Origin of the sequence: Lacimicrobium alkaliphilum, assembly GCF_002591895.1 — a bacterium.
GTDB lineage: Bacteria > Pseudomonadota > Gammaproteobacteria > Enterobacterales > Alteromonadaceae > Lacimicrobium > Lacimicrobium alkaliphilum.
The window spans coordinates 57,672-173,014 of sequence record NZ_NISX01000001.1 but is presented as its reverse complement, the minus strand read 5'-3'; the positions used below and the strand labels follow the sequence as shown (position 1 = coordinate 173,014).

Below are 115,343 nucleotides of genomic sequence, written 5' to 3'. Positions count from 1 at the left end.
GCAATGGATAGTGCCGGTTGCGACAGGTGCAACCGGTCTGCAGCGTCGGCAAACGAACCGCTCTGAGCCAGTTGCACAAAAACCTGCAACTGACGGTAGGAAACCGATTTTATACCGGGTTGAACAATACCGGTTTGGTCTGTCAGATCAGGCATTGGCGCCCTGCAATTTATTTATTTACCTTATTATTAACTAAATTATATTAATTTTACATATTTGATTTGCTGGCCAATACTAGTGCAGCAACCTAATTCAATAAAATAAGTAAAACCCATTTTGCGAGCATCGCAGTATCGCCAACCAGGAGAACTACATGGCAGGTTTTAACAAAGTAGTATCCAGCTATGAACAAGCCATGGCCGGATTAGAGAACGATATGACCGTTATTGCCGGAGGCTTCGGCCTGTGCGGTATTCCGGAAGGACTGATAGGCCAGATAAAGAAAATGGGCGTATCGGGTCTGACCGTAGTGTCTAACAATTGTGGCGTCGATGGCTTTGGTCTGGGCATTTTGCTCGAAGACAAACAGATTAAAAAAATGGTGGCCTCTTATGTAGGTGAAAATGCCCTGTTCGAAAAGCAACTGCTCAACGGTGAGCTGGAAGTAGAACTGACCCCTCAGGGCACCCTGGCAGAAAAAATGCGTGCAGGCGGTGCCGGCATCCCGGCTTTTTTCACCGCTACAGGTTACGGCACACCGGTCGGAGAAGGCAAAGAAGTCAGAGAATTTAACGGCCGCCCCTATATTATGGAAGAGTCCATTACCGGTGATTTTGCCATCGTCAAAGCCTGGAAAGCCGATCGCTATGGCAACTGCATTTACCGCCATACGGCGCAGAACTTTAACCCCATGGCGGCCACTGCCGGTAAAATCACGGTGGTGGAAGTTGAAGAAATTGTCGAGCCCGGTGAGATCCCGCCAAGCCAGATCCATACCCCGGGGATATACGTGGATCGGGTGATTAAAGGCACCTTCGAAAAACGAATCGAACGTAAAGTTACCCGCAGCGCATAAGGAGAAAATGATGGCCCTTTCAAGAGAACAAATTGCCATGCGCGTGGCGCAGGAATTCAAAGACGGCAGCTATGTAAACCTGGGGATTGGTATCCCGACTCTGGCCGCTAATTATGTATCTGATGATATCTCAGTGATGCTGCAGTCAGAAAACGGTCTGCTCGGCATGGGGCGCTACCCTGATGAGGATGAAGTGGATGCCGACATGATCAATGCAGGTAAAGAAACCGTCACCGCCAGCATTGGCGCCTCCATTTTCAGCTCGGCAGAAAGCTTCGCAATGATTCGTGGCGGACATGTAGACTTTACTGTCCTCGGCGCCTTCGAAGTGGATCAACAAGGTAATATTGCCTCATGGATGATTCCCGGTAAGCTGGTTAAAGGCATGGGTGGCGCCATGGATCTGGTGGCCGGAGCCAAGAACATCATCGTTACCATGACCCATGCTGACAAACATGGCAATTCCAAGTTACTGGAGCAGTGCAAACTGCCCCTCACTGGCGTCAACTGCATTACGCATATCATTACTGATCTGGCGTTGCTGGAAATCAAGGACAGCGCTTTTTATTTGCGTGAACGGGCACCTGGCGTCACAGTAGATGAAATACGCGAAAAAACCGCCGGTAAACTGGTAGTGGAAGGCGATATTCCGGAAATGCGTTTCTAGTAGCGGAACTTTACTCTCAAAACGCGGTAGCAGGCGCGTGATTCTGCGAGTGAGAACCCTCCACAGCAAGGACGCTGTGGCGGAGCGTCCAGGGGTGACCTGAAACCGAAGCGCAGCTTCGCAGTTCAGAGAACGACATGTCATGGATGACATGGCTGGGCTCTTAGCGAAGCAGGACAGCGTAGCGTAAGAGGATTTACCGCGTGTTCTCAACTGTAGAATCACAGCCTGACTGACAATGAACACAAATTGATAAGAATACTTACTACTCCCGCTTCAGCACTTTACCGGCTTTAATGCCGGTCACCTTGCCATCGGCAATGGCGGCCTCGCCATTGATCAACAACCATTCAACACCACTGCTATGCCGCTGCGGTTCCAGATAACTGGCCTGGGGCGTAAAACTCTGCGGGTCGAAAATCACCAGATCCGCGATATATCCGGGTTTGAGTTCTCCCCGCTTGTGCAGATTAAATGTTCGCGCTGCCAGTGTGCTACTGCGGTGTATATAAGCACCGGTACTGAGTACCCCCTTGTCTTTAACATAACCGGCGTACTTTCGCGGGAATGAGGCATACTTGCGGGGATGCCCCGTGCTGCCATCAGAGGACGTCATCACCCAGTCCTGCCTCATAAATCGCTGTAGATCCTCATCCTGCATATTAAAACTGGCCACACTGGCATTGCCTTGCCGGATAATTTCAATGGCCATATCCACTGCACTCAGCCGATGTTGTTTCGCCACCTGTGCCAGGGTTTTGCCACGGTATTCAGGTGTTGAGGGATCGGTTATCAGTAACGAGTCGGCGCCGCCGCGCCGGCGAAGATTATCTTTGATCTCGGTTTTTATGCGTTTTTGCTGCTCATTGTCCTGCAAGCGCTGCAGCAATGCCTCGTGACCACCGGCCTTCGCCCAGGCTGGCATTAATGATGCCGAGATACTTGAGCCTGATGCCAGCCAGGGGTATTGATCCGCAGTAATCTTCAGCCCCCGCTCACGAGCCTGTTCAACCAGCTCGATGACCTTCGTGCTATGACCCCAGACATCCACACCGAGGGCTTTGATATGCGCAATATTGGCGGCAATGTCGGCCTTATCTGCTACCGCTATAACTTCCTCGACAGAAGCTAACAGACCGATATTGTAGCTGCTCTCATCACGGATATGGCTGTCGTAATGACCGCCAAAACGCGCTGCGACTTTCGCCAGCGCAATCACCTCATCCAATTCGGCATAGCTGCCAGGCACGTAGTAGAGCCCGGTTGACAGCCCCATGGCGCCATCCTGCATGGCCCCGGTGACCAGATCCTGCATCTGTGACAGCTCTTCTGCGCTGGCAGGCCGGTTAGCCTGTCCCATAACCTGCCGCCGGATACTGTTGTGGCCGATATGCAATGCCACATTGGTGCCAATGCCCTGATTCTGATATTGCTGCATTTGCGCACCAATATCTGAGGGGCCGCCACCGTCGTTATTGCAAAACACTGTGGTAACGCCCTGAGTCAGATAGTTAGCATTAAGGTTGCCCTCAGTACCATCAAAGTCCCGGCAGGCATGGGTATGAGGGTCGATAAAGCCCGGCGCCACCAGTTTATCTGAAGCATCAATAACCTTGTCGGGGCGGATATCTTCCGGCAACGCCTCTGCCATCAACAGAATCCGGCCCTCGTCAATCACCACCACGCCACTAAAAGGGGCTTGCTGCCCTCCGGGGTGGATCTGTGTGGATTGAATCACCCAGTCTACTTTTTTGGCAAAGGGCGCCGAAGCGAAAGCTAAGCCCAATACCAGTAACACCAAAACTCTGAGCCGCAAAAACAACATAAGGTCTCCAAAAAACCACAATAGCTTCAGGCATCATAACAGCTCATATAACGGCTTAACCGTCAGGTCAGGACACCTGCCCTGCGCAACCCGGTAACTACCGCAAATGCCGCCCTTACAGACTTTAACCTCCGGCCTGAATGACCCGCCAAGATTGTGTTTAACATCGGATTAACGCATCATAACCGTACAATAATGATAATAAACACAGCCAATGCCCCTGCGAACACCCCTCGCCAGAAATGCCCTGATGACTCTGTCAGCCAATATCAGCATGGCTGTCAGCAACTGGCTGTTACTGGTTATTATCGCCAAAGTCTTTGGTGATCATCAGTTAGGCGAGGTCGCCTTGTCTCTCTCTGTGCTCTCACCACTGTTTTTACTGGCCAGCTTTAAACTGCGAACCCTGCTTATTACAGATACGCAAAACGAGTATCAGATTAGCCAGTATTTTCATGCTCGCTTGCTGGCAAACAGCCTGTTGCTGCTGTTAACGCCGCTATTATGCTGGACTCTGCTAGATGGCATTAATGCCACAGTGGTACTGCTTATCGCGTTGTATAAATGGTGCGACAGCTGGTTCGAACTGACTATCAGTGTGCTGCACCGGAAAAAAGCCTTTACCAGCGCCGCTCTGTGGATTTTTGCCCGGGCACTTTGCACGGCACTGGCGTTGATTTGTGCGTTCTGGTTCGAAGATGTATTACTGACATTAACGCTGTGGGTGTCGGTGACTGCCATGTTTGCCCTGCTCAGCACCTTCAATTGTCGCAGGCAGGTCAGCACAGGATTTAATCAGACCTTCTCACTGGCCCTGTTTCAGGCTCAGGCACTGCGCCGTTCACTGTTTCTGTTCAGGAAATACCGCACCCTGAGCATGGCGCTGATGTTTTCTTCGTTGTTTATTTATCTGCCAAATCTGTTTTTGCAGCACCTGCAGGGGATCAGCGAAGCCGGCCGTTTTGCCGCAGTCAGTTATTTTCTGGTAGCGGGCAGCATGCTGATCACCAGTATTTCACAAACTGCTCAGCCCTACCTGAGCCAACTGCAGGCACAGCAACAATTCAGAACATTGTGGCTGGCGGCCTTTAAGCTGTGTCTTTCAGGGTTAGCCATCGGCTTGCTGGCACTGCTGCTGGTCTACTGGTTGGGCCCCTGGTTACTGGCGCTTATTTATCATCAGGGGATGACAGATATGAGCGCTGAGCTCAACTGGATTATGGCGGCGGCCATGGTTCGCTATGGATATATATTCCTTGGCACCACCTTAAATGCATTCAGGCTGTTTCGGGTGCAAACCCGTATTGCCCTGGCCGGCACCCTGACCGTGGCCGTGGCCTGTCTATTGCTGGTACCGGGCTCCGGCACACTGGGTGCCGCTCAGGCCATGTTTCTGGCCACCTGTGTGGAAATGATGCTGTATCTTGTCTATCTGCTGCGCCGGCACAGTCTGGCAAAAGAGGAAGTCAGATGAGTAACAAAGTGCTGCATATATTTGGTGTAATGAACCGCGGCGGCGCCGAATTACGCACCCTGGCCCTGATGCCTCAGATGCAGGCGCTGGGCTATGAGTTTCACTTCTGCGTGCTCAGCGGTCAACCCGGCACATTAGATGAAGAAATTCTCGCCCTGGGTGGAAAAATACATTACCTGAAAATCGGCCCGGGATTTTTATGGCAATTTATGGCGCTGTTAAAACAACAGCAGATTGATATCCTGCATACCCATGTTGCCCTGGTTTCAGGTTTACTGGTGCTGTTGGGGACAATGGCTGGGGTTAAAAAACGCATCAGTCATCTGCGCAGCACGCTGGATGAACGCCACCTGTCTTTTTTGCGCAGATGTCGTAATGCTGTTTTGCGCCGTAGTCTGTACAGATTCAGCACTCATGTACTCGGCGTATGTCGTGGCGCCCTGAAATGTCAGTGGAAAGACTGGCAGCAGCGACCTAAATGCCGGGTAATCTACAATGGCCTGCCCTTAACCGATATGAGTCATGAAGCGGATTTCTGGTCACAGTGGATCCCCGGTTACCGACGGCAAAGGGTAATAATAAACCTGGCACGCATGCATCCGGCCAAGAATCATTTGCGGCTGCTGTCTGTTTTTAACGCCTTCCTCAGGCAGTATGGCGAAGGGTTTTTAGTTCTTGTTGGCAAAGAAGATAAGCAGATTAAGGCTCAGATAGAAAACTATGCAGCACAAAACGGCATTACAGAACGTGTCGTTATCCTGTCTGAACAATCACAGCCTTTGCGTTTTCTGGCCCATGCCGATGCTATGCTGTTCCCCTCCTTGTGGGAAGGATTGCCGGGTTCGGTACTGGAAGCCGCCAGTGTCGGTACGCCGGTGCTGGCCTCTGCCATACCGGGCTGCACAGAAATCTCACAACAACTTCAGGCGGTTCAGACTGAATCACTGAATAGCGATGATCGGATCTGGGCAGAAAAGCTGGCCACCCTGATACAGCAGGCTGAAAACCGCCCGGCCCTGATAAATAACTTCAGGGAAAGTGACTTTTTACTGGATAAAAACCTCAGGGCGCTGCATGCAGTTTACGCTGAATAACCAATTACTGGGTAAGACCCTGGCCATCTGGTTGCTGTTGATGGCTCTGACCCTGTACCTGGCCGTTTCGTCCAGAGCGGTAGAAGTGGATCGCGATCAGCTGGAGTGGTTAGCCAGTGCGAGCTGGATTTCCTTACTTCTGGTGCTGGCGAATACTCTGCCCCGGGGTATCTGGTCCATCAGTTTTATTTTCTTTGCGTCGCTGGGAATATTCCATGCCGGGCTCATCTTCACCAGCAGTTTAGGAGCGATTACCGATGAAGATATTTTGTATCACATCGGGTTCTGGTTTTATCGTGACGAAACCACCCTAGCCATTGAACTGGTTAATCTGGCCATCCTGGGCTTTGCCCTGGGTACTCTGTTGACTTCAAGAGCCAGCTTGCCGGACTATAAAACCCGCAGCGGCAGTTTTAACCAGCGCGTATATCATTTTGGCGGCTTGTTGCTGATTGCCAGCATGCTGGGCTTTTTTGCCCTGGCTTCCTTTACCGGTGTACTGGGCTCTTACGGCGCCTATCTTGATCTGCTCAGCAAAGTGCCTCTGTTGGGGGTCATCTACGCCTACCTGTATTTTTTTATAGGTCTTGGCCTGGTTATGGTCAGCGCTACCTATCGCAAAGGCTTTACCCCCCTTTACTTTGTATTATTTGGCGTATGGGCGCTGATCGCATTCAGATTGGGATTGCGCGGCGAAGTCATGTTTCCATTGATGGTATCCGGCGCCATGTTTGGCCGCCGTAATCTGACCCTCAGTGTTCCGGTTATCATGCTGCTTTTAGTGGTCTTTCTGACCGTCACTACCATAGTTAAAAACGCCAGGATCTCCGGCGATTACACTGACATCCCCACTTTTAACCCGCTAAATGCGGTAGCAGAAATGGGTGCCAGCCTGCGCCCGGTGCAGGAAGTGATAAAATGGCAGGCAGAAGGTGACACACTGCTTTATGGCGGCAGCTACTGGGCCCCCTTTGAGCGCCAGATTGCCCTTATTGTGCCAGGTATGGCCCGTGTTCCGGCGACCAGTGACCCGAGGCTACTGAACGTGGTAGTGGCAGAGCGGGCCGGGCCTATCGGGTTTTCCCCTGTGGCCGAAGCCTATGCCAACTTTGGTAAAGGCGGTGTCGTGTTTATCATGCTGCTTTTAGGCGCACTGATGGGTAAACTGGATAATATACCGCCCTCAACACGCAAGGATATTGTTATTGGCGCCGCATTACTGCCGGTTTTTATTATGATCCGTAACAGTTTTACCCATGTTCCGGTACAGGTAATACTTGGTGTGGTTATCAGCCTGGCGGTGATTTTTCTGGCCTCAGGAAAAGGTGATCGTCACTGATGAAACTTATTGTCTGCTGTGAATACCGTTTTCTGCAAACTCCTGATGGTCAGGTCTGGACCCGCAGCGCCTTCACCAATTCGTTCTGGCAGCGTTATTTGCAGGAATTCAGCGAACTCAGCATCCTCGCCAGAGTTGAACAGGCAGAACAGGCTGAGCAAAACTGGCACAAAGTCACGGGCCCCGGAGTCAGTATCACAGCCCTGCCCTACTACCTGGGGCTGAAGGGATTAATAAAAAGCCTGCCCGCTCTGGTAAAGACGTTGTACAGAGCACTGAGAAATCAGGAAGCGCTGATTTTCAGAGTACCTTCACAAACGGCCATGCTGGCGCGTCTGATCCGGCCACAGCGCCGGTATGCCCTGGAAGTGGTAGGCGATCCTGCCGACGTATTTTCAGCTGGTATTACCGGACCGCTGCTGGACAAGCTATTGGGTCGCATCAGTGCCTGGCAGTTACGCCGTATGACGAAAAACGCGCTGGCGGTGAGTTATGTGACCCGCACCTATCTGCAGAAACGCTATCCGGCTCATCCACACACGCCTCAGGTGGCTTGTTCCAGCATATCCCTGACCCCGGAGTGGTTTGCCGATGCCCCGCGCCATTACAGCCAGCCGGTCAAAGAATTACTATTTGTCGGCTCTTTTGCCCAGCTTTATAAAGGCCAGGACGTATTGCTTCAGGCCCTGAGTATCCTCAGGCAACAGGGCACCGAATACCGCCTGACCATGGTTGGTGGCGGCGAAAAACTTACCGCCATGCAGCAACTGGCATCAGAACTGGGTGTAGACAAACAGATTCATTTCGCCGGCGAACAGCCTCACCAACAGATCTTGGGCTATATGAAAAATTGCGATGTGTTTGTGCTGCCCTCACGAACCGAGGGTTTGCCCAGAGTCATGCTTGAAGCCATGGCAACGGCAATGCCCGCCATCGGCAGCGATGCCGGCGGTATTCCCGAACTGCTCAATGAAAACAGACTTGCTCCGGCCGGAAACCCGCAAATTCTGGCCCGGCGTATTTCCGATTTATGCAGTAATCCGGCTTGTCTGACAGAGGATTCTGAGATTAACCTGGAAACTGCCAGACAGTACCGGCAGGATAAGCTTGATGGAATTCGCCAGCACTTTTACCAACAGGTAAAGCTGCAATTTTCAAGAGACAAAAGATGAAAGTACTGCACTTATTAAAAACCGCAGTAGGCGCCAAATGGGCACTGAATCAGATTAAGGAACTGGTAAAAAACGGCGTCGAGGTCCATGTAGCCATGCCACAAGGGCCAATGAATGAGGGCTACGAAAAGCTCGGGGTCAGTGTACACATCATGCAGCCTGAGTTAAGTTTTCGCCACCCAGTGCAAACCCTCAGTCGGGCCCGCGCCCTGCATCAACTGGTGGATGAACTGGTACCGGATCTGATCCACAGTCATTTCGTCAGCGCCAGTCTGCTGATGCGCCTTGCTTTAAGAAAAACCACCATTCCCAGAATTTTTCAGGTGCCTGGCCCGCTGCACCTGGAGCACAAGGTATTCCGTAATCTCGAAATTGCCAGTAGTAATAAGCAGGACAACTGGCTGGCCTCCTGCAAATGGACACAACAACGCTATATTCAAAGCGGTATTGAGCCGCAGCGCACGGGTCTTGCTTACTATGGTGTGCCCCCGGCGGTATTTACCCAACCACCACCGGGCGAACTTCGGCTCAAACAGCAACTGGGGATGCACGAAGAGGATTTACTGATCGGCATGGTAGCCTATTTTTACGCACCGAAGCGGCTGTTGGGGCAAACCCGGGGACTCAAGGGCCATGAGGATCTAATCGATGCGCTGGCATTGGTGCGAAAAGAATATCCTCAGGCGCGCTGCGTCTTTGTCGGCGGGCCATGGGAAAATGCTCAAGGTTATTACCAACAGGTTCAGGACTACGCCGCAGGCAAAGTCGGTGATGCCGCAGTGTTCCTCGGTACACGCAGCGATGTACCGCAACTCTATCCGCAGTTTGATCTGGCAGTGCATCCTTCTCATTCAGAGAATGTCGGCGGCGCGGTCGAATCGCTGTTTGCCGGGGTTCCCACTGTTACCAGTAATGTGGGCGGCTTTCCGGACCTGATTATCGAAGGGCAGACCGGCTATTTATGTCCGCCAAAAGACCCGCCGGCGCTGGCGGCAAAGATCATTCAGGCCTGGCAACACACCGACGAGAGGCAAAGGCGCGCAGAGGCCGGGCTCAAACAGGTCACAGAACTGATGAATATCGAGCATAATGCCGTCCAGGTGCTGGATTTTTACCGCCATGTGCTCCAACAGCAAAGCAGGGACAAGGCATGATAAAGAGGTTAATGGATATCAGCGTCGCCCTGCTGGGTCTGATTCTGCTCAGCCCGCTGTTGTTGCTGTTGATGCTGCTGGTGCGGCTTCGCCTTGGCTCACCGGTCTTTTTCACCCAGCAACGCCCGGGTCTGAACGGCAAACCTTTTTATATGATTAAGTTTCGCAGCATGACAGATAAAAAGGATGAACATGGTCAGTTGCTGGCCGATGAAAAAAGACTGACCCGGTTCGGCCGGCTGCTCAGAGCCAGTAGCCTGGACGAGTTACCCGAACTGTGGAATGTGCTCAAAGGCGATATGAGCCTGGTCGGACCCAGGCCACTGCTGATGGAGTACCTGCCCCGGTATTCGGCTGCCCAGTATCGCCGCCACGAAGTTCGGCCGGGTATCACCGGCTGGGCGCAGGTCAATGGCCGCAATGCCCTGAGCTGGGAAGAGAAATTTAAACTGGATGTCTGGTATGTGGATAATCATACCCTGTGGATGGATATACGCATCCTGTTTCTTACCCTTTTTAAAGTTATTCAGCGAAAAGGAATTAACCATAAAGATCGCGCAACCATGGAAAAGTTCACAGGTAAAAAGGAGACATAATGCGATTAATCATTCTCGGTGCCGGAGGCCATGGCAAAGTAGTCGCAGAATGCGCCAGCCTTACACAACAGTTTTCTGCGATCCAGTTTCTTGATGACGAGTACGAAAGTCTCACAGATTACCCCTGGGAAGTTGTCGATTTATTAGACAATTTTGCACTATATAAGAACCCGGATACGGTATTCTTTGTCGCCATGGGCAATAACAGGTTACGTTCACAGTGGCAGAATATCCTCAATAACTCCGGGGCCCGAATAACCAGTCTGTGCCATCCGCAGGCATTGATAAGCTCTCACAGTCAGTTGGGAACTGGCAGCCTGATATGCGCAGGGGCGATCGTTAATCCGTTTACCCGCATTGGAAATGGTTGTATTGTTAACACCGGTGCGATAGTTGAACACGATTGTGCGATGAATGATTTTGTTCACGTTGCACCGGGATGTGTTGTTGCAGGTAATGTAAGTATTGGAGAAGGAAGTTTCCTCGGGGCCGGAACCAACGTGATTCCGGGCATCACTCTGGGCTCATGGGTTCAGACCGGAGCCGGCACTACAGTCATCAGTGACATTCGCGCTAACAGCCTTGCTGTGGGAGTTCCCGCTGTCGTGATCAAATCTACAGGGCCGTGACAAGAACACTGACTAACGAATTTTTACAAGCATAATCATCAGAGCAGAATAACAACAATAATAAAAGAGGATGCCACTATGCTCAACGGGCCTTTTTCGCCCTGGCCTTGCTATACCGATGAGGAAAAGCAGGCCGTACTGTCGGTACTGGACTCTAACAGGGTCAATTACTGGACTGGCAATGAAGCACGCAAGTTCGAACAGGAATTTGCCCGCTACTGTAAAACAGAGCATGCCATAGCCCTGGCAAATGGTACCGTTGCTTTAGATCTTTGTTTCAGTGTACTGAATCTGCCCAGAGGCAGCGAGGTGATTGTCACTTCACGTACTTTTATTGCCTCGGTTTCTTCTATAGTGCTTAGCGGCCTGGTACCCGTGTTCGCCGATATCAGTCCTGATTCTCAAAATATCAGTGCACAAACCATTGCCCCGTTAATTACAAAAAATACTGCTGCTATTCTGTGCGTCCATCTTGCCGGATGGCCTTGTGAAATGGACGAAATAAATGTCCTTGCCAGGCAACATGATTTGTACGTCGTTGAGGATTGTGCGCAGGCCCATGGTGCCAGTTATAAAGGTAAACCTGTTGGTGGCCTTGGCCATATTGCTGCCTGGTCATTTTGTCAGGATAAAATCATGACCACGGCCGGTGAAGGCGGCATGCTTACAACGAACGATACACAGTTATGGGAAAAGGCGTGGGCGTTCAAAGATCATGGTAAGTCTTATCAGTCAGTTTATGAGAAGAGTCATCCCCCGGGTTTTCGTTGGTTACATGAGTCGTTCGGTACAAACTGGCGGATGACGGAAATTCAGTCCACTGTGGGCCGTATTCAGCTTCGGCGCATGCCTGACTGGCATCAGCAGCGAGAAAACAACGCCCATTGTCTGCAAAGTGTGGCCGCGTCTCTGCCCGGATTACGTGTACCGTCGATACCCAGGCATATCCAGCATGCCTGGTATAAGTGCTATGTCTTTGTAGAACCAGAAAAACTTGCACCCGACTGGAACAGGGATCGCATCATCAGCCGCCTCAATGAGATGGGCGTGCCTTGTTTCAGTGGCAGTTGCTCTGAGGTGTATCGGGAAAAAGCATTCGATAACACAACATGGCGCCCGGCTCAGCCGTTGAAGTATGCCAGCGAACTCGGTAGTACCAGCTTAATGTTTCTGGTTCATCCCGGTATTACTCAGGCCGAGATAGAAAAGAGTTGTGAGTCACTCGCACAGGTTATGAGTGAGGCGGTGTTATGAAATACCTGCTCGTTCTGAACCGATTATTTGCATTACACAACCGCACTAAAATGATAATCACACTGAGCTGGGATACTCTTGTACTGCTGCTGGCTTTTTTGGGTAGTTACTGGATTCGGCTTGGCATTGAGACGGATGTATTGGGTTATCCTGAAATTTCTCTCGGTGCCACGGTGTTGGTCTTTCATCTGTCGTTACTGGTGTTCGTCGGTAACTATCGGCATATGGTCAGACATCTGAGCCAACATGGTGTACTGATGTCGTTAGTGGTGAATGTACTGGCAAGCTGTTATCTGTATTTTGCCCGTTGGCCACTGGATGCGTTTGTACCTAACAGTATGCCAATTATTTATTTCGTGCTGACCAGTGTCGGCATTTTGGGTCCGCGTATTCTGGTTATGCTATCAGTACAGAGTCAGAATTTCAGATTAAGAAAAAAATGCCTGATATACGGTGCAGGAGAAACAGGTCGTGCCCTGGCCCTGTCGCTGCGCCAGGGCTCCGATATAGTGCCGGTAGCCTTTATAGATGATAAGAGCTGTTATCAGGGTAAAACCATTTTGGGTCTGGATGTCTACGCCAAAAATACAATTCCGGAATTGGTCGAGTGCTACAGCATCAGTAAAATGCTTCTCGCTGTGAGTGATTCAGGCCCGGACAGATACCGTGAGTTATTAACTGAACTCGAACCCTTTGCCATAGAGTTACTCAGCGTACCCGATGTAAAAGATGTGCTCTATGGCCGTAAAAAAATCAACGAACTCAGAGAAGTCAGCATCGAAGAGCTGTTAGGACGCGATCCGGTTCCCCCGAAACCACGGCTGATGCGGCCTGACATTCGTGGGAAACGGGTCATGGTAACAGGTGCCGGCGGCTCTATTGGTAGTGAATTGTGCCGCCAGATTGCTGCGGAAAAACCCACAATGCTACTTTTACTGGAATTGTCTGAGTATAACCTTTACCAGGTTGAAGCTGAGTTAACCCGTGCCTTTCCTGACCTGATCATTGAAGCCTTACTAGGTGATGTAAAAGATGAACAGCGGATACGCCATTTGTTGTCACAATACCAGATCAATACTATTTATCACGCTGCCGCCTACAAACATGTTCCTATCGTCGAGCATAATTTACTTGCCGGTGTTCAGAACAACGTTATAGGCACAGCGACAATGGCGCGACTGGCAGCAGAACGCGGTATTGAAAAATTTGTCCTTGTTTCCACCGACAAGGCTGTGCGCCCGACAAATATTATGGGCGCGTCCAAACGTATGGCTGAGCTTTGCGTTCAGGCTATGCAGGAAATGTCCGGCGATACCCGTTTTGCCATTGTACGCTTTGGTAATGTATTGGGTTCATCCGGCTCCGTGGTTCCGCTGTTTAAACAGCAAATCACAGCGGGCGGGCCACTTACCGTTACCCACCCTGAAGTGGTTCGTTATTTTATGACGATTCCGGAAGCGGCACAGCTCGTTATCCAGGCCGGTGCAATGGGCAAAAAAGGAGAAGTTTTTGTACTGGATATGGGTGAGCCGGTAAAAATAGCTGATATGGCCCATAAAATGGCCCACCTTATGGGTCGCAGTATTCGCAGTGAATGCAAGCCAGATGGTGATATTGAAATTCAATATACCGGCTTACGCCCCGGTGAAAAACTCTACGAAGAATTGTTGACCGGCGAGACCAGTGGCAAAACCCCCCATCCGAGAATCATGAGCGAGGCCGAACAATGGCTGCCACTGACAGAAATTCATCTGTTACTGGATAAACTCAGCATAGCGATTCATAACAACGATGAGCAAACAGCAACTGAGTTGCTGCTTAATGCGCCACTGGCCTATAAGCCAGCAGAACATTCCGGTATTAACAAAAAAACAATGGCGAACCCTATAGGTAATGCCGATAACAAGCCCTTAACGTCAAAGTTGGCGTTCACCTGAGAAGAACAACAAGGCAAGGTGATGCAAAAATCATTGATAATAGCATCGACGGTATGGCTTCTGCCGTTCGTTTGCTCGGCACAAAGCTACACACAATATGACAAAAACAGTGAAAAGCTGGTAATGAGTAATGCACTGTTAGCCACAGACAATATTAACCCTGTGATTGATCACAAAACGTCTGCATTAGGCTGGCAACTCGATGCCAATGGCGAATTGGTTAATCTGAACAGAGCGCTGCAACTCAAACTGGACTATAACGCCAGATTTAATCAGTGGCAGCAACAACCGGATGCAGTGCTTGAAGATAGCAGCTTTTTACAGGCTGGTATCGAGGGCCATGGTCGTTTATTTCTGAGTGGCAACTGGCAGCTGAATGGCTCGGCAGGTTATCAGTATAATAATCACATGCCAGGTAGTGGACTTTCCAGGCTCAGAAAAAACATTATCGCCACAGATACTCGCCATTACAGCCATGCGCAACTCGGCGCGAGTTATGGTCACGAGGCCAGCAATCGCAGAATAACGTTAAATTATCATCGCGGCTCTGTCCGCTACTCTGATGATAATGACTACAGCTCTGAATTTGAGTTAGACCAGTCCACGATCAGTGCTGAAATAGCTTTTCGCTTATCAGCCGCCACCAACCTGATATTTGAAGTAGAGCATCAGCAAGATGACTATCTCTCAGTCAGACGTTCTGACAGTGATAAAACCAGACTCCTGGCCGGTTTTGAATGGGATTATTCCGGACTGACCCGCATAAGAGCCCTGGCCGGTGGCTACAAACGCACTATCGACCAGCAGGCAGATAACAATGGCAGTGCCTGGCAAGTGGCCCTGCATTACAGCCCCAGAAAAGACACAGGCATTCGTATTGAATCGTCACAAGACTCTATCGCCGGTGACAGTGAACTGGCTACAGACAGTCGTATGCGGCGGATGTTGTTAGAGCTGACTTACCAGTACAGTGAACTGTGGCAATGGGGGATGCTGGTAAGTGCTGCCGAGACCCGATTCGATGAACCCCAGTCTGTACGTTATCTGGATGAAGTCCTCGCCAGAGTGTGGGTCAAACTTGCACTAAAACAACATCATCACTTTCGTCTCTCTTTGCAACACTCAGAAAATGAGCTCAGCACTGGCGCACTGGACTTCCAGCAAGCTCAGATAACGGCATCATGGCAGTACAGGTTCTGATTCGCGCCCTGCTGTTGGGGAGTTTAATTGTATCCTTTGCGTCGATGGCGAATGACGATCGCTATCAGATTGGTGCAGGTGATACGCTGTCGATCCGTGTTTTCGAAGAACCGGAATTGGCGATCCGCGCCATGGTACCGGAATCCGGTCGTATCCAGTTTCCTCTCATTGGCCAGATTCTGGTTCTGAATAACACCCCGGGGGAAGTTGCAGATCAGGTTACAAAGGCCTTGTTGGACGGGTATCTGGTCAAGCCTGAAGTGACCGTAACCATAGAATCCTACCGCCCGATCTTTATTAAAGGAGCAGTAAACCGTTCTGGTCGTCATGAATTTCTGTTTGATTTGGATGTAGAGCAAGCCATCGCCATTGCTGGTGGACTGACAGACAGAGCATCAGGGGAAAAGTGGTTTATTGTTCGCGATGCAGAGAAAATAAAAGTCACAGCTAAAACGCCGGTAATGCCCGGTGATGTGATCATTGTTGAAGAGAGTATCTTTTAATGATCCAGGGGGACCATACACAGGAGCAAAATACGCCAGCAGCTAATGGTTTCAGTGCCGGCCAGTTAGTATTGTTCATGTGGAACAGAAAATGGCGAATTCTGTTGATGACAATATTGATTACTGCCCTGCTTGGTTATTTTATACTGCAATTGCCTAAAGTGTATCAGGCTTCCAGCACCTTATTACTTGGTGGCGCAGATAAAGGTATGCCTCTGAGTGGCATAAATCTTTTGCCTAATGCCAAAGATGCCAAAATGGAAACCTATATTGAGTTTATGCACTCAAGGGCTTTTACGCAGATACTGATTGACGATCTTGAGCTTAAGCAGGCGTCAGAATATACCGGTACTGACGCCGATATACTGCGGCGCTTCCAGACCAACCTGAGTATCAATCAGGTACGTAATACCGATATGCTCAAAGTCAGTTTCGCCTCTTATTCACCTGAGCTTGCACAACGGGTCGCCAACAGCATAGGCCCGGCATTTTTTGAGTTTCACGCCAAACTGCAACAACAAAAAGTGCTCAACAGCTCAGAACGACTGAATATTCAGTTAGTCGAAATACAGGCCAGACTCTCGGAAACCGAACAAAACTACCAGCAATATCTGGATCGCAACCATATAGTAGACTTAAGAGCACAGATATCGATGTTGCAGGATCAGGTAAGTGAATTGGTCAGGGAACAACTTAAACAACAACAACAACTTTCAGAAGCACGTATTCACCTGACACAAATCGAATCGGCAGGTGATAATTATCAGGCTATTTTAAGCCACCCCTGGGTAACCAAGAGCGCCCAGGTCGAGCAATCACGGCGCCATTATCTGGCCCAGAGTAATGCGATGGCTCAGGTCAGTCAGCGGTATAAATACAAGCACCCTAAGTACCAAAGAGCGTCCAGAAATATGGAAGATGCCAGGGATGAACTGTACAAACGCATTGATGAACAGGTTACTGCACTGAGTCAGTTTATCCAGGCCGTTGAGGCCCGGGACCAGGAGCTCAGTGAGGAGATCAACAACCATAAAAGCGCCATCCGGGAGCTGGGAGAACATCAGTTAACCATGGCCAGACTCGAGCAGGAAATGACCGGCACTCAGAAAATTCACGAAGCCTTTATGTCCAAACTTCAGGAAATGGAAATGCTGAAAGACATGGGTGACAACAAAGAGTTTGCCGTGGTCGACCAGGCGCAACTCCCTGATGTTCCGAGCAAGCCCAACACCCGTAGTTTACTTTTTTTCGCTGGCTGTTTTGCCCTGGTTTTTAGCAGTGGATTCTGGTTTGTGCTTTCACTGATCGGCGATCACCGTGCTCGTTTAATGCAGGAAGTTAAATTACTGGACCTGCCAGTACTGTCGATGCTGCCCAGACTGGGAAAAGCGCACAGAAAGCGTAAGTCGAGACCACTCAGAGGTCTTCTTGGAGAAACGGACTATCATTACTCTGAAGGTATAAGGGCACTTCGTACTTCAATTCTGATCAATCATAATCTTCCAAAAACAAGCATTATAGCCATAACCTCAGTAAAAGCCGGACAGGGGAAAGCAAGTATTGTCAGCAATCTGGCAGATTCACTCAGTAACATTGAGCCTGTGCTGCTAGCAGACATCGATCTTCGCGCTCCTTCCATGGCCAGGGCATACAATCTGGAGCAAGGTCAGCCAGGTTTGACAGAGTTTTTTGATGGTCATGAAAAAATTAGCAATTGCCTCTACCGGCGCAATAATAACAGGCTAACTCTACTGCCCTCTGGTTCTATACCGTCAGACCCTCTTGCGCTGATCTCCACCAACAGGTTCCGTGATTTTTTACGCCGTCTGAACAGCAAGTTTCCGCGAATATTGATGGAAGCCCCGCCCGTGCAATCAGTTAGTGATGCGCTGATCCTCTCGCGCTTAGCAGATGGCGTTATCGTGGTCTGTGATATGGAAAACACCCAAAGCGGTGAGCTGACTGAAATGGTGCAAAATCTACGCGAAACCAATACCCTGCTGCTGGGTGTGGTACTAAATAAAGTAAAAAAACTGCCCGGCTAGGTATTCGCATCCATTTCCTCAAGTGTGTTCGTCATTGAGGCCAGACAAGTTTCACACATCCCGTGCGTCAGTTGTGGCAACCGTTCCAGTTCAAAAAGCCGCAGGCGCTCCGATGCGTCCTCGACTTCCACCCAGTCATTGGAATCATATCCTACATTCATCCGGTTACACCACGCACACACCCGAAGCTGTTCAGATGATCGCGTTATCTTTCTCGACAATAAGGCCATAGGCTCGCGGTCTTCCTCACGCACAAGCTGAGTCTCGAATTCCACTGCCCCGTCTGATCCCGACCGGATCGTCATTTCAAGAAGCCGCCGACACGCAGGACCATCACACCGGAGGGTAAACCTTGCCAATTTCCCTTGTCGGACGCGGGAAACAATCTGCTGATAAAGTCTGGAAGTCGTTGTATCGGAGATGTAATCCCAGAGTGACTGGCCGAGAATAGTCGGCCGCATCAGATCGGCTCCGTCGTTTACCTCAGCAAACTGGCACCACCCCTCGTCCACCAGGCAAATTTTATCCTCAGCGTCTATCGTATATCTGACGATCGAATCGTTACTCATAGTGCCTCCGGTTGGACGTGCAATCCCTCTGCCTGTGAACAGTTAAATGACGCAAAACCCAGGAACTCTGTATTGATCATCAATACTGAACTATTGCAGCTTTATACCAATCTGCATAGATAATTGACCAATCAGCGAAACTAAAAGATTTTCTGGCAAGGTATGCTCCCGCAGATCTGGTGGGGCTTAATCAAAGCAGTTGAACCCAGCCAGAGGCCTTCAGCCTTGCCAGGAAGGAGCGGCCAGGCACATAGACCGCCCTCCACCGACCTGTTGATGCCCCTGACAGCACTTCTCTCAGTAACCCTTGTATAGCATGTCTCTTTCTGACGACAGCCGGATTAAACCATCAATAATACTTGCAGCAGGTTGTACGGCATACACCACAAACCTTGGAGCAAAGTTAACTGTATTGGGTAGCGAGTTATGCCCTGTCCTATCAAATAACTGTTGTCATATAGCGACAGAATTAAAACGCAAAAAATGTTTTTTATATAAATATCAACAAGATAAAACCTGGCATCATTCTCGCATCAGTCAGGTTGAGTTAATTGACCCCAACATAAGGAGATCATCATGAAACTCACAACAACACTGATTGCACTGAGCCTGTTTACCGCACCGGTGGCCCTTGCAGATAATAACTGGGAAGACAAAAGCAGAGATGCCTGGCTGGACGGAAAGGCAGAAACCACCCTGCTACTGAATTCGAACCTGAATTCATTTGATATTGATACGGATGTCAAAAATGGTGTGGTAACGCTCTCAGGTAAAGTGGAGAGTGAGGTCGATAAGGCACTGGCCTCTGAGCTGGTAGCAAGCCTTGAGGGTGTAAAAGAGGTTGATAATAAGCTGGAAGTGGCTGCTGACGAAGAAGAGCAAAGCAGCGAAGTGGTTCAGACGCTCACCGATTCCAAGGTGGCTACCGTAGTCAAAACCCGCCTGTTGTTTGAATCGGAAGTATCAGGCTCGGCAATCAATGTCGATGCCAACAAGGGTGAAGTGACACTTGAAGGTGAAGTCAGCAGTGAAGCTGAACGGGATCTGGCGATTACCATCGCTGAAAATACCAGCGACGTCAAAAAGGTCACCGACAAGCTGAAGGTAACCAGCAAATCATGACCGCTAAAGAGCCTGTTCAACGCAGGCTCTTTTTTATTATCTCCGTGTCAGGCATCAGGCTGCACATCAGCAAATAATCGCTATGCTTAAGGTTTTACTTTCTCTGGAGCAGTGCGATGAGCCAACCCATTATTGCAGACAACAAGCCGGTCAAAACAGAACTGAAAAAAGGCGAAGAATACTATTTCTGTGCATGTGGCCGCTCTTCTGATCAACCCTTCTGTGACGGCTCTCACACCGGTACCGGGTTTAAGCCAAAGTCATTTGTGGCAGAGAAAGATGACGAGGCTTATCTGTGCCAGTGCAAACACACCGCCAACCCGCCTTTTTGTGACGGTACCCACAAGAACTTTAGTCAGGACAATGTGGGTAAAGAAGGTCCTGGTGTTAAACAGCAGGATAATAAACAACCCAGCGCCAAAGCCACCGAAGAAGAACCGACGGTAGAGTTTATTCATCAGCTGGCCCGGGAAGGCCTCAGCAAAATGGGCCATCATGGCCCTATGACAGCAATGGGCGTACCCCGCAATCAGTTGCCTCACTGGGATGATATTCAGATTATGGTGGCGCAGATGGCCACCAGGCCACTGATGGAAGACACAAACGTCGAAACCTCCCTGGTGATCGGCCCGCAGGCGCAAAAGCCCCTAAGCCTGAAAATCCCGTTGCTGGTATCGGATATGAGTTTTGGCGCTCTTTCTGAAGAAGCCAAAATTGCCATGGCTCGCGGTGCCGAGATGGCAGGTACCGGCATCTGCTCAGGCGAAGGCGGCATGTTAGCCGAAGAGCAGGCGGAAAACTCACGCTATTTCTATGAACTGGCCAGCGCCGGCTTTGGTTATCAGGAGTCCCTGTTAAAACAGGTTCAGTGTTTTCATTTTAAGGGTGGTCAGGGGGCCAAAACCGGTACCGGCGGCCACTTACCGGGTAACAAAAACACCGGCAAAATATCCACTGTACGGGGCATCCCTGAAGGTGAGCCAGCCATTTCGCCACCCACTTTTAAGGACCTTAACAGCCCTAAAGACTTTAAACGCTTCGCCGATCGGGTCAGAGAGATCACCGGCGGTATTCCGGTGGGCTTTAAGCTCAGCGCCAATCATATTGAAAGAGATATTCAGTTTGCCCTGGATGCCAGTGCCGACTACATCATCCTTGATGGCCGTGGCGGTGCTACAGGCGCCGCCCCGACACTTTTTCGCGATCATATCAGTGTACCGACTTTGCCCGCGCTGGCCCGAGCCCGCCACTATCTGGATCGTCAGGGTGCCAGTGGCAGGGTGACGCTGATCATCACCGGTGGCTTAAGGGTACCTGCCGATTTTGTCAAAGCCCTGGCGCTGGGCGCGGATGGCGTCGCCATCGCCAACAGTGCCATGCAGTCTATTGGTTGTGTAGCGGCGAGAATATGCAATACCAACAACTGCCCTGCCGGTATCGCCACCCAAAAAGCGGATTTACGTCAGCGTCTCGATGTAGATAAGTCAGCCCGTCAACTGAAGAACTTCTTTGAAGCCTCCACTGAACTGATGCAGGTGATGGCCCGGGCCTGTGGCCATGATGCGCTGAGTAAATTTAATCAGAACGATCTGGCCACCTGGAACAGAGATATGGCGCTGTTAACCGGTATCCGCTACGCAGGCTTACTCGACCCGGTGCCCTGAGCGTTGCTTACGGAGCATGGAATGGCGCTCATTGTACCAGAGCGCCAGCAGGATAATGGCGCCGCCGAGCGCCAGACGCAGCACATCTGCATCCCGGTTCCAGATCAGCAGGTTAACCAGGATCCCGGCCGGGATCAGCAGGTTATTCATCACCGCCAGGCTGCCGACATTCACCAGCGTTGCCCCTTTGTTCCAGCCAAAGTAACCCAGACCTGAAGCAATCAGTCCCAGATAAATCAGAATCCCCCATTGCAGATTAGTCGATGGCAGCGAGCTGTTGTCGCCAAATAAGGCAAAACAGAGGCTGGCCACCATCAGTGCACCGATAAAGAACCAGCCAAATACCTGATGCTGGTTCAGCCCTGTATTACCGGCCATCAGGCGTTTATACAGCACCTGCCCGGATGCAAAACACAGATTAGCGCCCTGCACGATAAAAAAACCACTGATAAAACCGCTGCTGATGCCGTCGTACCGGATAGCCGCAGCTCCGGCAATGGCCAGCAGTGCGGCGATTAAAAAACGGCGATTAAAACGCCTTTCCAGCGCGTCGTTAAGCAGCGTGATATACAGCGGCGTCATTACCGTAAACAACAGTACTTCAGGCACCGTCAGATACAAAAAACTATGGTAGTAGAAGCTATACATCAGCCCCAGTTGGATGGCGCCTATTGCCATCAGTCGCAGCGCCAGCGAAAAGCGTAAATTACGCAGGCGCAAAAAGGGCAAAAACACACAGGTTGCCAGTGCCACGCGAACCAGCACAGAAAACCAGGCATCCACCTGCCCGGCCAGATAAACGCCAATCAGACTGAAGGAAAAGGCCCAGAGCAAGGTGGTGGCAAGCAGATAACCCATTAATTGCCCCGGGTACTGCTGGCGTATGTTTCCGCTTTATCCAATAATTCCTGTAAGTCATTCTGGTTAAAATAGCGCCCCTGCGCCACGACCCCAGAAATTCTGCGTGTATGGCGGATATCTTCGAGCGGATTTTGCGTAAGAAGTAGGATATCCGCCACTTTCCCCACATAAAGGGAACCATAATCAGCCTGTCGGTTGAGAAACGCCGGGCCACTCAATACGGCACTTTGTATCGCTTGTAATGGACTCAGGCCGGATTCAACGTAGATCTGTAGCTCCTGGTGTAAGGACAACCCCGGATAAATATAGGAATTAAGAAATCCCGCATCGGTGCCGGCGATGATCCGTACACCGCTTTGTTGTAACCAGGGAAGCAAGGATGCCGATACCTGAAACTGCTGTTTACGGGCACGGATCGCCTCAGCATCATCTTTTCCTGCCCGCTCAACCCGCCACTCATAGGTGTCAATCAGTCCCTGTCCAAGGTATTGCAGAAATTGATCCTGCAGATGATCCTCCTCATCCAGATAGGCAATAATCTGGCTGCCTATCATAGTGGGAACAACAGCCGTATCATTCTTTGCCAGCACTTTGTATTTGCTCAACGCCGTTTGTTTATCCACATGACGCGTAATGATCGGCAACGCCGATCTGTAACTCAGCTCACCGCTGGCCACCCGTTCAGAGATTTCTTCTTCATTCTTTGCAGCAGCCTTAAGCAGGTAACTCATATGTTCAATAGCATCCAGGCCAGCATCAGATACATCCGTTACCGAGAGTTCAAACGGAATATGCCCGGAAATATTATAACCGCGAGACTTCACCTCTTTCACCGCCTGCAGGTACAATTCTGGCGTCATCGCACTATCAGTGATTTTGATATAATCCACTTGCATAGCGTCTAATTTGTCCATGGCTGCGTGCATTTCAGCCACAGTTTCAACTTCCAGGTCACCTGGCCAGATTGAATCTTTACCTTCAAGCTTTGGCCCTGAAGTAAAAATACGGGGTCCGGTAAGCTCCCCGTTAGCTATCTGTGCTCTCCAGGCCAACACCGTATCGCTAAGGTCGGCCGCCGCATCCCGAACAGTGGTTACACCGTGAGCCAGATAGAGACCCAGTAACGCTTTGTTGTCCTCAATCAGGTCTTCACCACCACCAAAGTGAACATGCATATCCCACAACCCGGGCATGACGTACCCTCCCTGCCCGTTAACTGTCTGCGTAGCCTGATACCTCATGTTTTCGACCTCTCCCCTGCCGACGATTCGCCCCTCATCAATCGCTAAATACTGATCTGGGTAAACCTTTCCATTTTGTACATCGATCAGGTTGGTATTGTAGATAAGCAGTTCTACTTTATGGATTGGATCATTTACTGTGCAGTTTGCTATCAGCGCCAGTAGTGGCAGCAATACAACATGTCTGATTGACTTCACTTTCTTACTCCGGGCATCATATTCTGTGAGAACATGATTAAAATAAATGACCACTAAGATTATCTGCGCTGGTCGCCCATTGCTAGCCGGATTAGCACCAACAGCGTATACTTGCGACAAATTATTGTTGCGGATTTTGTTTTGCTGTTTACCGATCTTCCCATTGACCAGCGTTTGCTGCACAAACTCGAACAGAAAGGCTTTAGTCAGGCCACAGACATTCAGGCTCAGGCCCTGCCCCATGCATTACTGGAAAAGGATCTTATTGCCTCGTCTAAAACCGGTTCGGGGAAAACCCTGGCGTATCTTATTCCCGCCATTAACCGGGTATTGAAAACCAAAGCATTGAGTAAGAAAGATCCCCGGGTGCTTATTCTTGCTCCAACCCGGGAGCTTGCCAAACAGGTATATTTGCAACTACGTATTTTAATAGAGGGGACGCCAAATAAAGCGGTACTCGTCCTCGGTGGTGAAAATTTCAATGATCAGGTCAAAGCACTTCGCCGCTACCCCCAGTTTGTAGTAGGCACCGCTGGCAGAATTGCCGATCACCTCACCGACAAGTCTCTGTTTCTTGAAGGACTGGAGATGCTCATTCTCGATGAAGCGGATCGCATGCTGGATCTGGGCTTCGCTGCACAACTCAAACAGATTGACGCGGCAGCCAATCACCGTAAACGCCAGAGCATGATGTTCTCCGCAACATTAGACAATGCCGAACTGCATTACCTGACCTCGACCCTGCTTAAGGATCCCAAACGCATCAGTATCGGTAGCGCCGGCGAACAACATCTGGATATCGCTCAGCGTTTTGTGCTTGCCGATCATATTGAACACAAAGAAGCGTTGCTAAAAAACCTTCTTGAGCAAAAAGACTATCAGCAGGTAATTCTGTTTACCGCCACCCGCGAGGATACCGAGCGTCTGGCCCGGCTGGTCAGTGAATGGGGGCTCAGCAGCGTGGCGCTGTCAGGGGATTTAAACCAGTCTCAGCGCAGTAATATTATGAATGCCTTTGGTCGCGGCCAGCACCAGATTCTGGTCACTACAGATGTGGCCTCCAGGGGGTTGGATCTGCTCAAGGTATCACTGGTGATCAACTTTGATCTGCCCAAACAGGCCGAAGAGTATGTGCACCGGATCGGTCGCACCGGCCGGGCCGGTAATCAGGGTTATGCTATCTCACTGGTGGGGCCGAAAGACTGGCAAAGCTTTGTGGCCATCAAAGCACTACTGGAACAGGATATCGAGTTTACCATTTTAGAGGGTCTGGAAGGTAAATTTAAAGGCTTTCGTAAAAAGCCAGCCAACAAGGTTGGCGAAACAAACCAGGCAGACAACTCCCCTGCAGAGCAACGGGCCGTTAAGCCAAAAACCAAACGGGTTAATACCATGGCCGGTGAAGAGGTAGGCGATCGGGTCCTGGCACGCAAGAAACCACGGCCGCCTGCGGCACCGGATCCTGATGACGATGAGGAAGAAATCGGATAACGGCTATCGGATAACAGCTACAGATCCGTTACAGAAAATACACTAAAAAGCCCACCACAAATATCAATAGTACTGAGACCCCCACAGCTCTGGCATGTTTTTTCCAGAGCTCTGCGGCGGTATCCCCAAACAGCAATACCAGCGCCGCCAGGCCATAGTAACGTATCCCTCTGGATAAACCGGATGCCAGCATAAACAACAACAGCGGATATCCGGTAGCGCCAGCGCCGAGCATGGCAAACTGAAAAGGCACCGGTGTAATGCCCACCATAAAGATGGCAATAAACCCCTCTTCATCCAGGCTGTTCATATACTGTTCGAACGCCTCAGCCCCTCCGGTGATGCCAATCAGCCACTGGCCGATGGAATCAAACAGACTGACACCAACCCAATAACCTGCCATGGCGCCAGTCAGACAGCCAAGCAGCGCCACTGTGCTGATCAGCCAGATACGCTGACGCTCAAGCAACATATAGGGGATCAGGATCAGTTCCAGTGGAATGGGAATAAGGGTCGCTTCAAAGGCGGAGAGAAAAAATAATATTACCAGGGCATAAGGGCTTTGACGTAATTTATCGACCCAGTAATCTGCCGCTCGTTTACCGCTTAACTTGGATGCTGCTTTCAAGTAAATTTCCCGCTGTAATTTTCACAATGGCCCTGTTGTAACCCGTCTGAGCAATTCACCGGCCTGCATACCCGGTTGCCGGATCCCCTGCTCCACTTCGCGGATAAGCTGGTGTATCACCTGATTGGCGGCACAGCCCAGGCCCAGACTGAGCGCCTCTTCGACCACTGCGCCATTTAAAAAGGCGATTTCGGTTTTTCGTTTAAGGTGCAAATCCCACCACATGGAAGTGCGCACTTTGGGATCAATTGCCAGCATAGTATTGGCCAGACGCTCAAAAAGCCAGTCCGGCAAACGTAACACCCAAGGGATCCAGGCGGCTGGCAGGGCGGTCAGTTTTGGTAAACGCAACCCTTTGGCCTTCGCCACTCCCAGCAACTCATCCATCAATAAGGCCAGCACCTTTCGGTATGCTCGTTGCCTGAGCATGGATTTTACCGGAATATCCGCAAGCGCGTTGACCGCATTACCCAGGTTAAGTTGCAGTTTTGCCCATTGCAGTTCGGTCATGGCACTGCTGTATTCCATCCTCAACAGCGGCGAGCTCAGGGTGTTAACCAAAGTGGGAACAGGATCATCGGCATGCAGGCGCTCCAGGGTCAGGCAGCCCTCGGAACCACAATGTAGGGTGGCATCCGTTTCTTCTGTCACATTAAAGCCGACGACGGCCCGGTGCACAGGATTATCGGGATAGGCTTGCTGCACCAGGGACTCCGCCCCCAGGCCATTCTGGCAACAGAAAATCCGCGTATCAGCCTTAATTAATGGTGCCATATCCCTGATCGCCTGCTCGATGGCAATGCACTTTACAGTCAGCCACAGGATATCGCCCTTCGGTGCTTCATTAAGTCGTTCTTTGCTCAGCAGTTCCGGTGTCACCGGCCCCGACTGGTTACCCTGATAATCGGTCAGCCGGATACCCTGTTGCCATTTATCCAGTACCGAGGCACGGCCTATTAAACAGACCTTTTGCCCATTCGCGGCTATTGCTGCGCCAAGGTAACCGCCAATAAGGCCGGCCCCAAATACCAGATGCTGCATAGAAAACTCCTCAGAGTTGATGTTATTGCGCGTCACTGTGATCAGACAATCGGCGTAACCTTTGCAAACAGTACAACCTCAGACAAATTGTAGACCCTAAGGCGCGGGAAAATTGCAGAGTTTATACCGTTGTGATTACCAGCGACACGCTCATGCCTGCTGCTACGACACTCCCGGAACAAAAAAGACAGGATTTTGTTAAAAGCCCTGAGTTAGAATGTCAGACTAAATCTGACAACGGGTACTGTCTATATGTTTGATTTTCGCCCTTATTTCAGGGCTTCTGTTACGAGCCTGCTGATCATTCTGCTCGCAGGCTGCGCCGTTGAGCCTCAATCACAAGTACAGCCGCAATCTGTCACCATACTGCACACCAATGATCACCATGGTCGTTTCTGGCGCAATGAAGCCGCCGAGTACGGCATGTCAGCCCGAAAAACACTGATTGACCATATCCGCAAGGAGGTGGCAGCAGAAAATGGTATTTTGCTGCTACTTTCCGGCGGCGACATCAACACCGGTGTACCGGAGTCAGACCTGCAACAGGCAGAGCCGGATTTTAAGGGCATGAAGCTGCTTGGCTACGATGCCATGGCGCTGGGCAACCACGAGTTTGACAACCCTCTTACGGTACTCGATAAACAGCACCAATGGGCGGGATTTCCCCTGCTCTCTGCCAATATTTATGACAAACAGACAGGCAAGCGCCGCTATCAGCCTTATCAGATGTTTGAAACCCAGGGCCTGCGCATCGCCGTTATTGGCCTGACCACAGAAGATACGGCCAAAATCGGTAACCCGGAATACATAGGTAAGCTGGAATTTCGTAATGCAGCCGCAGAAGCCCGCAACCTGATCGCCGAAATTGAGCAAACCGAAAAGCCCGATATGGTCATTGCAGTAACCCATATGGGCCACTATGACAACGCTAAGTCCGGCATCAATACCCCCGGTGACGTGACCCTGGCCCGCGCTCAGCAGCCCGGCAGTCTGGATATGATTATCGGTGGTCATTCCCAGGAACCGGTGTGTATGGAGGAAGAAAACCAAAACCGTAACGACTATGTACCTGGTCTTCCCTGCCAACCGGATTTTCAGAATGGCACATGGATTATGCAGGCCCATGAGTGGGGAAAATACGTGGGCAGGGCAGATTTTACCTACCAGAATGGCGAGCTGGAGTTGCAGCAATATCAGCTGATACCCGTTAATCTGAGAAACCAGCCCGCGGCGATGCCCAGACTGCAGGAAGATCAGCAAATGCTCTCTCTGCTGCGCCCCTTTCAGCAGGTGGGCGAGAAAAAACTCGGGATAAAAATTGCCGATCTGAACGGCCGACTGGAAGGAGATCGCAACCAGGTCAGGTTCAGACAAACCAACCTTGGCCGCCTGATTGCCGCGGCGCAGATGCATCGGGCCAATGCCGATTTCGGTCTGATCAGTGGAGGGGGTATTCGTGACTCGATTGAAGCAGGCGAGATCACCTATAAAGATGTGCTGCGGGTACAACCCTTTGGCAATACCTTAGGTTATGTGCAGATGCGCGGTGATGAGGTGCTCGACTATCTTGGTCATGTTGCCACCAAGCCAACGGATTCAGGTGCCTACGCCCAGTTTTATAATCTTTCCCTGCGTCTGAAGAATGGCAAGGTAGAGGCTGTCAGAATTGGCGGTGAGCCGCTGCAACCCGATCGCCAGTATCGTTTTTCATTGGCGGGTTTTTATGCCTCCGGCGGTGATGGCTACCCCAGACTCCTTGATCACCCAGGCTATGTAGACACCGGCTTTGTGGATGCCGATGTGCTAAGGGCATATCTGGAGCAGCACAGCCCGATCAATGCCGCAGACTTTGCGCCAGCAGGTAAAATCGAGGTGGTGAATTAGACCAGCAGGAAAAATCCGTTTTTAGCAGCTTCCTGCTGGTGATTCTTAACAACCTGGTCTAGCGTTATAAACAAATTATCTGTCCGCAAACCAGCAAGGAATTCGCTATGCCAGCCCAGTTTCGCAATCTCGTGTTTGAAGGTGGCGGTGTCAAAGGTATCGCCTATGTCGGGGCCATGCAGGCCCTTGAGCAGCGACAGCAATTAAAGACTGTCCGTCGTGTGGGTGGGACCAGTGCAGGTGCCATCAATGCGCTGATTTTTGCGCTGGGCTTTGATATTCCCCGCCAGTTACACATTCTGCGCTCCACCGACTTCGCCGCCTTTATGGATGACTCTTTTGGCGTCATTCGTGATATTCGCCGGCTCGCCAAAGATTTCGGCTGGCACAAGGGCGATTATTTTTCCAAGTGGCTGGCCTCTTTGGTAGAAGAAAAGCTGGGCAGCGAATCCGCCACCTTCCGGGATCTTAAGAACGCCGGTCTGTGTGATCTCTATGTGACAGGCACTAACCTCTCCACCGGTTATGGCGAAGTGTTTTCCTTTGAACGCCATGCCGATATGCCGCTGGTGCAGGCGATTCGTATCAGCATGTCGATACCCCTGTTCTTTGCCGCCATACGGCTGGGCCAGTTTGAGGATGTGTATGTGGATGGCGGGGTTATGCGTAACTACCCCATCAAGTTGTTCGACCGCGAAAAATACATTGATGCGCAGGAGCCACAGGCGATCCGCCAGACAGAGTATTACAATCAGGAAAACGCCCGCTTTCTGCTCCACCAGCCTGGTCGCAGCCCTTATGTTTACAACCGTCAGACCCTGGGTTTAAGGCTGGATACGGCCGAAGAAATCGCCCTGTATCGCTATAATGAAACCCCACAAAGTAAACCCATAAAAAACTTTACTGACTATGCCAAGGCGCTGCTTTCAGCCATGCTGCTGGTACAGGAAAATCAACACCTGCACGGTGACGACTGGCAACGCACCGTGTATATCAACACCCTGGATGTGAAAACCACGGATTTTGAATTATCCGATGAAAGGAAAGATGCCCTGCTCGAACAAGGCATTAAAGGCACAGAAAAGTATTTACAATGGTTTGAAGATCCGGCCAACCAGCCGGTAAACCGTATTTAAAAATTTCCTGGTGTGATCATATGGGCTTATCCATCCACATCAGGACTTTTTCAGATAGTCCGCTATCAGTACGATGCGCACGCCATTGACCTTGCCCTCAACGTGCTTAGGGTTATCGGTCAGGCTGATGCCGCGTACCGCGGTGCCACGTTTGGCGGTAAAACCGGCACCTTTCACATCCAGGTCCTTGATCAGAGTAACATTGTCACCCGTACTTAAGACCGCTCCATTACTATCCAGTGTTGGCTCTCGCTCGGACTCATCACCGGCCTGAGCCCAGGCCAGCGTATCCGGCTCCAGATACAGCATATCCAGCAGATCCTGCGCCCAGATCTCAGTTGATAAACGCTTAAGCATGCGCCAGGCAACCACCTGTACCGCTGGCACCTGTGACCACATGCTGTCATTCAGACAACGCCAGTGGTTAGGCTCAACCTCTGTTTCACCCTCAAACTGTTCACGGCAGGTGGAGCACAACAACACATGATTATCCAGACCAGGCTGTTCAGCAGGAGGCACCGCAACCGGTGCCACCCCATCCGGCGAGTTGCATAACTCGCAGCTATCCCCTGCCCGTTCACTCAGGGCCTGTTGTAAAGACATGGTAGGTTTCGCTTCTTGTGTAAAACGCGCATTATAGCGTTAAATGCGGCTAACAGGGTCAAAATGCGTTTGAAAAAGCAGCACTTAAACGACAATTTTTCTATTAGGGGTTTGCTTAAGGTACTATCGCCATTATTGAGCCCCCTATACCCAATGCTAAGGACTAAGTATGTGTGCATCACAACAAGCGCCGCAATTACAGGTAGAGATCAGCCTGCCTGAATGGATCCACGAAATTGCCGACTGGCAGAAATCCTATACCAGTGATGAAGAGAAAATGGCCCTTGCGATTAAACTGGCCGACGAAAACGTCAAACGCAGCACCGGCGGGCCCTTCGGTTCCGCTATCTTTGATATGGACAGCGGTAAGCTCTTAGGTGTGGGCGTCAATCAGGTGGTGGCGCAGAATAATTCCACCCTGCACGGTGAAGTCACCGCAATTATGCTCAGCCAGAAGCGAATTGAGAATTTCACCCTCGGCGCACAAGGCGCCAGGCGCGAGCTGTTTACCTCCTGCGAACCCTGCGCCATGTGCATGGGCGCCACCCTGTGGAGCGGTGTTAAACGCCTGGTGTGCGCTGCCACCGGCGAAGATGCCCGCGCCATCGGCTTCGACGAGGGCCCGGTTTTCGAGCAATCCTATGCTTACCTGCAACAAGCCGGCCTCGAAGTAAAACGCCAGGTACTGCGCGACCAAGGCAAACAGGTATTGCAGGATTATCTGCAAAGCGGTGGGGAGATTTATAATGGGTGAGGTGATAGGAGTGCTGAGTGCAAGTTTAAGCCCCGTGATCCAGTGATGATAGATCCTTGCAACAGCTTAATCAGCAGCCTCAGCCAACAATAAGTGATACAGAACTGGACGCAGCAGAAACAGGGTCGTTAGGGGGATGTATGGAAAATTCAAAGCAATATCACTATCGCCCGCTTGGTTTTAAAGAGCATTACTTTAAAAGCCTGGGGTTGAATATTTTGGCGTTGATCGCATTGACTCTAGGAGTGACAGGAGGCGCTCCCTTAGACTGGCTATTACTGGTTGGGGGTGGTTTTTTATATATCAATTTTTACTGGTGGCTCCGCCTAAAAAAGGAAAATAAACAGCCAACCTTTAAGGTAGATGACATAGGCATCACCATGGAGCAGAACGGCCAGTCGGTTATGCGCCCCTGGTCCGACATTAAGCAGGTGCATCTGGTGGGCCCCTTCGATACCAAAGAAAGGCGCCCCGGTTTTGTTATCGATNGGTATCACCATGGAGCAGAACGGCCAGTCGGTCATACGCCCCTGGTCCGACATTAAGCAGGTGCATCTGGTTGACCCCTTCGATACTAAGGAAAAACGCCCCGGTTTTGTTATCGACTTTGGTGATGACACCGGCTGGATGGTGTATCAGCGCATTGAAGGCTATAAGGATTTTTACCAGCACTTAAAGGATCGGGGTATCCCCGGCACGGAAGAGGATATTTGGATCCACAACATCGACATATACGGCAAATCCACCGACGATCCCAAANATCGATTTTGGTGATGACACCGGCTGGATGGTCAGTCAGCGTATCCAAGGTTACAAGGATTTCTACCAGAGCTTAAAGGACAGAAGCATCCCCGGCACGGAAAAGGATGTGTGGATCTACAATATCGACCTCTACGGCAAATCCACCGACGATCCCAAATGGATCCAGAACCTGGTGAAATAAGTCAGATGCCTTTGGTAAGGTAAGGATCATGGAGTGATTGAAAAACCGTTACCATATTGTTCTCACATACTTATAGGTACGGATTTTTTCATCCGCTGTGACTAACGGCGCGTTTATATGGCGGGCGGTGGCCACAATCATCCGATCGGCCGGGTCTTTGTGGAATTCGCCAGGCAGGCGGGTGGCCTCGACACCTATTTCATTGTCAACGGCCACAAACTGTACAGCGTTGATATCGCTCACCGTGCTAAGCCAGTCATCCACACTCATGGTCAACGCCAGGCGCTCTTTTTGCACCAGCATTGCTATCTCCCAGGATGTAATAGACGACATCAGAATCATCCCGTCTTCAACACTCAATTCCCGCTCTATAGCCTGCTGCGGAGCCTGAGACAGCTGAGAATCACCGTTTACCCACCAGATTAAGGCGTGCGTATCCAGTACAATCACGCTAATACATCCCAGTCTTCCTCAGCAACAGGCTCTAAAGGCTGTTTAAACTCCACGACACTGCCGCGCAGCCGGGCCAGTGGCGTGCGGTTATCGGCCCGGTAGCGACGAATCTCCACAGTGGGTTGCCCCTTATCCGTCACCACAATGGATCCCCCGGAGGCTTCTACCTGCCGGAAGAATTCCAGTGCCCGGGCTTTAAACTGGGATTTTGAAACGAATTCCTGATCCATTATATTTCCATAGTCATTAACCATAGTCACATAGTAGTCCCAGCAGATGACTATGGCAAGTAGTCACCTGAATGGTTGGACAACAGCATTCGTCTGACAACCTATCCCCGGACATAAATTCTGCCTGCCGGTAAACAAGGCCACCGAAGGTCGCACTTCAGATGCGCGTAAAAAATGGAGAAGAGGTTAACTGTTCAAACCTCTGCGATCTCAGCGACTCTGCGGTGAAAGGCTCTTTCTGTTGTTGCGGGAAATAAAAAAGCCCGAGGAGCCCCGGGCCAAAAGTGCCTTGTTGGTCAAGGCGTTACGCTGTTTGCAGTTGCTGGATCAGGCGGCTTTGCTTTCCTGCTCAGGCGCTGATGAGCGCATCAGATAATCAAAGGCGCCCAGCGCGGCAGTGGCACCGCTGCCCATGGCAATAATAATCTGCTTAAAGGGCACTTCAGTGGCATCCCCTGCAGCAAATACCCCTTTGATATTAGTTTCACCGTTAGGTTTGGTAATGATCTCGCCACGGAGGGTCATTGCCACACCGCTGTCTTTAAGCCATTCGGTATTGGGCACCAGACCGATCTGCACAAAGATCCCCGCCAGTTCCACCTGCCTGGATTCACCACTTGTACGATCGGTGTAAGTGAGACCAGTAACCTTTTTGCCATCACCATTAACTTCAGTGGTCTGGGCATCAGTAATAATCTCGATATTAGGCATTGAGCGGGCTTTGCGCTGCAATACGTCATCTGCTCGCAGCTTGCTGTCAAATTCCAGCACAGTAACCTGTTCGACAATATTAGCCAGATCAATAGCCGCTTCGATACCAGAATTGCCGCCGCCGATTACCGCAACCTTCTTACCTTTGTACAAAGGCCCGTCACAGTGCGGGCAATAGGCCACACCGGCACCGCGATACTCACGTTCACCAGGCACATTCATTTCGCGCCAGCGGGCACCGGTGGCCAGCACGATACTTTTTGATTTCAGTACTGCACCGTTTTCGAGGGTAATCTCAAGCATATTGCCTTCGCGCAGGCTGGTTACCCGCTGGTTGTTCATAATATCCACATCATAGTCACGCACATGCTCTTCGAGACTGGCCACCAGTTTCGGGCCTTCTGTGGCTTTAACCGAGATAAAGTTTTCAATCCCCACGGTGTCAGCTACCTGGCCGCCAAAACGGTCAGTTATCAGGCCAGTACGAATGCCTTTTCGGGCCGAGTATATGGCCGAGGATGCCCCTGCCGGACCGGCACCGATGATCAGCATATCGAATGCCTCTTTTTGCTTGAGAGCTTCGGCCTGCTTCTCAGCCGCACTGTCATCCACTTTATTGAGGATTTTTTCCAGGGTGATGGCGCCCTGAGAGAATGGCTTACCATTTAAAAATACCGAAGGCACCGCCATCACATCGCGCTCATTCACTTCATCCTGAAATAACGAGCCATCAATCATCACATTGGTGATATTGGGATTCACTGCCGCCATCACATTCAGCGCCTGCACCACGCCCGGGCAGGTCTGGCAACTCAGTGACACATAGGTTTCAAAACGGTACTCGCCGGGCAGCCCTTTGATCTGCTCAAGGATTTCGGCTTCCTGCTTAATCGGATGACCGCCTGTGTGCAGCAGCGCCAGTACCAGTGAGGTAAATTCGTGACCCATGGGCAAGCCGGAGAAAATAATATTACTGCCCGTGTCCGGGCTGCTTACCTTCATACTGGGAATACGCAGCTCGCTGTCATTGCTTTGCTTAATACTGACCAGTTCAGAAAGGTCACTGATATCTGTGGCCAGGCTCAGTAATTCCTGAGACTTTTTACTCTGGTCTGCGGCAACCGTCAGTTCAACGGGCCGTTTCAGATTGGCCAGATAGGTTTTTAAATCGCTTTTTACTTTGTTGTCTAACATGGTGACCTCAGACGAAATTTATTTTCTACAGGCAACAGAAAACCAGGGCCGGACGCACCGGCCTTGATTTCGCTGTTGTTTTATATGGGGTCTGCTGCAATTACCTGCTTGTCATTAGCATGACCACAGACCCGCTTTCGGACGTGTTGGGTTTAGATCTTGCCGACGAGATCCAGTGATGGAGACAGCGTTTCTTCACCTGGCTGCCATTTGGCCGGGCAGACTTCGCCGTCGTGGCTGGCTACATACTGTGCCGCCTGCACTTTACGGAACAACTCTGCAGCACTGCGGCCAATACCCAGGTCATGGATTTCAGCCACTTTGATTTCACCTTCTGGGTTAATCACAAAAGTACCACGCAGGGCCAGACCATCTTCTTCGATCATCACACCGAAGTTACGTGAGATACGGCCTGTGGGGTCACCGATCATGGGAAACTTGATCTTGCTGATGGTATCAGAAGTATCGTGCCAGGCTTTATGGGTAAAGTGAGTATCGGTAGATACAGAGTAAACCTCTACGCCCATTTCCTTGAGTCTGTCATAGTAATCAGCCAGGTCACCCAGCTCAGTAGGACAAACGAAGGTAAAGTCAGCAGGGTAAAACATCACCACAGCCCATTTGCCCAGAACGTCTTTTTCAGACAGCTCAACAAAATCACCATTGTGATAAGCGGTAGCGTTAAAGGGCTGAATTTTGGTGTTGATTAAAGATTGTGTCATGTGTCGTTTCTCCTTGGTTTGAATAGGTTTGCCTTTAAGACGAGAAGAAGTGTAGACAATCTGACTGAATCTTTATAATTGATTGGTGAGATTGTTGTGATTTGAAAATACGATTAAATGTCGACGAACTCTAATAAAAAGCAAGAATAACCACAGAGGCACCCCGCACCGTTGCTTTTAAAACTACTAGCTGAAAACTTTTCTGGCTCTGCGATCTCAGCGCCGCTGCGAGATATTAAGCCANAGACGAGAAGAAGTGTAGACAATCTGACTGAATCTTTATAATTGATTGGTGAGATTGTTGTGATTTGAAAATACGATTAAATGTCGACGAACTCTAATAAAAAGCAAGAATAACCACAGAGGCACCCCGCACCGTTGCTTTTAAAACTACTAGCTGAAAACTTTTCTGGCTCTGCGATCTCAGCGCCGCTGCGAGATATTAAGCCATTATTCCTTTGATCTCGCTGAGGCGCAAAGACGCGGAGATATTAAGACCCCTTCTATCCTCTGTGCTCTCCGTGTCTCTGTGGTTAATTGCTTTTCATTAGTGCTGTTAGTGTGGTTGGTGGCAGATAAAAAGGCGAAATTAACCACAGAGGCACAAAGGACACAGAGAATCACTATTTAAGTGGTCAGTTGTCAGCCCTCAGATGTCAGTTTCTGAAGGCTGAAAACTACTAGCTGAGAACTTTTCTGACTCTGCGATCTCAGCGCCGCTGCGAGACCTAATGCTTTTATTGGTTTGATCTCCCTGAGGCACAAAGACGCAGAGATTTGAATAGTTAAACGCTTTGACCCCGTTCGTGTTTTTCGTGCCTTTCGTGGTCAAAAGCTTTTAAGTTTACCCCAGAGCCGCCGAGAACGCGGAGGTGTTAAAGCCCCGCTCTATCCTCTGTGCTCTCCGTGTCTCTGTGGTTAATTGCTTTTCATTAGTGCTGTTAGTGTGGTTGGTGGCAAATAAAAAGGCACTGGATTCCCGCCAACTGCACGCGGGAATGACAGNTTCATTAGTGCTGTTAGTGTGGTTGGTGGCAAATAAAAAGGCACTGGATTCCCGCCAACTGCACGCGGGAATGACAGACCGTCATGCCCGAATGCCGTTATCGGGCATCCAGCGACTTCAGACATCCGTGTAGAAAGGCGAAATTAACCACAGAGGCACGAAGGACACAGAGGTTTAAATACATCAATCTTCAGCCTCTGTGCTCTCTGTGTCTCTGTGGTTAAATTGCTTTTTAGCTCTTGTGGTTGGTGTTCTGTTTTTTCTCACAACGTCCCGGAAGCGCTGGGTCTGGCACTGACCGTCTTATGCCAACGTTTAAGATGGGTTTGCTCTTCGTCAATACGGATTTTTACTACCCGGGCAAAATCAATAGCACAAAGAGCGGTAATATCAGCTATAGAAAAACGCTCGCCGGCGATAAATTCACTATCAGCCAGACGTTTATCCAGTATTTTCATGCTTTATCCTTATTGAAGACTCTGGATTCATGCTGTTGCAACACGTCCACCAGAGTGTGAGGCTGATCTGTACCCAGGCGAATTTTTCGCCCGTCTTTAAGATGCAGCTCAACGGCTGTCAGTCCGGATACGTTATACAGCCAGCCTGATGGGGTCAGGCGTATGCCTAAGCCGTACCACCATTTATTGGTAACAGACTCAGCACTGTGCAGTTGCTCCAGCGGCAGTGATTTTTTCCAGAAGCCGGGGCCGAAAAACCAGCGCAACTGCTTGTCATCTACCTCAATGGTCAAAGACGAGAATAGCCAGGCAAGTATCAGCAACGGTACAAGCACGATAGCCGTCGCCAGGTGACTGACGGTTAAAGAATATATCGCCAGACACCCGGTAACCGGCAAGAGGATCCATAAAAGGTTTTTTGCAGGTTGTGTATGTTGGTAATGCATTGGCTTTCCGTGTGAATCATCCAGTCGTCACTATAGGCAATATTGCATATCGGGAAAAGTCTTAAGGGATCTTCGTCGATACATTTACTCAGCCCTGAGTCATTGCATTTATACTGACCGGGTACTAGCATGGGCAAACTATCGATAAAATAGAAACATTCATGTACCGGCCAAAAACAACCCTCGAACAGTGGCGCATATTGCAGGCCGTGGTGGACTGCGGAGGTTATGCCCATGCCGCCGCTAAGCTGAATAAAAGCCAGTCCTCTTTAAACCATGCTGTGGCAAAACTGCAAAACCAGTTAGGCGTAAACCTGCTTGAAGTGCGCGGCAGAAAAGCCTATCTGACCGAGGCCGGAGAAGTGATGCTACGCCGCTCCCGGCACTTAACCCAGAATGTGCAGGAACTGGAAATCCTGGCTGATAGCATCAACCAGGACTGGGAGCCAGAAATAACTCTGGCGGTAGATTTGGTTTACCCTAAAGCCCTGCTCTATCCGGTATTAAGGGATTTTCATCCCCAAAGCCGAGGCAGCCGTCTGCGTATTCTGGACACCGTACTCACTGGCACCGAAGAGGCCATTACTCAGGGCTGGGCTGACATCGTACTCTCTCCAAACGTACCAAAGGGTTTTTTAGGAGAACCTATTGCAGAAATGCAGTTTATTATTGTCTGCCATCCACAGCACCCACTGGCACAAATGACGGCACCAGTCGATCCGAATGAGTTAATGCATCACTTACAACTGGTAATTAAAGATACCTCCCAAACACCCAATGAAAAGCAGGGATGGCTTAAATCTGAACAGCGCTGGACAGTAAGCCAGTTTGATACGGCGATTGACCTGATGACACAGGGAACCGGATTTTGCTGGCTACCTGAACATACGGTCTGTGATGAGATTAATCAGCAAAAACTGGTTAAACTGGATCTTAAAGGCAGCAGTTTCAGAAAACTGGTGCTGTGGCTGGTACATCCCAGACCCGACAGCCTGGGCCCGGGTAGTCAATTGCTCAGCGATTATCTGCTCGCCCACCGCCAATTAAAACATACAACGCTAAACACCGAGGAAGAACCATGCAAATGACCCGGGAAGAACTTGAAAACCTGATGGCTGACAGCGCCCACAATGCTGCAGTGGCGACCAGGGAAGAATTCAGCATCGAACTGGACAACAGCGTTGAAAGCGTTGCGCTGGTAGATGAGGTCATACTCAAATGGCTGGAACGATACAAAGACAGCAGCCTGGAAAATAACGCGGTATTTACCCTGTGTAATCTTTACGGGGCGTATGTGGGAGAGATTTTCCGTAAACTGGTAGGTGGCCATTGGCATTATGATCAGAGTAACCCAGACACGCCCTACGTGGTGCTGGAATACGCCGGTCATACCTATGCATTTGCCGGGATTTGCTACCAACGTCTGGTCAATGACAGTCAGATCAGCGTCAAAAACTATTTCGATCAGGCCGTTAGCAATAATGCTCAGTAGCGCGTAACCAATAAGCTCATTGGGACTGGCGCTGCCAGTCTTTTAACATGAGCTTCAGGGTACGACTTCGATACCAATAAAGGGCAAACAACATATCCAGCAGCAGTGTCACTGCAATCACCCAGGAAAACGCCCAGTGGCCCTGATGGGCCATCAACAGGTGAAACCCTGCGTCTACACTCAGGCTCAGCAGCAATACCAGCCGAACAGGCTTAAATAACACTCTTGCATGGGTTTCAAACAACTTATGCCGCCAGAACACCATTCCCATTATCAGCAGTGCAGGTAAACCCAGCGAAAGACTGAAGTAGAAATAGCCTTTGTCAGGATAAAACAGAGAGAGAATGAGGCTGGTATCCTGTCGATATGATATTGATGCAACAGACACCAGATACACACGGATTAAAAACAGCAGGCTTAAGTACATAAAGCTATTGGGCTTTATCCGGCCTTGTTCGTCATAGTGTTTCAGCGGCAGAATCGCGCGGGGCTTGTTCATAAATGGACTACAGGCATCAGATATACCGGCGACGTTCGGCCAGATACCCCAGCAACAGAAAAACAGCAACAATACTAATTCCCTGATAGGTAGAAGGGATCAGCAGAATCAACTGTTTAAAAAACGGCGTCACAAACAAAATAAAGGCACCGTAACCAAAAGCACAAATGAGCACAAATACCAGCGTTCTCACCACAAAATGGTAAGGGCTGAGCATGCGTTTAAGGTGTTTATTTACCAGATCCCCATATACCACTAACAGGGTGGCAACCAACGTCATAGCCACCTCAATATAGTAGGGCTGAAGCCATTGGGTTAACTGAATAAGAGCATCATTCATACAGTTACTGCATCCTTTAAAATCAAATGATTCTGACCTGAGCCGCAAGTCGCCCAATTAGAGCGCCATATAGTTTAAATAAACAACACCAGCGAGAGTTCAAAAAGCGCGCAGGCAAGGCAAATTTTTGAAGGTTTAGTGGGCCTAAATCAAGAAAATTTGCCGCCGGATCCGTGCTTTTTGGGCCTCGCCCTTCGGGAGCGCCTTAAAAAGCCTCACTCTGCGTTCTGGTTGCTTAAAATAGTGTCGCTATTCCTGCGCAACCACGCCTTGATTGAGGCTTTTTCAAGCAGCTCTGGCGTTTGTTTTTTAAACTATATGGCGCTCTTGGATCAGACACCATGTTGTGCGAATAATCCCAGCATCTGCTCTTCGCTCAGGATCTCCACCCCCAACTCTGTAGCTTTAGTCAGTTTAGAACCCGCTTTTTCACCAGCAACCAGAAAGTCCGTGCTGGCAGAAACACTGCCGGCCACTTTAGCCCCTAACCTTTGTAGATTTGCCTTCGCTTCACTGCGGGCCATAGCCGATAAGGTCCCCGTAAGCACAAAGGTTTTGCCTTGAAGTGGCTGCTCAGCTTCATCAGGCGCTTCAATATCAGGCCAGTGTATCCCTTCTGCCATCAGCTCATTGAGTACCTTATGGTTGTGCTCTTCGGCAAAGAAATTGACGATATGCGTGGCCACCACTTCGCCCACATCATTGACGTCCTGCAACTGTTCCAGCGACGCCTGTTCTAAAGCCTTCAGCGTTCGAAAGTATAATGCCAGATTAGCGGCAGTCGCCTCGCCCACTTCTCTTATCCCCAGCGCATAGAGAAACCGGGGCAGTGTCGTGTGTTTCGCTTTTTCCAGCGCTGCAAGCAGATTGACCGCTGATTTCTCGCCCATTCGTTCCATACCAATCAGCTGAGCCATATCCAGTCGGAACAGATCAGCAGGCGTATGCACCTTGCCCTGCTCTACCAGTTGTTCAATCAGTTTGTCACCCAGGCCGTCAATATCCAGCGCCTTGCGTGAAGCAAAATGTTTAAGCGCTTCTTTGCGTTGTGCCGGGCAGACCAACCCACCGGTACAGCGGGCAACGGCTTCTGCTTCGAGTTTTTCAATATTGGATTCACAAATCGGGCACTGCTGAGGAAATTCAATCTCCCGCGCATCCTCAGAGCGTTTTGCAGCAACCACTGACACCACCTGAGGGATCACATCACCAGCACGGCGAATTATGACCTTATCGCCGATTTTAATGCCTAAACGTTTAATCTCATCCTGATTGTGTAACGTGGCATTAGACACCACGACTCCTCCCACAGAAACCGGTTTTAACCGGGCTACCGGAGTAATCGCACCGGTGCGCCCAACCTGAAATTCCACATCCAGCAGTTCGGTCATCTGCTCCTGAGCCGGAAACTTCCAGGCCACAGCCCAGCGCGGGGCCCGGGCGACAAAGCCCAGCCGTTGTTGCAGCTCGATATCATCCACCTTGCATACGAGCCCGTCAATTTCGTAATCCAGGCTGTCACGAATGGTCATAATCTTTTCATAGAAGGCTTCGCAACCGGCCCGGTCTTCTGCCAGCCCTGTTTCCGGGCACAATGGCATGCCCCATTCCTTTAATTGCTGTAAACGCTGATAATGACTGGTTGCCAACGATGACTCTTCACCTTCAACCAGCCCCATAGAATAGATATAGATTCGCAGCGGACGTTTAGCGGTAATGCGAGAATCCAGTTGGCGCAAACTGCCAGCTGCCGCGTTTCTGGGGTTAGCAAAAACCTTTAAGCCCTGCTTACGCTGGCTGTCGTTGAGTGACGCAAAACCGGCTCTGGTCATAAACACCTCGCCCCGGACCTCCAGCTTTGCCGGATAACCTTCTCCGCGCAGGCTAAGGGGTAAATTGGCAATCGTTCTGACATTCGTAGTGATATCCTCACCGGTTCGACCGTCACCCCGGGTTGCCCCCCTTACCAGTTTGCCATTTTCATAAAGCAGGCTGACAGCCAACCCATCGAGCTTAGGCTCGCAGCACCAGGTTACCTTGCTGATATTTTTTAAACGATCATGCACACGTTTTTCAAAAGCGCTAAAAGACTCAGCGTCAAACGCGTTGTCCAGCGAGAGCATTGGCACTTCGTGCGCGACTTCACCAAAAGCAGTAACAGGGGCCGCCCCGACTTTCTGTGTGGGCGAATCGGGACTGACAAGCTCAGGATACTGTGCTTCCAGTGCTTTTAACGCTTCCATCAGCCGGTCATATTCGGCATCCGGTACGGTAGGATCATCCAGCACATAGTACTGGTAGTTATAGTCATTTAACTGGTCCCGTAACTGGGCTAATTGTTGTTCAATCTGCATGGTCGCTCAGGCTTTTAAATTATTATCGGGTCGGGATTGTGTTCAACTTGAGATTGCGGCTGCTGTGGGCTGAATCGGGATCGTGTCCCGCCTAAAACGGGACTCCAGATCCTTACCGGAGCTTGCTAATTGGCCCGTTTAATCATCCGCTGACGTTCGAATTCACGAATCTTTTCCACATATTGCTGCAGGCTTTGTTTGGTCAGCACACTTCGACGGCCATCCAGCACCTGCGCGCCGAATTCATCAGCCAGTTTACGGGCGGCATTGTGCATCATGTTGAAAACCTGATGGGGGTCGCCCTCAATTGGCAGAATCATAAACAGCGAAACGCCCTGTGTGGTAAAGGTCTCCATATTGTCGATATCAAACACACCGGGTTTAAACATGTTTGCCAGGCTGAATAAGACCGGGCCCTTACCATTACTGTTAACATGGCGATGAAAAATGTCCTGTTCACCAAATTTAAAGCCAAGAGTCAGCAATGAAGGCAGTAATACCGATCCCGGCACGGGTTTTCCCTCCGGGGCTTTGACATTCAGCACCAACACTTCCTGAGAAGCCGGTTTAGTTTCCTTTGGTTTCTCCGCCTGGCTTTCAGAGCGCATGTCCGTGTCAGCCTTTAGCTCCGGCTCATCAAAATCAATCCGCATCTGATCTTCAGCCAGGCGGGCACCATCGATTTTAGGCTCCTTGCGCTTTGGTGAAGCTTTGGTAATATCCGGTTTTTTACGCTGTACCAGTTTACGGGCCTGTTGGGCAAACGTGCCTCCTGACGCCGGGCTCTGTTCTGCTGGTGCTGCTTCATCAGTGTGCCTGGCCTGCACAGAAGATGCTGGTGGCGAAACGGCCTTATCCGATTTAGATTGACCGAAGTGAGATGTCTGCGTCTGAGTATCAGCGCCGTGCTCATGAGGCTGGTCTTTGATTGTGTCCGGCGCGCAATCCGCAATATCACTAATTACCGGCTCTTTGCGCGTCGGAACTGACCGGACCTGTTCGTCATCACCGGTTCTGAGCAAGAAAGAAGGAGGCTCGGGCACACTTTGTGGCCCGTCATTCAGTCGCTCTTCTTCTGAGCTGGCAGTAAAGCTACTCTGGGTTGCTCGGGTTTCATTGAATGTTGGCGGCTCCGGGTCCTCTGAATAACGGCCGCTGGCTGGTGAATCGTCCATGGCCGACACGTTAGCGCCATCGGTATCGGTCTTTTGAGGGGCCACTTTGACCACGCGCACCGGGCCAATACCCAGATCATCAAAATCCTGCTCGGACTTATCGTCACTGATCTCAAAATCAGCATCTGAGCGGGTATCACGGTAATGCAAGTGCTCCGGTTCAGGGGGTTCATGCTCAGCGCTACGTTTTTTGCGTACGGTCCACAGGCCATGTGCAAGGATCCCTGCGATCGCCAGGGCTCCGAAAATAAGAAATGTCAGGCGTAATTCTTCCATTTTATAATTTTAATTCTGCTTAAAGTTCAGCAAGGGCAACCGCCTCATCCACGTCCACCGCAACCATTCGAGACACTCCGGGCTCGGCCATGGTCACGCCGGTAAGATGCTTAGCCATCTCCATTGCGATTTTGTTATGGGTAATATAAATAAATTGTACCGTATTAGACATCTCTGAAACCAGATTACAAAAACGCCCCACGTTAGCATCATCTAAAGGCGCATCCACCTCATCCAGCAAACAAAACGGCGCCGGGTTGAGCCTGAAAATCGCGAACACCAATGATAAAGCGGTCAGGGCTTTTTCTCCACCACTAAGCAGGTGAATCGTACTGTTTTTCTTACCTGGCGGTCTGGCCATAATGGTTACACCGGTTTCCAACAGGTCATCATCGGTCAGTTCAAGATAAGCTGAACCACCACCAAACACTTTTGGAAACAAGGTTTTAAGGTCCTCATTCACACGCTCAAAGGTATCACGAAAACGACTGCGGGTTTCCCTGTCTATCTTGCGGATCGCGTTATCCAACGTCTCTAAGGCATCAGTAAGATCCTGATACTGGTCATCCAGATGTTTTTTACGCTCAGCCTGCACCTCAAACTCTTCCACAGCGGCCAGGTTCACCGCACCAAGACGGCCTACCGCCGCACTGATTTTGTCCAGCTCCTGCTGCCATTGCGACTCATCGGCGTCTTCATCCAGCTCATCGAGCACCTCTTTAACGTTTTGTTGCATTTGCTGAAGCTGTTCAATAAAACCACTGGCCCGCACTCTGCATCCTTCACATTCCAGTTGCAGGCTTTGCTGAGCTTCACGTAGCTGATTGATTTGCTCCTGAATTTGCTGCTGTCCCGATTGCGCCTGGTGCAGGTATTCATCAACTTCATTGAGTTTTTCCGCCAGCTCCCTCTGCTGACCTTCCAGCTCAACCCGCTGCTCCAGTAAAATCTGCAACTGCCCGGACTGCTCCTCTTCCGGCTGCTGCCACTGGTGTTTTTCTTCACTAAGGCGCTGTCTGTCCTGTTGTTTGTCATCCAGACGGTGGCGGTGGCGATCAATTGCCTGACGGGCGTTCTCTTTCTGATTACTCAGCCCCTGTACCTGCAAAGCCAGCTCGTGCTCATGAGAGCGAAGCCGTTCTGCCTGCGCTCTCAATTGACTCAGTTGTTGTTGCAACCCTTCCTGCTGAGCCTGAGTTTGCTGATGCTCACTCTGTTGACCTTCAAGCTGTATCTGCAGTTCCTGTTGCTCAGCCAACTGCAGCTCAAGGTCCTGCCGGTCCTGCTCCAGCTGATCCTGCTGAGCGCGAATTTGTTGGTTAAGTCGCTGAGTCTGTTCCTGTTTCGCCTCTTGCTGTCGTTGTATAGCGGTTTTTTGCTGCTCCAGTTGCATGACTTCCCTTTCGAGCTGGCGCAGTTGTTGTTGGTTCTGTGCGTCAAGGTCAGCTCGCTGTGCCTGCTGTTCTTTTGCCTGTTGAAGCTGTTGTTCCAGTTCTTCCATCTGCTGGTGCTGTTGCTGCAGGCTTTGCTGTAAACGTTGTATATCAGCGGCCCGATCCAGCATGCCGGTCTGACTGCGGGTGCTTCCCTGAATTTGCCAGTCACAGCCATACCACATACCCTCTGCATTAATCAGACTCTGCCCCGGTTGCAAGCTTAAACGCCGATTTTCCATCTGCGTATCATCTTCCACCACGCCAATACATAAGAGAAAAGACGGTAACTGTGCACTCTGCACTTTTGCCGCTAAGGTACCGGCAGGCTTGTCGGTTATCATGTGCTGTTTTAACAACCACTGACTGCCCGGCATCGCCGGAGGCTGAGTACCATCCAGTACCGGCACACTCAGCCAATTTTGTAAGGCTGATTCCAGCGCTTTTTCCCACCCTGGTTCGGCTTTAAGGCTCTGCCATACAGGCTGCGGCAGTTCAGGTTGTGATTCAAGCCACTGCTGAAGTTCTCTGTCCTGCTCTTGTGTGGATTGTTGCAGGGTTTTAAGAGAAGCCAGCTTACCCTCTCCCTGTTGGATATCGCCGTTTAGCTGAAGCAATTGCTGCTGTAATTGCTGCACCTTGTGCAATTGTTGCTGATGCTGTTCAAAGCTCTGCTCACAGGTCTGGTTTAACTGATCAAAGGCCTGCTGTTTATCTGTTAACGCTTCAGCGATATGCTCAGATTGAGGTTCATAGTCGCTACTTTCAAAGCGGTTCAGCTCATCCTGCAACTCTCGTAAACGCTGCTCTGCACGACCAATCATTGCCTGTTGCCCTTCTATACGGGTTTGCTGGCTCTGGCATTGCTGACGTATCTGATAATATTGCTGTTCCTGAGCGCGCCAGGCGGATTGCTGCCCGGCTGAATGCTGTTCCGCATCTGCCAGTTGCTCCTGAGCCTGTTCACTTTGTTCCTGCAGCAAGGTCAGTTCCGGTTCCTTGTCTTCAAGCTGTGAGGTGAGTTTATCAAGCGCCTGCTGCTCCTGCGCTAAATGAGTTTCGCTGTCACCAATCTCCTGTTCAAGACGACTCAACTGCTGATCAATTTGTTGTTGGCGCTGGCGGGCATGGATCTGTGTTTGTTCAAGGCGGGTGATCTCATTACCCACCTGGAAAACCTGATTCTGAATATCGCTAAGGCGCTGTTTGAGATCCTGCTGACGCTGCTGGTACTCAACCATTCCCTTTTCATCACCGCGTTGACGGGAAATCAGACTTTCAATCTTGTTTTCATGTTCACTGATCTGTTGTTCCAGTTCGCTGACATGCTGGTTTTGCCTGAGCCAGCGCAGCGCGGTTAATTGGGCGGTAAATTTACGCTCATCGGCTTTTAACTGTTTGTAGCGCTTTGCGGCAGCGGCCTGGCGCTGCAATTTATCCAGTTGCTTACCCAGCTCATCACGCACATCTTCAAGACGCTCTAAATTATCGCGGCTGTGGCGGATACGGTTCTCGGTTTCCCTTCGCCTTTCCTTGTATTTGGAGATCCCCGCCGCCTCTTCGATAAACACCCGCAATTCCTGGGGTTTGGATTCAATCAGACGGGAGATCATTCCCTGCTCAATAATGGCATAACTGCGCGGACCTAAGCCCGTACCCAGAAACAAATCGGTGACATCACGGCGACGGCACTTACTGCCATTGAGAAAATAGTGAGACAGAGCTTCGCGGGTCACCAGACGCTTCACCGACAGCTCGTTGTAACCCGCGTATTCGCCCTGGATGCGGCCACTGGAGTTGTCAAACACCAGTTCCACACTGCACTGAGACACCGGTTTACGGGCCGATGAGCCGTTGAAGATGACGTCAGTCATTGCATCGCCACGAAGATTTTTCGCCGAGCTTTCACCCAGCACCCAGCGCACGGCATCAATAACATTAGACTTGCCGCAGCCATTGGGGCCGACAATCGCCGTCATGTCATCAGGGAAAGGAATACTGGTGGGGTCGACAAAAGACTTAAACCCTGCCAGTTTGATCTTTTTAAGCCGCATGAGTCCTTATTATTGTTATCAGGGAGCCGGATCCGGCAGTTGAATGTACCAAAAGTCATCAGGTGTAACAATTGAGTTATTCACAGGCCACAAAATTCGATTAAGCTAACAGGCAAAGACAAGCGTAATAAGGAGTACTATGTCATCACCACAGCTTAAAAGCGGCGCCGGCTATTTTATGCAGGGCTTCGAGCTGATCCGGGTTAAGGGCCTGCGGCGTTTTGTATTTGTGCCGCTACTGGTTAATCTGATCCTGTTCGCCGTGGCGTTTTATTTTTTGCTGCAACAGATTGATGTGGCCATTCTCTGGCTGATGGACAGCATTCCCAGCTGGCTGGACTGGCTGAAAGACTGGCTGGCCGTTTTTATCTGGCCATTGGCGGTGATTATTGTGCTGGTCACCTTTTCGTTTTTATTTAACAGCGTCGCCAACTGGATTGCAGCGCCTTTTAACGGGCTATTGGCAGAGAAAGTGGAACAACATCTTACCGGGCAAAGCCTCGGCGACAGCGGTGTACTGACACTGCTCAAAGACATTCCCCGCACACTGGGCCGTGAATGGACCAAACTGGTTTACTATATTCCTCGTGCACTCGGCTTTTTGATTGTGTTTTTCTTATTGCCGGTATTTGGTCAGGTAATATGGTTCTTATTTACCGCCTGGATGATGGCCATCCAGTACGCCGACTACCCTTTTGACAACCATAAAGTCAGCTTTATCCGTATGCGCGATGTGCTCGGCAGTCAGAAAACCGTCAGCTTCAGCTTTGGCATTACCGTGACCCTGTTTGCCATGATCCCGGTGATCAACTTTCTGGTGATGCCGGTGGCCATCTGCGGCGCCACCGCCATGTGGGTGGACAGGTTTAAACGCCAGGCACTGGAGCACTAGTGCCTGTCCTGATAACCACGATAGAAAGGAACTGCAATTAGCCAAATCTTAAAAAGTGAGTCAGTATTAAGCAACCTACACTGTGTTAACTCCTCACCTTGTCGTTGCACTGTACATTGTCGGCATTCCTACCCAGTCAGCGCACATCCAAAGCTTGTGACAATTCTGGGTACACTGGTAAACATGAACATCCGCCACCGGACGCTCTGAGACTCTCCACAGCGACGTCGTCTGGAAGTTTTAGGGACGCCGCAATCGGCTACTCGGTTTGGCTTATGTAAAGCAACTCTATTGCCGTAAGTCCCGAATGGCACCGCAGATCTGTCCCCAATGGGCTGTTGGTGTGTGCGACAGCGAACAGACTCGTTCTGCAGTACAGCGCACGATATACCTTTGGTGGTGATCGCGTTGTCCCCCGTTACGTCCCCTCGCGAGCACCATAAAATCGTGAAAATTCTAAATAGCCGGTTTCTGCGCGGTGGAGCCTGTTAAGGTACAGTGCCGCGGTCATGCCGGCGGGGCCTGCACCGATGACGATATAGTCTTTGAATTCCATATCTGGCATTGCCTTCCTCCGAAGTTAGTTGGGGTACTGAAGAAACACGCAATGGCAGCACGGCGCGGCTCAAATCACATCGTGGATCAGCCCGAGCTTAAGCGCTTCACGGCAATCGATATACCAGTTTTCGGGAGCCCGGTCGCGAATCGTTTCAAAATTGACCTTGGAGCCTTTGATGATCGCCCGAAACCCCTCCTCCTCGATTTCGATCGAATGTTCGATCTCGTGGAGCGTGGCTTTGAGCGTCGCGCCACAGGTGCGCAGCGGGCCATTAACATTCACCGTCTTTTGTATCTGGCGTTCGTGGATCATCAGCCGCGTCGTATCGGTCAGGAAGCGACAATCGACCGGAAAGAACGACATGAACGTCGCGCCGGCCGAATAGACGGCGATCTTGCCGAGGAACATCATAGCGAGCCCGCTTTGTTCGCGCAGCAAACGGACATCGTCGCCCATCATCCGCGCCACCTCGGGATCGCCACCAAGCGTAGTGATAGTGATAATAATCGGCCCGGTGGCCGGACAGGCTTCAAGCTGCTGCCGAAAGCTGCAGTACATGTCCTGATCGACAGCGCCCGACAGGCGTATATGCGGATTAGCAAGCAGGGCGTAACGGTCAGAATCGGGCATTGGGGGAACTCCAGTGTATAAAAAAGTAAGTAACCGTTGAGCCGAAGTAGCCTGGCAATAACGTGTTACAACGCGTGATTTGATTGAAGGCGCTGGCTCGTTAGCAGATCAAGCAGTTTCGCGTTGGACATTGCGCTGCCGCGTTGGTCATGATGGTAAGCACGCTTTCGTTGATCTCCGCCGGATAGGGACACGATGCCAGTCTCCAGAAAGATGTGACGCCAGGTACGTCAAACTCTATATCAAAGGATGAAGCATACGTCTTCCGAGCCGCAGACACCGTTCGATACCACACCTAGCAGATTTTCTTATAAATTAGTCCAGCCTGACGCCGGGTAACAGACTCCGGAGGGGCACCGAAAAGGCTGACACAGTAACCTTCCGGTATTCCGGTTATCGACACACCTGGCAAACTGATGCCAGTGCTTTTCCTGTTCTTTGCCCTGTGAAGGGGCATTCACTTTCCTTAGTGGGTCAGCGAACAGACGGAGGAATTTGTTTGGCGTAGTTTAGAGGCTCATCCTGAATTCCATCTTTCATGGCGATTCAGACCCTTCCCGGTAATTAAGCCTGGAAAGAAAAGCTGTGATGAAGCGGTAATAACGGGCATGTTGCCCAATTATCATATTCGATTCGAAGGAGATTCAAATGAACAAGTTAAATACTATTGCTTTATGTGCGTTGATCACACCTGTGCTGACCTTTAGCGCCGGTTCGGCACTGGCCGGACAATCAGGTGCTCAGGACAAGGATCGCGAGCAAAAAACTCAGCACGAATACAGTAAGAAGCATCAAAATCAGTCTGACTCACGGACAGCGACTGACCGCCTAAATATGTCAGAGCAAGCACGCATGCAGCATCGCGGCTTTATGGATTACACTCCGGCTAATGGAATGCAGGCGAGTGATATTATCGGTGCCGATGTTAAAACCACTAATAGTGAAGAAGTGGGCTCGGTAAATGAACTGATAATTGACTCAAACGGTCAGATCGTGGCCGTTGTTGTCGGTGTTGGTGGCTTTCTGGGCATGGGCGAGAAAGATGTGGCCATTGGCTGGGACGACATCAAACTAACAGGCACCAATGATGATAAGGAACTTAAGATAGCCATGACCCGCGATCAGTTAAGCTCCGCACCAAAGTTTGAAAAAAAGGAAGCAAAGGAAACTAATTACTAATTTTAGTTACCTGAAATCTTTGGTGAAATAATTCAACGGCAGGGGCACAAGCCTCTGCCGTTTTCATATCCAATGTACAAACTTTATTTCCAGGCTTACTTGCCCTGTCAAACTCTTTAATTACCCTGCCCGCTTTATTGCCGTTAAGCCGGGAGTATGGCCAGAAATTATGGCTTTGCCTCTGCCGAGCCATTAATTACCGGAAGTGCTGATTCTGCAGTGTCGGTTATCGACTGCCTATTCAGGTTGTTAACCTGATACACCTCAGTTGGCTCTTGTTCTGCCTGAGTAACCGCGATAGCGGCCAGTTTGTCATCATCAGCAGCATGTCCATACAGCAGCTGCACGCCACGCAAATCGCCGGATTGCAGATCGTTATAGGCTTCGGTGTAACGAAACGCCATCACCTGTCCGGATGGGCCGGGATGGTCGAGGCCGATGGCGTGGCCGATTTCGTGAATCAGGGTATAGCGGATATCGTAAACATCCTCATCACCATCGAATCCAACCTTCCACTTATGCTCGGGATTAAGGCATACCAGCGACTGTTCAATGGCGCGCACTCCGTCCTTTTCTTCGGATGCGTAAGATACGTTGGCAAATGCACTCCCACGCGGCTTCCCCTGGGCACCGAGTACAATATCTGCGTCATGGGGATCGCTGACCTCATGGAATGACAAACCTGCGGCGCGCTCCCAGACCTGAAACGCGGCAGCAGTCTCGCGCGACAATGTTTTTCTGGAAAGTTTCTCTCCCACAAGCGTTTCAATCGGTGCCAGTTCACCACAGTTGCGCGCCTCATCAAACCGTAATCTGCTCCCGGCGAAAGCATAGCTGATGCTGGCTCCCGTACCCAACCGTCTGTCTCCCCACTTTACTTTGTAGCCCTCGAGCTCAAGCAGCCGATAGCCGCCCTCGCCTGCATGAGCGGGCTCTGGGAGCATCAGTCCGGCTAGGATTAACACTGGTATGGGAAGGGTTGTTCGCGTGACTGATCGCATCGCAGTCTCCTGACAAAGAAACCTGACAGCACTGGAATCACCCCTGCAAAGCGCTATGAATACGCATGGAGGATTCCGGTACAGGACAACGAACAAAACCAGGTGCGCCACCGCACAGACAATGCGTTCGTTTATGCCCAAGCCATGAGTGGGGGTCTCAGGACGTTACTGGCAATCACCAGGGAAGTCAATTCATCAGAGAGATGGCTGGTTATACGGCTCAGGAGAAAAAGATACCTGTCACTTGCAGATATCAGTTCCCAGAGAGGGCTGTCATGGGCTGATGCGGCTGTTTAGCGTATACCGAAGCAGCCAAAAATTGTGCCAACAACAGGTTCACCTTCCAGGGTCACAGAGTGCGCTAGCGCACAGTAAACACGGAATTACAGCCGTATACTTAATCCACTGGCGCACGGTGCGTCGATATTATCTGGAGGTATAAATCATGGGTATCATCATATGGCTAATTATGGGTGGTGTGGTCGGTTGGATCGCGAGTATTATTATGGGCACTAATGGCCAGCAGGGTATTATCCTTAACATCGTAGTCGGTATCGTTGGTGCACTGATCGGCGGATGGCTGATTGGGCCACTGTTGGGGGCCGGTTCTATCAACGACGGCCTCAGCATCATGAGTTTCGTGGTATCACTGATTGGCGCCATAATCCTGCTCGCCATCGTCGGCTTATTCCAGCGCCGATCCGCGCACTGAGGTGGGCTGCAACCCGTGTACGACAAAGGCATGAAGGATTAACGCCAAGATCAGGAAAAACCAGATCTTGTGAAGGACTGGTTCAGGAAGAACAGACAGGCTCGCTCAGTGGGCTTGCCTGTTCCCGTTATTTCCGGGCTGTCCCAACCGCTAAAAAACATTCAATTACCCCTACCCACGAACGATAGAACCCCGAAAAGGCGGCCTTAGCCGCCCACCATCGGTCATTAGTTGGACTTCAGCATTTCGTCCCGTTTGCTCTGTGCCCGCGCGGCACCGATGGCAGTCTCTACCGTCTTCTTCTCTTCAGGTGGCGGCAGCACTGCCGGCAAACCCAGGGAATCGATCCACAATTCGCGGGTAAATCCCATCGTATGATAGAGGTGATGGTCCTCTTCCTCTCCCACTTCTTCAAATGCCCGTTTAAGCGCGCCGGTTTCCTCGCCCTGACCATGCTCTGCCAGATGCCCAATCAGCTCCCAGTTCTGATGATCTTTGGTTTCCGCCAACACCACGCATTCACCGGCTACCAGTTGCGCGGCAGCGGCGCTGCCTTTGGACTTCGCCATTTTCATTGCCGCCACCAGCGAATCGCCGATATGGGCTACCACTTCCCGACCGGGAGTGACAGTATCAGGGTCCAGTCCCAGTTCCTTAAACAGCTTCAGCAGCACCTGCTCGTGGGTGCGTGTCTGCTCAAGGTACTCTTCCCATTCATTTTTCAGATCTTTGTTCTGGGCACATGACAGCGCGGTTTTATAGATCTTTAGGCCTCCTCGTTCTGTTTCCAGAGCCTGGTACAACAATTCGTGCATTTGCTTTTTGATATAGGCTTTCTTACTCATACATTTCTCCTCAATACTGGTCTTACCAATTGATATACGCAGCGCGCCGACAGTCGCTCTGCATCATTGGATTGGTGGATCGCTGTCGCGGGATAAATGACGATGGGCGGCGACCGCCTCAATGAAAACCGGGGTCATATCAGCCACATCGGCGCTGTCCGCCAGCAGGATCCCCTGGTCTTCGTCCGTCTGTGGGTCAATACCTGCCTCTTTCAGCAGCTCCTGGCCGGCGCCCAAAGCAAGAATGGTTTTACAGTGCCGGTACACATCATTGATAAACTCCATGGTATGTCCGTTACCTTTGAGTGCCTCAACTGCTGCATTGCCATCAGGCAACACCAGCGCATCGAACAGCACCGACGGAGAATTCTCCATCGACTTGTCTGCTTCTATTTTTTCACCGGAGTTGCTGTCAAACATGCCTACCCGTGGCCCTACAAAATGCACTATTGCACCGGCTTCGGTCAGTCCTTCATAGAGAGCAACGAGGGAGACATGGTGAACCCCCTCTTCGACCAATATGGCAATCTGGCGGGTACGGATGCCGCATTCTCCCGGCAGCGCCATCAAGGATAAGGCACTGGAAACCGTCACCTCCGCTGATTGTGGATCGGCGAAAGCCTTCGGCATGGCATCGGGCACCTCCATGCCCAGACCACCGGCAACCTCTGCGGCAAGCTCCCTGGATACGTTCACCAGTGAGGACAACATCCGCTCGCGGATGGCAGGAACACCAACCTTACTCAGCTCGAAGCGAAATGCGGCTGCAATATGCGCCTGCTCCACAGCTGTCTGACTATCAAAGAACAAGGTAGCTTGCACATAGTGCTCGGCAAACTTCTCCGGCTTACCGCGGACTTTGTCGTCGCTGATGGTCTCGGGAACGGATACAAACCCACTGGCTCCGGCCTGAAAGGGGCAGCCACCTGCCAATGAATTCGGCTCGTACGCCACACGCCCACGGTGCAGAGCCTGACGGTGCATACCGTCCCGTTGGTTATTCTGCACCGGTGCAAGGGGCGAATTGATTGGGATCTCATGAAAGTTGGGACCTCCTAACCGGGTGATTTGCGTATCCACATAGGAATGGATACGACCGGCGAGCAAGGGATCATTGGAAAAGTCGATACCCGGTATAACGTGCGCCGTGCAAAACGCCACTTGCTCGGTTTCTGCGAAGAAGTTGTCCGGGTTGCGGTTCAGAGTCATACGTCCGACTGGTGTAACCGGTACCAGTTCCTCCGGCACGATCTTGGTCGAGTCGAGTACATCGAAGCTGAATCCCTCCGCCTCTTCTTCGGTGAAGATCTGTAATCCGAGTTCCCACTGTGGGAATTCGCCCGACTCGATGGCTTCCCACAAGTCACGCCGGTGAAAGTCGGGATCGGCACCGGAGATTTTCACCGCTTCATCCCAGAGCAGTGAATGGGTTCCCTGAAGCGGCTTCCAGTGGAACTTACAGAATACGGATTCGCCCTGTTCGTTAACCAGCCGGAAAGTATGCACACCGAAGCCCTGCATCATCCGATAGCTGCGCGGTATGCCGCGATCCGACATCACCCACATCAACATATGGGTGGATTCGGGCATCAATGAGACAAAATCCCAGAAGGTATCATGGGCCGACGCCGCCTGGGGCATACCATGATGAGGCTCTGGTTTGACGGCATGAACCAGATCCGGAAACTTCATCGCATCCTGTATAAAGAACACCGGTATATTGTTGCCGACCAGATCCCAGTTGCCTTCGTCGGTATAGAACTTCACTGCGAAGCCACGGGCATCACGGGCAGTGTCTTTCGAACCCCGTTCACCCGCCACGGTGGAAAAGCGCGCGAACACCGGTGTGATTTTGCCTTTTTTGGCGAATGGCGCCGCACGGGTGTACTTACTCAGCGGTTCATAGGCTTCGAAATACCCGTGCGCCGCAGAGCCCCGGGCATGAACGACTCGCTCAGGAATACGTTCGTGATCGAAATGAGTGATTTTTTCGCGCAGAATAAAATCTTCGAGTAAGGATGGCCCACGCAAACCTAGTTTCAGGGTATTCTGATTATCGCTGATGCGAACCCCCTGATTGGTCGTCAATGGTTGTTCGCTGGCATCGACTCTGACCCGCCTGAGTGACGAGACAGTGGCATTGATTCCGGGCTCAGCCGCGCCGCCGGTTTTCACGGTTCCTGTTTCCTCGGTCATGGTGCTCGCGGTCAAGGAATCTGAGCCTGGCTCTGCTGTTTCTCCCTGTGGCGGTGCCAGGGCATTGTCGTGGCCGTACTCGCTTGTCTTGTTGCTATTATAGGGCATCGCCGCGACCAGCTCGTCACTATCCTTAGCCTGCTTGGCGACGATATCGTTTGTCTTGAGTACAGCATATGTGCCCTGCTCTGTCGTAGCGGATTGCCCGCTTTTGTTTTTCACTCGTGACGACCGAGCTGCTTTATCGTTTGTAGCCATATCTGTTCTCCTGTCAGGTGGGGAATGTGGGCGATTGGAGTGCCGCTTAAGCCTCTAGCCGTTGTCAATTTTGATGCCGCAGACAAGAGTTGTCTGTTCGACAGCGTACGCTCGCACCGCGACGATTCAATATTTCCGTTGTTCACCATTAGCACCCTCAGATGACGACGGAGTTGACAGGTTCTCTTCCCAGGGGCCCAGGAGTCTCGCGCCTGTTTTTTGATTTCCCCGGCTTCATTCCAACCCCTGGCGACAGTCGTATAGCCTTTGACACAACGCCTCCTGTTTCATGAACTTCGGCAACTTAGCAAGGCAAAAGCCGAGTCACTCTTAGAACGGTGCAACAGCGTGCAGGGAGTACATAGATCATTCATGCCATATTTTTTATCGTGTCACGATGATATAAATGGCGTGAATAACCCCGGGTATAAATCCGAGCAATGTCAGAATGATGTTGATCCAGAAGTGCTTGCCAAAACCAACTTCCAGCAATACACCAAGGGGCGGCAATATCACGGCCAATATAATTTTAATCAAATCACCTAACATACTGTCTTTTGTGCGACCTAAAGGCATTGTCTTTCCTCTTAATCTGAAGCTGGCAGATTAAGTTCTGCCGCTGTATAAATCTGGCCTGCTTTGCTCGCAGACCTCGCATTCAACGATATTTAATCTGTTCATATTCAGCCATCAGCAGGCCTATGGTCTGTGCGCCAGCGTACTGAAGTGACTATTACCTTTTCGTACACTCATCACGCGACAACGACTTGTTGTTACTGCTCGGCTAAATAATCAGGAGATGAAAGCATGGAGGAAACGAATCGCGGCATATCTCATCAACGTGGGGCCACACTGCGTTTGGGTGAGATCACTGTGGCGATGAGCGTAGCCATTGCGACCGGGCTGGGTGTCGGCATGGCGGCGCTGGCCATGGACGCCGTGTGGCTATCGCCTCCACCGCTTGAAATCGGTACTGTTGAGGGCGCCCGGATATTGTTGGGATCGGTGACCGGTGGCGTAATTACCGTCGCTGTGTTCGGTTTATGGGTGCGAACCGTGGTGGTTGGCATAATGTCCGCCAATTTCTCGCCCAGGACGTTGCTGATCTTCCTGGACGACCGTTTTCAGCGCAATCTGCTCGCTTGTATGTCGGCAGGCGTCGTGGCTTCGATGGTGATCCTATTGGGAATGCCCTCCGATGAACAGGCGGCCGCGCCGCTGATAAGTACGATACTGGCAGTGCTGATTGCGCTCGCCGCACTGGTAGGCGTGCTGCTGGCAATACAGCATGCAACACGGAGTCTGGCACTGCCGGAGCTGGTCAGCCGCCTTGCTGAAGATGTTCTCAGAGTGCTCGAACGCCACCCAAAGGCACGAGTCAAGCTCACCAGGGTGCCACCGCCCTTATCTGAACCGATAACGGTGCTGGCCCCCGGCACCGGCTGGATTACCGGTATCGACACCGACCGGATGCGCAAGGCGTTGCCGGTTGGCGGGATCGTACATCTGCGCTGCCGGTTCGGCGAGTTTGTGACTCCCCGCCGCTGTATCGCGCTCGTCTGCCTGGCCGAAGCCGACACAAAGGCTGATCTCAGCGCGGTAGCCGAATCTGTCAAGCTCGCCCGCACACGCAGTCCTGACATGGACCTCGTATTCGCCGTGAGCCTGCTGGTAGACGTGGGCACATTTGCGCTGGAGGCGCGCTCAGACACCTCAACCGCCCATGAGGTAATGGTACACCTCGAATTCGTGCTCGCTGAAATCATCTTTCGCGGTCTGCCACGGCTGCATGACGAGGACACGGACGGCCGCCGCGTCTACGATGAGTCAGGCTGGGACGCTGTCGACCTTGTAAAATTGTGCACAGAACGGCTGCGAGAGTCGGCAGCCCGCGACCCGGAGAGGGCCCGGCATTTGATCCAGATGCTCCATCGGATCCGCGAGGTCGCCGAAGACTGCGAGGAAACGGCGGTCATCTCTGAGGTCGAAAGTCAGGTAGAGATGGTACTGGCGCTGGCAACAACCAACAACATGCTGTCTCGTGAACGTCAACGGCTCGAGCGGGAAGCTAAGGCCGTTGTCCGCGGGAACTCTGCCAGCAGCTCAGCACAAAGTAAGTAGTCATGAGGCACGATGGACCTGAAAAGTGGCTATCTATACTGGGCGGTTAAAAATGGCCTGATGTATGCTTTCCCGCAGCCTGATGCTGACCTGAGCTGCGACCTTGTTGTGGCAGGCGCAGGCATCAGCGGCGCGCTGATCGCTTGGTCGATCACAAGGCCGCGGCTCTGCAGCGTAAAGTCATCCGACTATGATGTCAGAGACGACACCTCGGAATTTATGCCCGGTCTTGTAAATCTGAACCTTTGCGGTGACGGGTAAAGTGGCTCATCAACGGCTTGACACTAACGCCGTGGACGATAATAGAAAGGGTTACCACGATCAACGTAAGGCTGACCAGTTCCATTGCGATCTCTTCAGGTAAGCCATGCTGAATGGCATACATCAGATAGAACAATGAACCAATACCACGCACACCGAACCAACTCACCATGCCCCGCAGCGGCCATGACGTTTGTGTTCCCTGCAGGCCAATAATCACGCTGACCGGGCGCACGATAACAAACAGGAACAGCGCCAGCCACACCGCCCGTACGCTCCATGAATCGAGGAACAAGGTGCCGCCAATAAGCAGTACCAGCATCATTTCTGAAAGACGCTCGAGTTGTTCTTTGAAGACCAGCGAACCACCGCTGACTGATGTCGGAGGCTGATCATCCGGGATGACAGCCGGCTCTTGAGGTTCCGTTGAACCCAGATGTGAGCGATACGGGTTTTGTACAGGACCGGCAAGTCTGACTTCGGTCTGACGCAGGCTCACCGCAGCAAAAAATACCCCCAGAAACCCCCAGGCATCGACCAGCAGGCTCAAGCCATAAGCGACCCCGATAAGGCCCAGACCGAGAAAATTGTCCATCCGGTTGTGATGCGGCAATGCGCCGCGTACTCTGCGCGCCACAAGGGCCAACGCCACGCCTGACGCCAGCCCGATTGCAACCCCTGCGACCGTTGCCCACAGCACATCGTACAACAACCAGTCGACGCCGAATTCGCCCAGTTCGTGTAATCCCAGCATCCCCAAGCCTAACATAACAAAAGGAAATGCACTGCCGTCATTCATCCCGGCTTCACTGGTCAGGGTAAATCGCAACGGTTCACGGTCACCGGCATGACGGGTCTGAACATCAGTGGCCAGCACCGGGTCGGTAGGTGCAAGTATGGCTCCCAGCAATACGCCAACGCCGGGCGATAGCCCAAGCACATAATAAGCAAAAGCGGCAACCATGCCGACACTCAGTGTCATAGACAAGGACGCCAGCAGAATCGGTGCACGCCAGCGGGAGAAGTCGATTGGCGCAGGCATCTTTACGCCTGCGGAAAACAGAGACAGCAACACCACGATTTCGGTAAGCACCTCAAGCAGTGCAGATTCCTTCAGGGGATTAAAATGAAACAGATTCAGTACCGTAGGCCCAAGCAGTAATCCGATAGCCAGGTAAAACATGGCTGGCGTGATGGGGGAACGCTCCAGCAGGTTTACTGTCAGCCCACGGGCAAGCATCAGCCCACCTACCAGCAAAAACCAGAGCCAGTCAGACATGTTCTGTCTGCCCCATAGAGCCTGCATCCGGGGCCTGATGGTTGCACCTGCCGGTCATCGTCTGTATTGCTTATACATGCTCACTCCCTGTTGCGACAAAAATCTGAGTACGCCCGCACAGAGCGTCATATGAGCCTGTACCATAGCAAAGTCGCGCTTCTGTCTCCGTTCGGTGGGCCTCATAGACAAGGATCCGGACCAGCCGGGCAGCCTTTGTGCTGTAACGCACAGAACAGCGCCCTGGCTGGCATCATACTAATGCCCGGTGATAGCTGACGATATTCGTCTCTGTTCACCCTGTTTCAGCCAGACCACGAAACATCAGCACAGGAAACCTATTATGAAAATTCGCATTGGTTACGAACTGGTTTTTGACTGCCCCCAACCAACCCCGATGATCCTCGCACTGAATGTGCACCCCTCGCGGGTTCCGGACCTGATTGTTGCCGACGAGGTGTTTTCAGACCCAAAGATTCCCGTACACGCCTATTTCGACAGCTACGGCAATCGTTGCTCACGCATCGTCGCTCCGAAGGGATTGCTGCAGCTCTCTACGGATGCCGTCATTGAAGACAATGGATTGCCCGATGCTGTAAATCCTCAGGCCAGGCAGAGCCCCGTTGAACAACTCCCTGACAAAACGCTGATCTTCCTGCTCGGCAGCCGATACTGCGAGACAGACCCACTGGTGGATATTGCCTGGCAACTGTTTGGCAATAAAGTGACCGGTTGGTCCCGGGTTCAGGCTATATGTAATTTCGTCCACAATCATGTTGAATTTGGCTACCAGTATGCCCGAAGCACAAGAACCGCATGGGGCGTTTTTAATGAGAAAAAGGGCGTATGCCGCGATTATGCCCATCTTGCCATCACGCTGTGTCGCTGCATGAACATCCCTGCCCGTTACTGCACCGGTTACCTGGGCGATATGGGTGTGGCTCCCCCGCATGCAGAAATGGATTTCGCAGCATGGTTTGAAGCCTATCTTGATGGTCGCTGGTACCTGTTTGATCCGCGCAATAATACGCCACGCATCGGCCATATATTAATCGCCCGTGGTCGCGATGCTGCGGATGTCGCGATCACCACAGCGTTCGGGCCCAATACCCTGGAATATTTCAAGGTACACACTGATGAAATCCAGGAGAGCAGTCCCAGCCCTCCAAAAGAAATTGCCGAATTACGTTAGCCAACGCACAGACCCGTCCCGGCGCTTCAACTAATTTGGCTGTCGGGGCCTCACCAGAGTTCATGGTATGAGGCAGAGCCCAAACTTAATCATCATTTGGAGATCAGCTCATGAAAAAGAATCAGAATCAAGGTCAAGTAAACAAAGACACAGGGAATACCAAACAGGACGCCGACAATCGGGTCGACAGCCAGACCAGAGAACAAAAGACTAAAGCAGAAAAGCGGGGCAGTCCGTCCGGAGCCGTGCTGTCAGAAGTCAATGGCGGCGCCAGTAAGGCAACGAAATGAACGACGAGGGAGATATTATGAGTTATACCACCACAGAATCGAACAGCAGACAAGACAACCCCGATGACGTGCAGACTCCGGCTACGTTGCTGAGTGCTGACACCATTACCGGCGACGAAGTCTGCAATATGCAGGATGAGAAGCTTGGCAAAATTCAGGACATTATGCTCGATTTAACACAGGGTAAGATACGTTACGCCGTGCTGTCGTCAGGCGGTTTTCTGGGCATGGGTGACCACCTGTTCGCGGTTCCCTGGAGGGCTTTAAAGCAGGACAAGGAAAACAAGCGTTTCATAATAGACATAGATGTTGAGCGTATCAAGAAAGCACCAGGCTTCGATAAGGATAACTGGCCTGATATGGCTGACGCACAGTGGAACTCGACCGTTGAGTCCTACTACACCGGGTGATCAGAGCGCTCAGAAAACCGAGCGCACAAGGTCCGGGCAGTCATATCTGTCCGGGCCTGTCGTGGCAAAAGAAAGTTGTTGTGGCCAATACCCGCTGCACTTCCAATGCCCCTTCTCTGAGCCCAAAAATATTACACCCTTAATAACCAAAAGGAGATTAACATGGCGAATAGTAAAATTTTGGCTTTAGTGTTACTTGTTGTGGGTTTTATCCTGCTTTTCCTAGCGTATCAGTCCTCTCAAAGCATGGGCGATCAGGTCTCAGAGGCCATTACCGGCGAATTTACTGACCCTACAATCTGGTATCTGATCCTTGGCGCAGCTTCCGCGGTGGCTGGCGTTGGCATGCTGTTGTTCGGTAAGCCAGCTGGCAATGCTAACTAGAAATAACAGCAAATGGAATAATTAGCTGGTCACTCATCACATGCCATGAATGGCGCAAAGCAGAACAACGCAGGAGTTCGCAATGTCCCACGACGAGCAGGGATCCCAGGTTGGCAAAGAGGAAGTTGCCACACAAAACGCGCCAGCATTGCGTCCGGGTAAATCACTGTTCAGCGTCGTTGAGCTTCGCTTATTTCGCTACACAGCGGTGCTGCTATCCCTGGTTGTACTGACGGCGCTGGTCGGCATTATCCTGTGGGCATTTGGCAGGATACTGAACACCTTCTATAACCTGCTGCTGTCATTATCCCTGGCCGGTATTCTGGCACTGGTGCTTTATCCGGTGGTGGAATTTCTGCAAAAGCGGATTCACTTACCGCGTTTATTAGCAATCATTGTTGTGCTGATGGTCTTCTTCCTTGCTATCGGCGGCCTGATTTTCCTGCTCGTGCCCATTCTGATCACTCAGGCCATCCAGTTGATGACTGTTTTGCCAGAAACACTGGCGAGCTGGCAGGACCATTTCTCTTACCTCTTCCCTGAACTCAATGCCATGATTTCGAACAGCATAGAAAATAGTGGTGACGAAGAATCTCAATCAGCCCTGCCCGGCCTTGAAGAGCCGGGCGGGACTATCATGTCTTATCTTGGCTTGTTAGCGGGTATCAGTTTCGTCCCCCTGTTTCTGTTCTTCACCCTGCTTTCCGGCCATCGGCTGCGGGGACAGGTATCGGAACTGTTATCCATCTTCCACAGGCCCACCCAGCACAAAGCGCTGTATTTCATGGATGTGTTTGTGGAGTACATCACCACATTTTTTCAGGGGCAACTGATCATCGCCATATGCATGGGTACCTTCTATGCACTGAGCTTTACACTGATCGGTCTGGAGTTTGGCATGCTTCTCGGACTGGCGCTGGGGCTGCTAAATATTGTTCCTTTCCTGGGCACACTTATTGGGCTACTGGTCGTCTTGCCCATGGCCTACCTGCAACCAGGCGGCGGCGTTGAGCTACTGGCCATGGCCACACTGGTGTTCGCTGCAGTGCAACTGATGGAAAGCTGGTTGTTGACACCAAAGATCATGGCCAATCGTTCAGGTCTGCATCCCGCACTCGTGGTGATTTCCCTGTTCTTCTGGGGCACAGCTTTAGGAGGGATTATCGGCATGGTACTTGCGGTTCCCCTGACTGCTTTCTTCGTCGCCATCTGGAGCGAGATCAAAGCAAAACTCGAAGGCTCGCTAAGCAGCCGCGATACTGAATGAACCCGGCCGCAAAAGGACCGGCGGTCCATTCCTGCACATAAAAACTCCCCCTTATATCACGATGGTAAATCCTTACGCAGACCCTGTTCCAATTTCTTAGTGGCGGTGATATCGAGCAAGGTGATCACCACCCCGTCAATCACATTATCCAGACGATGATAGGGCATAATCCGTACCGTAAACCAGCGACCATCGGTGGTGGTGATCTGTTTCTCACAAAATACCAGTGTATCCAGAGTGGTCTGAGCATCCTCGTTGAGCTGCGGGTACTCCAGAGTGCTGGTGAGATCGCCCAGAGGACGGCCAATGTCACCCTCTCGGATGCTGATGATTTTACATGCCCGGTCAGTAAAACGACGAAGATTCAGATTTTGATCGAGAAACAAAATGGCAATTTCAATGCTGTTTAGCAGGTTTTTCATATCACTCTGGGCCAGGGCCAGGTCGTCAAGCTTGGTCTGCATTTCCGCATTGATGGTTTGCAGCTCTTCGTTCATCGACTGCATTTCCTCTTTCGAGGTGGTCAGCTCTTCATTGGTTGACTGCAATTCCTCATTGGTGGATTGCAGTTCCTCATTGGCGGATTGTAATTCCTCCCGGGACGCCCGGTTTTCCTCCCGCAGCATCTGGATCTCATCCTGATACTGTTGTAATTCTGCTGCATGGGTGTGTTGCGCGGCGGTTTTAGGCTTGTCTGCATCAGCCACGCTGGCATGAGCCGCTGCGATATCACGAAACACGATCATCTTCATCCCGCGCAGGGCAGAGGGCTCGCGCAGGGCCTGAACGGTAATATCGACGCTCTGCGTGGCGCCACCAGGCAATTGCACCTGTAGCCCCTGCAAATGCAGCGGTTCACTTTGCTCCGCTACCTGACGCAAGGCAATGCCTATAGGCGTTCGCAGACCTTCGCGCACCATCGCGTGAAAGTTCCAGTTGGCCTTACCAGCGGCAGGTTCCAGATATTTTCCGGTACGTCCGCTGATATAGACGATATCCCCGTCTTCGTTCACTACCACTGCGGCAGGGGCATAAACCTGCAACAACACCTGGTCGGCTGCGCTTTGCAGGTTATCATGGGGCGGATGGGAAGCATTACTGACAGACAAGGGGGGCTCCTTAGTTATCCAGGACAGGGGCGGAAACGACTTAACCGGCAACCGCAGATCATCACTCAGGGCATTGTCCTGGCGCCGATAAAGTCGTAGTTTGGATTGAATGGGGGCAAACAACTGATTGTAGCGCCCTACTGTCTCAGAGCTTCCCAACAACAGTACCCCTTCGCCACGCAGGCTGTAGTGAAACAGAGGCATGAGTTTGCGTTGCAGGCTCTGATCGAAGTAAATCAGTAAATTACGACAGGAAATCAGATCGAGACGGGTAAAGGGTGGATCAAGCACCACATCCTGCTGGGCAAATAACACCAGATCACGGATTTCCTGCTTAATCCGATAGCCGTCATCTTGTGCATTGAAAAAACGGGCCAGTCGCTCAGGCGAGACACTGTTGCTGATTGCGGATGGATAGTGGCCCCGGCGGGCAGTGGCAATGGCATCAGGGCTCAGATCCGAAGCAAAAATTTGCACAGTAAACTCATGGGGCTTTGGCAGTTTTTCCAGTACTTCGGTGAAGAGCATGGCCAGAGTGTAGGCCTCCTCTCCGGTTGAACAACCCACTACCCAGGCCCGCAAGTGGGGATCTCTGTCAGATCCTGTCAACAACTTAGGCAGTACCGTATCGGCCAGGTACTGCCAGACCGGTGCATCACGGAAAAAACTGGTTACCCCAATCAGCACTTCCTTGAACAGCAGGTCAATTTCCTGGGCGTTGTGCTGCAAAAAGTCTGCATACAGGGTCAGGGTTGCAATTTCATGAATAGCCATACGCCGCTCAATGCGACGATGCAGGGTGCTGGGCTTGTAGAGTGAGAAGTCGTGACGGGTTCGCTGTTGCAGCAAACGCAAAATGCGCTGTAACGGCGTTGATTCGCGCTCAGGTTCGGATTCAGTCTCTGCAGGCACTGGCTCCGCAGGCTCTGTCTTCCCGGTAATACAGGCCAGAATACGCTCCGGCAAATCACCCGGCGGCGCAATAATATCGGCACAGTTTGCGGATATGGCACTTTGGGGCATAGCGTCGAACTGTGCCGTGTCAGGCTGTTGCACTGCGGTCAGGCCACCCACCGCCTTGATAGCCTGCAACCCTAAGGTACCGTCTGAGCCCATACCAGACAGCACCACACCTATGGCTTGATCCCCATGGGCGCTTGCCAGAGAGGAAAAAAGCACATTGATGGGCAGACGCATTCCCCGGGGTTCCACAGGCTTTGCCAGGTTCAGCTGACCGTCGACGACGCTGATTTCGGTGTTCGGCGGAATCACATAGACACAATCAGGGTCAATCGACATGCCCTGGGTTGCTTCTTTTACCGACATTGGGGTAACACGCTGGAGTAATTCCGGAAGCATGGCCTTATGGGTGGGATCGAGATGTTGTACCACCACATAGGCCATGTTGCTGTGCGACGGAATTGCGGACAGAAACTGTTCCAGGGGCGCCAGGCCACCTGCGGATGCCCCGATACCCAGAATACGTATGCTCACTGCAGGTTTACCGTTAGCCTGGCCGCCATCCCCTTACCTGTTGAACAAAACGGCACGGGAGGGTTATGCAACATGTCGGCACTCACAGCAGACCAGCAGAATATGCTCACTCTCTGGCTCCAGAGTTGCCTGGAATTGCAACTGCCTGGCCCCCTCTGCCGCAGCAGCCCTTTCGGCTATGCAGCAATCTCTGGCGCGGCTCTGTACGACATTTTTTAACAGGTCAAGCAGCAATGGCCGGCTTTGCGGGTTCAAAAAGTTGTCAATACGCTGTCCCGGCAGGTACGCCTGCGCAACGCCAAAAAGCCCGGCGGCGGCCAGGTTAGCCTGAATAACAACTGCATGGCGATCAACTACACAATACGCCATTGGTGCGCGGTCATAGATTGTCCGGTATAACCGCAGCTCCTCCACAAGTGCCTGCTCATTGGCAGCAATCTCTTCGTTCTGCAGGTCAAGTTCCACCTGATGAACCTGCAATTCATGCAGCAACTTTAAGGCATCTCCTGCGTTATCCGGGTTAGCCGACAGTTTGTGCAACAATCGCAGTGCATCAACGCCCATCGACCACTGGCCTGTTGTCTGGGTTGTGCCCGTCTGTAACTGTGCTTCAGCCTTGTCACGCAGATGTGTGTAGACATTCGATTTATCAAAGGTTGCAGGCATTACAGACTCCGGGTCCGACAGTGAGGGTGCAGTTGTCATAGTAGCCTATCGGGACAGGGATTAGTACGCAGATTTGGGCTATCTTCGGGATAGACTAAATTTTTAGCTTTAGCGCCTGGCACCAGAGAATCAGGAGCATTCCTGCTTAACGATGTGTACGCCCGCGCACAGATCATTTTGTCCAATACTGCCATGCTTGATGCTATGAAAATTGTTCTGATCGTATTAGCTCTGTTGCTGGTATTTGCTACAGCTCTTCCGTTATTGCGTTTCGACCAATGGTGGATTCGCGTGTTTGATTTCCCAAGAGCGCAGATCAGCGTCGCAGGTATCGCACTGCTCGCCCTTTACCTCTGTTTCTGGGATATGCATCGTATCTTTGAAACCGTGGTTCTCGGATTGTTGGTACTGGCTGTGGGATATCAGGTTTTTAAAATGCTTCCCTACACGGAACTGGTCCCCTATCAGGTACTGGCGGCCGGGTCGCCCTCTGAGGACACCAGCCTCAAACTGCTGGTTGCCAACGTGCTGATGGGCAACCGGGAGTCGAAGGCCTTTTTGAATATCGTGCGCGAGTATGACCCTGACATTATCCTTACCGTGGAGACAGACCAGTGGTGGGAACGAGCACTCAGAACACTGGAAGACAGCTATCCGCACACGCTCAAGAATCCGCTCGACACCACCTATGGCATGCTCTTATATAGCCGCCTGGAAATGATCGACCCCGAAATCCGCTTTATTCTTAAAGACAGCATCCCGTCGATGCATATGCAGGTGGTGTTGCCCTCGGGTGCGCAGGTGTTTATGCATTTCGTTCATCCCGACCCACCCAATCCTGAGTATGCGACCGAGACCACAGAGCGGGATGCTGAGCTGCTGATCATCGGCAGGGAAACGGAGAAGCGCAATAAGCCGACCATTATTGCCGGAGACTTCAACGATGTAGCCTGGTCTTACACCACTGCATTGTTTCAAAAAGCCAGTGGCCTGCTCGACCCGCGCATCGGGCGCGGAATGTATAACTCATTTAACGCCAGAAACCCGCTTCTGCGCTGGCCTTTGGATCACGTCTTCCACTCAGATCATTTCAAGCTGGTGCGAATAGAGAGAGGCCCGGCCTGGGGGTCAGATCATTTCCCTATCTTTATTGAGCTGAGCCTGGAGCCTGAAGCTGAGTCCGAGCAAGACGAGCCGGATACGAACCACTCGGAAGAAGAGCTGGTAGAAGACAAGATCGAAGATGGGAGACGGTAAGTAAAATGCAAATGAACATGCGTTTAGCTGATTTTATTCGGGCAGAGATAGAGCCCATCCTTCAGGATTGGGAAGAATTTGCCAAAACTATTCTGCATGCCAGACATATGAGTAAAATCGGGCTGCGCGACCACGCCAAAGACATGTTGCTGGAAATTGCCGAGGATCTCGATGCAGATCAGAGTGGACCAGAACAGACCGCGAAATCCAAAGGCTGCGGGCCAGCAGATGAGGATGAGTCCTGGGCCGAAGTGCACGGTGGCGATCGCCTCACCAGTGGCTTCAGCGTGATGGAAACGGTTTCTGAGTTTCGTGCCCTGCGTGCGAGCGTGGTATCCCACTGGACTAAATCCTATCCAGCGGTTACCAGCCAGCAACTTCAGGATCTGACCCGATTTCATGAAGCCATAGATCAGGCCGTTGCCGAATCGCTCGAGCACTATGCCACCGCAAAAGAGATGGACACCCGGCTTTTCGGCGCTATTCTGGTGGCATCGCCTGATCCAATATATGTGCTGAACCTGAAAGGCAGATTTATCTATGCCAACAAAGCCACCGCCGACCTGTTATGTGATTTAACAGGCCGATGGGCGCTTTTAGATCTCCTTTAGTGAGCAACGTTCTATGTCGACTATTTTGCTGTTGCTGATACTGGCCGCAGCCTTTCAGCGGCTAGTTGTCTGATTTCAGAAACTTTGCAGGTTTCCGCCTGCCCACTCATGCAGAGGCTGGCAACCAGTTTGGTACTGAGCAGTATTTTCCCTTTTTTGTGGCGGATATTATTGACATCAGCTCTGGCGGAGCAACGAGGCTGCTCAAGCTACGGTCTGATTAACTAAGGCCGCTGCGGCTCAGCATAAGTGAGCTGTTAGTGTTCTAAGCATCTGCTACCAATTAACGTTTTACTGAGGCACAATCGTTTGAAATACAGTGGCTTATCACAGGAGAACACCTCATGAAACTCGAGTCTTTGGCGCTACACCATGGCTATGAATCTGAACCAACCACCAAGTCAGCGGCGGTGCCGATTTATCAGACCACCTCCTATACCTTTGATGATACCCAGCATGGTGCAGATCTTTTTGATCTTAAGGTTCAGGGGAATATCTATACCCGGATTATGAACCCGACAACGGCGGTGCTAGAACAGCGTCTGGCTGAAATGGAAGGGGGCATCGGTGCATTAGCAGTGGCATCTGGCATGGCCGCTATCACCTATTCGATTCAGGCCATTGCCAGTGCCGGTGATAATATTCTCAGTACCAGTCAACTGTACGGCGGCACCTACAATCTGTTTGCCCATACCTTTCCTAAGCAGGGTATCGAAGTGCGGATGATTTCCCACGATGACTATGCCGGTTTCGAAGCAGCGATTGACAGCAACACCAAGGCGATATTTTGTGAATCCATCGGTAATCCCGCCGGCAATGTGGTTGATATAAAGAAGCTGAGTGAGATTGCACATCGTCACGGGATCCCTGTAATAGTCGATAATACCGTCGCCACACCCTATTTGTGCCGCCCGTTTGAGCTGGGAGCGGATATTGTGGTGCATTCATTAACGAAATACATCGGCGGCCATGGCACCACTATTGGAGGCGTTATCATTGACTCCGGTAAGTTTGACTGGAAAGCCAATGCCAGTCGCTTCCCCATGCTCAACGAGCCTGACCCATCTTATCATGGTGTGGTATACACAGAGGCACTGGGCCCGGCGGCTTACATTGGTCGTTGCCGGGTTGTACCACTGCGCAATACCGGTTCGGCACTGGCACCCCACAGCGCCTTTTTATTGTTACAGGGGCTGGAAACGCTGGGCCTGCGTATGGAACGACACTGTGAAAACGCCGAGAAGGTAGCGGCGTTTCTGCAAGATCATGACAAGGTCACATGGGTAAACTATGCCGCCCTGACAGACAGCCCTTACTATGCCACAGCGCAAAAAATTACCGGCGGCAAAGCGTCCGGCATAATCAGTTTTGGTATCAAGGGCGGTCATAAGGCCGGTGGGCGCTTTATCGATGCATTGCAGATGATTCTGCGTCTGGTCAATATTGGCGATGCCAAATCACTGGCCTGCCACCCGGCAAGCACCACTCACCGCCAGTTAAATGCCGACGAGCTGAAAAAAGCCGGTGCCAGTGAGGATATGGTGCGTATTTCGGTAGGCATTGAGCATATCGACGATATCATTGCCGATATCAGTCAGGCACTGGAACAAGCCTGAATAAAGGGTTAATGACCACAAAATACTATAGAACGATTCTACAGAATAACGGCTACAGTTTCGTAGCCGTTTCTCCATAGACTTTTGCGGCCTGCTGCCTCTATTCGTGCATGGGCGGCACTGAGAATAACGGAAGTTTGGATTTCGCCCGCTATGGAGCATACGCCTGCTAAACTGTCACCAGAATATACAGGCATAACCGTTACTTGCCTCAGCTAATAACATCAAATTACACGTCCAGCCCATATATAATGCAGCAGACAGCAGATTTCAGCATCTACTCGACAACATCCTGCGACTATTATATTTTACCTTCTAAAGCGATAAAGAAAATAAGAAAACAGGAAGTTGCAGCTTGCTTACCGGAATCACTAATGCGATTAAACAATACCTGTTATTAGATCAGAAGCATCTTAAAACGCCCGATGAAAACACCTGGAAACTCAGTGTTCTCAGACTCATTCTCACCAGCGGTGTAATACTGACCTCGGCAATAGTAATACATTCTTCTTATGCAGCGTATACCCAGAATCTTTACTACGTTCTGGTTATGACCTTTAGCTTTTCCGCGTTGCTATGGGGGGCGATGTCGCTGAGTAAAGACAGAATAGCCTTTACGTCAGCATCCCTAACCATCACCATTGTGCTGGCAGGCTTTTGCATTTTATTTTTTACCCATGAACTGGCTTCAGCCCGCTACGGATTATTATTGTTCTTTACTCTGCCGATTATTTTACGCCTTTGCTATGGCAACAAAGCCGCTGTAGCCGGTATGTTGTTGAATATCATTCCCTTTGTCATATTGCTCATCAATCAGCCATTGGCACCACTACTGGGAATAGACATGTCCCTTCCGGGGACCTATATCTATCTCAGTTCACTGGTGTTCCTGTTCTTTAATTTTTGTCTTCCGGTGGCTGTTATCCGCGTTCTTACTTCTCTTGAGAAGCAATCCCAGCTTAACCGCGAACAAAGTAAAAAACTGGGTACGGTGGTCAAGCGCTATCAGGAGATTTTCAACAACGGCGGTACGCCCTCTTTTTTCTGTAATCAGCAAGGGAAAATTCTTCATGCCAACAAAAGTGGCAGAAAACTTATGCAGAATGCCCCGGCAGATTGTAGCTTTATTTACGAACTTTTTGCCTTAACGAAACCACTTGCTGCAGAGGAAACCGAAATAGCAGCATTACGTTCAGATACCAATGCAATATACAAAATACAACCTGCCAGTCTCGTCCATCATAAAAAACAACTCATTCACTGCTTCGATATCTCACACACCACCGCCGCAGACAAAAAAATAGGGCTGCTGAAACGAAAGCATTTTACCAGACACTATTCCGATGCCCTTACCGAACTTAAGAATCATCATTTCTGGAGCCATCAGTTTCCCCAGTCCCTGGAACATGATCACACTGTCATCCTGCTCAAGCTGGCAAACCTGAAAGATATCAATCTTCAGTACAGCTTCTCTGTGGGCGATCAGGTACTGGCTAATGTGGCGGCATTATTACGCAATCAGCTGTCCTCTTCGGTGAACCTGTATCGTTTTCCTGGTGCAAAGTTTTTGCTCTGCGTAAACACTGACCAATCCAGCACTGAAAATATTCCGGACTGGCTCAACAGACACCTGCCAGCAACAGTTACCCAACCTATGGAAAAGGGAAAAGACGGGATTTTGATTAACCTTCAATGGCGCAGTGGTTATTGCAATACATCAGGGTTTACATCAGCAGCCTTATTAGCTGAAGCCTGCGCGATTGGCCTCAGCCAAACAACTCAGAGCCAACCCTTTGAACAGTACGACTCCAAAGTGGTAAAACTGATACGCCAGGACACCAGGAACAAGGACAGAATCAAGCGGCTACTGGATGAGGGCAGCCTCGCCTTATGGCTTCAGTCCCAGGTCGATGATCTCCACAACGTTACCGGATTTGAAGTACTGGCACGCCTCGACGATCCGGTTAACAAAGAGATTCTGCAGCCCTATCAGTTTTTGCCTCAGATTGAAAAAAACAAATGGCACATTCTGTTTACTCAGAAGGTACTGGACAAAGCCATTTTACTTCTGGAAAGCTGGCCTGTCGGGCTGCCTGATGTGCCCCTGGCGGTAAATCTCTCCGGACCGGAACTACTTGATGATGCCTTTTATGAAAAGCTTTTACGCCGCTTTTCTGAAAGTCGTTTTTTGCGAGACAAACTGAAACTGGAACTCACAGAGACATCGGTATTAGCCAGTCACGATGAAACGAAAAAACGCCTTACCTCACTGGCTAACGTCGGCGCGACAATTATTATCGATGATTTTGGTACCGGCCACGCATCGTTGTCACAACTGATTGATTTGTCAGCATCGGTACTTAAGGTGGATCGGGAGTTTGTGGATAGGATTGAAAGCTCCGAGCGCCATCGAAAGATCGTAAAAATGACCCTTGAGCTGGCCAATACTCTGGACATGAAAACCATCGCTGAAGGGGTAGAAACAGAAGCCCAGCTAACATTACTCAAGCAGATGGGCTTTACATGCTTTCAGGGATATTTTTTCGGTAAGCCTGCACCCATCGGACACTGGAGCGAGGGCTTGGGCAGCAAGGCAATGTAACGCTGAATAAGGGTATGCTTAACGCTGCGACAGGTTGGCAATTCCTGCCCGGTCTAAATCCTTGATACTGACATTGTTCAGGAGAATCTATCAGGCCAGATGAGCCGTCAGCGCATTTTGGCATAAACCAGAGGTTCGCCCGGCGGGCTGATCGCGCAAAAAGTCAGCAGCACATCATCGCTGTCCCACAGTAATTAGCGACACAAAACCGGCTCTAGCTATTCAGAAAACTGTTTAGTGGCCAGCAAACGGGCAAAATCTTCGGCCGGGAGAGGATGGCTGAAATGATAGCCCTGCATTACATGGCAACCATTCTGGGTGAGAAAGTCGGCCTGATCGGCATCTTCTACACCCTGAGCCACCACATCAATATCAAGGGTTTTTGATAATTGAATGATCGCCTTGATAATCACCTTATCTCTCGGCTGACTGGTCATACCGGTAATAAACGAACTGTCAATCTTCAAGGTGTCCAGAGGCAGGTTCTGTAACTGACGTAAGCTGGAGTACCCACTGCCAAAATGATCCAGTGCAATACTGAAACCGGCTGTTTTTACCCAACTCAGTCGTTCGAGGAGATACTGGCCATTATCCATCAGCGAGCTTTCTGTAATTTCCGTTTTAAACTTGTCGGGATTGACGCCTGAATCCCGCAGCATCGCAGACATTTGTTCAATATTATGCTGATCACAAAACTGGCTACCGGAAATGTTCACTGAAACCTGAATATCGGCATCATAGTGTTTTTTCCAGTCACCGATATCGCCGATCGCTTTTGCCAGCACCTGCATAAACATTTCCTGAATCAGACCAGATTTTTCGGCCACTGCAATGAAATCGATGGGCGACACAACGCCCCTGTCTTTGTGCAGCCAGCGGGCCAGACACTCCACGCCTACGATTTCGCCGCTGCGACTATCAACCTGTGGTTGATAATAGGGTACAAACTCCTGTCGGATCAGGCCGTCGCGGATCTCCATTTCGATCTGCTTAAATCGTACAACTTCCTGATTCAAATCTTCACTGTAAAAAACATGCTGATTCTGCCCCCGCTTTTTGGCCCGGTACATAGCAATATCAGCCTGGTTAATCAGGGTTTCCGGCTCTTTACTGTTATCCGGAAACAGGCTGATACCAATGCTGGTGCTGATTTTCGCTGACTGGCCTTTCACCAAAAAGGGCTGATCCAGACAGCGATGTAGCTTCTCTGCCACACCGGATACTGAGGCCGCACCAGATACATCTGTCACCAGAATTACAAATTCATCGCCCCCCAGCCGAGCCACTGTGTCACTGTTTCTGAGTACTGTGCAAAATCGGTCCGCCACCTGTTTAAGTATTTCATCACCGGCATCATGGCCCATCGAGTCATTAATGGGTTTGAACTTGTCCAAATCCAGAAACATTAACGCAAAACCCGCATCGGATCGCTTACACTGACTTATATGGTGAGGCAATAATTGCATTAACAGGGCGCGGTTTGGCAGACCCGTGAGATCATCATGGTACGCCATCTCCTGCAGTTGCAGCATACGACTTTCTCTGGTGTCTATTTCTGTGTAAACGCCCACAAAATAGCGGGGGCGGCGGAATTCATCGACAATAGTGCTGAGGCGAACATGGCGAGGTAACTCCTGCCCGTTGCGGCTTCGGTCCCAGATATCGCCGCTCCAGAACCCCTTGCTTTTCAGGCTTTTCTGAATCTGAGAGAAAAACGTTTCATCATGTTTAGATGAACGCATTAATCTGATGTTGGCCCCCACTAATTCAGTCAGCGAGTATCCCAACATTTCACTGAATGCCCGATTAGCATAGAGTATTCTTTCATTAACATCAGTAATGATAATGGCTTCCGTCGAACCATCAAACATCTGTTGATAGAGCTGGAGTTGCACCCGGGCACTGGGCCCGAATTCATCCAGGTGCTGAAGCGCACAATGCAGCAGTATGTCATCATCACTTTCGATACGGGTCAGGTAACTCTCTGTTTCTACAGGGTGCTTTTGTGGGGTCAACCAGGACCAGCGACTTTTACTCTGCCCGGTATTCAGCGTCTCTATAAGGGTTGTCTCAAGCCCTCCATGATCGTCGGGCTTTAACCAGTCACGCAAGTTAGTCTCAAGTAAACAATCAACATGCTCGCAACCTAGCAATTGGACAGCCGCAATATTGGCACTTTTTATTCTGACTAAATCCAACAGCAGCATAGGTTGCGCTGAGGTTTCGAAAAAGGTATCAAATTGACTGTTATTCCGGGACTGGCCCATTAGTCCTCCTGACATGTCTCATTATTATTGTCGGCTCGACCTTGTTTTATTCTCCTTCTTATCGACCCTGTTATTCCCTTTTGCCGATCATGGCATAGTACTACTCTACTGCAAACAAAGCCGCGATTGAACGGTTTTTGTGCACCAGCGTGCTTTTTCAACCCCTCCACGCCTTTTAAAATAGGTTAAAGCCCTGTAAAACTAAGATTATTCCCTGCCTGAACAAAAAATCCCTCTGCTGGCAACAAATCTTTATTGCGCTTGTTGAAACTTTAACCCTACACTAGAGCTTAATGATTGGATGGCATGGTCGCTATCCAAACGACATCGGGTGATTCTGGCTGTTGGCTCCTTGATGGCGTAGAGAGACAACAGCCGTGAGAAACTAAGCAATGAAACTATATGTAGGAAACTTGTCATATCAAATGACAGATGCTGATTTAGAAGCCGCTTTTGCTGCTTTTGGTGCGGTAAGTTCAGCCAAAATCATTACAGATCGTGAAACTAATCGCTCGAAAGGTTTTGGTTTTGTCGAGTTTGATGATCGTGCTGAAGCAGAAGCCGCTATTGAAAGTCTGAACGGTAAAGATATGTCCGGTCGATCTGTGGTAGTAAATGAAGCCCGCCCACCTAAACCAAGGACAGGTCATCGTTAAGTCATTGGCTTAGAGCCAGAATTCTGAAGCCCCGGATACCGGGGCTTTTTTTTATGTTCATGTCGGTCTTACCCCGGGATGTCGATAACACATCTCTGACGATAACTTTAGCTATACTTACCTATTAGCTCTGTAAATATCAGGCTTACAGCGATAAGCATATTGCCGAGCAATCGATGACGTTCTGCGCGAACCTGATGTAATACGGAAATACTGTAATTTTATTACACCTCATCCCCACCCGAGGAGACCGCTATGAGCATGAAGAAACAGTACCTGAAAAGTCACCTTTAAACTCTCTGAAGAGCAAGCGAACGCCGCGCAAACCGCACGATTGGTGGGCGAATTTAATAACTGGGATACCCAAACCCAACCGATGAAACGACTGAAAAATGGCACATTCACTACTACGATAGACCTGCCCAGAAACAACCAATATCAGTTTCGCTATTTGCTGGATGATAAAAACTGGGAAAATGACTGGAGTGCAGATCACTATGTTCCCTCGCCCGTATCTCTGGAGGACAATTCCGTCATACAAGTGTAGCCCTGCCACAGCAACCTTTTGGAGCGGATTAAACGGATAAAATCAAATCCTCCTGCAACACGGCTTGTCAGTGCACTGACTGGATGAAACCGGGATTATTTTCGACATTGCCGCAAAATCCTAGTATTGTAATAAAATTACACATTTACCCAAGTAACCTCAGAATGCAGATTTCAGCGGTAAATAAAAGCGTTTAGGCAAGGCAGATGCAGAAAGGTTTGGTGACCCCAAACTCAACAACATCTCACGCCACATAAAGCGTTTTTAGTCCCGCCCTTCAGGAGTCTCTGAAACTCCTATTCTGAGATTATTTGGATATCTTACTGAAAGGGCTACGCCCTAAAGGAGGCAATGCATGACAGAGACGATAGATCATCAGTTGATGGATACGGTACGTCAACTCGGCAGTGTTCTCGGTGAAACCATCGAAGCCCAACTGGGTAAACAGTGGCTTGAGCGAATTGAGAGCATTCGCAAACAAGGCCGAAGCTCAGCGCAAGGTGAAGCATCCGCCACTCAGGCTTTACAGAAGCTGTTTAGTGAGCTTGAAGATGAACAGCTATTAACCGTTGGCCGGGCCTTTGCACAGTTTTTGAACCTGGCCAATATTGCAGAACAGGAATATAACAGTTCACAAGATACCAATGATCCACTGGCAGAGCTGCACCAAAAACTGAATCAGTCAGAAGCACCGGCAACAGATTTCGCCACGGCACTGAAGCAACTTAAAATTGATCTGGTGTTAACGGCCCACCCCACAGAAGTCACCCGCCGAACGCTTATCCATAAATATAGTGAGCTGGCCAATTGCCTGGCCGATATTAACGGTAAAAAACCCGATAAAAATGAGCGTAAAGCACTTCTTGACCGCATTGCTGCCCTGATCAGTCAGGCCTGGCATACAGAGGAAATCCGTTCCGAGCGTCCTACGCCGGTTGACGAAGCACAGTGGGGGTTCTCAGTAATTGAAAATTCCCTCTGGGATGCAGTGCCAGCCTGTCTGCGTGAAATGAACGCCAGTTTCAGACAGCATTTTTCTGAGAGCCTGCCACTGGATGCCTGTCCTATTCGCTTTTCTTCATGGATGGGCGGTGATCGCGATGGCAACCCCTTTGTCACAGCAGACGTGACTGCCAAAGTGCTTTTGCTGGCTCGAAAAACCGCTGCCAGATTGTTTTATCGTGACATCAACAAGCTTCAGGTTGAGCTGTCGATGAGTGATTGTAATGATGCGCTCAGGCACAAAGCCGGTGAACATCGCGAACCCTATCGCTATATATTGCGTCAGCTTCGCGACAGGTTAGAAGCAACCCATGATGGTATTGATGATGTTCTCGACGGCAAGAGAGTTGATCAGTCGAATTGGATCACTCGCCAAAATGAATTGCTCGAACCGCTGATGCTTTGTTATCACTCGTTAACAGAGACGGGTCTGGATATCGTCGCCAACAGTGAATTGCTGGATACTATCCGCCGCGCCCATTGCTTTGGCATTCACCTGCTCAAGCTGGATGTGCGTCAGCACTCCGAGCGCCATAGTCAGGTACTCAGCGAAGTAACACGCTATCTCGGTATCGGAGATTATCTGAGCTGGAGTGAGGAAGACAAACAATCATTCCTGCTCAGAGAGCTGGCCTCCAAACGGCCATTGATGCCACGAAAATGGCAACCGTCTGATGAGGCAAAGGAAGTGTTAGAGACCTGCCAGGTGTTGGCTGAAAACGACCAGCAGGGCTTTGGAATTTATGTGATTTCAATGGCCAGCCAACCCTCAGACATCCTGTGTGTGCAACTGTTGCTCAATGAAGCAGGAATTGACTGGCCAATGCCCGTGGCTCCCCTGTTTGAAACCCTGGAAGATCTCAACAACGCTCCGGATGTAATCGGCAAGTTACTGGATATTGACTGGTATCGTGGCTATATCCAGAGTCAGCAATTTGTCATGATCGGCTACTCAGATTCGGCTAAAGATGCCGGTGCCCTGGCAGCAGGCTGGGCACAATATGAATCACAGGAAAAACTGGTAGCTCTGACTGACGAGATGGGTGTTAACCTGACGTTATTTCATGGCCGCGGTGGCACAATCGGCCGTGGTGGTTTACCAGCCCATGCTGCGATATTGTCTCAGCCACCGGGTTCACTCAAAGGCGGTTTCCGGGTTACCGAGCAGGGCGAAACCATACGTTATAAGTTCGGCATGCCGCCGCTGGCCAAACGCAGCCTTAAGCTCTACGCCAGTGCCATTCTTGAGGGAATGTTACTGCCTCCTCCCGCACCCAAAGATGATTGGCGCGAATTGATTAGAACGATGGCCGCACACGGCAGAGACAATTATCGCCATGTGGTCAGAGATGATCCGGAGTTTGTACCTTATTTCCGTGCAGCTACGCCTGAGGAAGAACTGGGTAAACTGCCACTGGGTAGTCGCCCGTCAAAACGCAAGCCTGATGGCGGTGTAGAGAGCCTGCGCGCGATTCCCTGGATCTTTGCCTGGGCGCAGAATCGCATGGTGCTACCTTCCTGGCTGGGCGTGATGAAAGCTGTGGAAACGGCGATACAAGATGGTAAGCAAGACATGCTGGAGCAAATGATTGAGCACTGGCCGTTTTTTAAAACACGCCTGTCGATGCTGGATATGGTTTTTGCCAAAGCCGACCCACGCATTGCGCTGGAGTATGACAAACGTCTGGTGCCAGAAGAATTGCGTCACTTTGGTAAAGGGCTACGTGACGAACTGGCACATAGCCAGGCATTGCTATTGCAGTTAATGAAGCAGAACAGCTCAATGGAGCAGGATCCTCAGGGCAAGGAATCTATGCAAATCCGTGCTGGTTACCTTGAACCTTTGCATATGCTTCAGGTAGAACTGCTGCATCGTGTTCGCAATCAAAGCGATGCGAATCCCGTGCTGGAGCGGGCCATGATGGTAGCCATAGCGGGTATCGCAGTAGGGATGCGCAACACCGGCTAGGACTAAAAGCGTTCTACCGCAAAGTCGCAGAGAACGCGGAGGTGAAAGTGACCAGAGATAAAAATCTCTGCGGCCTCAGCGTCTCCGCGGTAAATGTACCATCATCAAAGGCACTGGATTCCCGCCAAAAGCATGCGGGAATGACCGCCTGTCATGCCCGAATGTCGATATCGGGCGTGCCCAGCTCCTTTGACAGCACAGTGTTATCTCGCAGAGATACAGGATTGTTGTAGGGGCGAATGCGAATACAGGGATGTATTGTTTTGCGAACCGAAGGATGAAAATTGTTCGTCTGACAACGCGAGTTGGCCGCACAAGTCCAATAAATTGGACCCTTGTATCTACACGATATTGTTCTTCTTTGCGCCCCCCGCGCCTTTGCGAGATCATTCTGCTTTTGCTTGATCTCGCTGAGGCGCAAAGGCGCGAAGATACTAAGCCCTTCTATCCTCCGCGGTTAAATTTCCTTTAAGACCGCGTTCTATAGCTGATAAAAAAGCCCCTGTAACTTGCGCTACAGGGGCTTTTTTATTGATATATACCGGTTTAGTTCAGATTTTCTTCAAATAGCTTATAAATACGACGGTATTCATCAAGCCAGGAACTGGGCTGACGAAAACCATGAGGCTCTACCGGATAAATAGCCGTTTCAAAGTCGGTTTTTTCCAACTCAATCAAACGTTGTACCAACCGCACCACATCCACAAAAAATACATTGTTGTCTACCATGGGTGCATTGATCAGCAAAGGCTTCTGTAATCCTTCGGCATAGTATATGGGGGAACTGCGGGTATAGGCCAGCTCATCCACATTGGGTGTGTTGAGAATATTGCTGGTATAAGGCCTGTTATAATAAGCCCAGTCAGTAACCGGTCGCAGCGCAGCACCACACTGGAACAAGTCCGGTGCGGTAAACAACGCCATAAAGGTCATAAAGCCACCGTAAGAACCACCATAGGTACAAATTTCATTGCCATCGACGTTGGCATTTTGTGTTAACCATTTTACCCCATCCTGCAGATCCTGGGTTTCCGGGGTTCCCATTTGCCGGTAAATAGCGGTGCGCCAGTCGCGGCCGTAGCCCTGAGAGGCACGATAATCCATATCCATGACCACATACCCTTGCTGCACCAGCATACTATGGAACATAAATTCGCGGAAATAGCCTGACCAGCCCAGATGAGAATTCTGCAGGTAACCGGCACCATGATTGAAAACAACTGCCTTTCTGGGTTCACCGGCCTGATAGTCCTCTGGCAGATATACCTTGGAATAAATCGGCTTATCGGTATGGCTTGACGGGACTGGCACAATTTTAGGTGCTGACCAGGGCATAGATTTAAATGCCTCACTCACAGTATCTGTCAGCTTTACCGGTCTGGCACCAATTTCTGCTTTTTGCACATACAGCTCTTCTGGCATAGTCACTGTACCATGGGTAAGTAACAGCTGGGTTTCATCGGGGCTGAGCACATACTGGTTATTGCCACCCATGTCCGTCATGGCTTCGATTTCACCATCTCTGAGATTCACGCGATAGATTTCATAAATCCCCGGGTGTTTGATATTGGCACGGAAGTAAATATGGCTGTCATCCCTGGTCAGTGTCAGGTCGTCCACCTCATAATCACCATAAGTTATCGCCAGCTCTTTAGCACCGGGCGTTTTGGTATAAAGGTGTGCATAGCCAGACTGCTCTGACAGAAAATACAGGGTCTCACTATTATTCAGCCAGCCAAAGCTGTTGAACTTATAGTTGATCCACGCATCATCGTGCAGGCGATGCTCACTCACCAGACGGTTATCGTCAAAGTCCACTGTGGCAATCCAGCGATCTTTGTTATCCCAGGCTTTGAGCATCACTGCTACCTGCTGACCATTGCTATGCCAGTTTATGGCACTCTGTGTCCAGTACCAGTCAGTAATCAGACCAATATCACGAGGTAACCTGTTGGTGGTATAGCTCTCACCTTTTGCCTCGGCATTTTCACGTTTAACCTCAGCCAACACATCTTCGTTGTATCCCGGCAATGACTCATAACCCAGTTTCGCCTGGCTATGATTCTGCAGATCCAGCAACCAAAGCTCCTGACTATGGGGCTTTGCATCCACCACCATACGTCTGACCGATTCGGTTTTTATACGGCCATCTTCGCCGATATAGTTAGGCATGATGTCGTCGTCATCACGCTGCGGTACATCTTCCTGAATCGCAAGGATCAGACGCTGGCCATCTGGTGACAAGCTGGCCTGCACGGTTTCATAGTCCGGGTCGAAATAGAAAGGCTCCGGCACCATGGTGGCATTTCCAGCCTTCAGAGACTGCTTCTTATCAAACTGATGCTTTCTCTCCTGGCGCTTTTTACCCACATATTTAATCAACTCAAGTTGCTTTTTGGCCAGGTAGTCATCCGGCTCCTCAAGTGCCTTGGGGGCTTCACTGAACTTCCAGCTCACCAGTTGCCTGCTGAGCCCGCTATCAGGATCGATAACATGAATACTGTTATTACTCTGATAGGCCAGCCTGCCATCCAGCAAAAACATCGGGTGTTTTTTTGACTGATCTGAACGAGTCAGCTGCATAACCTTGCCGGAGGTCATATCTTTTACATAAAGATTCCCCTCAAACAACCAGGCTACTTTGCTGTAGTCCTGATTAAAAACTCTCTGTTCATTATCAGCCAGATGATACTCAGCCAGATCAACCGGGCTGCCATTGCCTCCTTCGGCAGCACTGGTCTGCCAGATATTACGTACCTCAGAGCCTTGTTGTTTACGCTGATAACGCACAGTCACACTATCCAGTCCCCAATAAGGCGACTCCGGCTGACGACCCAGCCAGTCGGGATCGGCCATAATCTGCTCTAACGTGATCGTGTCACCGGATGCACTATGAGGTTTGGCCGCCTCTACTGTCTTTTTCGGTGCCGAGGCTGTTTCCTGTGTTGCGCTGCTTTGTGGTGTCTGTGTGGCGGCACAGGCGCTAAGGCCTGCACAAATAGTCAGCACCAGTAACGTTTTAGGGCTTTTCAGCATTCTTATTATTCCTCAATTGGCATCAGTAATTCCGCCCATTAAAGCGCAATTTAATTCAGTTGCGCAAATTTGCACTGATCTTTGTTGCACTAACGGGCGTAAAGTCCGAACATACTTTTACCCTAATCTTCAAGGTAGTCCCATGAAAAAACGTTTTATTGCATTGTTTATCAGTTTGGTGGCAGGAACCGCCAGTGCCAATCAGTGCCCTGACCTGCTCAAATATGTAAAGCGCAAACTTAACTCACAGGAAACGGTTAACCTGTGTGAGAGCTTTCAGGGAAAAACCCTGCTTTTCGTCAATACTGCCAGCTACTGCGGCTTTACGGAGCAGTTTGAAGGGCTGGAAAAGTTGTATTCAGACTATAAAGACAAAGGCTTTGTGGTGCTGGGCTTTCCATCTCATGACTTCAATCAGGAGGATGAAGACGAATCCAAAACCGCTGAGCTGTGTGAACTGACCTATGGTGTTCAGTTTCCTATGTTTGAACCCATGCCGGTCAGAGGTGACGATGCAGACCCACTTTATCGCATGCTTGCAGAAAAGTCTGGCACGACACCAAAGTGGAATTTCTATAAATATCTGGTCGATGCCAATGGTGATGTGGTGGAGTCATACACGTCTTTTACCAAACCATTAGATGAAGATTTTATAGAAACTCTGGAGCAGACATTGGCCAGCAATCTGTAGATTGGAATTTATTCCGACAACGGTGTTGAAGTAAACATTGCTGTTGGACTGAAGTCCAACCTACGTCCTTGCCCGCACATCGCCGAAAGTATTCCCGATATTTTCGGCGCACTCTCCTTGAGCGTACATAAAAAAAGCCCCATCGGATGATGGGGCTTAAAGAGCACACTCAACTAGGAACACACTTTCATAAGGGTAAAACCCTTACTCACTGCAAATATTCAGGCAATCTGTTTTTCAATAAGTTCAAAAATTTTATCATTTGCCTGAACAAAACTTTGCTGGGCTGATTCCTCCCCCATGGCGAGGCCCTCGGCGTAGACAAATTCAATGTCGCTCATACCAATAAAACTGAGAACGTCTTTAAGGTATTGACTCTGACTGTCTTTCTCAGTACCGACATACAAACCACCGCGAGCTGCCAATACATAGACCTTTTTACCCTCAATCAGCCCCTGCGGCCCATTTTCTGTATATCTGAATGTGATACCCGCCCTTGCAATCCGGTCAATCCAGGCTTTGAATACAGAAGGTACACCAAAGTTATACATTGGCATGCCAATCACCACAATGTCGCTTTGCTGTATCTCTTCAATAAGCTGGTCAGACACAGCAGCCAATTGCTGTTGTTCTTCGCTGCGCTCGGACTTGTCTGTCATCCAGGCCTGCATTTCCTCACTACTAAGGTGAGGCAGGTTTGCGTCATACAGATCACGCTGAGTCAGTTTAACCTCTGCTTGTTGTTGCAACTGACTGACAAAACTTGCCGTCAGTTGATTAGAATTACCGGCACTGCCATTAAGACTGCTGTTGATTATCAGAACATTTTTCATCGTTTAGACTCCTTGCATATTTTCCTGAACAATTTCTATGATGGAATTTTAATACGATTAAAAAGAATTAAAATCGCAATAAATAGGCAATATCATTCTAATTTTTGAACATATATGCTTTCGCAACCTGTTAAATAAATGTGATCCCTTCCACAATCCCCCCCGTAGTCGCAAAGGCACTAACAACAACGAGGAGATAACTATGAAAGGGATCACGCAACTCTTTGCGATCTCAGGTTTATCGCTGGCGCTTTCTGGCTGCTGGCTCGATAGTGACAGCGACACATTAGAGACTCCCGAGCCAGCCCCCGCTCCACCGCCTGCAGCGGCTGACACTTTTGTACGGGTTACTCATGCGGTTGAAGACGCTCCTGGCGTCAATGTCCTTGCTGAAGATGAAATACTGGCCGGACTGGAGAATGTGGATTATCAGGTTTCATCTCCCTGGATAACCCTTGAAGAAGGCAGTTACTCAGTCCAGGTCGACGCAGTACTACCCGACCAAACCAGCAGCACGGTGATTGGCCCGGTAGATTTGGAACTGGATGGTGACACACGATACGACGTACTTGCTATTGGTAAAGTTGAGACCATCGAACCACTGATTATTGAAAATGCTGTTACCAATGTCACCAGTGGTAGTGCCAGAGTTCAGGTTGTACATGCCGCTCCGGACGCCCCTATGGTTGATATTTATGTCACTGCGCCGGGTGACGACCTGAGTAGTGCACAGGCCCTGGCTACATTATCATTTACAGAATTCACCGGGCAGGCAGAGGTTACCGCTGGTGAGTACCAGATACGCCTCACTCCCGCAGGCACGCAGAATGTTGTTTATGACTCCGGAACTGTAGATCTTGGCGATGGTGCTGATCTGATGATTGCTGCGACGACTAACGTCGGTGCAGGGACATCTCCGGTTACCCTGCTTGCCGCCGATGGTGAAGGTTCGGCTAAAATCTGGGATTCCCAAACCGGTGCAAACTTACGGGTAGTTCATGGTAGCCCGGATTCCCCGGATGTTGATGTGCTGGTCAACAACGCAGAAATGCCAATTCATTATCAGCTCGACGGTTTGAGCTACCCCAATGCTACGGATTACCTGCCGGTACCGGCAACAGATCTGTTGGTAGATGTGGTCGCAGATGCCGACAACAGTATTGTGGCGCTGGATGACATTCCACTCAGCCCGGCTGTAGGAATGAGTTATACCGCCATCGCCACCAATAATCTGGCAGATATTAATCTGGCACTTCTGGCTGATGATAATCGTTCACTGGCCACTGCGGCTAAGGTGCGCCTGATCCATAACGCGCCGACGGCCGGTGACGTGGATATCTATGTGACCGCCACTGACGATATCAGCGACGCTGATCCAAATTTTGCTGATATTCCCTACAATCCTGAAGATCTGGCAAACACCGGATATGTACAACTGGATGCAGGTATCTACTATGTGACCATTACACCGGCGGGCAGCAAAGATGCCGCTATTGGTCCATTGATGGTAGACCTGACAGCGGGTGACGTTATCAGTGCTATCGCAATGGATGCCACAGGCGGTGGATTGCCGCTACAGGCAGTGGTTGTGGATGACAGTGTGCCCGAGCCGGTTATGTTGAATACAACAGAATCTTTCAGCGTTACGCTTAGCGGTGCTCAGGAAGTACCCGCAGTTATGACAGACAGCAGTGCAACCGCCACTGTTTCGCTGGATGAGGAAAACCGTCTTTTTGCAGTCAGTCTGGATGCCTCAGGTATAGAGAACATAACCGGTGCACATGTTCATGCCGGTGATATTGGCATGAATGGCCCGGTAGCATTTCCTCTGACAGCCACTTCTGAGGATACCTATACATTAGACCCGACTAACCTGCTGGATAGCCAGGTCAGTGCGCTGAAAAATGGCCAGTGGTATCTTAATGTGCATACCGACGAAAACCCCAGTGGTGAAGTCAGAGGGCAGATCCTTGCTGAGGGTGTCGCTATGGTCACCTTCCCATTAAGTGGAAGCCAGGAGATCCCTCAGGTGGACTCCATGGCAAGCGGCAGTGGTTATGCAACGGTTAATCTTGAAAGTCTGGCCGTTAAACTGGTGGCAGTTACCTCAGGTGTTGAAGATGCCTCGATGGCTCATATCCATGCCGGTTATGCCGGAGAAAATGGTCCGGTATATGTCACCCTGGAACAGCATCCTGATAACGCGAATGTCTGGATGACCCCAGCCGGTGCAGTAATCGATGAGGCCAATGCAGCGCAACTGCTTGAAGGGGGACATTACGTCAATGTACATACCCCGGCTAATCCTGGTGGTGAACTGCGTGGTCAGATAACACCGGCCAACATTGAAGTCTACGGTGTTGTCGCCAGTGGCGCACAGGAAGTACCAGCGGTGGATACAACCGCCAGTGGTGTCGGGGCGATTACCCTGAATACCAGCACTATGACTATTAAAGCCATTTTGAATCTGAGCGACATTACGCCTAATGCGGGACATATTCACGTCGGCGATACCGGTGAAAATGGTCCTGTGGTAGTGGCACTGGAAAACCCCGAAGCTGGTTTATGGACGCTGGACGCAACACTGGACGCAGATCAGATGGCATTAATGCAGGCCAGTGGCCTTTACACTAACTTCCATACCGATGCTTTCCCGGATGGTGAAATACGTGGTCAGATTACGTTGGGTTTTGAATAATCCCGAGGTCACTGAAGCATAGTAAAACGGCCAGCTTAGCTGGCCGTTTTATTACGCCCCTCTGATACCAAGACTGAGGATCCTGCCTTTATCATCCAGTTCACGCACTGTCAGTATCACCTGCCCTAAGCGCAAGCTGTCGCCGATAACCACACGACGGTGGAATTTCATACCAAAATACTCTGACAAGCTGAGATCGGCAATTTTGTCTGCCAGACTCCCGAGGGGATAAAAGTTATTCACTTCGGTAAGAGTCAGATCACCGTGCAGACTGAAGTCCCCGAAGAACTCACTCTCCTTGAGTTTTCTACCCTCACCACTGGCGGCAAGTACACGGCTGATGCTGTTCATATCTGCGGCTTTTGCCAATACCAACAATGTGTCTCCATCAAGCAAACGACTATTGGGGTCAGGTGGCAACCATATCTGCTCTCGAATCACGCCGGCATAAGCAATATCTGCGCTGAAATTCAGTTCGAACCATTTATGCTCAAAAGCAGGAACATCGGCACTGATGGGAAAAGACATCACCTCAAGGGGATCTTCGCTGGCGATACTTTCCAGAGGCACACATTCCCGGGGATGCGGGGATTCGGGAACTTCCAGCCCCAGCCAACGGGCAATGGGCGCCATCGTCCACCCCTGTACAAAGAGTGAGATCAACACCACAAAAAAAGCCACGTCGAAGTAAAGTTCCTGATCTTCCAGACCAGATAACCAGGGATACAACGCCAGAATAATGGGTACGGCGCCTCGTAGGCCGACCCAACTGATAAACAGTTGTTCACGCCAGGGAAAAGAGAAGGGTAACAGGCACACCAGCACGGCAACAGGGCGGGCAACAAAGATCAGGACCATCGCAACAGATATGGCGAGCGGCGCATGCGCAATCAGGTTAGAGGGGGTAACCAGTAAGCCCAGAATAAGGAACATCAGGATCTGCCCAAGCCAGGTCAGCCCATCCTGCACCTGCAGAATGTGCATCAAATGCGGCAATCTGGCATTACCAATCAGGTAACCCATCAGGTAAACGGCAAGAAATCCGCTGCCGTTGATATGGCTGGTCATGGCAAATACAAAAATAGCACTGGCGGCTGCCAGAATGGGCAGGAAACTGAAGCTTAGGGGCACCCGCCGGGCCAGCAGTACAAAGCCTTTGCCGCCCAGCCAGCCTGCAATCAAACCCACCAGCATCTGCCAGGCCACATCCACCGCTAACGGACCGAGGTTGAGTTCGTCACCTGACACCAGCGCCCCTGTCAGGGCCATGGTCAGAATAACCGCCATGGGATCATTAGTACCGGATTCAATTTCCAGGGTCGACGCAACGCGCTGTTTAAGCACCACCCCACGGGACTGAAAGATACCAAATACCGCCGCTGCATCGGTAGAGCTTAAAATAGCACCAATCAAAAACGCCGTTGGCCAGGGCAAGTCAAAGAAATACACTGCACCTGCAGCGGTCAGCGAACAGGTTAAGGCCACCCCGACCGTAGCCAGACTGATTGCTGGCCAGAGGGCCACCCGGAAACGTTCTTTACGGGTGCGCATACCACCATCAAAGAGGATAATCGCCAGCGCAGCAGAGCCAATAAGAAAGCTGAGTTCCGGGCTGTGAAACTCAATTCCGCCAATGCCCTCTTCTCCTGCCAGCATCCCCATAATCAGAAACACCAGCAGCAGTGGTGCACCAAGGCGATCGGAGAGCACACTGGCGAGAATACTCAACACCAGCAAGGCACCGACAAACAGCAGTATGGTATTAATCTCCGCCATCAGTGCTCCCGTACGTAGCTAAACACAACTCCTCTTAAACCAAGTATGCCTTAATTACCGGACTAAATCGCATCCAATGCCTGTTTAAAGTCATCAACGACATCTTCAATATCTTCAATGCCTACGCTGAAGCGGATCATGTTGTCGCTGATGGCCATCCTGGAACGCTGTTCGGCACCCATCTCATAATAAATAGTATCCGCTACCGGGATCGCAAGGGTACGGGTGTCGCCAAGGTGCGTCGCATTAAGTACCAGTTTGAGCTTATTCAAAAAGGCAAAGCAGTCCAGTCCGGGTTTTAAGTCGACACTGAGAATACCGCCATAGTATTTAAATAACTGGCGTGAGAGCTGATGCTGGGGGTGATCAGACAGCCCCGGGTAGTAGACCTTGTCCACTTTGTCATGGCTGGCCAGAAAAGTGGCCAGTTTCAGTGCATTGTTACAGCATTTTTCCATGCGCAAACCCAGAGTTTCCATTCCCACAGAAATCAGGTGTGCCGAGTCGGGCGTCAGGCACCCTCCCATATCCCGCAGCCCCTTTTTCTTAATCTGAGTGATACCCCACATTTCCACAGGCTGTGATTTGAACGCCGGATTAATGTTGCTGAATTGCTGCCAGTCATACAGCCCGGTGTCAATTACTGCACCGCCGAGCACGTTGCCGTGACCGGCTATATATTTGGTAAGCGAACCCACCAACAGGGAAGCCTTCGCGGCTTTCGCATCAAACAGATAAGCCGGTGTCATAGTATTGTCCACCATATACACCAATTTATGCTGCTCACATAACGTGCCGATGGCCTGCAAATCAGCCACCTGAGTAACAGGGTTTGCAATGGTTTCCAGATACACGGCTTTGGTATTGTCCTGAATCGCTGCTTCCACTTGCTTAACATCGGTAACATCTACCAGCGACACGTCGATTCCCAGACCACGCAGCGTATTGGCAAAGCTGTTGGTGTTACCAAACAAAAACTGACTTAAAATAAGGTGGTCACCCTGACGCAACAAGGTAAGCAAGGTGGTGGTGATCGCCGCCATTCCGGTGGCAAAGGTCAGTGCCGCGACTCCCCCCTCCATTGCTGCAAGCATATTCTGCAGGGCATTGATGGACCCCGAGGACTGTCGGGAATATGCATGGCCGTTCTGACGCCCCTGGAATACATCCACCAGATCTTCAACCTGCTGATACTCAAACAGCACTGAGTTTGTTGTCGCCTGATGCACCGCTCCGTCTTCTGGCTTGTTAAGCAAACGGTCAGCATGTACCAGCCTGGTGGTAAAACCTTTAAAATCCAACGCAATCCCCTTAGTCAATCTTGTAATTATTACGATATGTTGCAGCACCTGAACACAGGGCCTGAAAGCAGCGCTCAGACCTTATCGGGATGCCGGGCAGTGACATCAGCATAAAATGCCCTGATCTTAGCCATTTCTGAGTCCGTATCATCGCCGATTTTCATCAAAGGCCCAAATCCGATAACTTTGCGCTTATAATCAAAATAAATAAGCAGCACGGGAACACCCGAGGCTTTGGCAATATGTAAGAAACCGGTTTTCCAGTGTCTCACCTTCTTACGGGTGCCTTCCGGAGCCACAGCCAGAATGGTGGGCTCAGCGGCAATCCGCTCGCTTACCTGTTGTACAACCCCGTGAGAAGCACTGCGATTCACAGCGATACCGCCCATACGCCGCATCCACCAGCCCAATGGCCCGACAAACAAACTATGTTTTCCTAAAAAAGAGACGTTCAGACGCAGCGCAAATACGGTAGCCAGGCCAATGACAAAATCCCAGTTAGAGGTATGCGGTGCCACACAGCCCACAAAACGGTTTAGATTGGGAAATTCTCCCTCCAGCTTCCATCCCATTAACCGCAGCACGGTAAAGCCCAGCCAACGGCTGAATCGGCCGCCTCTGCGTGGCACGTCAGGTCCCAGGGTCATAATGGCTCGTTTATTACTCATCAACACTGCCCGATAATATCACTCGGGCAAATGATCCGACATGCGCACTGGCTTGTCGAGCTTTAACCGCTCTTACCACGTGCCACGTGCGGGAGGCTGTCTGTGCAAAGAATCAATCAACTCAGAGCGAGCTAATTGTCTAATTGTATGGGTATAAGGCACAATAGGGGCCAATTTGTTGTTACGGTAAACTCATGCACTTATCTGTTGTACTTTCCAGAAGCCTGATTCTGTTTATCACCCTTCTGTGCACTGCCATTCCCTTGCAGTCTCAGGAAAATGCCAGAGAATTATTTGGCCACTATCAGTCGGCGTTGTTTCAGATCCGCATGATTGAAGTGGAATCCGGGAATAAGTCCTCCATCGGTTCTGGTTTTCAGGTCAGTGAAGACGGCCTGATGGTAACCAATTACCATGTTATTGCCGACAAAGTATTCTATCCGGAAAAATATCGTATCGAGTACCTTACCGCCAACGGCGAATCTGGTCTTTTAAGCTTGCAACACATTGATGTGGTGAACGATCTGGCCATGGTGCGTCGTGATACAGCAGGTTCGGATTTTTTACCTGTGGCTAAACATTTGCCCGCTCAGGGAGACGATATTTATTCTCTCGGCAACCCTCATGATCTGGGCATGATTGTTGTTCCCGGCACCTTCAACGGGCTGAAGAAAAACAGTTTTAATCAGAAAATTCATTTTACCGGCTCAATCAACCCCGGAATGAGTGGCGGGCCCACGGTAGATGCGTTGGGCCAGGTGGTGGGCGTGAATGTGGCCACTGCCGGTAATCAGATTGGCTTTTTAGTGCCACTTAATAAACTTACACAATTATTATCCCGCGCTGAAGAACCCGCTCTTGAAGATTTTATGGCGGAAATTGAACAACAGTTGCTGGCTAACCAGAAACGCTTGCTTGAACCTTTCACTGATTCCCCCTGGCCTCTGACGGCACTTGGCAGGGCTGATGTGGCAGGAGAAGTCGTTGATTTCCTGCCGTGCTGGGGCAATTCTAATGCCAATGACAAAGAGGCCCGCTACCTTACTGCACAAAAACGCTGTCGGCTGGATGAGGAAATATACCTGAATAACAAATTGCGCACCGGCAGCCTTGAGCTTGAGTATGAATGGATAAGCTCTGACAAACTCTCTGACAGCGCATTTTATAATCTCTATGAACAGAGCCTGCAATCGGCAGGGCCCGGCAACAATACCGCTAAAGAATTCAGCACCAATTATCAGTGTGAACAACAGCGGGTACACAATCAGCATGGTATGAAGGTACGATTTTTGTTCTGTATTCGCGCCTATAAGGATTTTGACCAGCTCTATGATGTGCTGATGCTTGGAGCCAGTTATGACCAGAAAAACCAGGGACTGCTAAGCCATTTCACCCTCGCTGGCGTATCACGCCCCCTTAGTCTGGCCTTTAGCAAACGCTTTATGGAGACACTGGCATGGCAATAGTGATTGAGAAACTTTCTGCCAATAACAAACAGGTAAAACATTATCAGTTTGACCATGACACTGTCAGTATTGGCCGCGGCTATGAAAATCATATTCGCCTTACCGACCCTTATGTGTGTGCTGAACATGCACTGATTAAGCAGGATCCAGATAGCCATAAGATTGAAGTGGTCGATCTGGGGTCGATTAACGGGCTCAGTGTTAATGGCAGAAAATGTGACAAAGCGGCTGTTAGCAAGAACGATATCGTAACCCTGGGTAAAACACGACTGCGGCTGTTTAACAGTAACAATACTGTGCCTCCGGCAATTAAACTCAGCGCTATCGAAACCAGGCTGGATATCCTGACCCATTGGCGCTTTGCCCTGTTTATGGGCTTTTTATATGCCACCGCGTTAGTGTTTGAAAGTTATCAGCATACCTTTACCGAGTTTGAAATTGGTAAAGCATTGCCAAGCCTGTTCACTGAATTTGTCATGCTGTCGGTCTGGCCATTGCTGTTCGCCTTGCTGTCGAGGTTACAAAAACAGGATGTACGACTCTCCAGTCTGTTCTCCGTTTTATGGCTGATTGCCCTGTTGAGTATGGGGCTGTCAAAGGTAAATCACTGGATTGATTTTAATTTTCCACAACTACCGGGCTGGCCGGTAATTGAACATCTCGGCCTGATGCTGATCTTTGCCTTATTGTTATGGCTTACCTTATTGCTTGCCTTTCATCAGTCGACCGCTAAGCGCAACCGCATCACGCTGGTCTGTTCGGGTATTTTACTGGTGGCGATTATAGGCTGGAACCAGCTTAAGCAAGGCGAATTTTCCCAGCGCCCGGGTTACACCTTCAGCCTGATGCATGAAGAGGCCGCAGTGGGCAACGGTATAGATACTGAAACCTATCTGAAACAATTGCAGGATCTCTACACTGAAGCAGACAAGCGCAGACAAAAACCCTGATGTGTATCCTGTTTATTGCCGTAAACAAAAACCCACACTACCCGCTGGTGATTGCGGCGAACCGGGATGAGTTTTTCGCCCGGCCGACAGCGCAATCAGGGTTTTGGCCGGATTCACCTGAGGTGCTGGCAGGCAAAGATCTTGAAGCCGGTGGAAGCTGGATGGGCGTAACAACCCATGGGCGCATAGCGGCACTGACCAATATTCGCGATCCAAAGCGAATGGTTGCAAATCGCAAAAGCCGCGGCAAGCTGGTACTGGATTATCTAAAACAGGCTGAGCATGCCGCGACTCCCAAAGGTTACCTGCAATGGCTGGAACAGTGCCGGGAAGCGTTCAACGGCTATAACCTGTTGTTTGGCCAATATCGGCCCGGTAGCGGTGTACAACTGAACGTTTATAATAACCACACAAACAGCCATACCACCCTGGATACCGGCATTTACGGCCTTTCCAACGCCGACATAAACAGCCCATGGCCTAAAACCAGCCGTGGTGTACAGGCATTGTCAGCTAATCTGGATAATATACAGCCTGAAGATGAACGACTGTTCAGCATTTTAAAAGATGCTCAGCAAGCTAATGATGCTGATTTGCCTGAAACAGGCATACCCAGAGAATGGGAGAAACAGCTGTCATCGATTTTTATTCGCGGTGAAGACTACGGAACCCGAAGCTCCACCCTGTTGCTGATGGACAATAAGGGCCATCTGCACTGGTCAGAACGTACCTTCAACAACCAGGGTGAAGCCACAAAAACCATTAGTTTTTCCAGCCACTTTGAGCGCTGACAACCCGCCCTGCGGGACGCTCTGAGGCTCGTATTTTAGGGCTACTTGGGTATAATACGCCCACTTACCGATCAACCTACCAGGCCTTAAGGTCAATTTTACAGAGGGATATCATGTTAGAAGTGCTTAAGCAGTTACCTGCTGATCCTATTCTTGGTTTATCTACCGCCTTTAAACAGGACACTAATCCTAAAAAAGTGGATTTAGGTGTAGGCGTATATAAGGATGAACAGGGCCGTACCCCTATTCTGAGTTCGGTTGCCAAGGCACAAAAGATCCTGCTGGCCAATGAAGAATCCAAAACCTATATCACCCCACAGGGCGTGCCAGGCTATATCAGTGGTATGCTGGAGTTGTTGTTAGGTAAAGGCCACAAAACCCTGATTGAAGAACGGGTGGCAGCGGTGCAGGCCCCGGGAGGCTGTGGCGCCTTGCGTATCCTCTCCGAACTGCTTAATCGCTGTAATGGTGAGCTCACCGTATGGGTTAGTGACCCTACCTGGGCTAACCATATTCCGCTGATTGGCAGTGCCGGGCTCAAGATCGAAACCTACCCCTATTTCGATAAAGATCAGGCCGGTATCCGCTTTGACGATATGGTTGCCTGCCTGGAAAAGGTCAACAAAGGTGATGTAGTACTACTGCATGGTTGCTGCCATAACCCTACCGGTGCCGACCTGACCAAAGAACAGTGGCACAAAGTGCTGGAACTGGCACAACAGCGTGAATTCCTGCCCTTTCTGGATATTGCCTATCAGGGATTTGGCGACGGAATCGAAGACGATGTCTACGGTTTACGTCTTTTAGCCGATAATTTACCAGAGTTAATCGTGGCAGCGTCGTGCTCAAAAAACTTTGGTCTGTACCGTGAACGTGTGGGCCTGGCGGCAATGGTCACCACCAACCGCAATGTTCGTGATGCAATTCAGACTCAGATCCAGTCCATTGCCCGTGGTATCTACTCTATGCCTCCGTCCTATGGCGGTGCACTGGTAGATATTATTCTTAACAGTGATGAACTGAAAAACGAATGGCTGGGTGAAGTATCAGACATGCGTGAACGGATGCAGACTCTGCGCCGCCTGCTGGTTAGCAAACTTAAAGATAAAGGGGCCAGTAAAGACTTTGAGTTTATCAACAGTCAAAAGGGCATGTTCTCATACCTTTGCATCAGCCCCGAGCAGGTGCAGCAGATGCGTAATGACTACTCCATTTATTTCGTTGACTCCAGCCGGGTGAATATCGCCGGCATCAGCACCTCGAATGTGGATTATATCGCCGACGCTCTGACCGCTATCCTCTGACCTGTTAAACAGTACTGCCAAAAGGCAGTACTGTATTCACTTCCACCCATAGCTTTTTGTCTGTATTTCCTTAATTGGTCATAAAACCTGACTACACTGATCTGTAAAAAGGTAAGAAGGACTAAAAAGGGGTCGTAGTTAATTTTCTATATTGATCATTAACAAGCACCCCAAACTCAAAGAAATTAACTACGACCCCTTTTTAGTCCGCCCCTTTTTCTTTATTTCCGGAGGTGTTGATGAAAACCCTTGTCGCCCAGTCATGGGAGCATTTACAGGAATTATTGTTTGATGGTTCCTGGAACCCGACTATTGCCCGCTACCGTTCGCCCTATGTATTTCGCGGGTTGCCTGACAGCCGCTTTGATTTAAAAACCTCTCTCGCGCGCCTTGGCGGCAACTATGCCCAACTGGAACGTCACCTGCTCAGAAACTTCCAGAAATACGGCCATGACAGCTTCGATACCAACCGTTCCATCTGGCACTGGCTTACCCTGGCACAGCACCATGGCCTGCCCACCCGCCTGCTCGACTGGACTTATTCACCTATGGTGGCAATGCATTTTGCGACCGCCGATATTGATCTCAGCTCTGAAGATGCGGTGATCTGGAAGGTAAATTATCACGACTCGTTTAAACAACTGCCGGTGGATATGGCCCGGCAACTGGAGAAAACCGGCGGCAATGTGTTTACGGTGGAACTGTTAACACAACTGGTAGGCGAGCTGGAGGTGTTTGACCAGCTGGGCCAGTCTGACTTTTTCCTGTTTTTCGAGCCGCCGTCACTGGATGGCCGCATTATCAATCAACACGCCCTGTTCTCTGTGGCATCCAATGCCGAATTTACGCTTCAGGATCTGATCGACCAGACCCGCACCGACGCTCAGCAACTGATTATTCCAGCCGATTTAAAATGGGAAATTCGTGATAAGCTCGACCAGTCCAATATTACCGAACGGGTATTGTTTCCAGGCCTGGAAGGCTTAAGCCAGTGGCTGAAACGCCACTATAGCCCGAGAGGCAGAGTATCACAGTCATAGTTCCGGCCATCACATTGCAAAAGGTATAACGTTCTGCCAGCCATCAAAAAATGTCCTTGGTTGGCTTCGATTCCAACCGAACAGAGTCTGTCGCCAGCCCACTGGCGATAACAGCTGAACAGCACGTGACTATAGGCGAGACGCTTTACCGGGAAATAGAAGCATTACATTCCATCTCTTAAGCGGTAAAGGTCCGAGTGCAATGTATTCCTCTCATAGCTAACAAATCCTCAGCCGTGATGCACTTCATCAATCAATTGCCGATGCACAATTACTGCCGTGCTCTTGGGGCGGATAGGCAGGCCTCTGCCTTCGAGGTGTGCGCGGGTAAACGCCGCACCGAACAGCAGGATCATCGAGGAATAATTCACCCAAAGCAGCAGCAATGCCAGAGAGCCAGCGGCGCCATAGGCCGATGCCGTGGCCGTATAAGCCAGGTAAATGGAAATAAGTGAACGGCCCACCGTGAACAGCACTGCGGTGATCAACGCACCGAGCATCACATCTCTCCAGGACAGCAGTACGTCAGGCAGGATCTTGAACATCGCCGCGAACAGCAACGTGATGACGAACAGTGACAGGAATAATTCCATGCCCACCATTGCCAGACCTGGAACCGGCAGCCATTCCTCCGCGAATACCATGACGCCGCGCAACGCCACAGACAACAACAAAGAAACCAACAGGATAAAACCGATAGCCAGGATGATAGTCAGTGACAGTAAGCGGCTCTTGATAAAGATCCACAAACTGTTTCTGGTAGGGCGCGGCGCAACATCCCAGATCTGATTGAGGGACTGCTGCATCTGCGCGAAAACCGTGGTGGCACCGACTATGGTGGCACCTATCCCGATCACCGCAGGCCAGATACCACTCTGGTCAATCTGTGAATTGATCACTGCTGTTTGCACCACACCTGCGGCTTCCGGACCGAGGGTTCCCTCAAGCTGCTCAAAAAGTTGCCCCTGTACCGCCCTCTCCCCGATCACCAGCCCCACCAGAGTGACAACCGCCACCAGAATCGGCGCAATAGAAAAAACCGTGAAAAATGCCAGTGCTGCGGCGTAAATAAAAGCCTGGCTGGCCAGCCAGTTCTGGCTTGCCGCACCCAAAATGCCGAGCCAGTGCCTGACCGGAGCGGGAAGTTTGTTGTAAATCCTGAAAAACATAGTCGAAGATTCCAAAGCCTTAGCGTCAATGCCGCTGTGTTAAAACCAGTATAGGTGTTATCCGATCTCTGCAGAAGACAATCAATTTCTGCCAATAGCCGTTCCGCAAAATGGGCGGACAGAACGGCTTACTCCCCTTTGACTGCACCAGTCATGCCACTACGATTTGTGGCATAGACAACATTTTACGCCGTGTGATTTTAAAGTCTTACCACCCCTTGCCCCCTTGATTTCAACCAGGCATCGACTGAGTTTGCTTGTTAGCCAAAAACTGCTGCAAACCTAGCATGTAGGCAGCAACACCAAACCAGCCCATTGTCGGAATGGCCCATATTCTCTGTATTAATCCATTTAACTCTGATGGAATAAACCCGGCATAAATCATCCAGAACATGAAAACGTGCAGTAGTGTTACTGCAACCGAAAAGTTTTCAAAGGTCTCTGATCTAATGGTGTTCTTAAACTCCAGGGCAAATGCCATCGGCACAATAATCATAAAAATGGATAAGTTATAAAGCAGATGCAGGGGGCTTTCCAATGTCCAGATCCCTGCGCTAATCATGCTTATACCCAGTAGTAAGGTGGACAGCATGGCAACCGAAAACCGGCCTGGGGAGGAAACTTGTATCCCTAAAGCAAAAAGACACATGGAAAGGCCAATCACAATATCTGCCACGCGATGAATATAGGCAAAAACCGGCGCTTCAAGCGCAACATGGCTGATACTTTTCGCAAAAAAATCAAAGCCTGGAATGACAACGCCCAACCCAATGTTAATAATCGAGAATATCCAGACCAAATGGCCTTGTTTGATTAATAAGCTATTTATCCCTTTCACTTGACTTCCTTTTTTCTGGCTAACGTTTCGCCTTATACAGGCGAGTGAAACGATGCCCGGCGCACGAAGTGCGCGAACTGAATGGCCTGGTTATGCGGCATTAAGGTCAACTTTTTGCACCTTGTCGAGCTTAACGTTTTTTTCCGCAACCCAGAGGTCATACATGTCTTGCATCGCGAGCCAGCTTTCAGGAGTCCGGCCCAACGCCTTGGAAAGACGCAGCGCCATTTCCGGGCTAATACCGCTCTGCTGCTTAAGCAGGCGGTTTAAGGTGGACGGAGATACATCCAACCGCCCCGCCAGATAACGGCAACTCAGGCCAAAAGGCTCCATATAGGTAGCCAGAATGAACTCGCCGGGGTGTGGGGGGTTATACATCTTCATTAGTGGTAATCCTCATAATCATGGGAATATTGTAGCGCATTGCGCAACGGGGTCAGCCTGCATACCGCCTTATTCAGCGGCTTGTTCGCTGAAATGCTTTTTATGGCTTCGTGTGCCAGGAAATGTCGATCTTTTTATGATGTGCGGCACAATCTCTGAGATAAAGGTTAATCAGGCTTTGATAAGGTACTCCGGTTTCTTCTGCCATCTCCTTAAAATATCCGACAACATCTTCGCTAAGCCTTATTGTTACTGGCTTTTTTAATTTAGAAGCATATGGATTCTTGCGTGATTTCATTGTTGAAAAATCATATTCATCTCTCATGACGCTCACCCCTCATAATATTTTCGCTCTTTACTGGTTGCTTTACGCGCAGAAATAATCCGAATAGTTTCGCCGTGCTCACGCTCACAGTGACACACTACCAGGACGCGGGCTTCATTACTCATTCCCAACATGAGGAAGCGGTCTTCGGAAGGAGACGAATTCTCATCATCAAAGAATTGGATAGCGAACTCATCGTAAAACACTGATTTCGCCTCATAAAACGAAACCCCATGCTTTGTGAGGTTTGAGTCAGCCTTGTTCTGATCCCACGCAAACTTAATCATACGTACACCGTATGTACATTCTGTCGAACTGTCAATCTTGGTAGGTCACAACGTTTAGATAACCGGAATCGTTCTATCCCCAACTTAACGTAAAACCTGTCGCTAACCAGATTTCCGGCTAATAATCATTGGCTTGAAACTACGGGAGCTATGGGGATCCGATTCCCTTCTGTGAGTTTACTATGCCCCAGCCTTGGCAGCAGTGCAATTCTATGGCGTGTGAAATGTCAGGCTTTTCAGTGACATCAGCGTTGTTCGCGCACAGTAACGTCTAATTCTGATAGTTCAATCCTTTGCTTCTCTTTATTGATACAATAATGCACCGTATTGGTGGCAACGGGGCGCTATGGTATATTCTGCGCCCTTTATTGGCGGTCTACAGATTCTTAAATGAGTGATTTCTCCCAGCGCTTTGGCGGTACTCAGCGACTTTATGGTCAGCAGCATACAGCTTGGCTGAAGCAGGCCCATTTCTGCATTATTGGCATTGGCGGTGTCGGCAGTTGGGTGGCCGAGGCGCTGGCGCGTACTGCCGTGGGTAAGCTGACGCTGATTGATCTGGATGATATCTGCACCACCAATGTTAACCGTCAGATCCATGCTTTAACCGACACTGTGGGCACGGATAAAACCGAGATAATGGCGCAGCGTATCGGGCTGATTAACCCCGAATGTGACGTCAATTGCATTGAGGATTTTGTTACCCCTGAAAATGTGCGCGAGTACCTGAGCGGATTTGATTATGTGATTGATGCCACCGATTCGGTGAAGGCCAAGGCGGCAATTATCGCCCATTGTAAGCGGCGTAAAATACCGGTGCTGACGGTTGGCGGTGCCGGTGGCCAGACGGATCCTACCCAGGTCGACATCGCCGATTTAAGTAAAACAAAGCAGGATCCGCTCGCTGCCAAAGTCCGCGGGCTATTGCGTCGCGATTATGGCTTTACCAGTAATCCCAAACGCCGTTTTGCGGTGGATTGTGTGTATTCCACCGAGCAGCTCCGTTATCCGCAGGCCGATGGCACGGTGTGCCAGACTAAGGACTTTGCCGATGGCGGCGTAAAACTGGATTGCAATTCAGGTTTTGGTGCCTCAGTGGCGGTTACCGGCACCTTTGGGTTTGTGGCCGCCGCCCGCGCTATGGAAAAATACCTGCAGCGCTGTGAGCGCAAACACCAGGCGGATTAAAAAGCTAAATAAACAATCACTGGTGGGTGGTGGAGTTATGATTGAAAACCCTCCACAGCAGGGATGCTGTGGCGGAGCGTCCAGGGAAGGATTTACCGCGTGTTTTCGATCATAACTTCACTTCCCGCCGATGGTCACGGATAAAACTTATATCTGATTCAGTATTGCCTGCATCACCTGGTGCAGGCCATTATTGCGAGACTGGCTTAAATGCCGTTCAAGGTTAATCTCTGCCAGATAGCGTTGCAGATCAAAGGCTTTTATCTGCTCAGGGGTTTTTCCTGCCAGCGCTTCACAGATAAGGGCTAACAGCCCGCGCACAATCTTACTCGGCGAAAAGGCCCGCAACGTTATCTGCTGTTGAGCTGTTGTCATCTGCAGCCATACCTGGCTTTCACAGCCCTGCACTTCGTACTGCGTTGTGCGCAGGCTTTCGGGCAATATGGGCAGCTGTTTACCGGCCAGCATCAGTGCCCTTAACTGGTTGTCCCAGCCTCTGGCTTGTTGTACTGATAAGGCCACCGGGCCGGGTTGGAAGATATCACCCATAAATTAAAACTCAGCGGGACTGTTCTTCGGCAATGGCCTGTTGCATTTCATCGATTTTTACCACGATGGCGTCTTCTTCGCGTACCACCGGGAACAGCATCAGCATCACCTCATCGGGTTGCCACTGGCTGAAGAGAGTATTCTGCAGCTCGTCAAGGCTGATGGCTGTGGCTTTCGCCCCCGGGAAATGCACATCGGCCCAATGTTGCGCCGTTTGCTGGTCAGGGAACAGCGGCGTACAGGCATCCCCCTCGGCGCTGAGCATGGCCCATACGGCTTTTTGTGACAGGCCCCAGAGCTGGCCCTGGCTGAGCAGCGTGGTAAAGGTATATTCGGCGCGCTGTTCGGCGTCCATGGCAATAAGATCAGAAAAAGTTTGGGTCATAACCGGCTCTTATATTTTAACTTTCGTTAGTGTTAGGCGCTTTAACGGGCAAAGCCTGCTGCTTACCTTTACCTACAGCAGTTAACATCGAGCCCACCATCACCATGGCTGCACCGATATAAGCCCAGTGATCCAGGTCGCTGGGAACAAAATGCTGTGGCCAGATTCGTACTGCCCCTTCCATACTTAAAAAGGTAAACAGCGGAGCCAGCGCAATCACTGCACTGACTTTAGATGCATGCCATACATGCAGGGCCTCGGTAAACGCCCCATAGCCCACTACCGTATTGGCACAGCAGAACATCAGCGCCCAGAACTGTAATGTGCTCATATCCGTTATCAGCGCAATTTCTGAAAAAGGCAGTAATACCAGGCAACCAGCGCAATAGAGGATCAGAGTAAGTTGTTTGGCCGTAATGGCCCTGAGCAACACCTTTTGTGATAGTGCGTATACCGCCCAGGTCACTGCCGCCACAATGATAAACAGCACGCCCTGAGTATATATTCCCAATGAACTGAACAGCAGTGGTAAACGCTCGTTAAAGAAAAGCAACAGACCACTTAAAAGAGTTAACGCACCGAAGGTTTCCAGGCGGTTAAAACGCTCTTTATACAGCAGTATTCCGCCCAGCATCAGCAAAAATGGCGCCAGTTGAATCAGCACCTGTGCCGTTTCGGGGTTGAGGTAATCCACGCCCTGCAAATAGAGTACATAATTGGCAATCAGGCCCGCTGCGGCTATAAACAACAACAGGTTATTGCTGCGACTGATGGAGCGCATGGGGGGCAGTGCCTTGGTCTTGTAGAGCATCATCCCCACAAACACCGCCGCCAGGGTAAAACGAAACCAGGTGATGGTAATGGCATCCATCACCTGCAAACTGAGCTTAAGAAAAACCGGCAGCATGCCCCACAACAACGCGGTAAGCAGAGAAAGGCCAAAGCCATACCAATGTCTGACAGCAACGTTATGCATAATAAGGGCCTGTTTACCTTTTATATTCGTCTCTGTTGAGAGCAAAAAATACTTCAATCAAGGCGCGAGCGGTGTGGTTTAGTCATCTAAACAAGCCGTGATTAACGCACAGTGAAGCTTTTTTTGCCTCAACCCGAAGGGCTGGGGCCCTACTGTTTGTTTTTGATCTGGTGTTTTCTGACTGCCCGGCGCATGCGCGAAATCTGCACATGGTCCAGTTGCTTCTTGTCATCCACTTTCAGCAGAGTTTCGGTTTCAGGGGCCAGGTGTGCCAGTTTGCGCAGGCCGTTTACCACTTTAAGTTCCAGCTCAACCCAGCCGCCCTGCGGCAGGCGTTTTTGCAGCTCTACATCGCCATAGCGTACACGGATCAGGCGGCTTACGGTTACCTCCTGAGACTCCCACATGCGTCTGACTTCACGGTTACGCCCTTCTGAAAGGGTCACATTAAACCAGTGGTTCATGCTCTCTTCGTCGCCGGGGTGGCGACGTATACTGGTAAATTTAGCTTCACCGTCTTCGAGTTTTACACCGGCTTTAAGGCGTTTGAGCATAGCATCATCAACTTTGCCATACACCCGCACCGCGTATTCGCGTTCCACTTCTTTACTGGGGTGCATCAGGCCGTTAGCCAGTTCACCGTCATTGGTGAACAACAACAGACCACTGGTATTGATATCCAGCCGGCCAACGGCAATCCAGCGACCATTCTTTATGCGTGGCAGGCGATCAAAAACCGTGGCCCGACCTTCAGGATCTTTTCTGCTGCACAACTCCCCTTCCGGTTTGTTATACATCAGCACGCGACACACTGTTTTCTGATTCTGTGGACCAAGTGGATTGCCATCCACCCGGATTTTATCTTCCGGCTCCACCCGCAGGCCCAGCCCGGCCACTTTACCGTTTACCGAAATCCGGCCGTCACTGATCCATTTTTCCATCTCCCGACGGGAACCGATACCGGCATTCGCCAGTACCTTCTGTAATTTATCGCTCACCTGCGCTCCACTCTATGCGGCCAGAGGACTGCTATGCAGCCACTGGCATAAAATTCACTGAATAACGGGCGCTATTGTACGTGCAGGACGAAGCTAATACCAATAAATGCGCAGAACAGTCAAAGGGGTAAGTCCTTATCCCTCTTCGGCCCTGTACATCGGCGAGAAATAGCTGTTCAGATCCGATGCAAACATGTCGCTGGATGCCCGATAACGACACTCGGGCATGACAGACAGTCATTCCCGCGCGCTGTTGGCGGGAATCCAGTGGCTTCACTCTCGCAGAGGCGCAAAGACGCAGAGAATTAAAGCCGTTAACTCCTTATCCCTCTGCGACCCTGCGTCTCTGCGAGAAATAGCGGTTCAGCAGCGTAGCCTGTATATGGACTCCTCTTGGAATGCAAGAGCACATTCCTGCTTTCTTTGGTGGTTAAATCCTACTGACTCGCTTAGGTAGAGCACCATAGCTAAACGGTTCACTGCACATTGGGTTAGCGTACGTATATTCGGTCTTGCTATGGGGAGCTACCCCTGACCTTTACGGCGTGTTCGCCGTGTCAGTCAAACCCCTTATCGGATGCGTGGCATTATGATTGCCTTCAGGCTACTCAGGTTGTGTTCGACTGGCTAAAAGTGCGGTTGCCGTTTATCTGTGTTGCTAACTACCCTGATTGGTCATGGTTTAATTAACGGGCTGATGGATTAGGCCGCCAGGGCGACAGGTGGGCGATAATCCTGCCCGGTTTTCAGCATGGCCAGCGCCATTCTGATTAGCTTGTTGGCGACAGCCACCACTGTCGTATTAAAACTCTTGGTTTTCAGTAAGTTTTGTATCCAGAGACTTAATGGGTCGGTTTTATCCCTGGCTCGCGAGACCACTGAACGAGCGCCATTAATCGCCATGCTACGAACGTAGGCATCCCCCCGGCGGGTGATTTTACCCTCCGTGACTTTGCCACCGCTACCAGAATGGGCTGGCACCATGCCCAAGCTGGCACTGGCATCGCGGCCGCGCTGAAATGCATCGCCTAACCCCAGCTTGGCATAAGCGATACCCGCGGTTTTTATCTTGCGCTTGGCCCTGACGATGCGCTGCGCCACTGTCTCAGCCGGCACCAGCAAACCCGAGGACAATTGCTCAGTCGTCAGTCCGCACACTTCCCGCAACGTCAGTGCCAGTTGGGCATCACGACTCAGGCCCGGATGACAACAGGTAAAAATCAGGCGCAGCATGTCATCGGCCACAGCATTTTCATCAAGCTCCTGCTCATAAGTATGCTCAGGTTGACGTTTGGCATAATCCTTGGCGTACTGACGGCGGCGAATGGCGTCTATGCCCTTATTACGACCTGCCCGAATAAGCCAGGCCTTGGGATTATCCGGCGTTCCTTGCTCCGGCCACTGTTGCATAGTCGCGGCAAAGGCTTCTTGCATGGCCTCTTCAGCCAGTTGAAAATCTCCCAGAAGACGGATCAGGGTGGCCATCACATGACGGGAATGTTGTCTGTAGAGTTGGTTCAGGTATTGATTAAATGACTGCTGCACTCCTGTGCCCCCGGTTATACATTTTTCAGACGTCAATACTCAGTCGAATCATTGCATCCAGATTCGACTTCACAGTGGTTCTGAATGCACAACCGCCATTAATCCCTCATCGCCTGGCGTACTCTGATAATGTCCTGCTCATGGGTCAGTGCATGTTCTGAGCGTTTCAATGCCAGTGCAGCATACTTAACAGCGGCTTCACGGCTGGCGGTATCTTTTGATTTTGACAATGCCCGCAAGGCTTTTTGCAGCCGTATTGATACCTCCACGTTTGCGGCACCGTCACGGGCGATGGGCGTAAAAGCATCATCAAACATATCATCCACCGAGATCGGCGGTACTTCAATGCGATCGTACCTGATTTCGGCAACCTGATTCTTACCCTCTGATGATTCCGGCTTAATCTCAGTTTTCCCCCATAGCACAAACAGGCGCACCATACGGCCAATAATATCAATACCCGTGCCGGGATCGTTAACTGCCGGTGACAGGGCGCGGCTCGCGATCTCGGCAAGCACTACCAGCGCAAAGCGCGGATCATCCTCAAAGGTTCTCGACTTACCCAGCATAAAAGCCCGGCAAAGCTGTTCCCTTTGCTGCTTATCCGGTTGCTCGCCAGGGCCACTGATCCAGGCAAGCGGCCGATCAGGGGTAACAAAAGTGCCGGGCAGTACCGCCAGCCGGATCCCGATTTGCCAGTCTTCGGCGCATTGCTGCAATCTGGCCATATCGATATGCTGCACATAGCCCACTTGATCACAATAAAGCGGGCTGCCCTTTTCAGTTTTATCGGTGGCAGGCACTCCCCCTAAATCAGGTGCCCGGCGGCGACGGCACAAGGCCTGGGTGGCAATATCTTCCACCGAGTCTATGGTGGTGCCGACCCGACCCAGACGGGCTATCCGGTCAACCCAGCGTACAAAGGTCAGGATCACTATGGCGAACACCAGCACGGTCAACACCAGCAATGTAAACAGCCCGGCGTCCTCATAGAAATCATTTTCAATCGCGGTCAGGGCCACAATACTGAAAATGAACGCACCGATAAAAGTCGATAAGGCATTTTGCGATAGATCATCTGCAATAACCAGTTTTACGGCTCTGGGAGTCGCAGTGCTGCTTGCAGATGCATAGGCGGAAACCATCGACGCTACTGCCAGGGTGGCAATCACCATCATGCTCGACGACATCACGGATAACAAACGGGATACAGATTCAAAGGTCACTTCTGGCACCCACTCTGCCAGGCTTGTTCCTTCTGCCAGCTTAGCCAGAAAAGCCACTAATACAGACAGGACAGAAATGACCAGAGGCTTGAGCCAAAGCTGTTTACTCAATTGCTGTAGTAAAAACCTGATTTTGTCCGCGGATATAAAAGGCATACTGCTCTCCTGCAATGACCTCAGATGGTAGCATTACCCTTTTTAAAGGGTGCCGGGTGCCCGATAAGTACACTCGGGCACGACCGGCGGTCATTCCCGCGTGCTGTTGGCGGGAATCCAGTGCCTTTACTCTCGCGGGGGGCAAAGACGCAGAGAATTAAAGGCACGAAAGTTCCAACAACCAAGGCTAACACCAGACTATCGGGCTAATGTAATAAATCCATGTCAGATTGATCATCATCCGGCTGCACCTTACCCCTGACGGCCTCATCAGCATCTGCCACAGGCTGTGCAGCTTCAGCATTTTGGTCTTTCTGCTGGTCAAACAATCCCGCAGACGGCAACTGGTCAAGGCTGCTCAGGGCAAAGTAATCCAGAAAGGCTTTGGTGGTCGCATACAGCGCCGGTCTCCCGGGTACTTCTTTGTGACCAATAATCTTGATCCAGTCCCGCTCACTCAGAGTTTTAATAATATTGGAGCTGACCGACACACCGCGAATATCTTCAATCTCGCCCCGGGTAATGGGCTGGCGATAGGCTATCAGCGCCAGAGTCTCAAGCATGGCGCGGGAATAACGGGGTGACTGTTCCTGCCAGAGTTTGCTTAACCAGGGAGAAAGACTGTCCATGGACACAAAACGGTATCCGGTGGCCAGCTTGATCAATTGTACGCCTCGTGGCCGGTAATCCAGCACCAGTTCATCCAGAATCTTCTCCAGTTGCCTGTTACTGACATTGAGATCCTGCAATACACTGTCCTGCAGCTTCTGGGCGCTAAGAGGCTGGTCGGCCACAAAGATAGCCGCCTCCAGGAGCTGCTTTAACTGCGTATCAGAGATTTTCACTGCTTACTCCCTCCTGATAGATATCCGCATCGCCTCTGGCCTGCACATGAATATCACCGTAAGCCTCTGTTTGTACCAGGTCGACCAGAGATTCTTTAACCAGCTCCAGTATGGCCAGAAAACTGACGACGACGCCGGCTTTGCCCTCTTTGGGCTCAAACAACTGATAAAAGGACACAAAGCGGGCTTCGCGCAAACGTTGCAGGATATCGCTCATACGCTGACGGGTAGACAGCGTCTCCGGGCGAATATGATGGTGCTCAAAGGCCGATGCCCGTTTTATCACTTCCTGCAGGCTGAAAGCCAGTTCCTGCAAGGTGACTTTAGGAAGGATAATGCTCGGCTGGCAGTTGTCCGCAGCATTGGCCGTACCGATAAAGAGCTCGCGCTCCTGACGGGGAATATTGTCGAGCTCATGAGCCGCTTGTTTGATCTTTTCGTATTCCCTGAGCCGCCGAATCAACTCGGCGCGGGGATCTTCCTCGTCATCATCGGCTTCCTGGCGCCTTGGCAACAGCACCCTGGATTTAATTTCCGCCAGAATTGCTGCCATCAGCAGATACTCTCCGGCCAGTTCCAGTTTAACTTCCTGCATCAGATCCACGTATTCCATGTACTGGCGGGTGATCTGCAGAATGGGCAAGGTAGCAATATCGAATTTCTGTTTGCGGATCAGGTAAAGCAGTAAATCCAGCGGCCCCTCAAAAGACTCAAGAATTACCTCCAGCGCATCGGGAGGAATATACAGATCTTCAGGCTTTTCAATCAGTGCCTGACCATTAACAAAGGCCAGTGGCAGCGGCTGCTGCACCGGCTCTTTGGGTGGGGCTGAAGGCGGCAGTTGTTCAGACAAAGGCGGAAATATCCCCCTCACCTTCGCGCAGGATCACACATTCCCCCTCTGACATATCCAGCACTGTGGTGGGATGCTCACCGATATAGCCACCATCGATAATCAAATCCACACGTTTTTCCAGATTATCGCGGATCACTTCCGGATCAGACTCGGCCATGCTGTTACCGGGCAGAATCAGTGAGGTAGACATAATGGGTGAATCCAGCTCTTCGAGTATGGCCAACGCGATATTATTGTTTGGCACCCGGATACCAATAGTCTTACGCTTGGGATTCTGCAACCGCTTGGGTACTTCTTTGGTGGCCTTGAGAATAAAGGTATAAGGCCCGGGGGTGTTATTCTTTATCTGCCGAAAGGCCTGATTATCCACCTTGGCATACAAGGACAACTCCGACATATCCCGGCACATCAGGGTGAAGTTGTGATCTTTGCCGATGTCCCGAATACCACAAATTTGTTCCAACGCATTCTTGTTATCCACCAGGCAACCGATGGCATACCCCGAGTCTGTAGGATAGACCACCACACCGCCATTTCTGAACACCTCACAGGCCTGTTTGATCAGTCTGGGTTGCGGGTTATCGGGGTGAATTTGAAAAAACTGACTCATATACTCATCCATCTTATTCTTATTTATAGCACTCAGGCCAGATTCCAGTGTTGCCATATTGGCACAAGGTCATCGGCAAGAGAAAGGTTTTTACCTAATTCGGTCCAGCGGCCGGGAAAATGAAAATCCGATCCTACTGACGCTCTCAGGCCATAATCTTTGGCGTATTCACCAAGCAACTTTCGGGTATCGGCGGCCAGTTGAGGATGACTTACCTCCATCCCCTGCCCGCCGGCCTCGGTAAAATCGTTGAGTAATCTTTTCAGCCATTTGGTAGTAATATCGTAACGTGCAGGGTGAGCCAGCACCGCCTCTCCGCCCGCCTCTTTGATCCACTCGACGGCCTCACTGATTTCTGGCCAGGCCGGTGTGACAAAAGCCCGCTTGCCTTTACCCAGATAACGCTTAAAGGCCTGCTCAAAGTCTTTTACTGCATTGCGCTTTACCAGCACCCTGGCAAAGTGAGAACGGGTCAGCTGGCCAGGCCCGGCCAGCGTTTTAGCCTGCTGGTAAACATCCTCAATCCCCGCTTTGGCGAGTTTCTCAGCCATTTGTCGGGCTCTTAGTTCCCGCCTCTCTCCCTGTTGAGCCACCCGTTGCTGGAACACTGCATTTTGATAATCCACATTCAGTCCAAGAATATGAATATCAAAACCATGCCAGCGAGTAGAAAACTCAATCCCCGGGATAATACGCATTGAACGCTTTTGCTCAGCCTGATAAGCCAGTGCCTCAGGCAACGCTGCGGTGGTGTCGTGGTCGGTAATGGCTAATACATCCACCTGCATATTATGAGCACGATCGATCAACTCTTTGGGCGAAAGCGCTCCGTCCGAGTAATATGTATGGCTGTGTAAATCAATTTTCATCTTTTTAAGCCCAAAGCTATTGACAGCGACGTGAAATGCAGGCTGAATATTGTATCAAAATACGGGCGACAAATTGTCAGCCAATTTACGCTAAATTGAAAAAAAAACAGATTAGAGAGTGCAAATGCAAAACTTCACAAATACCCTGACTAACTGGTGGTGGCACATCCCGATATAGTGGGCTTGTGTGTATTTGTGTTTGCAGCAAATTCAGAAAAGGCCCGCTTATGCGGGCCTTTTACGTTTCAGCCCATAAAAAACGTTTTCCTGGCTAACCCCTTAGCAAAACACAGGTTAGTCCGGCTACAAAGTCAAAAACAGAAATAGTTATAACAGCACAACAAGAGTGGAATATGAGCCTAGCTGAGTTAAGTGACCAACCGGGTAAAGTGGAAACCCTGATCCACCCCAGTACCTATCAGGCCGATCCGTTGGATCTGTATCAGCGTCTTTGCCACAACAAGGCGAACAGTCTGTTGCTGGAATCGGCGGAAATTGACAGTAAAGACAACCTGAAAAGTTTAATTCTGGTCGATGCCGCAGTCAGGCTGGAATGCCGTAACCACCAGGTTCGCTGTGAGGCGTTAAGTGATAACGGCCGGGCAATATTGCCACTGCTGGCAGAGCACTGCCCCGCAGATAAGCAGCGCACTTCAGACAATACACTGGTACTGAACTTTAATGCCCCCGATGCGGCACTGGATGAAGACAGTCGCCTGAAGGCACATTCGGTATTTGATGCACTACGCACCCTGATAAAACAAATCACTCCGCTGCGTGATCACCCTCATGCAGTGTTCCTTGGCGGCGCCTTTGCCTACGATATGCTCGGTGGATTTGAAGCGCTGCCCGATGTCAGTGAAGGCGCCAACTATTGCCCCGATTTTGTTTTTTATCTGGCAGAGACCCTGATCCTGATTGACCATCAGCATCGCACCACGGATATCATTGGCAGTGTGTTTTCCGGCGAAAAAGTAGCACAGAGTTATTTTTCAGTCAGTCAGCGCCTTGAAGCCCTGAACAAAGAACTCCAGAGTCACAAGCGCTACCAGCAATATCCGTTGCGCACGGTCACTGCACAGCAATTGCGTGTTGATAAAAGTGATGATGTTTATCAGCAACATGTGCTGGATCTGAAAGAACATGTTCTCGCCGGGGATATATTTCAGGTTGTTCCTTCGCGCACCTTCAGCCTGCCCTGCCCTGACCCGCATCTGGCTTACGCCAGACTCAAACAGCAAAATCCGAGCCCCTATATGTTCTTCCTTCAGGACCAGCAATTTTGCATGTTTGGCGCATCTCCGGAGTCGGCACTCAAGTACAGCCATCAGGACAATCAGGTGGAAGTCTATCCCATAGCCGGTACACGTCCCCGTGGTCGCAATCCGGATGGCAGCCTTAACCGGGATCTCGACAGTCGTATCGAACTGGATCTTCGCGAGGATGCGAAAGAAAAGGCTGAGCACCTGATGTTGGTAGATCTGGCCCGCAACGATATCGCCAGAGTGTCTAAGCCAGGAAGTCGTTATGTCAAGGATCTGCTCAAGGTAGACAGATACTCCCAGGTTATGCATCTGGTCTCACGGGTCGTGGGTCAGTTACGGGATGACCTCGACGCCCTGCACGCCTATCAGGCCTGCATGAATATGGGCACCTTAGTCGGTGCACCCAAAGTGATGGCCGCCAGACTGATACGCGAAGTAGAGAAGCACCGGCGCGGCAGTTATGGCGGTGCAGTGGGTTATATTAACGGCCAGGGCGACATGGATACCTGCATTGTAATTCGATCGGCGTTCGTCAGCGAAGGTGTAGCCCATATTCAGGCCGGTGCCGGCGTAGTACATGATTCCGATCCGGTGGCGGAAGCGAATGAAACCCGCAGCAAAGCCCAGGCGGTGATCCGTGCCATCCTCGATGCCCACCAAACTGATGTGGCACAGGAGTCGCAGCAATGAACCTGCAACGTAACAACAAACCGCATATTTTTCTGATCGATAATTTTGATTCATTTACCTACAATCTGGTGGATGAGATGCGCTGTCTGGGCTTTACACTGACGGTATATCGCAACAGTCAGCATGCTGAGTTCATTCTCCAGAAAATGCAGCAATGCACTGACCCGGTTATTCTGATGCTCTCTCCCGGCCCTGGTGCGCCGGCTGATGCCGGTTGTGTACCGGCGTTGTTAAAACTGGTGCAGGGTAAGTTTCCGGTACTTGGGATTTGTCTGGGGCATCAGGCCATTGTGGAACACTATGGTGGTAAAGTAGGCCGGGCCAACCAGGTGGTGCATGGAAAAGCCTCAGCCATCGACCATCAGGGAAAGCATATGTTTGCTGACCTGCCTCAACCTCTGCCTGTAGCCCGTTACCACTCACTGGTAGCGACACATGTGCCAGAGCAACTTGAAGTGCTGGCAGAATTCGCAGATATGGCCATGGCGCTGTATCACCCTGAAGATAAAATGCTGGGCTTTCAGTTTCATCCTGAATCTATTCTTACCGCTTTGGGCAGCACCTTATTAGCCCAGAGTATCAATTATCTTGGAGACGCCTGATGCAACCTTTACTGGAACAGCTCTACGCCCAAAAAGCCCTGACACAGGAACAAACCCGAGAGTTTTTTGCGCAGGTCATTGCCGGCAATATGGACCCCATAATACTGGCCTCGGCATTAACCGCGCTGAAGATGCGCGGTGAAACGCCAGCAGAAATCGCCGGTGCTGCCAGTGCGCTGGTCGATCAGGCTAAACACTTTCCAAGACCTGATTATGATTTTGCAGACATTGTCGGTACCGGTGGTGATGGGTTTAATACCCTGAACATATCCTCCGCCAGTGCCATTGTCGCGGCCAGTTGTGGCGCTAAAGTCGCCAAACATGGTAACCGAAGTGTCTCGAGCAAATCCGGCTCAGCGGATCTGTTCCGCGAATTTGGTCTGGATCTGGCGATGAGCCCGGATACCGCCAGTGTCTGTCTGGATAAAACCGGGTTGTGTTTTTTATTCGCCCCTGAGTACCATGCCGGGATACGACATGCCATGCCGGTGCGAACCGCGTTAAAAACCCGCACTCTGTTTAATTTGCTCGGTCCGTTAGCCAACCCTGCCCGGCCAACTCATATTTTACTGGGGGTGTATTTGCCGGAACTGGTCAGGCCGATGGCTGAGACCCTGCAACTTCTGGGCTATCAACATGCCCTTGTGGTGCATGGTAGTGGCCTGGATGAGCTGGCGTTACACGGCCCGACTAAGGTTGCAGAACTGGAGCAAAATACGATCCGCGAGTATCAGCTGACTCCGGCAGATTTTAATCTTCCTGAACAGCCAATCAGTGCGATTAAGGGCGGCGATCCAGCCGAGAATAAACAGGTAATTGAAACGCTGTTAGCCGGCAATGGCCAGGACGCCCATCGCCAGGCAGTGGCGATCAATAGCGGCGCATTGTTGAAACTGCTGGGGCTGGCGGATAGCTACCAGCAAGGTGCTGAAATGGCCATGGACAAACTTAACAGTGATAAGCCTCTGGCACTCATAGAGCGCACTGCAGGATTGTCCCGGTCTTTACCCGAACACGTGTGAAAAGAGAACTGATAATGGAAAACGTGCTGCAAAAAATTGTTGCCGATAAAAAACAAGAGATCGAAGCCCTGAAGCAAGCCCTGCCTCTCGGGCAGTTTATTGATGATCTCAGGCCTTCAGATAAAAGCCTTTATGATTCACTCAGTCAGCCTCAGGCCGGTTATATTTTTGAATGTAAAAAAGCCTCCCCCTCGAAAGGGCTTATTCGTGAACATTTTGATCTGGATGAGATCCTCAGTGCGTATGCACCTTTTGCCAGCGCCATTTCAGTACTGACAGATGAAAAATACTTTCAGGGAAATTATGAATACCTGCGTTATGTAACTGACAGGGTCAGCCAGCCGGTACTGAATAAAGATTTTTTTATTGACCCCTATCAGGTCTATCTGGCCCGGTATTATAACGCCGACGCCATATTACTGATGCTCTCGGTACTGGATGACCAGCAATATACGCAGTTGGCGGAGTTGGCCGATAAGTATCAGTTGGATGTACTCACCGAAGTCAGTAACGAGGAGGAAGTGCAGCGGGCGAATAAACTGGGAGCCAGAATAATCGGTATAAACAACCGCAATCTGCGTGATCTGAGCACTGATCTTTCTACCACCGCCAGACTCGCACCCATGCTTAATGACAATGCCCTGGTCATTTCCGAATCTGGCATTTATACCCATCAGGATGTGTTGAAGCTGGCACCCTTTGCCGATGGTTTCTTGGTAGGCAGTGCGCTGATGGCGCAGGAAAATTTGCTCCAGGCGGTAAAAAATCTGGTCTATGGGAAGGTGAAAATTTGCGGCATAACTACGGTTGAAGATGCCGATATAGTAAAAGCATCGGGAGCCTGTTATGCCGGGTTAATATTTGCAGAAAAATCTCCCCGTGCCATCTCCGCTGAGCAGGCCGGAAATATCGTCGGCTATGTTCCCTTTAACTATGTAGGGGTTTTCGTTGACGAACAGGTAAAGGATGTCGCTGATATAGCGCGGGCGTTAGATCTGGCAGCTGTACAACTGCATGGTCAGGAAGATCTCAGTTATATACAGGCGCTCAGAGAGCTGTTGCCACCAGAGTGTGACATTTTCAAAGCCTGTGGCGTAACAGACAGTTTACCAGAAACAAACAATCCACTGGTGAACCGCTATCTGCTCGATTGCCAGGTGGGTAACCAGTTTGGCGGTACCGGCAAGCGTTTTAACTGGGCACTTCTGGACAATATTGAAGATAAATCCGGATTGATTCTGGCCGGAGGTCTGAGCGCAGAGAACATTAACAAAGCCGCCGAAACCGGTGTCGGCATGCTGGATGTTAATTCTGGTGTAGAAAGCGCCCCCGGGCATAAAGACGCGACTAAAATCACCCAATTATTCAAGCAATTAAGAGACTACTGATGACAGAACATTTAGACAGTAAATTTGGCCAGTACGGTGGTATGTATGTGCCCGAACTGCTTATTCCGGCACTGGATCAGTTAGAACAGGCATTTGTGGATGCACAACAGGATGCTGAATTTCAACAGGAGTTTATGGCACTGCTAAAAGATTATGCCGGACGACCCACGTCACTCACTCTGACCCGTAATCTGGTGAGTAACCCTAAAGTAAAGCTCTATCTGAAAAGAGAAGATTTACTTCACGGTGGTGCACACAAAACAAATCAGGTGCTGGGCCAGGCGCTTTTAACCAAACGCATGGGTAAAAAGGAAGTGATTGCCGAAACGGGTGCGGGTCAACATGGTGTGGCAACCGCCCTGGCGTGTGCTTTGCTCGGTTTAAAGGCGCGTATTTATATGGGCGCAAAAGATGTTGAACGTCAGGCTCCCAATGTATTTCGTATGCGGCTTATGGGCGCTGAGGTGATTCCGGTAGAAGCGGGATCCGGTACCCTTAAAGACGCCGTTAATGAGGCCATGAGAGACTGGTCAGCCACCTATGACAAAGCGCATTACCTGCTCGGCACCGCGGCTGGACCTCATCCGTTTCCCACCATAGTGCGCGAATTTCACCGCATGATCGGCGAAGAAGTGCGTGAACAGATACTCGATAAAGAGGGGCGCCTGCCCGATGCCATTGTCGCCTGTGTTGGCGGAGGCTCTAATGCCATTGGTATTTTTGCTGATTTTATTGACGAAGCCGATGTGAAATTAATTGGTGTCGAACCCGCCGGAAAGGGTCTGCATACCCATGAACACGGGGCTGCCATTGCCAATGGCACCAAGGGGATATTACACGGCGCTTTCAGCTATATCATGCAGACCAGTGAGGGCCAGATAGAGGAATCCTATTCTGTTTCTGCGGGGCTCGACTACCCCGGAGTGGGTCCTCAGCATGCTTATCTGAACGATATTGGCCGCGCTCAGTACGCTTCGGTCACCGATGAAGAGGCGCTGAATGCCTTTCAGCTGCTCGCCAGAAAAGAGGGCATAATTCCGGCACTGGAGTCGTCACATGCCCTTGCGTACGCTCTGAATATGGCGGATGAAGCGGAGGAAGAAACCCTTATCGTTGTCAACCTTTCCGGCCGGGGGGATAAAGACCTGGCCCATGTTCACAAGATTCTGACCGGAGAACACCAAGATGGATAGATACGCACAGATGTTTGAACGCCTGGATAACGCAGGTGAAGGCGCTTTTGTCCCCTTTGTCATGCTCGGTGATCCCGACCCGGAAACCAGCCTTGCGATTATTAATGCGCTGATAGAAGGCGGAGCCGACGCTCTGGAGCTGGGGATTCCTTTCTCCGACCCCATTGCCGATGGCCCCACTATCCAAAAAGCAGCCATTCGTGCACTGAAGTCCGATGTGCATCCTAAAGACTGTTTTGCAATCATTCATAAAGTGCGTCGCCAGCATCCGAATATTCCGATTGGATTGTTGCTATACAGCAATCTGGTACTCGCCCCGGGTACCGATGAGTTTTATCGTCAGGCCAGTGAAGCCGGGGTAGATTCGATGCTGATCGCCGATGTGCCGATTCGGGAGTCCGCGCCATTTGCCAACGCAGCTAAAGCTCATAATCTGCACCAGATTCTGATTGCGCCGCCCAATGCCAGCGACGAGACCATGGCCCGGATTGGCGAACTATCCAGTGGCTATACCTATCTGTTGGGCCGGGCTGGTGTGACTGGTGCGGAAACTGCCGCCACAATGCCGGCATCAGAGCTTATCGACAAACTCAGACAGGTAGGTGCGGCAAGACCCATTCTTGGATTTGGTATTTCGAAGCCGGAGCAGGTTAAAGAAGCGATTGCCGCGGGAGCGGCGGGAGCCATAGCAGGCTCAGCCACTGTGAAGTTAATTGAAGAGCATCTGACGGATGTGCCCGCCATGCTACAGCGCCTGACCGACTATGTAGCGGGCATGAAAGCGGGTACCACCCATAGCTGACGATGTAATTTATTCACCGCGGAGCCGCAGGTGTAGCCTGCAAGAAGCGGATTGCGGGATGATCTTACCTTTACCCGGATTCCGCTTCGCTCTATCCAGGCTACGAGTACTGTAAAAGCATTCAACCACGAACCACACGAAAAGCACGAAAAATGAGCAGGTGCTGTTTTGCAGTTTCCTTTCGTGTATTTAGTGTTTTTCGTGGTCGGAGTTTTGTTATCTTGCTTTTTCTCTGTGCCTCCGTGGTGAATAATCTCCTTACTGTAGCGGTTGCAGGCTGTTGTTCAGTTTTAACTCATCACTCATCATTCAGCATTCTGCACTCATACCCCCTGTCTTAGCGGGGTAAAAATCGGTATCATCAGGCCAGCCAAGTTTTTTAAGTGAGTCATTATGCAGTTTTTATTAGAGTTCCTTCCCCTGCTGATCTTTTTTGTGGTCTACAAGATGCAGGATATTTTCTGGGCAAC

102 protein-coding genes and 1 pseudogene (2 of these 103 cut by a window edge) are annotated in these 115,343 nt (G+C 50.6%); 54 read left to right on the top strand and 49 right to left on the bottom strand.

All coding sequences use genetic code 11. The annotated features are described in order from the left end of the window. Positions 1–155, bottom strand: the start of a protein-coding gene (locus tag CDA54_RS00765) for a LysR family transcriptional regulator (RefSeq protein WP_099033085.1). Its footprint begins 799 nt before the window's first position; only the first 155 of its 954 coding nucleotides appear in the window; its start codon is at positions 153–155; its stop codon lies beyond the left edge, outside the window. A gap of 158 nt (positions 156–313) precedes the next feature. On the opposite strand from CDA54_RS00765, the gene CDA54_RS00760 reads away from it, so the two are divergent. Then, complete coding sequence (locus CDA54_RS00760; RefSeq protein ID WP_099033084.1) at positions 314–1,015, top strand: CoA transferase subunit A; 702 nt, start codon at positions 314–316, stop codon at positions 1,013–1,015. A 10-nt stretch (positions 1,016–1,025) separates the two neighbouring features. Beyond that, positions 1,026–1,682, top strand: a complete 657-nt coding sequence (locus CDA54_RS00755) for a 3-oxoacid CoA-transferase subunit B (RefSeq protein ID WP_099033083.1) — start codon at positions 1,026–1,028, stop codon at positions 1,680–1,682. Positions 1,683–1,947: 265 nt separating this feature from the next. Here CDA54_RS00755 and CDA54_RS00750 read toward each other — a convergent pair whose 3' ends face one another. Then, complete coding sequence (locus CDA54_RS00750) at positions 1,948–3,507, bottom strand: N-acyl-D-amino-acid deacylase family protein (RefSeq protein ID WP_099033082.1); 1,560 nt, start codon at positions 3,505–3,507, stop codon at positions 1,948–1,950. 250 nt (positions 3,508–3,757) lie between these two features. Between CDA54_RS00750 and CDA54_RS00745 the strand changes: the two genes are divergently transcribed. The 12 genes from CDA54_RS00745 (at position 3,758) to CDA54_RS00690 (ending at position 17,904) form a co-directional block, all read left to right on the top strand. Then, positions 3,758–4,981 (top strand): lipopolysaccharide biosynthesis protein, encoded by a 1,224-nt coding sequence (locus tag CDA54_RS00745; RefSeq protein WP_099033081.1) that lies wholly within the window; start codon positions 3,758–3,760, stop codon positions 4,979–4,981. Continuing rightward, positions 4,978–6,075 carry a glycosyltransferase gene (locus CDA54_RS00740; protein WP_099033080.1) on the top strand — a complete coding sequence of 366 codons (1,098 nt, stop codon included), beginning with the start codon at positions 4,978–4,980 and terminating at the stop codon, positions 6,073–6,075. Before CDA54_RS00745 ends, CDA54_RS00740 begins: the two co-directional genes overlap by 4 nt. Beyond that, positions 6,056–7,414, top strand: coding sequence for an O-antigen polysaccharide polymerase Wzy (gene wzy / locus CDA54_RS00735; RefSeq protein ID WP_099033079.1), 1,359 nt, complete (start codon positions 6,056–6,058; stop codon positions 7,412–7,414). Before CDA54_RS00740 ends, wzy begins: the two co-directional genes overlap by 20 nt. After that, positions 7,414–8,586, top strand: a complete 1,173-nt coding sequence (locus CDA54_RS00730) for a glycosyltransferase family 4 protein (protein ID WP_099033078.1) — start codon at positions 7,414–7,416, stop codon at positions 8,584–8,586. The genes wzy and CDA54_RS00730 overlap by 1 nt, the downstream gene beginning before the upstream one ends. After that, positions 8,583–9,740 (top strand): glycosyltransferase family 4 protein, encoded by a 1,158-nt coding sequence (locus CDA54_RS00725; RefSeq protein WP_099033077.1) that lies wholly within the window; start codon positions 8,583–8,585, stop codon positions 9,738–9,740. The genes CDA54_RS00730 and CDA54_RS00725 overlap by 4 nt, the downstream gene beginning before the upstream one ends. Next, on the top strand, positions 9,737–10,336 hold the full coding sequence (locus tag CDA54_RS00720; protein ID WP_143452240.1) for a sugar transferase: 600 nt from the start codon (positions 9,737–9,739) through the stop codon (positions 10,334–10,336). Before CDA54_RS00725 ends, CDA54_RS00720 begins: the two co-directional genes overlap by 4 nt. Continuing rightward, a complete protein-coding gene (locus CDA54_RS00715; RefSeq protein WP_099033076.1) occupies positions 10,336–10,965 on the top strand; it encodes an acetyltransferase in 630 nt (209 codons plus the stop codon). The genes CDA54_RS00720 and CDA54_RS00715 overlap by 1 nt, the downstream gene beginning before the upstream one ends. A 78-nt stretch (positions 10,966–11,043) precedes the next feature. Then, on the top strand, positions 11,044–12,219 hold the full coding sequence (locus tag CDA54_RS00710) for a DegT/DnrJ/EryC1/StrS family aminotransferase (RefSeq protein WP_099033075.1): 1,176 nt from the start codon (positions 11,044–11,046) through the stop codon (positions 12,217–12,219). After that, complete coding sequence (locus CDA54_RS00705) at positions 12,216–14,156, top strand: polysaccharide biosynthesis protein (RefSeq protein ID WP_099033074.1); 1,941 nt, start codon at positions 12,216–12,218, stop codon at positions 14,154–14,156. The genes CDA54_RS00710 and CDA54_RS00705 overlap by 4 nt, the downstream gene beginning before the upstream one ends. Before the next feature lie 21 nt (positions 14,157–14,177). Beyond that, positions 14,178–15,356, top strand: a complete 1,179-nt coding sequence (locus CDA54_RS00700) for a hypothetical protein (protein WP_099033073.1) — start codon at positions 14,178–14,180, stop codon at positions 15,354–15,356. After that, positions 15,338–15,859, top strand: a complete 522-nt coding sequence (locus CDA54_RS00695) for a polysaccharide biosynthesis/export family protein (RefSeq protein WP_229748051.1) — start codon at positions 15,338–15,340, stop codon at positions 15,857–15,859. The genes CDA54_RS00700 and CDA54_RS00695 overlap by 19 nt, the downstream gene beginning before the upstream one ends. Next, positions 15,859–17,904 (top strand): GumC family protein, encoded by a 2,046-nt coding sequence (locus CDA54_RS00690; protein WP_099033072.1) that lies wholly within the window; start codon positions 15,859–15,861, stop codon positions 17,902–17,904. Before CDA54_RS00695 ends, CDA54_RS00690 begins: the two co-directional genes overlap by 1 nt. Here the strand turns inward: CDA54_RS00690 and CDA54_RS00685 are convergent. Beyond that, entirely contained in the window at positions 17,901–18,473 is a 573-nt protein-coding gene (locus CDA54_RS00685; protein ID WP_099033071.1) for a hypothetical protein, read from the bottom strand. The genes CDA54_RS00690 and CDA54_RS00685 overlap by 4 nt on opposite strands. Positions 18,474–19,049: 576 nt before the next feature. On the opposite strand from CDA54_RS00685, the gene CDA54_RS00680 reads away from it, so the two are divergent. Beyond that, positions 19,050–19,595, top strand: a complete 546-nt coding sequence (locus tag CDA54_RS00680; protein ID WP_099033070.1) for a BON domain-containing protein — start codon at positions 19,050–19,052, stop codon at positions 19,593–19,595. A 116-nt stretch (positions 19,596–19,711) separates the two neighbouring features. Beyond that, complete coding sequence (locus tag CDA54_RS00675) at positions 19,712–21,259, top strand: glutamate synthase-related protein (RefSeq protein WP_099033069.1); 1,548 nt, start codon at positions 19,712–19,714, stop codon at positions 21,257–21,259. Here CDA54_RS00675 and CDA54_RS00670 read toward each other — a convergent pair. Both CDA54_RS00670 and CDA54_RS00665 read right to left on the bottom strand, forming a co-directional pair. Next, the gene (locus CDA54_RS00670; protein WP_099033068.1) at positions 21,239–22,117 is read right to left on the bottom strand and encodes a carboxylate/amino acid/amine transporter; all 879 of its coding nucleotides are present in this window, start codon (positions 22,115–22,117) and stop codon (positions 21,239–21,241) included. The two genes, CDA54_RS00675 and CDA54_RS00670, sit on opposite strands and share 21 nt — an antisense overlap. Further along, the gene (locus tag CDA54_RS00665; protein ID WP_229748052.1) at positions 22,117–23,559 is read right to left on the bottom strand and encodes an amidohydrolase family protein; all 1,443 of its coding nucleotides are present in this window, start codon (positions 23,557–23,559) and stop codon (positions 22,117–22,119) included. The genes CDA54_RS00670 and CDA54_RS00665 overlap by 1 nt, the downstream gene beginning before the upstream one ends. Before the next feature lie 141 nt (positions 23,560–23,700). On the opposite strand from CDA54_RS00665, the gene CDA54_RS00660 reads away from it, so the two are divergent. Next, complete coding sequence (locus CDA54_RS00660; protein ID WP_099033327.1) at positions 23,701–25,050, top strand: DEAD/DEAH box helicase; 1,350 nt, start codon at positions 23,701–23,703, stop codon at positions 25,048–25,050. 28 nt (positions 25,051–25,078) lie between these two features. On the opposite strand, the gene CDA54_RS00655 is transcribed toward CDA54_RS00660, so the two are convergent. Together CDA54_RS00655 and CDA54_RS00650 are read right to left on the bottom strand one after the other, a co-directional pair. Beyond that, positions 25,079–25,678: a YqaA family protein gene (locus tag CDA54_RS00655; RefSeq protein ID WP_099033067.1), complete on the bottom strand. Its 600-nt coding sequence runs from the start codon at positions 25,676–25,678 to the stop codon at positions 25,079–25,081. Between the two features lie 21 nt (positions 25,679–25,699). Then, positions 25,700–26,719 carry a 2-dehydropantoate 2-reductase gene (locus tag CDA54_RS00650; protein ID WP_099033066.1) on the bottom strand — a complete coding sequence of 340 codons (1,020 nt, stop codon included), beginning with the start codon at positions 26,717–26,719 and terminating at the stop codon, positions 25,700–25,702. A gap of 252 nt (positions 26,720–26,971) precedes the next feature. Between CDA54_RS00650 and ushA the strand changes: the two genes are divergently transcribed. Together ushA and CDA54_RS00640 are read left to right on the top strand one after the other, a co-directional pair. Continuing rightward, a complete protein-coding gene (gene ushA, locus CDA54_RS00645) occupies positions 26,972–28,603 on the top strand; it encodes a bifunctional UDP-sugar hydrolase/5'-nucleotidase UshA (protein WP_099033065.1) in 1,632 nt (543 codons plus the stop codon). Between the two features lie 107 nt (positions 28,604–28,710). After that, positions 28,711–29,739, top strand: a complete 1,029-nt coding sequence (locus tag CDA54_RS00640) for a patatin-like phospholipase family protein (RefSeq protein WP_099033064.1) — start codon at positions 28,711–28,713, stop codon at positions 29,737–29,739. A 39-nt stretch (positions 29,740–29,778) separates the two neighbouring features. Here CDA54_RS00640 and CDA54_RS00635 read toward each other — a convergent pair whose 3' ends face one another. Beyond that, positions 29,779–30,342: a PhnA domain-containing protein gene (locus CDA54_RS00635; RefSeq protein ID WP_099033063.1), complete on the bottom strand. Its 564-nt coding sequence runs from the start codon at positions 30,340–30,342 to the stop codon at positions 29,779–29,781. 169 nt (positions 30,343–30,511) lie between these two features. On the opposite strand from CDA54_RS00635, the gene CDA54_RS00630 reads away from it, so the two are divergent. Continuing rightward, positions 30,512–31,096: a nucleoside deaminase gene (locus CDA54_RS00630; protein ID WP_099033062.1), complete on the top strand. Its 585-nt coding sequence runs from the start codon at positions 30,512–30,514 to the stop codon at positions 31,094–31,096. Between the two features lie 787 nt (positions 31,097–31,883). Continuing rightward, positions 31,884–32,039, top strand: a complete 156-nt coding sequence (locus CDA54_RS19530; protein WP_180237073.1) for a hypothetical protein — start codon at positions 31,884–31,886, stop codon at positions 32,037–32,039. A gap of 48 nt (positions 32,040–32,087) precedes the next feature. Here CDA54_RS19530 and CDA54_RS00620 read toward each other — a convergent pair whose 3' ends face one another. From CDA54_RS00620 to CDA54_RS00595, 6 genes are all read right to left on the bottom strand, one after another. Next, positions 32,088–32,489 (bottom strand): type II toxin-antitoxin system VapC family toxin, encoded by a 402-nt coding sequence (locus CDA54_RS00620; RefSeq protein ID WP_099033060.1) that lies wholly within the window; start codon positions 32,487–32,489, stop codon positions 32,088–32,090. Continuing rightward, complete coding sequence (locus tag CDA54_RS00615) at positions 32,486–32,722, bottom strand: type II toxin-antitoxin system Phd/YefM family antitoxin (protein ID WP_099033059.1); 237 nt, start codon at positions 32,720–32,722, stop codon at positions 32,486–32,488. Before CDA54_RS00615 ends, CDA54_RS00620 begins: the two co-directional genes overlap by 4 nt. 327 nt (positions 32,723–33,049) lie before the next feature. Beyond that, positions 33,050–34,627, bottom strand: coding sequence for an alkyl hydroperoxide reductase subunit F (gene ahpF, locus CDA54_RS00610; protein WP_099033058.1), 1,578 nt, complete (start codon positions 34,625–34,627; stop codon positions 33,050–33,052). A 152-nt stretch (positions 34,628–34,779) separates the two neighbouring features. Continuing rightward, a complete protein-coding gene (gene ahpC / locus CDA54_RS00605) occupies positions 34,780–35,349 on the bottom strand; it encodes an alkyl hydroperoxide reductase subunit C (RefSeq protein ID WP_099033057.1) in 570 nt (189 codons plus the stop codon). 1,269 nt (positions 35,350–36,618) lie between these two features. After that, the gene (locus CDA54_RS00600) at positions 36,619–36,813 is read right to left on the bottom strand and encodes a glutathione binding-like protein (protein WP_099033056.1); all 195 of its coding nucleotides are present in this window, start codon (positions 36,811–36,813) and stop codon (positions 36,619–36,621) included. After that, entirely contained in the window at positions 36,810–37,259 is a 450-nt protein-coding gene (locus tag CDA54_RS00595) for a hypothetical protein (protein WP_099033055.1), read from the bottom strand. Before CDA54_RS00595 ends, CDA54_RS00600 begins: the two co-directional genes overlap by 4 nt. A gap of 161 nt (positions 37,260–37,420) precedes the next feature. Here CDA54_RS00595 and CDA54_RS00590 point away from each other — a divergent pair, with 161 nt between their 5' ends. After that, positions 37,421–38,347: a LysR family transcriptional regulator gene (locus CDA54_RS00590; protein WP_099033054.1), complete on the top strand. Its 927-nt coding sequence runs from the start codon at positions 37,421–37,423 to the stop codon at positions 38,345–38,347. Continuing rightward, positions 38,338–38,751, top strand: coding sequence for a hypothetical protein (locus tag CDA54_RS00585; RefSeq protein WP_099033053.1), 414 nt, complete (start codon positions 38,338–38,340; stop codon positions 38,749–38,751). Before CDA54_RS00590 ends, CDA54_RS00585 begins: the two co-directional genes overlap by 10 nt. A 16-nt stretch (positions 38,752–38,767) precedes the next feature. Here CDA54_RS00585 and CDA54_RS00580 read toward each other — a convergent pair whose 3' ends face one another. The 5 genes from CDA54_RS00580 to smc form a co-directional block, all read right to left on the bottom strand. Continuing rightward, positions 38,768–39,250, bottom strand: a complete 483-nt coding sequence (locus tag CDA54_RS00580) for a DUF2919 family protein (protein ID WP_099033052.1) — start codon at positions 39,248–39,250, stop codon at positions 38,768–38,770. A 16-nt stretch (positions 39,251–39,266) separates the two neighbouring features. Next, entirely contained in the window at positions 39,267–39,590 is a 324-nt protein-coding gene (locus tag CDA54_RS00575) for a DUF3392 domain-containing protein (protein WP_099033051.1), read from the bottom strand. A 332-nt stretch (positions 39,591–39,922) separates the two neighbouring features. Next, positions 39,923–41,944, bottom strand: coding sequence for an NAD-dependent DNA ligase LigA (gene ligA, locus CDA54_RS00570; protein WP_099033050.1), 2,022 nt, complete (start codon positions 41,942–41,944; stop codon positions 39,923–39,925). A 125-nt stretch (positions 41,945–42,069) separates the two neighbouring features. Next, positions 42,070–43,395 (bottom strand): cell division protein ZipA, encoded by a 1,326-nt coding sequence (zipA, locus tag CDA54_RS00565; RefSeq protein ID WP_099033049.1) that lies wholly within the window; start codon positions 43,393–43,395, stop codon positions 42,070–42,072. Positions 43,396–43,414: 19 nt separating this feature from the next. Continuing rightward, positions 43,415–46,882 (bottom strand): chromosome segregation protein SMC, encoded by a 3,468-nt coding sequence (smc, locus tag CDA54_RS00560; protein ID WP_099033048.1) that lies wholly within the window; start codon positions 46,880–46,882, stop codon positions 43,415–43,417. A gap of 139 nt (positions 46,883–47,021) precedes the next feature. On the opposite strand from smc, the gene cysZ reads away from it, so the two are divergent. Further along, positions 47,022–47,774: a sulfate transporter CysZ gene (cysZ, locus tag CDA54_RS00555; RefSeq protein WP_099033047.1), complete on the top strand. Its 753-nt coding sequence runs from the start codon at positions 47,022–47,024 to the stop codon at positions 47,772–47,774. Positions 47,775–48,192: 418 nt separating this feature from the next. Here the strand turns inward: cysZ and CDA54_RS19520 are convergent, their stop codons facing one another. Both CDA54_RS19520 and CDA54_RS00550 read right to left on the bottom strand, forming a co-directional pair. Further along, entirely contained in the window at positions 48,193–48,339 is a 147-nt protein-coding gene (locus CDA54_RS19520; protein ID WP_180237071.1) for a hypothetical protein, read from the bottom strand. Positions 48,340–48,399: 60 nt separating this feature from the next. After that, positions 48,400–48,963 carry an ATP-dependent Clp protease proteolytic subunit gene (locus tag CDA54_RS00550; protein WP_099033046.1) on the bottom strand — a complete coding sequence of 188 codons (564 nt, stop codon included), beginning with the start codon at positions 48,961–48,963 and terminating at the stop codon, positions 48,400–48,402. A gap of 648 nt (positions 48,964–49,611) precedes the next feature. On the opposite strand from CDA54_RS00550, the gene CDA54_RS00545 reads away from it, so the two are divergent. Continuing rightward, the gene (locus CDA54_RS00545) at positions 49,612–50,142 is read left to right on the top strand and encodes a PRC-barrel domain-containing protein (RefSeq protein ID WP_099033045.1); all 531 of its coding nucleotides are present in this window, start codon (positions 49,612–49,614) and stop codon (positions 50,140–50,142) included. Between the two features lie 167 nt (positions 50,143–50,309). Here the strand turns inward: CDA54_RS00545 and CDA54_RS00540 are convergent, their stop codons facing one another. After that, positions 50,310–51,143 carry a matrixin family metalloprotease gene (locus tag CDA54_RS00540; protein ID WP_099033044.1) on the bottom strand — a complete coding sequence of 278 codons (834 nt, stop codon included), beginning with the start codon at positions 51,141–51,143 and terminating at the stop codon, positions 50,310–50,312. 445 nt (positions 51,144–51,588) lie between these two features. Between CDA54_RS00540 and CDA54_RS00535 the strand changes: the two genes are divergently transcribed. After that, positions 51,589–51,855 carry a GlsB/YeaQ/YmgE family stress response membrane protein gene (locus CDA54_RS00535; RefSeq protein WP_099033043.1) on the top strand — a complete coding sequence of 89 codons (267 nt, stop codon included), beginning with the start codon at positions 51,589–51,591 and terminating at the stop codon, positions 51,853–51,855. A gap of 227 nt (positions 51,856–52,082) precedes the next feature. Here the strand turns inward: CDA54_RS00535 and CDA54_RS00530 are convergent, their stop codons facing one another. The 3 genes from CDA54_RS00530 to CDA54_RS00520 form a co-directional block, all read right to left on the bottom strand. Then, complete coding sequence (locus CDA54_RS00530; RefSeq protein WP_099033042.1) at positions 52,083–52,700, bottom strand: DUF892 family protein; 618 nt, start codon at positions 52,698–52,700, stop codon at positions 52,083–52,085. Positions 52,701–52,763: 63 nt separating this feature from the next. Then, on the bottom strand, positions 52,764–55,154 hold the full coding sequence (locus CDA54_RS00525) for a catalase (protein ID WP_218962355.1): 2,391 nt from the start codon (positions 55,152–55,154) through the stop codon (positions 52,764–52,766). 384 nt (positions 55,155–55,538) lie between these two features. Continuing rightward, positions 55,539–55,703 carry a YqaE/Pmp3 family membrane protein gene (locus tag CDA54_RS00520; protein ID WP_099033325.1) on the bottom strand — a complete coding sequence of 55 codons (165 nt, stop codon included), beginning with the start codon at positions 55,701–55,703 and terminating at the stop codon, positions 55,539–55,541. 258 nt (positions 55,704–55,961) lie between these two features. Between CDA54_RS00520 and CDA54_RS00515 the strand changes: the two genes are divergently transcribed. Next, positions 55,962–57,275 (top strand): DUF2254 family protein, encoded by a 1,314-nt coding sequence (locus CDA54_RS00515; protein WP_099033041.1) that lies wholly within the window; start codon positions 55,962–55,964, stop codon positions 57,273–57,275. Between the two features lie 217 nt (positions 57,276–57,492). On the opposite strand, the gene CDA54_RS00505 is transcribed toward CDA54_RS00515, so the two are convergent. Beyond that, the gene (locus tag CDA54_RS00505; protein ID WP_099033324.1) at positions 57,493–58,815 is read right to left on the bottom strand and encodes a cation:proton antiporter; all 1,323 of its coding nucleotides are present in this window, start codon (positions 58,813–58,815) and stop codon (positions 57,493–57,495) included. A 340-nt stretch (positions 58,816–59,155) separates the two neighbouring features. Here CDA54_RS00505 and CDA54_RS00500 point away from each other — a divergent pair, with 340 nt between their 5' ends. The 5 genes from CDA54_RS00500 to CDA54_RS00480 all read left to right on the top strand — a co-directional run bounded on the left by CDA54_RS00500 (position 59,156) and on the right by CDA54_RS00480 (position 62,355). Then, positions 59,156–60,004 carry a transglutaminase-like domain-containing protein gene (locus CDA54_RS00500; RefSeq protein WP_099033040.1) on the top strand — a complete coding sequence of 283 codons (849 nt, stop codon included), beginning with the start codon at positions 59,156–59,158 and terminating at the stop codon, positions 60,002–60,004. A gap of 110 nt (positions 60,005–60,114) precedes the next feature. After that, positions 60,115–60,294 (top strand): hypothetical protein, encoded by a 180-nt coding sequence (locus CDA54_RS00495; RefSeq protein WP_099033039.1) that lies wholly within the window; start codon positions 60,115–60,117, stop codon positions 60,292–60,294. Next, a complete protein-coding gene (locus CDA54_RS00490) occupies positions 60,291–60,704 on the top strand; it encodes a PRC-barrel domain-containing protein (protein WP_099033038.1) in 414 nt (137 codons plus the stop codon). Before CDA54_RS00495 ends, CDA54_RS00490 begins: the two co-directional genes overlap by 4 nt. Before the next feature lie 162 nt (positions 60,705–60,866). Continuing rightward, the gene (locus CDA54_RS00485; RefSeq protein ID WP_099033037.1) at positions 60,867–61,088 is read left to right on the top strand and encodes a DUF3185 family protein; all 222 of its coding nucleotides are present in this window, start codon (positions 60,867–60,869) and stop codon (positions 61,086–61,088) included. A gap of 82 nt (positions 61,089–61,170) precedes the next feature. Then, positions 61,171–62,355 carry an AI-2E family transporter gene (locus CDA54_RS00480; protein ID WP_099033036.1) on the top strand — a complete coding sequence of 395 codons (1,185 nt, stop codon included), beginning with the start codon at positions 61,171–61,173 and terminating at the stop codon, positions 62,353–62,355. 56 nt (positions 62,356–62,411) lie between these two features. Here CDA54_RS00480 and CDA54_RS00475 read toward each other — a convergent pair whose 3' ends face one another. Both CDA54_RS00475 and CDA54_RS00470 read right to left on the bottom strand, forming a co-directional pair. Beyond that, entirely contained in the window at positions 62,412–64,958 is a 2,547-nt protein-coding gene (locus CDA54_RS00475) for a chemotaxis protein CheB (protein ID WP_229748053.1), read from the bottom strand. Between the two features lie 63 nt (positions 64,959–65,021). After that, entirely contained in the window at positions 65,022–65,624 is a 603-nt protein-coding gene (locus CDA54_RS00470; RefSeq protein WP_180237070.1) for a PAS domain-containing protein, read from the bottom strand. 204 nt (positions 65,625–65,828) lie between these two features. On the opposite strand from CDA54_RS00470, the gene CDA54_RS00465 reads away from it, so the two are divergent. The 4 genes from CDA54_RS00465 (at position 65,829) to CDA54_RS00450 (ending at position 71,710) form a co-directional block, all read left to right on the top strand. After that, positions 65,829–66,881 (top strand): endonuclease/exonuclease/phosphatase family protein, encoded by a 1,053-nt coding sequence (locus CDA54_RS00465; protein ID WP_099033322.1) that lies wholly within the window; start codon positions 65,829–65,831, stop codon positions 66,879–66,881. A gap of 5 nt (positions 66,882–66,886) precedes the next feature. Beyond that, positions 66,887–67,492 carry an RsbRD N-terminal domain-containing protein gene (locus tag CDA54_RS00460; protein WP_218962354.1) on the top strand — a complete coding sequence of 202 codons (606 nt, stop codon included), beginning with the start codon at positions 66,887–66,889 and terminating at the stop codon, positions 67,490–67,492. A gap of 344 nt (positions 67,493–67,836) precedes the next feature. Continuing rightward, positions 67,837–69,108, top strand: coding sequence for an O-acetylhomoserine aminocarboxypropyltransferase/cysteine synthase family protein (locus CDA54_RS00455; protein ID WP_099033034.1), 1,272 nt, complete (start codon positions 67,837–67,839; stop codon positions 69,106–69,108). 355 nt (positions 69,109–69,463) lie between these two features. Next, positions 69,464–71,710: an EAL domain-containing protein gene (locus tag CDA54_RS00450; protein ID WP_099033033.1), complete on the top strand. Its 2,247-nt coding sequence runs from the start codon at positions 69,464–69,466 to the stop codon at positions 71,708–71,710. A gap of 218 nt (positions 71,711–71,928) precedes the next feature. Here CDA54_RS00450 and CDA54_RS00445 read toward each other — a convergent pair whose 3' ends face one another. Next, positions 71,929–73,977: a bifunctional diguanylate cyclase/phosphodiesterase gene (locus CDA54_RS00445; RefSeq protein WP_180237069.1), complete on the bottom strand. Its 2,049-nt coding sequence runs from the start codon at positions 73,975–73,977 to the stop codon at positions 71,929–71,931. 392 nt (positions 73,978–74,369) lie between these two features. On the opposite strand from CDA54_RS00445, the gene CDA54_RS00440 reads away from it, so the two are divergent. The 3 genes and pseudogenes from CDA54_RS00440 (at position 74,370) to ppc (ending at position 78,151) form a co-directional block, all read left to right on the top strand. Then, positions 74,370–74,633, top strand: a complete 264-nt coding sequence (locus CDA54_RS00440) for an RNA recognition motif domain-containing protein (protein ID WP_099033031.1) — start codon at positions 74,370–74,372, stop codon at positions 74,631–74,633. A gap of 255 nt (positions 74,634–74,888) precedes the next feature. Continuing rightward, positions 74,889–75,180: pseudogene (locus CDA54_RS00435) on the top strand (isoamylase early set domain-containing protein). Positions 75,181–75,535: 355 nt separating this feature from the next. Continuing rightward, positions 75,536–78,151 carry a phosphoenolpyruvate carboxylase gene (ppc, locus tag CDA54_RS00430; RefSeq protein ID WP_099033030.1) on the top strand — a complete coding sequence of 872 codons (2,616 nt, stop codon included), beginning with the start codon at positions 75,536–75,538 and terminating at the stop codon, positions 78,149–78,151. 546 nt (positions 78,152–78,697) lie between these two features. Here the strand turns inward: ppc and CDA54_RS00425 are convergent. Further along, positions 78,698–81,187: a S9 family peptidase gene (locus CDA54_RS00425; RefSeq protein ID WP_099033029.1), complete on the bottom strand. Its 2,490-nt coding sequence runs from the start codon at positions 81,185–81,187 to the stop codon at positions 78,698–78,700. Between the two features lie 142 nt (positions 81,188–81,329). On the opposite strand from CDA54_RS00425, the gene CDA54_RS00420 reads away from it, so the two are divergent. After that, positions 81,330–81,878 carry a glutathione peroxidase gene (locus CDA54_RS00420; protein ID WP_099033028.1) on the top strand — a complete coding sequence of 183 codons (549 nt, stop codon included), beginning with the start codon at positions 81,330–81,332 and terminating at the stop codon, positions 81,876–81,878. A gap of 221 nt (positions 81,879–82,099) precedes the next feature. On the opposite strand, the gene CDA54_RS00415 is transcribed toward CDA54_RS00420, so the two are convergent. After that, the gene (locus tag CDA54_RS00415) at positions 82,100–82,711 is read right to left on the bottom strand and encodes an FMN-dependent NADH-azoreductase (RefSeq protein WP_099033027.1); all 612 of its coding nucleotides are present in this window, start codon (positions 82,709–82,711) and stop codon (positions 82,100–82,102) included. 202 nt (positions 82,712–82,913) lie between these two features. Between CDA54_RS00415 and CDA54_RS00410 the strand changes: the two genes are divergently transcribed. Further along, complete coding sequence (locus CDA54_RS00410) at positions 82,914–85,409, top strand: CHRD domain-containing protein (protein WP_099033026.1); 2,496 nt, start codon at positions 82,914–82,916, stop codon at positions 85,407–85,409. 51 nt (positions 85,410–85,460) lie between these two features. On the opposite strand, the gene CDA54_RS00405 is transcribed toward CDA54_RS00410, so the two are convergent. From CDA54_RS00405 to CDA54_RS00395, 3 genes are all read right to left on the bottom strand, one after another. Next, complete coding sequence (locus CDA54_RS00405; protein WP_099033025.1) at positions 85,461–87,185, bottom strand: potassium/proton antiporter; 1,725 nt, start codon at positions 87,183–87,185, stop codon at positions 85,461–85,463. A gap of 62 nt (positions 87,186–87,247) precedes the next feature. Then, a complete protein-coding gene (locus tag CDA54_RS00400) occupies positions 87,248–88,486 on the bottom strand; it encodes a cystathionine gamma-synthase family protein (RefSeq protein WP_099033024.1) in 1,239 nt (412 codons plus the stop codon). A gap of 74 nt (positions 88,487–88,560) precedes the next feature. After that, a complete protein-coding gene (locus CDA54_RS00395) occupies positions 88,561–89,154 on the bottom strand; it encodes a lysophospholipid acyltransferase family protein (RefSeq protein ID WP_099033023.1) in 594 nt (197 codons plus the stop codon). Between the two features lie 194 nt (positions 89,155–89,348). Here CDA54_RS00395 and CDA54_RS00390 point away from each other — a divergent pair, with 194 nt between their 5' ends. The 5 genes from CDA54_RS00390 to CDA54_RS00370 all read left to right on the top strand — a co-directional run bounded on the left by CDA54_RS00390 (position 89,349) and on the right by CDA54_RS00370 (position 94,705). Then, positions 89,349–90,620 carry a S1 family peptidase gene (locus tag CDA54_RS00390; protein ID WP_099033022.1) on the top strand — a complete coding sequence of 424 codons (1,272 nt, stop codon included), beginning with the start codon at positions 89,349–89,351 and terminating at the stop codon, positions 90,618–90,620. After that, positions 90,611–91,570, top strand: coding sequence for an FHA domain-containing protein (locus tag CDA54_RS00385; RefSeq protein ID WP_099033021.1), 960 nt, complete (start codon positions 90,611–90,613; stop codon positions 91,568–91,570). The genes CDA54_RS00390 and CDA54_RS00385 overlap by 10 nt, the downstream gene beginning before the upstream one ends. Next, complete coding sequence (locus tag CDA54_RS00380) at positions 91,570–92,361, top strand: NRDE family protein (RefSeq protein ID WP_099033020.1); 792 nt, start codon at positions 91,570–91,572, stop codon at positions 92,359–92,361. Before CDA54_RS00385 ends, CDA54_RS00380 begins: the two co-directional genes overlap by 1 nt. A gap of 113 nt (positions 92,362–92,474) precedes the next feature. After that, on the top strand, positions 92,475–93,665 hold the full coding sequence (locus tag CDA54_RS00375) for an amino acid aminotransferase (RefSeq protein ID WP_099033019.1): 1,191 nt from the start codon (positions 92,475–92,477) through the stop codon (positions 93,663–93,665). A gap of 239 nt (positions 93,666–93,904) precedes the next feature. Then, a complete protein-coding gene (locus CDA54_RS00370) occupies positions 93,905–94,705 on the top strand; it encodes an FRG domain-containing protein (protein WP_099033018.1) in 801 nt (266 codons plus the stop codon). Between the two features lie 230 nt (positions 94,706–94,935). On the opposite strand, the gene CDA54_RS00365 is transcribed toward CDA54_RS00370, so the two are convergent. The 5 genes from CDA54_RS00365 to CDA54_RS00345 form a co-directional block, all read right to left on the bottom strand. Continuing rightward, positions 94,936–95,874 (bottom strand): YihY/virulence factor BrkB family protein, encoded by a 939-nt coding sequence (locus CDA54_RS00365; protein ID WP_099033017.1) that lies wholly within the window; start codon positions 95,872–95,874, stop codon positions 94,936–94,938. Between the two features lie 232 nt (positions 95,875–96,106). Continuing rightward, positions 96,107–96,712, bottom strand: coding sequence for a DUF998 domain-containing protein (locus tag CDA54_RS00360; protein ID WP_099033016.1), 606 nt, complete (start codon positions 96,710–96,712; stop codon positions 96,107–96,109). Between the two features lie 90 nt (positions 96,713–96,802). Further along, positions 96,803–97,096, bottom strand: a complete 294-nt coding sequence (locus CDA54_RS00355) for a HigA family addiction module antitoxin (protein WP_099033015.1) — start codon at positions 97,094–97,096, stop codon at positions 96,803–96,805. Between the two features lie 100 nt (positions 97,097–97,196). After that, complete coding sequence (locus CDA54_RS00350; RefSeq protein WP_062480237.1) at positions 97,197–97,421, bottom strand: BrnA antitoxin family protein; 225 nt, start codon at positions 97,419–97,421, stop codon at positions 97,197–97,199. 5 nt (positions 97,422–97,426) lie between these two features. Continuing rightward, a complete protein-coding gene (locus CDA54_RS00345; RefSeq protein WP_099033014.1) occupies positions 97,427–97,708 on the bottom strand; it encodes a BrnT family toxin in 282 nt (93 codons plus the stop codon). A 390-nt stretch (positions 97,709–98,098) separates the two neighbouring features. Here CDA54_RS00345 and tcdA point away from each other — a divergent pair, with 390 nt between their 5' ends. Further along, positions 98,099–98,896, top strand: coding sequence for a tRNA cyclic N6-threonylcarbamoyladenosine(37) synthase TcdA (gene tcdA, locus CDA54_RS00340; protein ID WP_099033013.1), 798 nt, complete (start codon positions 98,099–98,101; stop codon positions 98,894–98,896). A gap of 147 nt (positions 98,897–99,043) precedes the next feature. On the opposite strand, the gene CDA54_RS00335 is transcribed toward tcdA, so the two are convergent. From CDA54_RS00335 to CDA54_RS00290, 10 genes are all read right to left on the bottom strand, one after another. Further along, entirely contained in the window at positions 99,044–99,445 is a 402-nt protein-coding gene (locus CDA54_RS00335; protein WP_099033012.1) for a SufE family protein, read from the bottom strand. A gap of 10 nt (positions 99,446–99,455) precedes the next feature. After that, positions 99,456–99,830 carry a DUF2750 domain-containing protein gene (locus tag CDA54_RS00330; protein ID WP_099033011.1) on the bottom strand — a complete coding sequence of 125 codons (375 nt, stop codon included), beginning with the start codon at positions 99,828–99,830 and terminating at the stop codon, positions 99,456–99,458. Positions 99,831–99,846: 16 nt separating this feature from the next. Beyond that, positions 99,847–100,806: a DMT family transporter gene (locus CDA54_RS00325; RefSeq protein ID WP_099033010.1), complete on the bottom strand. Its 960-nt coding sequence runs from the start codon at positions 100,804–100,806 to the stop codon at positions 99,847–99,849. A 149-nt stretch (positions 100,807–100,955) separates the two neighbouring features. Further along, the gene (gene rluB, locus CDA54_RS00320) at positions 100,956–101,804 is read right to left on the bottom strand and encodes a 23S rRNA pseudouridine(2605) synthase RluB (RefSeq protein ID WP_099033009.1); all 849 of its coding nucleotides are present in this window, start codon (positions 101,802–101,804) and stop codon (positions 100,956–100,958) included. 702 nt (positions 101,805–102,506) lie between these two features. Beyond that, the gene (locus CDA54_RS00315; RefSeq protein ID WP_099033008.1) at positions 102,507–103,349 is read right to left on the bottom strand and encodes a sigma-70 family RNA polymerase sigma factor; all 843 of its coding nucleotides are present in this window, start codon (positions 103,347–103,349) and stop codon (positions 102,507–102,509) included. 98 nt (positions 103,350–103,447) lie between these two features. Continuing rightward, complete coding sequence (locus CDA54_RS00310; RefSeq protein WP_099033007.1) at positions 103,448–104,731, bottom strand: DUF2254 domain-containing protein; 1,284 nt, start codon at positions 104,729–104,731, stop codon at positions 103,448–103,450. A 206-nt stretch (positions 104,732–104,937) separates the two neighbouring features. Further along, positions 104,938–105,576: an SMC-Scp complex subunit ScpB gene (gene scpB, locus CDA54_RS00305; RefSeq protein WP_099033006.1), complete on the bottom strand. Its 639-nt coding sequence runs from the start codon at positions 105,574–105,576 to the stop codon at positions 104,938–104,940. Then, complete coding sequence (locus tag CDA54_RS00300) at positions 105,563–106,429, bottom strand: segregation and condensation protein A (RefSeq protein WP_099033005.1); 867 nt, start codon at positions 106,427–106,429, stop codon at positions 105,563–105,565. The genes scpB and CDA54_RS00300 overlap by 14 nt, the downstream gene beginning before the upstream one ends. Continuing rightward, positions 106,422–107,042, bottom strand: coding sequence for an L-threonylcarbamoyladenylate synthase (locus CDA54_RS00295; protein ID WP_099033321.1), 621 nt, complete (start codon positions 107,040–107,042; stop codon positions 106,422–106,424). The genes CDA54_RS00300 and CDA54_RS00295 overlap by 8 nt, the downstream gene beginning before the upstream one ends. Positions 107,043–107,074: 32 nt before the next feature. Then, positions 107,075–107,911, bottom strand: coding sequence for a PHP domain-containing protein (locus CDA54_RS00290; RefSeq protein ID WP_099033004.1), 837 nt, complete (start codon positions 107,909–107,911; stop codon positions 107,075–107,077). Positions 107,912–108,264: 353 nt separating this feature from the next. Here CDA54_RS00290 and CDA54_RS00285 point away from each other — a divergent pair, with 353 nt between their 5' ends. The 7 genes from CDA54_RS00285 to CDA54_RS00255 all read left to right on the top strand — a co-directional run. Further along, on the top strand, positions 108,265–109,866 hold the full coding sequence (locus CDA54_RS00285) for an anthranilate synthase component 1 (RefSeq protein ID WP_099033003.1): 1,602 nt from the start codon (positions 108,265–108,267) through the stop codon (positions 109,864–109,866). After that, complete coding sequence (locus CDA54_RS00280) at positions 109,863–110,468, top strand: aminodeoxychorismate/anthranilate synthase component II (RefSeq protein ID WP_099033002.1); 606 nt, start codon at positions 109,863–109,865, stop codon at positions 110,466–110,468. The genes CDA54_RS00285 and CDA54_RS00280 overlap by 4 nt, the downstream gene beginning before the upstream one ends. Then, complete coding sequence (gene trpD / locus CDA54_RS00275; RefSeq protein WP_229748058.1) at positions 110,465–111,490, top strand: anthranilate phosphoribosyltransferase; 1,026 nt, start codon at positions 110,465–110,467, stop codon at positions 111,488–111,490. The genes CDA54_RS00280 and trpD overlap by 4 nt, the downstream gene beginning before the upstream one ends. 14 nt (positions 111,491–111,504) lie before the next feature. Then, positions 111,505–112,878, top strand: coding sequence for a bifunctional indole-3-glycerol-phosphate synthase TrpC/phosphoribosylanthranilate isomerase TrpF (trpCF, locus tag CDA54_RS00270; protein WP_099033320.1), 1,374 nt, complete (start codon positions 111,505–111,507; stop codon positions 112,876–112,878). Next, positions 112,878–114,071 (top strand): tryptophan synthase subunit beta, encoded by a 1,194-nt coding sequence (trpB, locus tag CDA54_RS00265; protein ID WP_099033000.1) that lies wholly within the window; start codon positions 112,878–112,880, stop codon positions 114,069–114,071. Before trpCF ends, trpB begins: the two co-directional genes overlap by 1 nt. Further along, positions 114,064–114,873, top strand: a complete 810-nt coding sequence (gene trpA, locus CDA54_RS00260) for a tryptophan synthase subunit alpha (RefSeq protein WP_099032999.1) — start codon at positions 114,064–114,066, stop codon at positions 114,871–114,873. Before trpB ends, trpA begins: the two co-directional genes overlap by 8 nt. A 393-nt stretch (positions 114,874–115,266) precedes the next feature. Next, positions 115,267–115,343 carry the start of a septation protein A gene (locus tag CDA54_RS00255; RefSeq protein WP_099032998.1) on the top strand. Its footprint extends 478 nt past the window's final position, so only the first 77 of its 555 coding nucleotides appear in the window; it begins with the start codon at positions 115,267–115,269; its stop codon lies off the right edge, out of view.

What these genes read in the sequence shown, in the direction of transcription:
- CDA54_RS00760 (WP_099033084.1), top strand. Translation starts at nt 314, where the DNA reads ATGGCAGGTTTTAACAAAGTAGTATCCAGCTATGAACAAGCCATGGCC.
- CDA54_RS00755 (WP_099033083.1), top strand. Translation starts at nt 1,026, where the DNA reads ATGGCCCTTTCAAGAGAACAAATTGCCATGCGCGTGGCGCAGGAATTC.
- CDA54_RS00750 (WP_099033082.1), bottom strand. Translation starts at nt 3,507, where the DNA reads ATGTTGTTTTTGCGGCTCAGAGTTTTGGTGTTACTGGTATTGGGCTTA.
- CDA54_RS00745 (WP_099033081.1), top strand. Translation starts at nt 3,758, where the DNA reads ATGACTCTGTCAGCCAATATCAGCATGGCTGTCAGCAACTGGCTGTTA.
- CDA54_RS00740 (WP_099033080.1), top strand. Translation starts at nt 4,978, where the DNA reads ATGAGTAACAAAGTGCTGCATATATTTGGTGTAATGAACCGCGGCGGC.
- wzy (WP_099033079.1), top strand. Translation starts at nt 6,056, where the DNA reads ATGCAGTTTACGCTGAATAACCAATTACTGGGTAAGACCCTGGCCATC.
- CDA54_RS00730 (WP_099033078.1), top strand. Translation starts at nt 7,414, where the DNA reads ATGAAACTTATTGTCTGCTGTGAATACCGTTTTCTGCAAACTCCTGAT.
- CDA54_RS00725 (WP_099033077.1), top strand. Translation starts at nt 8,583, where the DNA reads ATGAAAGTACTGCACTTATTAAAAACCGCAGTAGGCGCCAAATGGGCA.
- CDA54_RS00720 (WP_143452240.1), top strand. Translation starts at nt 9,737, where the DNA reads ATGATAAAGAGGTTAATGGATATCAGCGTCGCCCTGCTGGGTCTGATT.
- CDA54_RS00715 (WP_099033076.1), top strand. Translation starts at nt 10,336, where the DNA reads ATGCGATTAATCATTCTCGGTGCCGGAGGCCATGGCAAAGTAGTCGCA.
- CDA54_RS00710 (WP_099033075.1), top strand. Translation starts at nt 11,044, where the DNA reads ATGCTCAACGGGCCTTTTTCGCCCTGGCCTTGCTATACCGATGAGGAA.
- CDA54_RS00705 (WP_099033074.1), top strand. Translation starts at nt 12,216, where the DNA reads ATGAAATACCTGCTCGTTCTGAACCGATTATTTGCATTACACAACCGC.
- CDA54_RS00700 (WP_099033073.1), top strand. Translation starts at nt 14,178, where the DNA reads ATGCAAAAATCATTGATAATAGCATCGACGGTATGGCTTCTGCCGTTC.
- CDA54_RS00695 (WP_229748051.1), top strand. Translation starts at nt 15,338, where the DNA reads ATGGCAGTACAGGTTCTGATTCGCGCCCTGCTGTTGGGGAGTTTAATT.
- CDA54_RS00690 (WP_099033072.1), top strand. Translation starts at nt 15,859, where the DNA reads ATGATCCAGGGGGACCATACACAGGAGCAAAATACGCCAGCAGCTAAT.
- CDA54_RS00685 (WP_099033071.1), bottom strand. Translation starts at nt 18,473, where the DNA reads ATGAGTAACGATTCGATCGTCAGATATACGATAGACGCTGAGGATAAA.
- CDA54_RS00680 (WP_099033070.1), top strand. Translation starts at nt 19,050, where the DNA reads ATGAAACTCACAACAACACTGATTGCACTGAGCCTGTTTACCGCACCG.
- CDA54_RS00675 (WP_099033069.1), top strand. Translation starts at nt 19,712, where the DNA reads ATGAGCCAACCCATTATTGCAGACAACAAGCCGGTCAAAACAGAACTG.
- CDA54_RS00670 (WP_099033068.1), bottom strand. Translation starts at nt 22,117, where the DNA reads ATGGGTTATCTGCTTGCCACCACCTTGCTCTGGGCCTTTTCCTTCAGT.
- CDA54_RS00650 (WP_099033066.1), bottom strand. Translation starts at nt 26,719, where the DNA reads ATGCAGCATCTGGTATTTGGGGCCGGCCTTATTGGCGGTTACCTTGGC.
- ushA (WP_099033065.1), top strand. Translation starts at nt 26,972, where the DNA reads ATGTTTGATTTTCGCCCTTATTTCAGGGCTTCTGTTACGAGCCTGCTG.
- CDA54_RS00640 (WP_099033064.1), top strand. Translation starts at nt 28,711, where the DNA reads ATGCCAGCCCAGTTTCGCAATCTCGTGTTTGAAGGTGGCGGTGTCAAA.
- CDA54_RS00635 (WP_099033063.1), bottom strand. Translation starts at nt 30,342, where the DNA reads ATGTCTTTACAACAGGCCCTGAGTGAACGGGCAGGGGATAGCTGCGAG.
- CDA54_RS00630 (WP_099033062.1), top strand. Translation starts at nt 30,512, where the DNA reads ATGTGTGCATCACAACAAGCGCCGCAATTACAGGTAGAGATCAGCCTG.
- CDA54_RS19530 (WP_180237073.1), top strand. Translation starts at nt 31,884, where the DNA reads ATGGTCAGTCAGCGTATCCAAGGTTACAAGGATTTCTACCAGAGCTTA.
- CDA54_RS00615 (WP_099033059.1), bottom strand. Translation starts at nt 32,722, where the DNA reads ATGGATCAGGAATTCGTTTCAAAATCCCAGTTTAAAGCCCGGGCACTG.
- ahpF (WP_099033058.1), bottom strand. Translation starts at nt 34,627, where the DNA reads ATGTTAGACAACAAAGTAAAAAGCGATTTAAAAACCTATCTGGCCAAT.
- ahpC (WP_099033057.1), bottom strand. Translation starts at nt 35,349, where the DNA reads ATGACACAATCTTTAATCAACACCAAAATTCAGCCCTTTAACGCTACC.
- CDA54_RS00600 (WP_099033056.1), bottom strand. Translation starts at nt 36,813, where the DNA reads ATGAAAATACTGGATAAACGTCTGGCTGATAGTGAATTTATCGCCGGC.
- CDA54_RS00595 (WP_099033055.1), bottom strand. Translation starts at nt 37,259, where the DNA reads ATGCATTACCAACATACACAACCTGCAAAAAACCTTTTATGGATCCTC.
- CDA54_RS00590 (WP_099033054.1), top strand. Translation starts at nt 37,421, where the DNA reads ATGTACCGGCCAAAAACAACCCTCGAACAGTGGCGCATATTGCAGGCC.
- CDA54_RS00585 (WP_099033053.1), top strand. Translation starts at nt 38,338, where the DNA reads ATGCAAATGACCCGGGAAGAACTTGAAAACCTGATGGCTGACAGCGCC.
- CDA54_RS00580 (WP_099033052.1), bottom strand. Translation starts at nt 39,250, where the DNA reads ATGAACAAGCCCCGCGCGATTCTGCCGCTGAAACACTATGACGAACAA.
- CDA54_RS00575 (WP_099033051.1), bottom strand. Translation starts at nt 39,590, where the DNA reads ATGAATGATGCTCTTATTCAGTTAACCCAATGGCTTCAGCCCTACTAT.
- ligA (WP_099033050.1), bottom strand. Translation starts at nt 41,944, where the DNA reads ATGCAGATTGAACAACAATTAGCCCAGTTACGGGACCAGTTAAATGAC.
- zipA (WP_099033049.1), bottom strand. Translation starts at nt 43,395, where the DNA reads ATGGAAGAATTACGCCTGACATTTCTTATTTTCGGAGCCCTGGCGATC.
- smc (WP_099033048.1), bottom strand. Translation starts at nt 46,882, where the DNA reads ATGCGGCTTAAAAAGATCAAACTGGCAGGGTTTAAGTCTTTTGTCGAC.
- cysZ (WP_099033047.1), top strand. Translation starts at nt 47,022, where the DNA reads ATGTCATCACCACAGCTTAAAAGCGGCGCCGGCTATTTTATGCAGGGC.
- CDA54_RS19520 (WP_180237071.1), bottom strand. Translation starts at nt 48,339, where the DNA reads ATGCCAGATATGGAATTCAAAGACTATATCGTCATCGGTGCAGGCCCC.
- CDA54_RS00550 (WP_099033046.1), bottom strand. Translation starts at nt 48,963, where the DNA reads ATGCCCGATTCTGACCGTTACGCCCTGCTTGCTAATCCGCATATACGC.
- CDA54_RS00545 (WP_099033045.1), top strand. Translation starts at nt 49,612, where the DNA reads ATGAACAAGTTAAATACTATTGCTTTATGTGCGTTGATCACACCTGTG.
- CDA54_RS00540 (WP_099033044.1), bottom strand. Translation starts at nt 51,143, where the DNA reads ATGCGATCAGTCACGCGAACAACCCTTCCCATACCAGTGTTAATCCTA.
- CDA54_RS00535 (WP_099033043.1), top strand. Translation starts at nt 51,589, where the DNA reads ATGGGTATCATCATATGGCTAATTATGGGTGGTGTGGTCGGTTGGATC.
- CDA54_RS00530 (WP_099033042.1), bottom strand. Translation starts at nt 52,700, where the DNA reads ATGAGTAAGAAAGCCTATATCAAAAAGCAAATGCACGAATTGTTGTAC.
- CDA54_RS00525 (WP_218962355.1), bottom strand. Translation starts at nt 55,154, where the DNA reads ATGGCTACAAACGATAAAGCAGCTCGGTCGTCACGAGTGAAAAACAAA.
- CDA54_RS00520 (WP_099033325.1), bottom strand. Translation starts at nt 55,703, where the DNA reads ATGTTAGGTGATTTGATTAAAATTATATTGGCCGTGATATTGCCGCCC.
- CDA54_RS00515 (WP_099033041.1), top strand. Translation starts at nt 55,962, where the DNA reads ATGGAGGAAACGAATCGCGGCATATCTCATCAACGTGGGGCCACACTG.
- CDA54_RS00505 (WP_099033324.1), bottom strand. Translation starts at nt 58,815, where the DNA reads ATGTCTGACTGGCTCTGGTTTTTGCTGGTAGGTGGGCTGATGCTTGCC.
- CDA54_RS00500 (WP_099033040.1), top strand. Translation starts at nt 59,156, where the DNA reads ATGAAAATTCGCATTGGTTACGAACTGGTTTTTGACTGCCCCCAACCA.
- CDA54_RS00495 (WP_099033039.1), top strand. Translation starts at nt 60,115, where the DNA reads ATGAAAAAGAATCAGAATCAAGGTCAAGTAAACAAAGACACAGGGAAT.
- CDA54_RS00490 (WP_099033038.1), top strand. Translation starts at nt 60,291, where the DNA reads ATGAACGACGAGGGAGATATTATGAGTTATACCACCACAGAATCGAAC.
- CDA54_RS00485 (WP_099033037.1), top strand. Translation starts at nt 60,867, where the DNA reads ATGGCGAATAGTAAAATTTTGGCTTTAGTGTTACTTGTTGTGGGTTTT.
- CDA54_RS00480 (WP_099033036.1), top strand. Translation starts at nt 61,171, where the DNA reads ATGTCCCACGACGAGCAGGGATCCCAGGTTGGCAAAGAGGAAGTTGCC.
- CDA54_RS00470 (WP_180237070.1), bottom strand. Translation starts at nt 65,624, where the DNA reads ATGCCTGCAACCTTTGATAAATCGAATGTCTACACACATCTGCGTGAC.
- CDA54_RS00465 (WP_099033322.1), top strand. Translation starts at nt 65,829, where the DNA reads ATGAAAATTGTTCTGATCGTATTAGCTCTGTTGCTGGTATTTGCTACA.
- CDA54_RS00460 (WP_218962354.1), top strand. Translation starts at nt 66,887, where the DNA reads ATGCAAATGAACATGCGTTTAGCTGATTTTATTCGGGCAGAGATAGAG.
- CDA54_RS00455 (WP_099033034.1), top strand. Translation starts at nt 67,837, where the DNA reads ATGAAACTCGAGTCTTTGGCGCTACACCATGGCTATGAATCTGAACCA.
- CDA54_RS00445 (WP_180237069.1), bottom strand. Translation starts at nt 73,977, where the DNA reads ATGGGCCAGTCCCGGAATAACAGTCAATTTGATACCTTTTTCGAAACC.
- CDA54_RS00440 (WP_099033031.1), top strand. Translation starts at nt 74,370, where the DNA reads ATGAAACTATATGTAGGAAACTTGTCATATCAAATGACAGATGCTGAT.
- ppc (WP_099033030.1), top strand. Translation starts at nt 75,536, where the DNA reads ATGACAGAGACGATAGATCATCAGTTGATGGATACGGTACGTCAACTC.
- CDA54_RS00425 (WP_099033029.1), bottom strand. Translation starts at nt 81,187, where the DNA reads ATGCTGAAAAGCCCTAAAACGTTACTGGTGCTGACTATTTGTGCAGGC.
- CDA54_RS00420 (WP_099033028.1), top strand. Translation starts at nt 81,330, where the DNA reads ATGAAAAAACGTTTTATTGCATTGTTTATCAGTTTGGTGGCAGGAACC.
- CDA54_RS00415 (WP_099033027.1), bottom strand. Translation starts at nt 82,711, where the DNA reads ATGAAAAATGTTCTGATAATCAACAGCAGTCTTAATGGCAGTGCCGGT.
- CDA54_RS00410 (WP_099033026.1), top strand. Translation starts at nt 82,914, where the DNA reads ATGAAAGGGATCACGCAACTCTTTGCGATCTCAGGTTTATCGCTGGCG.
- CDA54_RS00405 (WP_099033025.1), bottom strand. Translation starts at nt 87,185, where the DNA reads ATGGCGGAGATTAATACCATACTGCTGTTTGTCGGTGCCTTGCTGGTG.
- CDA54_RS00395 (WP_099033023.1), bottom strand. Translation starts at nt 89,154, where the DNA reads ATGAGTAATAAACGAGCCATTATGACCCTGGGACCTGACGTGCCACGC.
- CDA54_RS00390 (WP_099033022.1), top strand. Translation starts at nt 89,349, where the DNA reads ATGCACTTATCTGTTGTACTTTCCAGAAGCCTGATTCTGTTTATCACC.
- CDA54_RS00385 (WP_099033021.1), top strand. Translation starts at nt 90,611, where the DNA reads ATGGCAATAGTGATTGAGAAACTTTCTGCCAATAACAAACAGGTAAAA.
- CDA54_RS00380 (WP_099033020.1), top strand. Translation starts at nt 91,570, where the DNA reads ATGTGTATCCTGTTTATTGCCGTAAACAAAAACCCACACTACCCGCTG.
- CDA54_RS00375 (WP_099033019.1), top strand. Translation starts at nt 92,475, where the DNA reads ATGTTAGAAGTGCTTAAGCAGTTACCTGCTGATCCTATTCTTGGTTTA.
- CDA54_RS00370 (WP_099033018.1), top strand. Translation starts at nt 93,905, where the DNA reads ATGAAAACCCTTGTCGCCCAGTCATGGGAGCATTTACAGGAATTATTG.
- CDA54_RS00365 (WP_099033017.1), bottom strand. Translation starts at nt 95,874, where the DNA reads ATGTTTTTCAGGATTTACAACAAACTTCCCGCTCCGGTCAGGCACTGG.
- CDA54_RS00355 (WP_099033015.1), bottom strand. Translation starts at nt 97,096, where the DNA reads ATGAAGATGTATAACCCCCCACACCCCGGCGAGTTCATTCTGGCTACC.
- CDA54_RS00350 (WP_062480237.1), bottom strand. Translation starts at nt 97,421, where the DNA reads ATGAGAGATGAATATGATTTTTCAACAATGAAATCACGCAAGAATCCA.
- CDA54_RS00345 (WP_099033014.1), bottom strand. Translation starts at nt 97,708, where the DNA reads ATGATTAAGTTTGCGTGGGATCAGAACAAGGCTGACTCAAACCTCACA.
- tcdA (WP_099033013.1), top strand. Translation starts at nt 98,099, where the DNA reads ATGAGTGATTTCTCCCAGCGCTTTGGCGGTACTCAGCGACTTTATGGT.
- CDA54_RS00335 (WP_099033012.1), bottom strand. Translation starts at nt 99,445, where the DNA reads ATGGGTGATATCTTCCAACCCGGCCCGGTGGCCTTATCAGTACAACAA.
- CDA54_RS00330 (WP_099033011.1), bottom strand. Translation starts at nt 99,830, where the DNA reads ATGACCCAAACTTTTTCTGATCTTATTGCCATGGACGCCGAACAGCGC.
- CDA54_RS00325 (WP_099033010.1), bottom strand. Translation starts at nt 100,806, where the DNA reads ATGCATAACGTTGCTGTCAGACATTGGTATGGCTTTGGCCTTTCTCTG.
- CDA54_RS00310 (WP_099033007.1), bottom strand. Translation starts at nt 104,731, where the DNA reads ATGCCTTTTATATCCGCGGACAAAATCAGGTTTTTACTACAGCAATTG.
- CDA54_RS00295 (WP_099033321.1), bottom strand. Translation starts at nt 107,042, where the DNA reads ATGAGTCAGTTTTTTCAAATTCACCCCGATAACCCGCAACCCAGACTG.
- CDA54_RS00290 (WP_099033004.1), bottom strand. Translation starts at nt 107,911, where the DNA reads ATGAAAATTGATTTACACAGCCATACATATTACTCGGACGGAGCGCTT.
- CDA54_RS00285 (WP_099033003.1), top strand. Translation starts at nt 108,265, where the DNA reads ATGAGCCTAGCTGAGTTAAGTGACCAACCGGGTAAAGTGGAAACCCTG.
- CDA54_RS00280 (WP_099033002.1), top strand. Translation starts at nt 109,863, where the DNA reads ATGAACCTGCAACGTAACAACAAACCGCATATTTTTCTGATCGATAAT.
- trpCF (WP_099033320.1), top strand. Translation starts at nt 111,505, where the DNA reads ATGGAAAACGTGCTGCAAAAAATTGTTGCCGATAAAAAACAAGAGATC.
- trpB (WP_099033000.1), top strand. Translation starts at nt 112,878, where the DNA reads ATGACAGAACATTTAGACAGTAAATTTGGCCAGTACGGTGGTATGTAT.
- trpA (WP_099032999.1), top strand. Translation starts at nt 114,064, where the DNA reads ATGGATAGATACGCACAGATGTTTGAACGCCTGGATAACGCAGGTGAA.